Annotated in this window: 97 protein-coding genes and 4 pseudogenes (2 of these 101 only partly in view); 46 read left to right on the top strand and 55 right to left on the bottom strand. The window is 69.1% G+C overall.

The features are described from left to right. A protein-coding gene (locus tag ACGFU7_RS04095) for a N,N-dimethylformamidase beta subunit family domain-containing protein (RefSeq protein WP_393692114.1) crosses the window boundary here: on the bottom strand, window positions 1-935 show its 5' portion. Its footprint begins 448 nt before the window's first position; 935 of the gene's 1,383 nt are visible here — the first part of the coding sequence; the start codon lies at window positions 933-935; its stop codon lies beyond the left edge, outside the window. Window positions 936-1,379: 444 nt separating this feature from the next. Beyond that, window positions 1,380-5,612 (bottom strand): FG-GAP-like repeat-containing protein, encoded by a 4,233-nt coding sequence (locus ACGFU7_RS04090; RefSeq protein WP_393692112.1) that lies wholly within the window; start codon window positions 5,610-5,612, stop codon window positions 1,380-1,382. A gap of 665 nt (window positions 5,613-6,277) precedes the next feature. Here ACGFU7_RS04090 and ACGFU7_RS04085 point away from each other — a divergent pair. Both ACGFU7_RS04085 and ACGFU7_RS04080 read left to right on the top strand, forming a co-directional pair. Further along, the gene (locus tag ACGFU7_RS04085; RefSeq protein WP_393692853.1) at window positions 6,278-12,805 is read left to right on the top strand and encodes a polymorphic toxin-type HINT domain-containing protein; all 6,528 of its coding nucleotides are present in this window, start codon (window positions 6,278-6,280) and stop codon (window positions 12,803-12,805) included. Window positions 12,806-12,816: 11 nt separating this feature from the next. Next, complete coding sequence (locus tag ACGFU7_RS04080; protein WP_393692110.1) at window positions 12,817-13,266, top strand: hypothetical protein; 450 nt, start codon at window positions 12,817-12,819, stop codon at window positions 13,264-13,266. A gap of 513 nt (window positions 13,267-13,779) precedes the next feature. Here the strand turns inward: ACGFU7_RS04080 and ACGFU7_RS04075 are convergent. Further along, a pseudogene (locus tag ACGFU7_RS04075) lies at window positions 13,780-14,636 on the bottom strand (tyrosine-type recombinase/integrase); the annotation flags it as partial. Between the two features lie 371 nt (window positions 14,637-15,007). Between ACGFU7_RS04075 and ACGFU7_RS04070 the strand changes: the two are divergent. Both ACGFU7_RS04070 and ACGFU7_RS04065 read left to right on the top strand, forming a co-directional pair. Continuing rightward, window positions 15,008-16,219 carry a helix-turn-helix domain-containing protein gene (locus ACGFU7_RS04070; RefSeq protein WP_393692851.1) on the top strand — a complete coding sequence of 404 codons (1,212 nt, stop codon included), beginning with the start codon at window positions 15,008-15,010 and terminating at the stop codon, window positions 16,217-16,219. 141 nt (window positions 16,220-16,360) lie between these two features. Continuing rightward, window positions 16,361-16,678 carry a hypothetical protein gene (locus tag ACGFU7_RS04065; RefSeq protein ID WP_393692108.1) on the top strand — a complete coding sequence of 106 codons (318 nt, stop codon included), beginning with the start codon at window positions 16,361-16,363 and terminating at the stop codon, window positions 16,676-16,678. Between the two features lie 191 nt (window positions 16,679-16,869). On the opposite strand, the gene ACGFU7_RS04060 is transcribed toward ACGFU7_RS04065, so the two are convergent. The 5 genes from ACGFU7_RS04060 to ACGFU7_RS04040 form a co-directional block, all read right to left on the bottom strand. Next, complete coding sequence (locus tag ACGFU7_RS04060; protein ID WP_393692106.1) at window positions 16,870-17,829, bottom strand: ABC transporter substrate-binding protein; 960 nt, start codon at window positions 17,827-17,829, stop codon at window positions 16,870-16,872. A gap of 134 nt (window positions 17,830-17,963) precedes the next feature. After that, a complete protein-coding gene (locus tag ACGFU7_RS04055) occupies window positions 17,964-19,979 on the bottom strand; it encodes an ABC transporter permease (RefSeq protein ID WP_393692104.1) in 2,016 nt (671 codons plus the stop codon). Window positions 19,980-20,040: 61 nt separating this feature from the next. Next, window positions 20,041-21,150 (bottom strand): glycine betaine/L-proline ABC transporter ATP-binding protein, encoded by a 1,110-nt coding sequence (locus tag ACGFU7_RS04050; protein WP_393692102.1) that lies wholly within the window; start codon window positions 21,148-21,150, stop codon window positions 20,041-20,043. Further along, window positions 21,150-22,703: a GMC family oxidoreductase gene (locus tag ACGFU7_RS04045; RefSeq protein WP_393692100.1), complete on the bottom strand. Its 1,554-nt coding sequence runs from the start codon at window positions 22,701-22,703 to the stop codon at window positions 21,150-21,152. The genes ACGFU7_RS04050 and ACGFU7_RS04045 overlap by 1 nt, the downstream gene beginning before the upstream one ends. 75 nt (window positions 22,704-22,778) lie before the next feature. Further along, complete coding sequence (locus tag ACGFU7_RS04040; protein WP_393692098.1) at window positions 22,779-24,299, bottom strand: aldehyde dehydrogenase family protein; 1,521 nt, start codon at window positions 24,297-24,299, stop codon at window positions 22,779-22,781. A 378-nt stretch (window positions 24,300-24,677) separates the two neighbouring features. On the opposite strand from ACGFU7_RS04040, the gene ACGFU7_RS04035 reads away from it, so the two are divergent. The 9 genes from ACGFU7_RS04035 to ACGFU7_RS03995 all read left to right on the top strand — a co-directional run bounded on the left by ACGFU7_RS04035 (window position 24,678) and on the right by ACGFU7_RS03995 (window position 34,677). Further along, on the top strand, window positions 24,678-25,331 hold the full coding sequence (locus ACGFU7_RS04035) for a hypothetical protein (RefSeq protein ID WP_393692096.1): 654 nt from the start codon (window positions 24,678-24,680) through the stop codon (window positions 25,329-25,331). 139 nt (window positions 25,332-25,470) lie between these two features. Further along, window positions 25,471-26,697, top strand: a complete 1,227-nt coding sequence (locus ACGFU7_RS04030; RefSeq protein WP_393692094.1) for an amidohydrolase — start codon at window positions 25,471-25,473, stop codon at window positions 26,695-26,697. Between the two features lie 138 nt (window positions 26,698-26,835). Further along, on the top strand, window positions 26,836-27,876 hold the full coding sequence (locus ACGFU7_RS04025) for a BMP family protein (RefSeq protein WP_393692092.1): 1,041 nt from the start codon (window positions 26,836-26,838) through the stop codon (window positions 27,874-27,876). 265 nt (window positions 27,877-28,141) lie between these two features. After that, entirely contained in the window at window positions 28,142-29,806 is a 1,665-nt protein-coding gene (locus tag ACGFU7_RS04020; RefSeq protein WP_393692090.1) for an ABC transporter ATP-binding protein, read from the top strand. Then, complete coding sequence (locus ACGFU7_RS04015) at window positions 29,803-30,918, top strand: ABC transporter permease (RefSeq protein WP_393692088.1); 1,116 nt, start codon at window positions 29,803-29,805, stop codon at window positions 30,916-30,918. Before ACGFU7_RS04020 ends, ACGFU7_RS04015 begins: the two co-directional genes overlap by 4 nt. After that, entirely contained in the window at window positions 30,915-32,204 is a 1,290-nt protein-coding gene (locus tag ACGFU7_RS04010; protein ID WP_393692086.1) for an ABC transporter permease, read from the top strand. The genes ACGFU7_RS04015 and ACGFU7_RS04010 overlap by 4 nt, the downstream gene beginning before the upstream one ends. Further along, the gene (locus ACGFU7_RS04005) at window positions 32,201-32,599 is read left to right on the top strand and encodes a cytidine deaminase (RefSeq protein WP_393692085.1); all 399 of its coding nucleotides are present in this window, start codon (window positions 32,201-32,203) and stop codon (window positions 32,597-32,599) included. Before ACGFU7_RS04010 ends, ACGFU7_RS04005 begins: the two co-directional genes overlap by 4 nt. Window positions 32,600-32,711: 112 nt before the next feature. Beyond that, window positions 32,712-33,989 carry a thymidine phosphorylase gene (locus ACGFU7_RS04000; RefSeq protein ID WP_393692083.1) on the top strand — a complete coding sequence of 426 codons (1,278 nt, stop codon included), beginning with the start codon at window positions 32,712-32,714 and terminating at the stop codon, window positions 33,987-33,989. 97 nt (window positions 33,990-34,086) lie between these two features. Next, complete coding sequence (locus ACGFU7_RS03995; RefSeq protein WP_393692081.1) at window positions 34,087-34,677, top strand: Uma2 family endonuclease; 591 nt, start codon at window positions 34,087-34,089, stop codon at window positions 34,675-34,677. A 99-nt stretch (window positions 34,678-34,776) separates the two neighbouring features. On the opposite strand, the pseudogene ACGFU7_RS03990 reads toward ACGFU7_RS03995, so the two are convergent. Then, window positions 34,777-38,053: pseudogene (locus ACGFU7_RS03990) on the bottom strand (S8 family serine peptidase). Window positions 38,054-38,404: 351 nt separating this feature from the next. On the opposite strand from ACGFU7_RS03990, the gene ACGFU7_RS03985 reads away from it, so the two are divergent. Continuing rightward, a complete protein-coding gene (locus ACGFU7_RS03985; RefSeq protein ID WP_393692079.1) occupies window positions 38,405-38,773 on the top strand; it encodes an STAS domain-containing protein in 369 nt (122 codons plus the stop codon). 380 nt (window positions 38,774-39,153) lie between these two features. On the opposite strand, the gene ACGFU7_RS03980 is transcribed toward ACGFU7_RS03985, so the two are convergent. The 3 genes from ACGFU7_RS03980 to ACGFU7_RS03970 all read right to left on the bottom strand — a co-directional run bounded on the left by ACGFU7_RS03980 (window position 39,154) and on the right by ACGFU7_RS03970 (window position 42,386). Further along, window positions 39,154-40,143 (bottom strand): sigma-70 family RNA polymerase sigma factor, encoded by a 990-nt coding sequence (locus ACGFU7_RS03980; protein WP_393692077.1) that lies wholly within the window; start codon window positions 40,141-40,143, stop codon window positions 39,154-39,156. Between the two features lie 118 nt (window positions 40,144-40,261). Next, entirely contained in the window at window positions 40,262-40,978 is a 717-nt protein-coding gene (locus tag ACGFU7_RS03975; RefSeq protein ID WP_393692075.1) for a L,D-transpeptidase family protein, read from the bottom strand. Between the two features lie 85 nt (window positions 40,979-41,063). After that, window positions 41,064-42,386 (bottom strand): MFS transporter, encoded by a 1,323-nt coding sequence (locus ACGFU7_RS03970; RefSeq protein ID WP_393692073.1) that lies wholly within the window; start codon window positions 42,384-42,386, stop codon window positions 41,064-41,066. 62 nt (window positions 42,387-42,448) lie between these two features. Here ACGFU7_RS03970 and ACGFU7_RS03965 point away from each other — a divergent pair, with 62 nt between their 5' ends. Beyond that, window positions 42,449-43,402, top strand: coding sequence for a LysR family transcriptional regulator (locus tag ACGFU7_RS03965; protein WP_393692071.1), 954 nt, complete (start codon window positions 42,449-42,451; stop codon window positions 43,400-43,402). Window positions 43,403-43,531: 129 nt separating this feature from the next. Here the strand turns inward: ACGFU7_RS03965 and ACGFU7_RS03960 are convergent, their stop codons facing one another. Beyond that, entirely contained in the window at window positions 43,532-44,911 is a 1,380-nt protein-coding gene (locus ACGFU7_RS03960; RefSeq protein ID WP_393692069.1) for an MFS transporter, read from the bottom strand. 587 nt (window positions 44,912-45,498) lie between these two features. On the opposite strand from ACGFU7_RS03960, the gene ACGFU7_RS03955 reads away from it, so the two are divergent. Continuing rightward, on the top strand, window positions 45,499-46,326 hold the full coding sequence (locus ACGFU7_RS03955) for an alpha/beta fold hydrolase (protein ID WP_393692849.1): 828 nt from the start codon (window positions 45,499-45,501) through the stop codon (window positions 46,324-46,326). A 104-nt stretch (window positions 46,327-46,430) separates the two neighbouring features. On the opposite strand, the gene ACGFU7_RS03950 is transcribed toward ACGFU7_RS03955, so the two are convergent. Continuing rightward, on the bottom strand, window positions 46,431-47,192 hold the full coding sequence (locus tag ACGFU7_RS03950; protein ID WP_393692067.1) for an alpha/beta hydrolase: 762 nt from the start codon (window positions 47,190-47,192) through the stop codon (window positions 46,431-46,433). Window positions 47,193-47,295: 103 nt separating this feature from the next. Here ACGFU7_RS03950 and ACGFU7_RS03945 point away from each other — a divergent pair, with 103 nt between their 5' ends. Next, window positions 47,296-48,450 carry an adenosine deaminase gene (locus ACGFU7_RS03945; RefSeq protein ID WP_393692065.1) on the top strand — a complete coding sequence of 385 codons (1,155 nt, stop codon included), beginning with the start codon at window positions 47,296-47,298 and terminating at the stop codon, window positions 48,448-48,450. 136 nt (window positions 48,451-48,586) lie between these two features. Continuing rightward, window positions 48,587-48,904 carry a hypothetical protein gene (locus ACGFU7_RS03940; RefSeq protein WP_393692063.1) on the top strand — a complete coding sequence of 106 codons (318 nt, stop codon included), beginning with the start codon at window positions 48,587-48,589 and terminating at the stop codon, window positions 48,902-48,904. Between the two features lie 74 nt (window positions 48,905-48,978). Here the strand turns inward: ACGFU7_RS03940 and ACGFU7_RS03935 are convergent, their stop codons facing one another. The 5 genes from ACGFU7_RS03935 to afsQ1 all read right to left on the bottom strand — a co-directional run bounded on the left by ACGFU7_RS03935 (window position 48,979) and on the right by afsQ1 (window position 52,854). Beyond that, the gene (locus tag ACGFU7_RS03935) at window positions 48,979-49,179 is read right to left on the bottom strand and encodes a PspC domain-containing protein (protein ID WP_393692061.1); all 201 of its coding nucleotides are present in this window, start codon (window positions 49,177-49,179) and stop codon (window positions 48,979-48,981) included. A gap of 94 nt (window positions 49,180-49,273) precedes the next feature. Then, the gene (locus ACGFU7_RS03930) at window positions 49,274-49,822 is read right to left on the bottom strand and encodes a VanZ family protein (RefSeq protein WP_393692060.1); all 549 of its coding nucleotides are present in this window, start codon (window positions 49,820-49,822) and stop codon (window positions 49,274-49,276) included. 205 nt (window positions 49,823-50,027) lie between these two features. Continuing rightward, complete coding sequence (locus tag ACGFU7_RS03925) at window positions 50,028-50,642, bottom strand: hypothetical protein (RefSeq protein WP_393692847.1); 615 nt, start codon at window positions 50,640-50,642, stop codon at window positions 50,028-50,030. Further along, the gene (locus ACGFU7_RS03920; RefSeq protein WP_393692058.1) at window positions 50,642-52,180 is read right to left on the bottom strand and encodes an ATP-binding protein; all 1,539 of its coding nucleotides are present in this window, start codon (window positions 52,178-52,180) and stop codon (window positions 50,642-50,644) included. The genes ACGFU7_RS03925 and ACGFU7_RS03920 overlap by 1 nt, the downstream gene beginning before the upstream one ends. Next, a complete protein-coding gene (gene afsQ1 / locus ACGFU7_RS03915) occupies window positions 52,177-52,854 on the bottom strand; it encodes a two-component system response regulator AfsQ1 (RefSeq protein WP_176729344.1) in 678 nt (225 codons plus the stop codon). Before afsQ1 ends, ACGFU7_RS03920 begins: the two co-directional genes overlap by 4 nt. A 192-nt stretch (window positions 52,855-53,046) precedes the next feature. On the opposite strand from afsQ1, the gene ACGFU7_RS03910 reads away from it, so the two are divergent. Next, window positions 53,047-53,808, top strand: a complete 762-nt coding sequence (locus ACGFU7_RS03910; RefSeq protein WP_393692056.1) for a SigE family RNA polymerase sigma factor — start codon at window positions 53,047-53,049, stop codon at window positions 53,806-53,808. A gap of 324 nt (window positions 53,809-54,132) precedes the next feature. Here the strand turns inward: ACGFU7_RS03910 and ACGFU7_RS03905 are convergent, their stop codons facing one another. Beyond that, a complete protein-coding gene (locus ACGFU7_RS03905; RefSeq protein ID WP_393692054.1) occupies window positions 54,133-54,840 on the bottom strand; it encodes a uridine kinase in 708 nt (235 codons plus the stop codon). Window positions 54,841-54,903: 63 nt separating this feature from the next. Here ACGFU7_RS03905 and ACGFU7_RS03900 point away from each other — a divergent pair, with 63 nt between their 5' ends. Continuing rightward, complete coding sequence (locus tag ACGFU7_RS03900) at window positions 54,904-55,314, top strand: hypothetical protein (protein ID WP_393692052.1); 411 nt, start codon at window positions 54,904-54,906, stop codon at window positions 55,312-55,314. 85 nt (window positions 55,315-55,399) lie between these two features. On the opposite strand, the gene ACGFU7_RS03895 is transcribed toward ACGFU7_RS03900, so the two are convergent. From ACGFU7_RS03895 to deoC, 3 genes are read right to left on the bottom strand one after another with little or no spacing between them, the layout of a single operon-like run. Further along, on the bottom strand, window positions 55,400-56,305 hold the full coding sequence (locus ACGFU7_RS03895; RefSeq protein WP_393692050.1) for an aldehyde dehydrogenase family protein: 906 nt from the start codon (window positions 56,303-56,305) through the stop codon (window positions 55,400-55,402). Beyond that, window positions 56,295-57,734, bottom strand: coding sequence for an aldehyde dehydrogenase family protein (locus tag ACGFU7_RS03890; protein WP_382299892.1), 1,440 nt, complete (start codon window positions 57,732-57,734; stop codon window positions 56,295-56,297). Before ACGFU7_RS03890 ends, ACGFU7_RS03895 begins: the two co-directional genes overlap by 11 nt. A 5-nt stretch (window positions 57,735-57,739) precedes the next feature. Continuing rightward, window positions 57,740-58,702 carry a deoxyribose-phosphate aldolase gene (gene deoC, locus ACGFU7_RS03885; protein WP_393692845.1) on the bottom strand — a complete coding sequence of 321 codons (963 nt, stop codon included), beginning with the start codon at window positions 58,700-58,702 and terminating at the stop codon, window positions 57,740-57,742. Window positions 58,703-58,826: 124 nt separating this feature from the next. On the opposite strand from deoC, the gene ACGFU7_RS03880 reads away from it, so the two are divergent. Beyond that, window positions 58,827-59,525, top strand: coding sequence for a PH domain-containing protein (locus tag ACGFU7_RS03880; RefSeq protein ID WP_393692048.1), 699 nt, complete (start codon window positions 58,827-58,829; stop codon window positions 59,523-59,525). A gap of 124 nt (window positions 59,526-59,649) precedes the next feature. Here the strand turns inward: ACGFU7_RS03880 and ACGFU7_RS03875 are convergent, their stop codons facing one another. The 3 genes from ACGFU7_RS03875 to ACGFU7_RS03865 form a co-directional block, all read right to left on the bottom strand. Further along, window positions 59,650-60,246: a dihydrofolate reductase family protein gene (locus ACGFU7_RS03875; protein ID WP_393692046.1), complete on the bottom strand. Its 597-nt coding sequence runs from the start codon at window positions 60,244-60,246 to the stop codon at window positions 59,650-59,652. Window positions 60,247-60,411: 165 nt separating this feature from the next. After that, complete coding sequence (locus ACGFU7_RS03870) at window positions 60,412-61,428, bottom strand: DMT family transporter (RefSeq protein ID WP_393692044.1); 1,017 nt, start codon at window positions 61,426-61,428, stop codon at window positions 60,412-60,414. Next, window positions 61,425-62,036, bottom strand: coding sequence for a TetR/AcrR family transcriptional regulator (locus tag ACGFU7_RS03865; RefSeq protein ID WP_393692042.1), 612 nt, complete (start codon window positions 62,034-62,036; stop codon window positions 61,425-61,427). Before ACGFU7_RS03865 ends, ACGFU7_RS03870 begins: the two co-directional genes overlap by 4 nt. Before the next feature lie 142 nt (window positions 62,037-62,178). Here ACGFU7_RS03865 and ACGFU7_RS03860 point away from each other — a divergent pair, with 142 nt between their 5' ends. After that, on the top strand, window positions 62,179-62,661 hold the full coding sequence (locus ACGFU7_RS03860; protein WP_393692040.1) for an NADAR family protein: 483 nt from the start codon (window positions 62,179-62,181) through the stop codon (window positions 62,659-62,661). Between the two features lie 154 nt (window positions 62,662-62,815). Here ACGFU7_RS03860 and ACGFU7_RS03855 read toward each other — a convergent pair whose 3' ends face one another. From ACGFU7_RS03855 to ACGFU7_RS03845, 3 genes are all read right to left on the bottom strand, one after another. Beyond that, complete coding sequence (locus ACGFU7_RS03855; protein WP_393692038.1) at window positions 62,816-63,049, bottom strand: hypothetical protein; 234 nt, start codon at window positions 63,047-63,049, stop codon at window positions 62,816-62,818. Further along, window positions 63,049-63,867, bottom strand: a complete 819-nt coding sequence (locus ACGFU7_RS03850; protein WP_393692036.1) for a hypothetical protein — start codon at window positions 63,865-63,867, stop codon at window positions 63,049-63,051. The genes ACGFU7_RS03855 and ACGFU7_RS03850 overlap by 1 nt, the downstream gene beginning before the upstream one ends. Before the next feature lie 125 nt (window positions 63,868-63,992). Then, window positions 63,993-64,877 carry a helix-turn-helix domain-containing protein gene (locus tag ACGFU7_RS03845; protein WP_393692034.1) on the bottom strand — a complete coding sequence of 295 codons (885 nt, stop codon included), beginning with the start codon at window positions 64,875-64,877 and terminating at the stop codon, window positions 63,993-63,995. A gap of 431 nt (window positions 64,878-65,308) precedes the next feature. On the opposite strand from ACGFU7_RS03845, the gene ACGFU7_RS03840 reads away from it, so the two are divergent. Both ACGFU7_RS03840 and ACGFU7_RS03835 read left to right on the top strand, forming a co-directional pair. Further along, window positions 65,309-65,653: a hypothetical protein gene (locus ACGFU7_RS03840; protein WP_393692032.1), complete on the top strand. Its 345-nt coding sequence runs from the start codon at window positions 65,309-65,311 to the stop codon at window positions 65,651-65,653. Window positions 65,654-65,882: 229 nt separating this feature from the next. Next, the gene (locus tag ACGFU7_RS03835) at window positions 65,883-66,665 is read left to right on the top strand and encodes a hypothetical protein (protein ID WP_393692030.1); all 783 of its coding nucleotides are present in this window, start codon (window positions 65,883-65,885) and stop codon (window positions 66,663-66,665) included. Between the two features lie 38 nt (window positions 66,666-66,703). Here the strand turns inward: ACGFU7_RS03835 and ACGFU7_RS03830 are convergent, their stop codons facing one another. Both ACGFU7_RS03830 and ACGFU7_RS03825 read right to left on the bottom strand, forming a co-directional pair. Further along, on the bottom strand, window positions 66,704-68,254 hold the full coding sequence (locus ACGFU7_RS03830) for an ISKra4 family transposase (protein ID WP_393692028.1): 1,551 nt from the start codon (window positions 68,252-68,254) through the stop codon (window positions 66,704-66,706). Between the two features lie 67 nt (window positions 68,255-68,321). Next, complete coding sequence (locus ACGFU7_RS03825; protein WP_393692026.1) at window positions 68,322-68,897, bottom strand: hypothetical protein; 576 nt, start codon at window positions 68,895-68,897, stop codon at window positions 68,322-68,324. Between the two features lie 169 nt (window positions 68,898-69,066). On the opposite strand from ACGFU7_RS03825, the gene ACGFU7_RS03820 reads away from it, so the two are divergent. Beyond that, complete coding sequence (locus ACGFU7_RS03820; RefSeq protein WP_393692024.1) at window positions 69,067-70,698, top strand: serine/threonine-protein kinase; 1,632 nt, start codon at window positions 69,067-69,069, stop codon at window positions 70,696-70,698. A gap of 209 nt (window positions 70,699-70,907) precedes the next feature. Here the strand turns inward: ACGFU7_RS03820 and ACGFU7_RS03815 are convergent, their stop codons facing one another. From ACGFU7_RS03815 to ACGFU7_RS03805, 3 genes are all read right to left on the bottom strand, one after another. Then, window positions 70,908-72,098, bottom strand: a complete 1,191-nt coding sequence (locus ACGFU7_RS03815; RefSeq protein ID WP_393692022.1) for a catalase family protein — start codon at window positions 72,096-72,098, stop codon at window positions 70,908-70,910. 56 nt (window positions 72,099-72,154) lie between these two features. Further along, window positions 72,155-73,507, bottom strand: a complete 1,353-nt coding sequence (locus ACGFU7_RS03810; protein ID WP_393692020.1) for a Dyp-type peroxidase — start codon at window positions 73,505-73,507, stop codon at window positions 72,155-72,157. Window positions 73,508-73,622: 115 nt separating this feature from the next. Then, window positions 73,623-74,213, bottom strand: a complete 591-nt coding sequence (locus ACGFU7_RS03805) for a hypothetical protein (protein WP_393692019.1) — start codon at window positions 74,211-74,213, stop codon at window positions 73,623-73,625. A gap of 611 nt (window positions 74,214-74,824) precedes the next feature. Here ACGFU7_RS03805 and ACGFU7_RS03800 point away from each other — a divergent pair. Both ACGFU7_RS03800 and ACGFU7_RS03795 read left to right on the top strand, forming a co-directional pair. Next, complete coding sequence (locus ACGFU7_RS03800; RefSeq protein ID WP_393692017.1) at window positions 74,825-75,589, top strand: GAP family protein; 765 nt, start codon at window positions 74,825-74,827, stop codon at window positions 75,587-75,589. Window positions 75,590-75,706: 117 nt separating this feature from the next. Further along, window positions 75,707-75,808 (top strand): annotated as a pseudogene (locus ACGFU7_RS03795) (transposase); the annotation flags it as partial. 6 nt (window positions 75,809-75,814) lie between these two features. On the opposite strand, the gene ACGFU7_RS03790 reads toward ACGFU7_RS03795, so the two are convergent. Beyond that, complete coding sequence (locus ACGFU7_RS03790; protein ID WP_393692015.1) at window positions 75,815-76,750, bottom strand: oxidoreductase; 936 nt, start codon at window positions 76,748-76,750, stop codon at window positions 75,815-75,817. Between the two features lie 104 nt (window positions 76,751-76,854). Here ACGFU7_RS03790 and ACGFU7_RS03785 point away from each other — a divergent pair, with 104 nt between their 5' ends. Both ACGFU7_RS03785 and ACGFU7_RS03780 read left to right on the top strand, forming a co-directional pair. Further along, on the top strand, window positions 76,855-77,445 hold the full coding sequence (locus ACGFU7_RS03785; RefSeq protein WP_393692843.1) for a TetR family transcriptional regulator: 591 nt from the start codon (window positions 76,855-76,857) through the stop codon (window positions 77,443-77,445). 330 nt (window positions 77,446-77,775) lie between these two features. Continuing rightward, window positions 77,776-78,613: pseudogene (locus ACGFU7_RS03780) on the top strand (phosphate ABC transporter ATP-binding protein). Window positions 78,614-78,746: 133 nt separating this feature from the next. Here ACGFU7_RS03780 and ACGFU7_RS03775 read toward each other — a convergent pair. The 3 genes from ACGFU7_RS03775 to ACGFU7_RS03765 form a co-directional block, all read right to left on the bottom strand. Next, window positions 78,747-80,387: a phospho-sugar mutase gene (locus ACGFU7_RS03775; protein WP_393692013.1), complete on the bottom strand. Its 1,641-nt coding sequence runs from the start codon at window positions 80,385-80,387 to the stop codon at window positions 78,747-78,749. Window positions 80,388-80,526: 139 nt separating this feature from the next. Beyond that, entirely contained in the window at window positions 80,527-81,351 is an 825-nt protein-coding gene (locus tag ACGFU7_RS03770; protein ID WP_393692011.1) for a purine-nucleoside phosphorylase, read from the bottom strand. A 102-nt stretch (window positions 81,352-81,453) separates the two neighbouring features. Further along, window positions 81,454-81,891 carry a gamma-glutamylcyclotransferase gene (locus ACGFU7_RS03765; protein WP_072486709.1) on the bottom strand — a complete coding sequence of 146 codons (438 nt, stop codon included), beginning with the start codon at window positions 81,889-81,891 and terminating at the stop codon, window positions 81,454-81,456. Window positions 81,892-82,151: 260 nt separating this feature from the next. Here ACGFU7_RS03765 and ACGFU7_RS03760 point away from each other — a divergent pair, with 260 nt between their 5' ends. Continuing rightward, entirely contained in the window at window positions 82,152-83,591 is a 1,440-nt protein-coding gene (locus ACGFU7_RS03760) for an NAD(P)H-quinone dehydrogenase (RefSeq protein ID WP_393692009.1), read from the top strand. Between the two features lie 186 nt (window positions 83,592-83,777). Continuing rightward, window positions 83,778-84,758, top strand: coding sequence for a DeoR/GlpR family DNA-binding transcription regulator (locus tag ACGFU7_RS03755; protein WP_393692007.1), 981 nt, complete (start codon window positions 83,778-83,780; stop codon window positions 84,756-84,758). A gap of 312 nt (window positions 84,759-85,070) precedes the next feature. On the opposite strand, the gene ACGFU7_RS03750 is transcribed toward ACGFU7_RS03755, so the two are convergent. Beyond that, entirely contained in the window at window positions 85,071-85,670 is a 600-nt protein-coding gene (locus tag ACGFU7_RS03750) for a TetR/AcrR family transcriptional regulator (protein ID WP_393692005.1), read from the bottom strand. Between the two features lie 117 nt (window positions 85,671-85,787). On the opposite strand from ACGFU7_RS03750, the gene ACGFU7_RS03745 reads away from it, so the two are divergent. Then, entirely contained in the window at window positions 85,788-87,236 is a 1,449-nt protein-coding gene (locus tag ACGFU7_RS03745) for an MFS transporter (RefSeq protein WP_393692003.1), read from the top strand. Between the two features lie 88 nt (window positions 87,237-87,324). Here the strand turns inward: ACGFU7_RS03745 and ACGFU7_RS03740 are convergent, their stop codons facing one another. After that, complete coding sequence (locus ACGFU7_RS03740; protein ID WP_393692001.1) at window positions 87,325-89,079, bottom strand: acetyl/propionyl/methylcrotonyl-CoA carboxylase subunit alpha; 1,755 nt, start codon at window positions 89,077-89,079, stop codon at window positions 87,325-87,327. A 410-nt stretch (window positions 89,080-89,489) separates the two neighbouring features. On the opposite strand from ACGFU7_RS03740, the gene ACGFU7_RS03735 reads away from it, so the two are divergent. Continuing rightward, window positions 89,490-89,945, top strand: a complete 456-nt coding sequence (locus ACGFU7_RS03735) for a hypothetical protein (RefSeq protein ID WP_393691999.1) — start codon at window positions 89,490-89,492, stop codon at window positions 89,943-89,945. Between the two features lie 43 nt (window positions 89,946-89,988). On the opposite strand, the gene ACGFU7_RS03730 is transcribed toward ACGFU7_RS03735, so the two are convergent. From ACGFU7_RS03730 to ACGFU7_RS03715, 4 genes are all read right to left on the bottom strand, one after another. Beyond that, window positions 89,989-90,600, bottom strand: coding sequence for a nucleoside triphosphate pyrophosphatase (locus tag ACGFU7_RS03730; RefSeq protein ID WP_393691997.1), 612 nt, complete (start codon window positions 90,598-90,600; stop codon window positions 89,989-89,991). Window positions 90,601-90,737: 137 nt separating this feature from the next. After that, on the bottom strand, window positions 90,738-90,866 hold the full coding sequence (mmpB, locus tag ACGFU7_RS03725) for a morphogenic membrane protein MmpB (protein WP_093900106.1): 129 nt from the start codon (window positions 90,864-90,866) through the stop codon (window positions 90,738-90,740). Between the two features lie 168 nt (window positions 90,867-91,034). Next, window positions 91,035-91,241, bottom strand: a complete 207-nt coding sequence (locus tag ACGFU7_RS03720; protein WP_393691995.1) for an acyl-CoA carboxylase epsilon subunit — start codon at window positions 91,239-91,241, stop codon at window positions 91,035-91,037. A 13-nt stretch (window positions 91,242-91,254) separates the two neighbouring features. Beyond that, window positions 91,255-92,838 (bottom strand): acyl-CoA carboxylase subunit beta, encoded by a 1,584-nt coding sequence (locus tag ACGFU7_RS03715; RefSeq protein WP_393691993.1) that lies wholly within the window; start codon window positions 92,836-92,838, stop codon window positions 91,255-91,257. A 133-nt stretch (window positions 92,839-92,971) separates the two neighbouring features. On the opposite strand from ACGFU7_RS03715, the gene ACGFU7_RS03710 reads away from it, so the two are divergent. The 5 genes from ACGFU7_RS03710 to hutH all read left to right on the top strand — a co-directional run bounded on the left by ACGFU7_RS03710 (window position 92,972) and on the right by hutH (window position 99,214). After that, the gene (locus ACGFU7_RS03710; protein WP_393691991.1) at window positions 92,972-93,877 is read left to right on the top strand and encodes a biotin--[acetyl-CoA-carboxylase] ligase; all 906 of its coding nucleotides are present in this window, start codon (window positions 92,972-92,974) and stop codon (window positions 93,875-93,877) included. A gap of 335 nt (window positions 93,878-94,212) precedes the next feature. After that, window positions 94,213-95,385 carry an adenylate/guanylate cyclase domain-containing protein gene (locus ACGFU7_RS03705; RefSeq protein ID WP_393691989.1) on the top strand — a complete coding sequence of 391 codons (1,173 nt, stop codon included), beginning with the start codon at window positions 94,213-94,215 and terminating at the stop codon, window positions 95,383-95,385. 122 nt (window positions 95,386-95,507) lie between these two features. Then, window positions 95,508-96,320: an enoyl-CoA hydratase/isomerase family protein gene (locus tag ACGFU7_RS03700; protein ID WP_393691987.1), complete on the top strand. Its 813-nt coding sequence runs from the start codon at window positions 95,508-95,510 to the stop codon at window positions 96,318-96,320. Between the two features lie 95 nt (window positions 96,321-96,415). Beyond that, window positions 96,416-97,585 carry a diguanylate cyclase domain-containing protein gene (locus tag ACGFU7_RS03695; protein ID WP_393691985.1) on the top strand — a complete coding sequence of 390 codons (1,170 nt, stop codon included), beginning with the start codon at window positions 96,416-96,418 and terminating at the stop codon, window positions 97,583-97,585. Window positions 97,586-97,663: 78 nt separating this feature from the next. Continuing rightward, window positions 97,664-99,214 carry a histidine ammonia-lyase gene (gene hutH, locus ACGFU7_RS03690; protein WP_393691983.1) on the top strand — a complete coding sequence of 517 codons (1,551 nt, stop codon included), beginning with the start codon at window positions 97,664-97,666 and terminating at the stop codon, window positions 99,212-99,214. Between the two features lie 14 nt (window positions 99,215-99,228). Here hutH and ACGFU7_RS03685 read toward each other — a convergent pair whose 3' ends face one another. After that, window positions 99,229-99,516: a hypothetical protein gene (locus tag ACGFU7_RS03685; protein ID WP_393691981.1), complete on the bottom strand. Its 288-nt coding sequence runs from the start codon at window positions 99,514-99,516 to the stop codon at window positions 99,229-99,231. 108 nt (window positions 99,517-99,624) lie between these two features. On the opposite strand from ACGFU7_RS03685, the gene ACGFU7_RS03680 reads away from it, so the two are divergent. From ACGFU7_RS03680 to ACGFU7_RS03665, 4 genes are all read left to right on the top strand, one after another. After that, the gene (locus ACGFU7_RS03680; RefSeq protein ID WP_393691979.1) at window positions 99,625-100,050 is read left to right on the top strand and encodes a hypothetical protein; all 426 of its coding nucleotides are present in this window, start codon (window positions 99,625-99,627) and stop codon (window positions 100,048-100,050) included. 251 nt (window positions 100,051-100,301) lie between these two features. Beyond that, window positions 100,302-101,570, top strand: coding sequence for an Ig-like domain-containing protein (locus ACGFU7_RS03675; RefSeq protein ID WP_393691977.1), 1,269 nt, complete (start codon window positions 100,302-100,304; stop codon window positions 101,568-101,570). Window positions 101,571-101,735: 165 nt separating this feature from the next. Next, entirely contained in the window at window positions 101,736-103,214 is a 1,479-nt protein-coding gene (locus ACGFU7_RS03670) for an ABC transporter permease (protein WP_393691975.1), read from the top strand. A 45-nt stretch (window positions 103,215-103,259) separates the two neighbouring features. Further along, the gene (locus ACGFU7_RS03665) at window positions 103,260-103,943 is read left to right on the top strand and encodes an ABC transporter ATP-binding protein (protein WP_393691973.1); all 684 of its coding nucleotides are present in this window, start codon (window positions 103,260-103,262) and stop codon (window positions 103,941-103,943) included. Window positions 103,944-104,048: 105 nt separating this feature from the next. On the opposite strand, the gene ACGFU7_RS03660 is transcribed toward ACGFU7_RS03665, so the two are convergent. Then, complete coding sequence (locus ACGFU7_RS03660; protein ID WP_393692841.1) at window positions 104,049-104,495, bottom strand: RDD family protein; 447 nt, start codon at window positions 104,493-104,495, stop codon at window positions 104,049-104,051. A 260-nt stretch (window positions 104,496-104,755) separates the two neighbouring features. On the opposite strand from ACGFU7_RS03660, the gene ACGFU7_RS03655 reads away from it, so the two are divergent. Then, entirely contained in the window at window positions 104,756-105,268 is a 513-nt protein-coding gene (locus ACGFU7_RS03655) for a hypothetical protein (RefSeq protein ID WP_393691971.1), read from the top strand. Window positions 105,269-105,285: 17 nt separating this feature from the next. Here ACGFU7_RS03655 and ACGFU7_RS03650 read toward each other — a convergent pair whose 3' ends face one another. Then, on the bottom strand, window positions 105,286-106,839 hold the full coding sequence (locus ACGFU7_RS03650) for a hypothetical protein (RefSeq protein ID WP_393692839.1): 1,554 nt from the start codon (window positions 106,837-106,839) through the stop codon (window positions 105,286-105,288). 262 nt (window positions 106,840-107,101) lie between these two features. Next, a complete protein-coding gene (locus ACGFU7_RS03645) occupies window positions 107,102-107,497 on the bottom strand; it encodes a YrdB family protein (protein ID WP_393691969.1) in 396 nt (131 codons plus the stop codon). Between the two features lie 445 nt (window positions 107,498-107,942). Between ACGFU7_RS03645 and ACGFU7_RS03640 the strand changes: the two genes are divergently transcribed. Then, window positions 107,943-108,734: an NPP1 family protein gene (locus tag ACGFU7_RS03640; protein WP_393691967.1), complete on the top strand. Its 792-nt coding sequence runs from the start codon at window positions 107,943-107,945 to the stop codon at window positions 108,732-108,734. A 41-nt stretch (window positions 108,735-108,775) separates the two neighbouring features. Here the strand turns inward: ACGFU7_RS03640 and ACGFU7_RS03635 are convergent, their stop codons facing one another. From ACGFU7_RS03635 to ACGFU7_RS03625, 3 genes are all read right to left on the bottom strand, one after another. Next, window positions 108,776-109,060, bottom strand: a complete 285-nt coding sequence (locus tag ACGFU7_RS03635) for a DUF6461 domain-containing protein (RefSeq protein WP_393691965.1) — start codon at window positions 109,058-109,060, stop codon at window positions 108,776-108,778. 77 nt (window positions 109,061-109,137) lie between these two features. Then, the gene (gene msrA, locus ACGFU7_RS03630) at window positions 109,138-109,812 is read right to left on the bottom strand and encodes a peptide-methionine (S)-S-oxide reductase MsrA (protein WP_393691963.1); all 675 of its coding nucleotides are present in this window, start codon (window positions 109,810-109,812) and stop codon (window positions 109,138-109,140) included. A gap of 96 nt (window positions 109,813-109,908) precedes the next feature. Then, on the bottom strand, window positions 109,909-111,012 hold the full coding sequence (locus ACGFU7_RS03625) for a hypothetical protein (protein ID WP_393691961.1): 1,104 nt from the start codon (window positions 111,010-111,012) through the stop codon (window positions 109,909-109,911). Window positions 111,013-111,080: 68 nt separating this feature from the next. Here ACGFU7_RS03625 and ACGFU7_RS03620 point away from each other — a divergent pair, with 68 nt between their 5' ends. Continuing rightward, on the top strand, window positions 111,081-112,226 hold the full coding sequence (locus ACGFU7_RS03620) for a cystathionine gamma-synthase (protein ID WP_393691959.1): 1,146 nt from the start codon (window positions 111,081-111,083) through the stop codon (window positions 112,224-112,226). Between the two features lie 78 nt (window positions 112,227-112,304). Here ACGFU7_RS03620 and ACGFU7_RS03615 read toward each other — a convergent pair whose 3' ends face one another. The 4 genes from ACGFU7_RS03615 to ACGFU7_RS03600 form a co-directional block, all read right to left on the bottom strand. Next, window positions 112,305-112,496 carry a DUF1059 domain-containing protein gene (locus ACGFU7_RS03615; protein ID WP_393691957.1) on the bottom strand — a complete coding sequence of 64 codons (192 nt, stop codon included), beginning with the start codon at window positions 112,494-112,496 and terminating at the stop codon, window positions 112,305-112,307. Between the two features lie 64 nt (window positions 112,497-112,560). After that, entirely contained in the window at window positions 112,561-112,812 is a 252-nt protein-coding gene (locus ACGFU7_RS03610) for a hypothetical protein (RefSeq protein WP_393691955.1), read from the bottom strand. After that, complete coding sequence (locus ACGFU7_RS03605; protein ID WP_393691953.1) at window positions 112,809-113,303, bottom strand: sigma factor-like helix-turn-helix DNA-binding protein; 495 nt, start codon at window positions 113,301-113,303, stop codon at window positions 112,809-112,811. Before ACGFU7_RS03605 ends, ACGFU7_RS03610 begins: the two co-directional genes overlap by 4 nt. Before the next feature lie 87 nt (window positions 113,304-113,390). Further along, window positions 113,391-113,921 carry a MarR family winged helix-turn-helix transcriptional regulator gene (locus ACGFU7_RS03600; RefSeq protein ID WP_393691951.1) on the bottom strand — a complete coding sequence of 177 codons (531 nt, stop codon included), beginning with the start codon at window positions 113,919-113,921 and terminating at the stop codon, window positions 113,391-113,393. A 157-nt stretch (window positions 113,922-114,078) separates the two neighbouring features. On the opposite strand from ACGFU7_RS03600, the gene ilvA reads away from it, so the two are divergent. Next, window positions 114,079-115,008, top strand: partial view of a threonine ammonia-lyase gene (ilvA, locus tag ACGFU7_RS03595; RefSeq protein WP_393691949.1) — the 5' portion only. Its footprint extends 300 nt past the window's final position; 930 of the gene's 1,230 nt are visible here — the first part of the coding sequence; its start codon is at window positions 114,079-114,081; its stop codon lies off the right edge, out of view.

The following is a 115,008-nucleotide window of genomic DNA, read 5'->3' as shown; positions in this document are numbered from 1 at the left end:
CCCGCTGTGCCGGGGTCGGGGTCGGGGGCTTCCTTGTAACAGGTCACCACGCGGGCCGGCTGTCCCTCGGCATTGGGTTCGAGACGTATGTGGAAGTAGATGTTGTTCGAGGCGAGGAAGGCGAGATGGGTCCCGGCTCCGACCGCTTCCTCCGCGCAGTCGCGCATGCCTTCGGACCAGTATTCGTCGTGCCCGGAGAACACGATGGCGGTGTACTTCGACGGGTCGATCCGCCCTTGGTGCAGGTCTGTGCTGCTGGCGTAAGTGATGTCGTAGCCGGTGCTCTCCGCCCACCGCGCGGCGCTGATGTCCATGTCGAACCAGCGAGGCATCCCGGCCTGTGCATAGGGCCGATCGAAAGACACCTCGAAGGCGCGTTCGGCATTCCCGCCCAACTCGCCCTCGGGGGTATAGCCCTTGTACAGGTTCTTGCCGGTGCGTCCGTCGAACGGCCAGATGTTGTACGCCTGGTACGTGGTGAAGGGGACGACCATCAGGATGTCGGAACGGCGGGCGGTGTCGCGTACGACGAAGGGTGTGTAGCTGCGATGGCCGTCCTCGGACGTGAACACGGCCAGGAATATCCCTGACACCCAGGTGCTCGGTATGTCCAGGGTCCAGGCAACCGGCCAGTCGCAGGCGATGAGCCCGGTGGCGGCATCCGCACTCGGCTTGGCCTGGGGCTTTACGGCCATTGGCTCACTGGTCGTCAGGTGCCGGGTGCCGGACCCTCCGTAGTGTCCGAATCGGTAAATCGCCACCGTGCACTTCTGGGCGATGTGGGACGCCAGGTGGAAAGCGATGGAATCGCCGCGCTCCACCGACGTTTTCGACGCGTAGCCCTGAATCTGGGCCAATGTGTCCGTGACACCACTCGTGCCGCCCCGGCCCAATGGCCACCCGTTGGAACCGGCCGCACGGTTCTCCCGGACCACGGGATTGTTCCCGGTACGTGCCGCCGGTCTTCGCACAAGCGGCGCGGCTTCTTCACCGCGCAGCTGATATCCGGCAATTGCCACCGCACCGAGCCCGACAGCTCCGAGCGCAGTCCGACGGGACACCTTTGACACAGAGCACGCTCCGAGACCTGGACGCCAGGCCTCATGCCTCACGCGTCGTGACGTGCTTGACCGGTGAACACAGAACTCCCTGTGTGCTTCCTGTCAGCGATCGTCCATCGTATGGATGTGATCATCGGGAAAGGTGGGTGTGAGGAATATGTGATGAGCCACACATTGGGGATTCGTTAAGGAACGCAGCACCCGACTTGCTCGCGCCATAGTCCGTTCTTTGCTGTTGTGATCGTTTGCAGAGCACGGATCGGAGTTCCGTTGGGCTGTGATCGACTGCGGAATGCCGCCGATCACAGCCCTGTGTTTTCAGCTTCCGTACCGCTCCGCGACGTACGAGCGGGCGAAATCGTATCCGGTCGAGACCCCCCAACTGCTCACAGGTTTTGCAAACGTACGGACAGTCTGGGCGGTCCACGTCCATGCCTTTATGCTGCCGTCGTCGTAGCCGTAGAGCGCTCCGAAGTCGTCCAGGCCGTCCCCGTTGTAGTCACCGATGACGATCGACATGTGGTTGCGCCACATGGCGTCTGCCGGTGTCGTCCAGGCTTCGGACACGGAGCTGAAGGTGCCCGTTGCGCTGCTGGGGAATGTATAGATGCTGTCGTGGCCGTCGGCGTAGTCGTACCAGGCGGCGATGTCGTCCCGGCCGTCCCCGTCGAAGTCGCCGGAGTGGACCGTCGTACGGTCCCAGCTGCCCCATGACGCGCTGGTCCAGGATCCGATGGGGTTGTTGAAGCCCCCTGTGGGCGAAGTGAGGAAGGTGAATATCTTGTTGCTTCCGTCGGAGTAGCCGTGGAAGACAGCCAGATCGTCCCGTCCGTCACCGTTGAAGTCTCCGGTCACCAACTTGTCACGACTGGCCGACCAGTTGCCGGCGGGAGCGGTCCAGGAGCTGAACGGAGAGTTGAAGCCGCCTCGGACATCTGCGGTGAACGTCCAGAGTGCATCGTGCCCGTCCACGTAGTCGTACCAGACCGCGACGTCATCCCGTCCATCGCCGTTGAAGTCTCCGCTGCTCACCTTCATGCGCTCGAAGCCCCAAGTGCCGGCGGGCACCTTCCACGAAGTAAAGGGCTTTCCGAATTTGCCGCTCGCAGTGCCGAGCCATGTCCACAGGGCCACCCTGCCGTCCTCGTAGCCGTACACAGCGGTGACGTCACCGATCCCGTCGCCGTTGAAGTCACCCGTGGTGTGCTTCATATGAGTCACCAGCCACGAGTCCGGAGGAACGTTCCAACCCGCGAACGGGGTCTTGAATGTTCCATCGGAGTTGGTCAGGAAGCTGTGAATAGTGTCCGAACCGTCGACGTGGTCGTACCAGTCAGCCAGGTCACTGCGCCCGTCGCCGTCGTAGTCGTGGCGCAGGGCGGTGCCGCTACTCCAGAGCGACTGGCCCTTGGCGTTGTGGATGACCAGGTTTCCACGGTCCTGGAGCACCGCATAGCCTTCGGCGCCGCTGGTCTTCGAGTCCCACAGCACGGTGCTGCCGTCGGCCTTGTAGACAACGAGGTTGCCCTTGGCCTGCATGACCGCTCTCGCTCCCGGGTTTCCGGCAGTTCCGGTCGACCAGAGGCGACTGCTCGTGTTGGAGGAGATCTCCAGGTTGCCGTCGTCCTTCATGGTGAGCTTTGCCGAACGGGAAGTGTAGGACTGACCGGCAGCAAGCGTGGTACCCGCTGGGATACGAGTACCCCCGACAGCGCCGTCGATCGGAAATGCGATACCGAAGGAGAAGACCGAGTTGGTGACCCGGCCCGGCCAGCCGGTCATTGTGTTGTCCGGCTTACGGGCCCACAAGTCGGCCACGCCGTCACCGGTGAGGTCGCCGACGGTGCCGAGAGTCGGATACTCACTCGCGGGATAACCCGAGCCGACCTTCACCCGGGCAGAAGCGTTGCCCCAGGCGGCCGGGTCCAGCAACCCATTGGGTCCCTTGCTGCCGTAGGTTCGGAAGATCTCTCCCGTGGCGTTGTCCCGGAGCCAAAGATCAGCAAGGCCATCGCCGTTCAGGTCGCCGGGGCAGAGGACAGTGAACTTGTCCCAGTCATTGGTGCCCACCAGCACCGGGGAACTCAGCCGTTTGTTGAAGTCTCCGTAGTACGCCCAGAGCAACTTTCCCTGCTTGATGAGAACGTCAGGTTTGCCGTCCGCGTTCAGGTCGCCGGGAGCGACGATCTGCTCGGCGTTGCTCCAGTGATCATTCCCGGTCCATCCCGGCTCGCCCACGCAGCCGTAGTCCTCATCGATGACCGGGCACGTCACGGTCAGCGGCTGCTTGCCCTCCTTGTAGTCGGTGGTGGCGATGCCAAGACCGTTGTTGGTGTAGGTCCAGAGATTCTTGCGCTTGGCGACCGGGTCATACTCAAGCGTGACGAGGTCGGTGTAGCCGTCCTGGCCCCAGTCCGTCCGGTACGCGATGTTGGCGTCCTCGAAGGCCTGTCCTCCGTTGATCGCTGACGAGAACTGACCACCTTGCTGCCCCGAGTAGGTGAGCAGTGTGCCGTTCGAGTCCACACTCCAGATGTCCTTGATTCCGTCACCGTTGAGGTCCCCGGGGGCGTCTCGCTCGGCCGACCGTGTCGCGTAGTAGATGTAGGTGGCCGTGTCCGACCGGTTGCCTGCTTTGTCGATGCTGAATGCGTAGACGAAGTGCGGTCCGTAGCCGGGCGGAGTGCTGGTGACGGTAGCTGCTTGGCCGCTGACCGTGATGTAGCTGACTTCCGGATCCGAGTCGGTGTACCAGCCGTACTGCTCGACATCGTTGACCCCGTTCGCTTCGAGGATGAACGATCCTGGCGTACGGGCCTTGCCTGTTGATTCCGGCCAGCCGTTCTCGCCGTCCGGGAAGTACGTAGAGCTGATCTTGGGCGGGTTGCTCGGTCGTGTGCGGTCCACAGAGAACTTGCACGTCGAGCTCCAGCTGGAGGTCGCGCCGTCGCTGTCCTTGGCACGGACCTTCCAGGTGTAGTCCCCCGTTGGGAGGGAGGCGTCCGGAACCGGAAGTGTTACTACCCGCTTCTTCAATGCGGAGAGTGACTGGTCAACGACTGGAGTGGTGCTGCCGCTCTTGAAGATCTGGAACTGGGCGGTGAGGTTCCCGGCATCGGGATCGTCCACGGTCGCATGCACACTGATCTTGGTGTTCCCGATGAGACCACCTGCAGAGCAGGACGACTTGGGGTTGGTGCCCAGACCGTACGGGGTCTTGGGCGGGTTGTTGTACTTGGTCTCCAGAACGGCGGTTTTGGCGTCGAACTTCTTCCAGCCGAACGTGTCCCCCTCATCGGAGGCGTAGAGGCCCAGCGTGAGGCTTGACCAGTTGCCCGCAGCGGCGTCGCGCACCTTGGAGGTGACGTCGAACTCAAGGTTGCCGGCAGCGCAGTCCTTACTCCAGCCCTTGGAGTCGTTCACCGTCTTGAGCGGTGTGCTGCCGACCTTGGCCGGCTGGTTGTTCCATGTCGTCTTTTTGGAGATGGACTTGGTCTGCCAGATCTCGACCGGTCTGGCCTGGCAAGACCAGGACCAGACGTTCTTGATCCTGAAGGTCGACGACTTGACCTGTACGCCCTTGAGGTTGTCCGTGTCGACCTGGAAGAAGGAGCGGGATAGCCCGAGGGTCTCGTTCTCGTAGCCTACGCGGGCGACTTCGTTGGCGTTCCAGAAAGAGGAGTTGGGGTACTTTCTGTAGACCCTGGTCCAGTTTTCCTTCTTGCCCCAGGCCCAGGACGGGTCGATGTAAACGGGGAACCTGGTGTCGGCGCCGGTCAGGAGAGCTTGGTCAGGCTTGATCTCGATGCTGTCGCCGACCACAGTGGCCGGCACCTGGGCATCGGTGGCACCGGGCGGGGGCTCGAAGGCGTCCGCCGCTGGCGCGTCGGTTGCCGCGGCGAGGGAAGCAGTTCTGGCGGCAGCGCTGGATGTGGTGGTCTTGGAGTCCCACATCAGAGGCGAGGGGCTCGTGAAGACGGTCTGGCCCGCCGGGTCACCGGCTGAGATGCTGCCGGTATCCGCGTCGGCCGTGACGGTCAGCCCCGCTGTCTTCATCTTGAAGTTGAGGGTGGCCAGTTCGGGGTTCTTGGCGGCCTCGGCGGACTTCACCACCAGTAGTTGGGAAAACCCCTCCACTTCGGCCTTGAGCTGCAGATCCACCCCGGGCAGGACCTCGCTGTACGTGGCCACATTCTCGGTGAGGACCGGCTTGGGCAGAGCCGTTGGCCAGGACAGCGTGAGTGTACGGCCGTCCTTCACACCGGACAGCAGCGGTCCCGTTCCGCCCCCGGAAAAGGCGACGTTCACCGTGGTCGCCCTGGGGACGACTGTGCCATCGGCGGCGAATACCAGGCTGGGGTCCGTCGCGACCCAGACGCCGTTTCGGAACAGGCGCACGGGAGATCCGTAGCGCTTGACCGAGAAGGAACCATCGGGCAGTGCCCAGGTGTCCGACGTCTCCGTACGCGCCGATGCCAACTCCGCTGGCGCATCGGTGGACTTGGCCGTCTCCAGCGCCTTGTCCTCCTCGCTGACCGAGCCGTCGTCCATGGGATCGTCGGCAGCGGCAGCGGCAGCGGGAGCGCCGCTCGGCGCGGATGTGACCGTGGCCGCGGAGGCGACCGGTGCCAGGGCCCCAGCTGATCCGACGACGGTGGCCAGTGCCAGAGAAATGGCTTGAAACCGGGTTCTGTTTCTTCGAGCGGACTGCTTGGTAAAGCGATTCATCTTACTCCCCCCAGGAAGTCATGGATCTTCGCGCCGACCCTATAGCTGGCGGCTCAGCCTCATGAAGTGCAGGGCGATTAGCAATTTCAGGGCAATGTCCCAACCTGGGGTAAATGAATTCAATGTTGAATTAAGCAGACAAATGGTGGATGTCACTTCGTAAGTGACTGTTTCGGGCGTCTTGCTGTGTGGGTGTTTGATGGGGGGTTGAACGCTGCAAAATGTGAACATTGAGGGCGATTCTTGGTGTGCGTCGAGGTGGAGTAGTGACTTTTCTGTGAAAGATCTGTTAGCTTCCGACGGTCATTCTTGGGGTGGGCGAGGGGTGGGGAATGAGCTGGTTCGGCAAGTCTTTGATGGCGTTGCCATTGTCTGCTGCACTCATTTTTGGGCTGATTCCGGAAACTGCTGTCTCGGCAGATTCTGGAATTCCGCAGGCACATCCGGGCACGCAGACCAAGCAGCCGAAGGCTGTCCCGGTGACGCCCATGAAGTTCGGCGGCAACAAGCGCAAGGACGATGCCCGCACCCATGCCTGGCGAGGGGCACCGAAGGTGACCTGGCCGGCCGCGGCCAGTGCCGAGGTGGAGCTGGACGCAGTTGGAACCAAGACCGCGCGGGTGGGAAGACTGCCCGTCTCCGTATTCCCGACAGGCAAGCAGAAGCGCGGTGCCGCAGCACATCCCGCGAAGCTGAAGGTCTCTGTCGCGAGCCGGGCGGCCGCGGCCAAGGCAGGCATCGACGGGGTCCTGCTGTCGATGAGCCGGACGGACTCCACGCGCGACAAGCAGTCCGTACAGGTGAAGGTCGACTACTCCGGCTTCCGGGGCGCTTACGGCGGTGACTGGGCGGCACGACTTCGGCTGGTGGAGCTTCCGGCGTGTGCGCTGACGACACCGGAGAAGTCCGAGTGCCGGATCAGCACCCCGCTGGAGTCGGCCAACGACACCGAGCAGAGCACGTTGGCGGCCGAGGTCGAGACCGAGGCCCCCGACTCTACGACTCGCCCCACGGCGCGAGCCGGGGCTTCCTCGGCGGCTCCGGCCGTCACCGTGCTGGCCGCGACGGCCGGGGCGGCAGGCTCCTCAGGCTCCTACAAGGCGACGCCGCTTCAGCCATCGGGATCATGGAGTTCCGGTGGCTCGACCGGTGCGTTCAACTGGTCCTACGAGATCGGCGTTCCGCCGGTCCCGGGCGACCTGCAGCCGAGCGTTTCCCTGAACTACTCCTCGCAGAACGTCGACGGCCAGACCGCCGCGTCCAATAACCAGCCGAGCTGGATCGGCGACGGCTGGAACTGGGAGCCCGGCTACATCGAACGCCGGTACAAGTCCTGCAACGACGACAAGGACAACGGAACCAACACCACCAAGGTCGGCGACCTGTGCTGGTACAACGACAACGCGACGCTCTCCCTCGGCGGCAAGAGCACCGAGCTGGTCCACGACGCGAAGAACGGCTGGCACACGGCTCAGGACTCGGGCGAGAAGGTCGAAAAGCTGACCGGCGCGTCCAATAGTGACAAGGGAACGGCAGGCGTCGACGGTGCTGGTGAGAACTGGAAGATCACCACGACCGACGGCACGCAGTACTTCTTCGGTCTGAACAAGCTGCCGGGCTGGAGCGACCACGGCACCACGGCGACCACCGATGACGATCCGGTCACCAACTCCACCCTCACCGTCCCGGTGTTCGGCAACCAGTCGGGCGAGCCCTGCTACAACGCCTCATTCGCCTCGGCCTGGTGCCAGCAGGCGTGGCGCTGGCAGCTCGACTACGTCGTTGACGTCCACGACAACGCCATGGCGTACTACTGGAACACCGAGGCGAACAACTACGGCCTCAATGTCTCGGAGACCACCGGGAAAGCGACGGTCACGGCGTACGACCGGGGCAGCTACCTAGATCACATCGACTACGGCCTGCGCGACGGCAGCGCCTACGCCGCCAAGGCCATGGGCCGCGTCGAGTTCGGAGCCGACGAGCGGTGCCTGAGTGGTTGCGGAACGTTCGATCGGACGAACGCCAAGAACTGGCCGGACGTACCGTATGACCTGTACTGCGAGCCCGGTGCGACCGAGTGCAAGGACCAGTATTCGCCCAGCTTCTGGTCGCGCAAGAAGTTGAGCGTGATCACCACCAAGGTGCTCACGAGAGGCGCTTACAAAGAGGTCGACTCCTGGGCGCTCAAGCAGGGCTTCCCGGCCTCGGGCGACGGGATCTCCACGCCGATGTGGCTGGAGTCAATCAAGCGCACGGGCAAGGTCGGCGGCAGCGCGCCCCTGCCGGCTGTCACATTCGCCGGTGAACAGAAGGCCAACCGGGTCGACAAGACGGGCGACGGGCTGGCCCCTTTTATCCGGCTACGGCTCTACCAGATCACCACGGAGACCGGCGGCACCATCGGCGCCTACTACTCGCAGCCGGACTGCACCGCCTCCACCCTGCCGCCGGCCGACGACACAAATGGCACCCGTTGCTATCCGGTGAAGTGGGCGTACGAGGGCGAGACAGCCAAGCAGGACTGGTTCAACTCGTATGTGGTGACCAAGGTCGTCGAGGGCGACAATCTGGTCGAGACACCGGACACCACCACCGAATACAGCTACCTCAACGGTGCCGCGTGGGCCAAGAGCGCCGACGAGTTCGCGAAGAAGGACGACCGGACTTACTCGATGGCTCGCGGCTACGGTCTGGTGCAGACCCGCACGGGCGCCGGCCTGGACCCGCGGACTCTGACCGAGACCCGGTACTTCCGCGGCCTGGACGGTACCGCGGTGAAGGACTCCGCAGGTGCCGCGGTCACCGACCGTGAGCAGTTCGCCGGCCAGGTGCGGGAGAGTGCCACGTACAACGGGGACAACACCACCAAGCTCGTCACCGCGACCTCGTACACCCCCTGGCGATCCGCGCTGACGGCCAGCCGAACACGAGCGGACCTGCCCGACCTCGAGGCATACCTCACCGGCACGCTCAAGGAGGAAGCTCGTACCGCGGTCACCGGCGGCGAGCGCAAGCGCGTGCTGACCCGGAGCTTCAACGGCTACGGTCTCGTCACCTCCGTCTCGGACACCGGAGATGCGGCGAAGTCCGGGGATGAGCAGTGCGCCACCAGCTCCTATGTCCCCAACGTCCCAAAGTGGATGCTCAACACGGTCGGCCGTACCGAGGTGGTCGGGGTGCCGTGCGGCGCTACGGTGTTGCGTCCCGATGACGTGATCAGCGACGAGCGCACGTACTACGACGGTGCGACATCGGTGCTGTCCACGCCCACCAAGGGCGACGTCACCAAGATCGAGAAGATCAATGGGGCCGGAGACGGCTACGACACTGTGGCCACCACCGCAGTGGCGGACATCGACATCTACGGTCGCGCGCTTGCCGTCGCGGACCCGTACGGCAAGAAGACCTCGACGGTCTACACACCCACGACGGGAGAGGTCCCGGCCAGTACGTTGGTGACCAACCCCAGGGGCCATCAGATCACCACTGAACTCGATCCGCTGCGCGGTCAGCCGGTCAAGGTGACGGACGCCAATGCCCGGGTGACAACGACGGTGTACGACCCTCTGGGCCGTGTCACCAAGGTTTGGCTGCCGACCCGCTCTGCCGTCACCTACCCGGATGCACCGAGCCAGACGTTCGGCTACCAGGTGCGGACCGACGGCCCGATCGTGGTGACCAGCACGGCGCTCAACCACAATGCCGAGTATCAGACCGCGTACCAGTTCTACGACGGGCTGCTGCGCGAGCGCCAGAGCCAGGCGGCAGCCCCGGACGACAAGGGGCGGTTGGTCACCGAGACCGCGTACGACAGCCGGGGCCAGGCGTGGCGCAACTCCGGCACGTACTACGCCGATGGATCCGCCGAACCGGTACTGGTCACCGGGCAGGAGACCAAGTACCCGTCGTCCACGGAATCGCTCTTCGACGGGGCGGGCCGCACGATCGCGGTCATCGCCAAGAAGTTCGGCGATGACACCAAGCGCACCACCACCACGTACACCGGCGACACCACGACGGTCGTCCCTCCGGCCGGCGGGACCGCTACCACCACAGTGACCGATGCACTCGGACGCACCGTGGAACTGAAGCAGTACACCGATGCCGACAGGACCAAGTCCCAGTCCACGAAGTACTTGTACAACCATCTCGGGCAACTGGAGAGGATGACCGACCCGTCGAACGCGGTCTGGAACTACGGGTATGACGTCGCGGGCCGCCAGAACCATACGGAGGACCCCGACAAGGGCGTCACCGACACGACGGCCTACGACAAGGCCGGCCGGCCGACCGATGTCAAGGTCGCCCGCGGCATCGTCCTGCACACTGACTACGACGAACTCGGCCGCCCGACCGCACTGAGTCAGGGCACCACCAAGCGGGCCGCCTGGGAGTACGACAAGGCGTCCAAGGGGCTCGGCCTGCTCTCAAGCACCACCCGTTACGAGGGTGCCAACGCTTACGTCAGCACGGTCGTCAATTACAACGCCCTCTACCAGCCCGTCGTGACCAGGCTCACCGTGCCGGACTCGGAAGCGGGTCTTGCCGGCACGTACGAGTGGACGGACGTCTACAACGCCAACACCGGCCAGATCATGGAGACGCGGCAGCCCGCCATGGGGGACCTGCCGGCGGAGAGCGTCATCAACACCTACGCTTACCGCTCCAGTCTCCCGATGGGTGTAGCCGCCGGAAGCGACACCATCCTCTCCTCCGTCACCTACGATCACTACGGCCGACCGGCCCAGCAGGAGTACGGAGCATTCGGCCGACACCTGTGGAAGAACTACGAATACGACGAGCACACCAGTGAGTTGACGCGCGCGTTTACCGACCGTGAGGTGGCACCTCAGCGCATCGACGACGTGCGCTACACATACGACCTCGCGGGTAACACAAACAAGATCGCCACGACGACCGGGCAGGACGCCACGGCACAGAGCGACACCCAGTGCTTCCTCATCGACGCGCTGCGCCGCATCACCGACGCCTGGACGGCTACCGACGACTGCGCCGCCAAGCCCACCGCCGCGACCGTCGGCGGCCCGGACGCCTTCTGGACTACGTACACCTACGACGCGGTCGGCAACCGTAAGACGGAGACCCAGCACACCACTGCCTCCGGACCCACCACCGACAAGGTCCGCACCTACACGGCTCCCGATCCCGGCACCCACAACCTGCCCGGCGTCACGCAGACAGGCAGCGACTCGCACAACGAGAGCTATACCTACGACGAGACCGGCAACACCCGGACCCGCAAGATCGGCAACGACGACCTGCAGGACCTCAAGTGGGATCCCGAGGGCCATCTCGCGTCGATTACTGAGGTCACTGACACCACCAGCTACCTCTACGACACCGCGGGCCAGCGCCTGGTCCGCCGTGACTCCACCGGTACCACGCTTTACCTTCCCGCAGGCAACGAGCTCCACTTGGACAAGGCGGGCAAGGTCACCGGAAGCCGCTACTACACCGCGGCCGGAGAAACCGTTGCGCTGCGCACCGGCGGGAAGCTGACCTTCCTGATCAGCGATCACCACGGCACGAGCACAACCCAGGTCAGCGCAGACGCAGCACAGGCCGTCACCCGACGCAAAACCACGATCTTCGGAGCCCCGCGCGGCACGGCGCCCATCGGGTGGGCCGGTGACAAGGGATTCGTCGGCGGCACTCAGGATACCGACACAGATCTGACTCACCTCGGCGCCCGCGAATACGACCCGATCATCGGCCGGTTCATCAGCGTCGACCCGCTCCTCGACCTGACCGACCCCCAGCAGATGAACGGCTACACCTACGCCAACAACAACCCTGCCACCCTCAGTGACCCCGACGGGCTGCGGCCCATCGGTGTCTGCGGGGGCAGCGGCGTCTGCGACGACGGCACGCGCGAGAGCTTCACGAAGAACAAGAACGGGGGATGGGACCAGCATCTGTACACGAGCAAGGACGAGTCGCGAAGCGATGGCTCCACCCTGTTCACAGAGAAGAACTACCTCAACGGAACCGTGGTATCGCAGAGGTACACAACCGTCGGGGATAAAGTAACCGCCTACAATAAACTCCCGGTGGGTGAGAATCGGCACTGGAGAATTGCCAAGGATACATTCAAGTTCGCCGTCTTCGATCCCGAAGATCTCAATGCGTGCATGAAGCTCACCTGGGAATGCGGTTGGATTCTCACCGACATCCCAGTCCTCAAGGCCGGGAAGTTCTTCAAAATCGCCAAAGCCGGAGAGGAAGAGGCAAGAGCTGTCAAGGCTGCGGCGAAATGTCTGACGCACAGCTTCCTTCCCGGAACCGAAGTCAAGATGGCCGACGGGGCCACCAAGAAAATCGAAGAAGTCGGCGTCGGTGAAAAGGTTCTAGCCACCGACCCCAATACCGGAGAAACGGGAGTCCACGATGTCGTGGCCACCATTGTCACGGAGAATGACAAGGACTTTACGAAGATCACGGTGAAGTCAGGTGGGAAAACGTCCGGGATCACCGCGACGGACACCCACCCCTTCTGGTCCCCCACTCGCGAACAGTGGGTCGACGCCGGCAACCTCAAGCCTGGTGACAGCCTCCGCACCAACACCGGCGACACGGTCAAGATCTTCGCCGTCCACCACTACCAGAAGCGCCAGCGCACCTACGACCTCACCGTCGACCGCATTCACACGTACTATGTGCTGGCGGGGACTACGCCGGTACTCGTTCACAACAGCACATGCCCCGAGTATGAGAACCCGGGGCACCATGATCCGACGGGTGGTCCGAACCCGTATGTTCCGAAGAAGGCGGTGCTGCCGGGTGACGCTGGGGAGCAATTCGGGAAGAGCGTCCTCGTCGACGGCACCAGGTGGACCAAGGTCGGTTCCGGCAAGAGTGCCGAGTACTACCGCTACTTCGATGACGGCAACGGTAAGTGGCACTGGAGTGGCAGTACCGGCGGTGTGACGAAGTCGGGTACTCCGGTTCCGATTCCGATGAGTCGTGTTCCCATTCAGGTCAAGAGAGGCTAGACATGAGGTTCTTGACCGACGACGGTCGATTCGGCTTTCTTGTCGCCCCTTTGAAGGGCCGCGGAATGTTCCGGTTCCAGCTCATCATCGACAGTCAATTGATCGGTGACACCGAACCGTGCATTCTGGGCACAGCCATGGCCAGGCTGGGAGACCTGACGCATCTGGACGACGATCGGCTTAATCTCTTGTTCTCGGACAGGGATGCCGTACTCTCGGCGTTGCTGACTGAGGAGGAGCTCCACGACCGCACAACACTGTCTATCGCGGAGTCGTTGGACGACTGGTTGATCCACGGATACGTATACAAGGGGAACGTAGTTGTGGTGGCGCGAGGTGACGAGGATGGATCATTGATGGGCCCTACGCTGGTAGCCGTCGTGGCATCTGCCGAGTATGATCCGATTGTCGAGGCAGCTCGCAGTTATTGGTCGAGCGTCAATAGTTCCTCCATTTCGTGATTTGCTGATTGCGATGGAAAGGATTCACTGCCAGATTGCTGGGGCGGGTAGACTCTCCTGTTGAGTGATCCGGCAGCCTGAATCCTATCGAAAACGGGATCTTCCTGTCTCGACCCGAACGGGTGATGTATGCAGCTCAAGCGTGATAAGGACAGCTTCGTGCTCACCTTGACGGAAGTCGAGCTTGGCCGACTCCTCGCCTGTGTAATCGAATCAGCAGAAGCGTTGTCCCGTAGCGAATTCTTCATCCGCGCTGGATGGGCTCGCGATGATGTGCGATCCGTAATCTCTTCCTTCGACAGAGTATCGAAGGGGGAACTCGGCGAGATTTCGATCGATATTCCAGAACCGCAAGAAGAGATTGAAAATCCGAGGCGCCCTAGGGATCGGCGATAGACCGTCGCCTTCGCTCACGGATCTTTTGTTCATTCCAATGAATGCTCCCAGAGGCCCCGCCGGAACGGTGCTCCGGTGGGGCCTCTGGGGGTCTGACGGCAGTAGTTGACGGCAACGTCAGCGGACGGGTGCTGCACAAAGCAGTGGTTCGTCGCCGTTGTCGGGCCGGGTAGTGAGCTGGGCGGGGTCGCGGAGGGCGTTGCCGAGGAGGTCGATGGCGTCGCGCTGGAGGCGGAGCCGGACGTGTGCGTACACCGTCGAGGTCACCCCGATGTGGGCATGGCCCAACAATTCCTTGATCACGACGAGCTCCACGCCCTGTTTCAGGAGGAGTGTCGCCGCCGAGTGGCGGAGGTCGTGGAAGCGGATGCGGCGGAGTGTGGCGCGGCGGAGCAGGGTGTTGAAGTGCCGGGTGAGGGTGGCTCCCTCGATCGGGCTGTCGTCGGGCCGGGTGAAGACGTAGCCGCTGTCCTGCCAGTGTTTCCCCGCCGCCTCGCGTTCCTGGCGCTGCTGACCGCGGTGCTGTTCGAGGGAGCGCAGGCATGGCGTCGGCAGGGCGATGCGCCGTTCAGAACTCTGGGTCTTGGTCGGTAGAGCGGTCAGGCCGGCGGAGTTGGTGCGCTGGAGGGTGCGTCGGATGCTGGCGGTTGCGCGGGCCAGGTCGAGGTCTTCCCAGCGCAGGCCGAGGAGTTCGCCCTTGCGGAGCCGGTGTGCGGGGCGAGTTCGAACAGCGGCTGCAATCGGTGACCGCTGACGGCGGCCAGGAACTCGCGCGTTTCCGCGGCGGTGAGGGGTTCGAAGCGGCGGGGGCGGGGTGTGCCGGTACGGACGTTGCGGGCGACGTTGCGCGGGATCTCCTCCTCGCGCACCGCGTGCTCCAGGGCGGACTTGAGCACGGAGTGCACGTAGGTCAGGGTCAGCGGCGAGAGCCGCATGGAGCAGCACTTTCCGGCAGCGCAGCAGCGGGGCTTGTGGGTTCTACAACATTCGGCGCATCCAAGAACGGCTCGGCTGGCTCAGCCCGATCGAGTTTGAGGAGGAGTGCAACGCCGATCAGGCAACGGCCGAACGGACGAAACCTGAAACCCCGTCAGCCCTCCCTGACCTGCTGATCAATACCTCTCACGCAGCGGGGGATCCTCACTGCTGGTTCGAACGTGATCGACCGCGCCCCGTACAGGAGGCCGTCACCGTACGAGTCCGGTATGAACAGGGACGTACGAATGTGAGGCGCGCCCTACCCTGGACGTGATGTGCGTCGCCTGCAGAGAGGGGCACGACCGTGTCGTCCGAAGCCACTTCCGATTCATCCCCAGAAGGCGTAGGCAGCCCCGCTCCGGAACCCATCGCGTTCGGCCAGCGCATGCAGGTGCTGCGCTCCCGCCGGGGTATGAGTCGCCCTGTCCTCGCCGGGCTGGTGGGCAGGTCACCGAGCTGGGTCAAGCAGGTCGAGAGCGGGCAGCTGCAGATGCCCAAGCTGCCGATGATGCTGCGGATCGCGGAGGCGCTGCGCGTCGGTGACCTCGCTGAACTGACCGGCGATCAGTCCCGGCCGGTCGCGTTGTTCGCCGGCCCCGGTCACGCGCGGCTCGCACAGGTGCGGGCGGCGATCGATACGTATCCCTTCACCAGCGTGTACGAGGCGCCGCCCACCGCGCACGTGGAGGCCCGCCTCGCTCACGCCTGGCGGGCGCGGCACGCGGCGGCCAACCACCGTGAGGTCATCGGTGCACTGCTGCCCGGTCTGATCCGTGATGCGCAGCTCGCGGTGCGGCAGTCCGAAACCTCGGCTGAGCGACGTGCCGCGCAGGCACTGCTCTCCCAGGCGTACAGCCTCAGTCAGTTCTTCCTCGCCTACCAGCCCGATGGGTCGCTGCTCTGGCGGGTCGTCGAGCGCGGCATGGTCGCCGCCATGGAATCCGAGGACCCGCACACCGTGGGGGTGGCCGCGTGGCTCGCCGCTCAGGCCCATCGCGACAGCGGCCCCGCACACTTCGACGCGGCCGATGCCGTGACCATGGAAGCCCTCGCTCATCTGGAGCCGCTGCTGGCGGACGCCGCCGACGACGTGCTCGCCATTGCGGGGGCCCTTCGTTTCGAGGCTGGGTACACCGCGGCCCGCCGCGGTGACAGCGGTAGCGCCTGGGGACACTGGGACGTTGCGCGCGCCATGTCCGCCCGACTTCCCGCGAGCTACTACCACCCGGTCACCTCGTTCTCCCGCGCCATCATGGGTGCGCACGCCGTGACCGTGGCCGTGGAACTGCACGCGGGCGGGGAGAGCGTGCGGCAGGCCGCCGCAGCCGACTCGTCCGCGATTCCTTCCCGGCCCAGACGGGCTCGGCACCGCATCGAGGAGGCACGCGGATACCAACTCGACGGCCAGCCGGAAGCGGCTTTGGCCGCACTGGGCAAGGCGTACGAGTCGGCCCCCGAGACCATTCGCTACAACGGATACGCACGCCGGATCGTGCTCGAAGAGACAGAGTCCAAGAGCGCGGCCCAGCGCCGCAGGGCCGGTGAACTCGCCGTGAAACTAGGTGTTCTGGCTGCCTGATCGACGCGTGGAGAGATAGGGACAGAAACTCTGCCCCGTCCGTGTGCCGGTGCCTCCTACGGTCGTGGTCGTACGCCCACCGCAGGGCCGGGAGCCCTTGCGGCTGCCCGAAACAGCGACCTCACGGAAGCAGGTCCCCTCATGCCGAATCCCACCACTCGCCTTCTGCCCTGGAAGGGCGCAGACGGCAGGACGTGTCTGCTGATCACCGATCGCGACGCCCCTGGCCACGTCTCCCGAGTTGCCGATCAGATCGAGGCCGTGCAACTCGGTATGGGAGTGGAACTGATCGGGCACGCGGAGGAGTTGCTGGCGGATCCGAAGACCGGGGCCGCTCAGGTCCGTTATCTGGCCGCCCGGTTGACCGAGGCGCTGAGGGATGCCGTACGCGTGGCGGTGAGCCGTGGGGACCGGCTGCGTGGGCCCGCCGAGCCGCCGCTGCCGACCCCACGGACCTGAGCGGCCTTCGCGGCATCACAGAAACGGCCCGCGACGAGATGACCGAAGTGGAGCACGCTCTCAGCCGTTGTCCGGGCCTGTGACGTGCCGGGGCCCCGTCAGGAGGGCCCCCGGCACGTGCGGCGAGGACCGCTCCGGGGGAACTGCCTCGCGGGAACCACCGGAGGCAGAGCCGGGCCGTCCCCTGCCGGCTACTTCTTCGGCAGCCACGCCTTCCAGACGGCCTTGTTCTCCTTGACCCACTTCTCGGCGGCCTTGTCGGCGCTCATCCTGTCGCCCGCGATCATGGCGGCGACCTCGTTCTGCTGGTCGGCGGTCCAGTTGAAGTTCTTCAGGAACTGGGCCGCGTCGCCGCCGTTCTTGGCGAAGTCGGCGTTGAGGTACTTCTGCAGCGGGGTCTTCGCGTAGCCGCAGGCGATCTTCTTCGTGTCCGCGTCGCAGCCCGTCTTGTACTCGGGCAGCTTCACCTCGACCAGGTCGAGCTGGGCGTTGAGCCACTGCGGCGTCCACCAGTAGCTGATGAACGGCTTCTTGGCCTTGTAGTTCTCCTTGATCTGGGTGATCTGGGCGGCCTCGGAGCCCGAGTAGACCGTCTTGTAGTCCAGCTTCAGATTCTTGATGAGCGCGTCGTCGTTGGTGGTGTACGACGGCGAGCCCTCCAGCAACTGGCCCTTGTCGCCGCTCTCCGCGGTCTTGAAGAGGCTCTTGTACTTGTTGAGGTTCTTCCAGTCGGTGATGTCCGGGTGCTCGTCCACGAGGTACTTCGGCACGTACCAGCCGATGTGGCCGGTGACGCCGAGGTCGCCGGCCTTGACGATGCTCTTCTTGTCGTCGACGTACTGCGAGACCTTCTTCGGCGCGCCGCCCCAGTCCTCCAGGATGGCGTCGGCCTTGCCGCTGCTGAGCGCGTCGAAGGCGACCGACTCGTCGAGCTGGGTCTCTTCTACCTCGGTGTCGAGCTCGTTCTCCAGGATGTACTTGGCCACAGCAGCGTTGGCCTCGGCACCGACCCAGGACGGGACGGTGATGGTGACCTTGCCGGAGCCGGAGGACGAATTCGTCTTGGCGGCACCGCAGGCGCTCAGGCCGATGACGGCCAGGACGACGGTGGTGGCCGCGACGGCCCGGCGGGCGTGATTTTTGTTCTTCATGGTGAGGGTGTCTCTCGTTTCGGTCGGGCAGGATGTCCTGCGCTGAGCGGCTGCGCTTCGTTGCCCGCTGCTTCGTTCCGGGCTGGACCGGGTTGGGTTGGGCCAGGCTGGGCTTCTCGTGCCGCCTGTGGGGTTCAGGAGCTCTCGTTCCTCGGCGCGCGACGCTGCGTGGTCCGGTCCAGGACGAGGCCGAGCAGGACGATGGCGACGCCCGCGGTCAGACCGACGCCGAGGTTGCTCTTCTGCAGGCCGTAGACGACGTCGTAGCCGAGCGCGCCGGAGCCGACGAAACCGCCCACGATGACCATGGCGAGCACCAGCACCACGCCCTGGTTGAGCGCGAGCATCAGCGCGGGCCGGGCCAGCGGCAGCTGCACCTGGCGGATCTGCTGGTACGTACTGGCACCCATGGAACGGGCCGCCTCCAGCGTCGAGGCGTCGACCTGGCGCAGACCCTGCACGGTGATCCTGATCACGGCAGGCAGCGCGTACAGGAAGGCGGCGGCGACGGCGGCGGACCGCCCCACATTGAAGAGAGCCACCACCGGGATCAGATAAATGAACTGCGGCAGGGTCTGCATCGTGTCCAGCACGGGTCGCAGTACGCGCTCCAGCAGGGGCATCCGGGCCGCCGCCACACCGATCACGAAGCCGGCCAGCAGGGTGAAGACCACACCGGCGATGGCCTGCGACAGGGTGTCCAGGGAGTGCTGCCACACCCCGATGACACCGACTCCGGCCATCGCGAGCGCCGCCGTGCACATCGCGCCCCAGCCGCCCGCCAGCAGAGCCAGCACCGCGGCCAGCAGCACCAGCGACCACCACGGCATGGCGGTCAGACCGTCCCGCAGCGGGTTGAGCACCCAGGTGGTGAAGCCGTCCGCCCAGGTGCGGGTGCCGCCCAGGACGGGCACGCCCTCGGCCAGGTGACCGGTGAACCAGTCGACCGCCTTGTTGACCGGTTCCGAGATGTCCACGACCCAGCCCTCGGGCCACTCGTCGACCAGCAGGGCCTTGCCGGCCCCGGCCAGAGCGGCGAACGCGGCGCCCACCAGGACCCAGCCGCGCCACCCGTGCAGCCAGGGCGAGGCGGTGTCCACGGCAGCCTCGCCCAGCCGGTGTCCCGCGGCCGCCGTCGTGCGGTCCAGCCAGACGGCAAGGAGCACGATCGGGACGCCCGCCGCGAGCGCCTTCCCGACGTCGACGGTCGACAGGGCCCGGAACACCTCCTCACCGAGGCCGCCCGCGCCGATCACCGAGGCGATGGTGACCATCGAGAGCGCCATCATGATCGTCTGGTTGAGGCCGAGCAGGATCTCCTTGCGGGCCAGTGGCAGCCGTGCGGTCAGCAGCCGCTGCAGCGGGCTCGCACCCAGCGACGCGGAGGCCTCCATGACCCCGGCGTCGGCGTCGCGCAGGCCGAGCGCGGTGAGCCGGGCCATCGGCGGCGCCGCGTAGATGACGGTCGCGATCAGCGCGGACGGCACGCCGATGTCGAAGATCAGCACGAGCGGCAGCAGATACGCGAACGCCGGCATGATCTGCATGGTGTCGAGGACCGGGCGCAGGATGCGCTCGAAACGGTCCGAGAGCCCTGCCCCGAGACCGAGCAGCGCGCCGATCACCGCGGAGACGGCGACCGAGACCGCCATGAGCGCGAGCGTCTCCATGGTGGCTTCCCACATGCCGAGCAGCCCGCACACCGCGAACACGCCGAGCGCGGTGGCGGCCGCCTTCAGGCCGCGCCGACCCGGGCCGCCGACCCGCCAGGCCAGCAGCACCGCGGCCGCGGTCACCCCGAACCAGCCGAGGCTCTCCAGGAAGCCGGTCACCGAGTCCACGGAGGACTCGGCCCAGTTGCTCAGGTGCAGCAGGAAGTAGAGGAAGACCGGGCTGGTGTCCCGGTTCTCGACGACCCAGTCGTAGGCGTGGTCGAGGGGCGTGGAGACGTCGACGGTCAGATCGGACGGCCAGCTCCCGCTGCCCCACAGGACGGCGCAGAGCGGAATGAGCACGACCATGGCGACGGCGAACGGCAGGAGCCTGCGGACGAGGCGATGCTGCGTCAGGGAGGGGGCCGCGACGGGCGCGGGCTCCTTGGACAGGTCGGTGGGGACGGGCGGCGGGGCGGGCGTGACGACGGCGCTCATGCGGCACACCCCCGGGTATGCGGGCGGACCGCCGGAAGGCGAAGGCTGCTCGGTATACGCATCAGGCCGCGACCTCCTCGCGGCCGAGGCCCGCGACGACCCGCAGCAGCCCCTCGTGGTCGACGACGCCCAGGCAGCGGCCGTCCTCCACCACACAGGCGGGGGCGCCGCTGCGGGCGACGGTCTCGATGGCGCAGGAGACGACCGTGTCCGGGGCGAGGGCGCCGGGGTGCCGGGGGCCGCCGCAGTCTCCGGCGCGCATGGCCGTGCGCACCGTGATGACCTGCTCGCGCGGTACGTCGCGCACGAAGTCCCGTACGTAGTCGTCGGCCGGGGAGCCGACGATCTCCTCCGGGGTGCCGAGCTGCACGATCCGGCCGTCCCGCATCAGGGCGATCCGGTCGCCCACGCGCAGCGCCTCGCTCAGGTCGTGGGTGATGAAGACCATGGTGCGGCCCTCCTCGCTGTGCAGGCGGATGACCTCCTCCTGCATGTCCCGCCGGATCAGCGGGTCGAGCGCACTGAACGGCTCGTCGAAGAGCAGCACCTCGGGGTCGACGGCGAGCGCCCGCGCCAGTCCGACGCGCTGCTGCTGGCCTCCGGACAGCTGGACCGGCCTGCGCTGCTCCAGCCCTTCGAGCCCGACCTTGGCCACCATCTCCGCGGCCTTCGCGCGCCGTTCGGCCTTGCCCATGCCCTGGATCTCCAGGCCGTACGCGACGTTGTCGAGGACGGAACGGTGCGGCAGCAGTCCGAAGTGCTGGAAGACCATCGAGGCGCGGTGCCTGCGCAGTTCCCGCAGCCGGTTCCTGTCCATGGCGAGCACGTCCTCGCCGTCGATCTCCACCGTGCCCGAGGTCGGCTCGATGAGCCGCGTCAGACAGCGCACCAGGGTGGACTTGCCGGATCCCGACAGGCCCATGACGACGAAGACTTCGCCCTTGCGCACGTCGAAGGAGACATCCCGCACGGCCGCGGTGCACCCCGTGCGGGCACGCAGTTCGGTCTGCGACAGCTCGGTGAGCTCCGGGTCGCCCGGGATGCGGTCGGCCTTCGGTCCGAAGACCTTCCAGAGGTTGCGGACGCCGAAGACGGTCGGCCGCCGCGTCACGTCCGACGACTCGGGTTCCTCGCCGAAACCGGGCTTCGCAGGGGTGCTGGTATCGCTCATCAGGCCTGACTCCTCTCATCGGAAGTCGCGTTCAGCAACTCCGCGCACTTCTCACCGACCATCAGGACCCCGATCATCGGGTTCACCGCAGGCATCGTCGGGAAGACGGACGCGTCGGCGATACGGATCCCTTCGAGGCCGCGGATCTTCAAGTCAGGAGCCACAACGGCCTGTTCATCGCCGGCGGCACCCATGCGGCACGTACCCGCCGGGTGGTACACGGTGTGCGCCACCTTGCGCGCGTACTCGCCGAGTTCCGCGTCACCGGTGACGTCGGGGCCCGGGCACACCTCGCGCTTCAGCCAGTGCGCCAGCGGCTCGGTCTTCGCGATCTCGCGCGCGATCCTGATGCCGTCGACGAGGGTGCGGCCGTCGTGATCGTCCTCGTCCGTGAAGTACCGGAAGTCGAGGGCGGGCTTGACCGCCGGGTCGGCACTGGTCAGGTAGAGGCGGCCGCGGCTCTTCGGCTTGGGGATGTTGGGCGTCATCGAGACGCCGAACTCCGGGCGCTCGTAGCCCAGTCGCTCCGGATTGTCCGTGAACGGGATCTGGTAGAAGTGGAACATCAGGTCGGGGCCCTGGTGCTCCGGATCGCGCTGTACGAACAGCCCCGCGTCACTGTCCATCGCGGAGTTCTCGGGGATCGGCCCGTGCGTCTCCCAGACGATCACCGACTCCGGGTGGTCGAGCAGGTTCTCGCCGACGCCCGGCAGGTCGAGTGCGACGGGGATGCCGAGTTCCTTCAGCTGCTTTTTCGGGCCGATGCCGGAGTGCAGCAGCAGCCGGGGCGAATCGACGGCGCCCGCGCACAGCAGCACCTCCTTCTTCGCCCGTACGAGGATCTCCTCGCCGTCCTTGGTGCGGACGTGCACGCCCTTCGCGCGCGTGCCGTCCAGCTCCAGCCTGTACGCCCAAGTCTCCAGGAAGAGACGGAGGTTGGGCCGGTTGCCCATGACGGGATGCAGATACGCGACCGATGCACTGGAACGCTTGTTGTTCTCCGGGTGGTACGCGAGGTCGAAGAAGCCGACGCCCTCCGTGAACGGCTTCTCGTTGAAGCCCTCCACGCGCGGCACCCCGAGCGCGGACCGGGCGGCGTCGACGAAGTCGCGCGCGATCGCGTTCCGGTCCTTCTCGTCGACCGGGACGATGTTGTTGAGGAGCCGCGCGTAGTACGCCTCCATCGGCACCGCGCCCCAGCCCTCGGCGCCCGCCGCCTCCCACTCGTCCCAGTCGGACGGCAGCGGCTTGAACGCGATGAGCGTGTTGTGGGACGAGCAGCCGCCGAGCACCCGGGCGCGGCTGTGACGGATGTGCGAGTTGCCGCGCGGCTGCTCGGTGGTCGGGTAGTCGTAGTCGAGCTCTCCACCGAGCAGGCCCATCCACCGGCGCAGGGTGAGGATGTCCTCGCGGTCGATGTCGCTGGGGCCGCCCTCGATGACGGCGACGGTGACGTCGGGGTTCTCGGTCAGACGGGAGGCGATGACGGAGCCGGCGGTGCCGCCGCCGACGACAACGTAGTCGTACTCTCGCTCGTTCTCGGTCTCAGGCATTGGGGGGGGGTACTCCTGTGTCGTACAAAGTGCTGCGCGTACGAAGGGCGCAGAGCGGGCCGGGGCGTCCTGGGCTCAGCCCGCGAACCACCGCACCGGCTTCGGCGCGAGGTTCTGGTACACGTGCTTGGTCTCGCGGTACTCGGCGAGACCGGCCGGGCCGAGCTCGCGCCCGACGCCGCTCTTGCCGAAGCCGCCCCACTCCGCCTGCGGGAGGTAGGGGTGGAAGTCGTTGATCCAGACGGTGCCGTGCCGCAGCCGTCCCGCGACGCGCCGGGCGCGCCCCGCGTCGGCGGTCCAGACGGCGCCGGCGAGCCCGTACTCGGTGTCGTTGGCGAGCGCGACGGCCTCGTCCTCGGTGCGGAAGGTCTCGACGGTGAGGACGGGCCCGAAGACCTCCTCGCGTACAACCCTCATCTCCCGGTGGCACCGGTCGAGGACGGTCGGCTCGTAGAAGTACCCGGTGGCGGGCCGTTCGGCGGACGGCTCGGGGCGCTTGCCCCCCGCCCGCAGCACCGAGCCCTCCTCCAGCGCGGAGGCGACGTACGCCTCGGTCTTCTCCCGCTGCTGCTCCGACACGAGCGGGCCGCACTCGACACCGTCCTCGGTGCCGCGCCCGAGCCGGATCCGGCTCGCCCGGCGGGCGAGCTCGGCGACGAAGCGTTCGCGTACGGACTCCTCGACGATGAGCCGGCTGCCCGCGGAGCACACCTGGCCGCTGTGGATGAAGGCGGCGTTGAGGGCCTGGTCGACGGCGGTGTCGAAGCCCTCGTCGGTGGCGCAGGCGTCGGCGAAGACGACGTTGGGGTTCTTGCCGCCGAGTTCGAGTGCGACCTTCTTGACGCTCACGGCGGCGGCCTGCGCGACCTTCGTACCGCTGATCAGGCCGCCGGTGAAGGAGACGAGGTCGACGTCGGGGTGCTCGGCGAGGCGGGCGCCGACGCAGTGCCCGGGTCCGGTGACGATATTGGCGACACCGGCGGGCAACCCGGCCTCGACGAGCAGGCGGATAAGCGCGATCGTCGTCAGCGGGGTGATCTCGCTCGGCTTGACGACGAAGGTGTTGCCGGCGGCGAGTGCGGGGGCGACCTTCCAACTGGCCTGCAGGAGCGGGTAGTTCCAGGGTGTGATCATGGCGCAGACGCCGACGGGCTCGTGCACGACGACGCTGTGGATGTCGTCGGACCCGGCGTCGACGACGCGTCCGCCGCCCTCTGCGACGACCAGATCGGCGAAGTACCGGAAGGCGTCGGCGACGCAGTCGATGTCGACGCGCCCTTCTTCGAGGGTCTTGCCCGCGTCACGGCTCTCCAGGAGCCCGAGCTCCTCACGATCCCTCAGGAGGAGGCCGGCGACGCGGCGCAGGAGGGCGGCGCGCTCGGCGACAGGGGTCCGGGGCCACGGGCCCTCGTCGAAGGCGTGGCGCGCAGCCGAGACGGCCGCGTCCGCGTCCTTCTCGTCACCCTCCGCGACCACGGCGAACGGTTCGGCATCGGCGGGATCGAGGATCTCGCGCGTGGCGCCGGAGGCGGCTTCACGCCACTCCCCGCCCGCGTGGATGGTCTTCTGCGCCTGTATTGCGGCTTGTCCAGCCATGATCGGTACTGCCTTCCGTTCCTGTTCCGCGCCCTTATGCCACGTCGGTGTCACCCTTCAGGGCCGTGGACACTTGCCCCCGAGTCCGGGATGCATGCACAGTCCGTGGCCAGAAGTGCGCTGTGTCACTGAAATGAAGGCCGGAAAGGCCGAAACGTACGCTGAAAAGCGACATGCGCCATGGAGGTGGATCAACGTCCCGCAGTCTGCGGATGTACGGCTCGGGGCGGCCGGGTGGGTCAGGTGGGTCAGGTGGGTCAGGTGGGTCAGGTCAGGATTGCAGGAGCCTCACCCTGACCCGGAAGTGGCCTACAGCCAGGGTTTGTTGGGGGAAAGCCCCGATAGCGGGCAGGGTCGGCCGGACGCGAGCATCGGTGCATGACGACGATACGGATGGCGACGGAGCGACGGGGCACGACGGCCAGGACGGTATTCCTCGCGGGACCGGCCCTGATGGCCGGGTACGGAGTGGTGCGGCTGATCGGGCGGGCCGTCAGTGATTACGGGCCCGGCGGGTGGTGGACGTCGGCGCATCTGCTGTTCCTGGCCGGGGTGCTCGTATTCGTGCCGGTGTTCTTGGGGCTGCGGAGGACCGCCGTGGTGCGCGGCGGCAAGCGGGTCGCCGTCGACGTGGCGGCCTGGGCCGGGCTGCTCGGGGCGGCGGCGGTGGCGGTCCAGGCTGTGATCGACCTGGCGGTCGGCTTCGTCGCGGAGGACAAGCAGGCCATGAGTGACATGTTCGGGAAAGTGCAGGACGTGCCCGGTGTGATGCCGTTGGTCTACACGGTGGTGCCGATGCTGTTCTGGTTCGGGCTGCTGGCCCTCTTCACCCTGCTCGCGTTCTTCCGCCGGGACCTGGTCCGGGCGTGGGCTCCGCCGCTGGTGCTGGCCGGGACCGTACTGATGGCCATGAGCCTGGACCTGCTGCCGGTCGGTGCCTTGTGCATCGGGGTGGCACTGCTGTCGGTGCGGCGCGGGCTGCCCGGGGGCGGGGAGCGGATGCGGCCGTCCGTCATGAGTCATGGGCGGTGAAAAGGGGTGAGTTTACCCACCTCCATCTCACGCCACACGCTCCGACGCCACATTTTGTTCGTCTATGCGGCTGAACTTTTGTTGATCTGTGGTCAGTTGAGGGGTCAAGGGGCCTACTCTTCACCAGGTGAACCAGTTGATGTCCCGCGATTCCGATGCCCAGCTGCCCGGGGACGAGGCGCTGCCCGGCACCCTGCCCGAGCCCTTGCGTGCCGAACTGATCGCCTTCCGGCGCGACTTGCACATGCACCCCGAGCTGGGCAACCAGGAGTTCCGTACCACCGCGGCCATCAAGGCCCGGCTGGAGAAGGCGGGGCTCGAACCCCGGGTGCTCGACACGGGGACCGGGCTGATCTGTGACGTGGGAAGCCGGGCCGGCGACCCGCGGCCCATGCTCGCTCTGCGCGCGGACATCGACGCTCTGCCCATCCCGGACACCAAGGCGGGCGTCCCGTACCGCTCCACCGTCCCCGACCGGGCGCATGCCTGCGGGCACGACATCCACACCACCTCGGTCCTCGGCGCCGGTCTCGTGCTCGCCGAACTCGACCGGCAGGGGCTGCTGCCCCGGCCGGTGCGGCTGATCTTCCAGCCGGCCGAGGAGGTGCTGCCCGGCGGGGCGCCCGACACGATCGCGTCCGGGGCGCTGGAGGGCGTCGGGCGGATCATCGGGGTGCACTGCGACCCGAAGGTGGACGTGGGGCGGATCGGGCTGCGGGTCGGGGCGATCACCTCGGCCTGCGACCGGCTGGAGGTCAGCCTCGACGGCCCCGGCGGGCACACCGCGCGGCCGCATCTGACCACCGACCTGGTCACCGCCGCCGCCAAGGTCGCCACCGAGGTGCCCGCGCTGCTGGCCCGCCGGGTCGACGCACGGGCCGGGCTCGCCGTCACCTGGGGGCGACTGGAGGCCGGGCACGCCTGCAACGTGATCCCGCAGCACGCCGAACTGTCCGGCACCGTGCGCTGCCTGGACCTGGCGGCCTGGCGGGAGGCGCCGGACCTGGTGCACGCGGCGATCGACGAGGTGGCCGGGATGCACCGGGCCAAGACGGTGATCAACTACGTCCGGGGCGTCCCGCCCGTCGTGAACGACGGCGACGTGATCGATCTGCTCGCCCGGGCGATGACCGCCCGCCGCGGATCGTATGCGATCGAGGACACCGAACAGAGTCTCGGCGGCGAGGACTTCTCCTGGTACCTGGAGCACGTCCCCGGAGCCATGGCCCGGCTCGGGGTCCGTACCCCCGGAGACACTGCCCGGCTCGACCTGCATCGCGGTGATTTCGACGCGGACGAGGAGGCGATCACCGTTGCAGTGGAGCTCTTCACCGCCTCCGCGTTGCTCGACGGCAACCATCCGTAACCGGTCAGGCCACCCCCGGTTCGCGACGATCCGATAACGGCTTCCGTACAGGGCTTTATCTGACATCTACGCGCGTTACGATCGCCGCGAAACCAGCGCCGGAAGAGGCGCTTCGGTCAGGTTTGAAGGAGCCTTCCCTTGCGCCGGGTATCCAAGATCACCGCTGCGTGTGCTGTCACTGCAGCTCTCGCGCTCACCGCCACCGCGTGTGGCGAGTCGTCCACCGAGAGCACCAGCTCCGACAAGGGCAAGATGAAGATCGGCATGGCCTACGACGTGGGCGGCCGGGGCGACAACTCGTTCAACGACTCCGCCGCGCGTGGTCTGGACAAGGCCAAGACCGAGTTCGGTGCCGAGACGAAGGAGCTCACCGCCAAGACCGGTGAGACCCCTGCCGACCGTGAGCAGCGCCTTGAGTCGCTCGCCGAGGGCGGCTACAACCCGGTCATCGCGATCGGCTTCGCGTACAAGGACGCGGTCGACAAGATCGCCCCCAAGTACCCGAAGGTCAACTTCGGTCTGGTCGACTCCGTCGCCACCTCCAAGAACGTCGACAGCATCGTCTTCACCGAGGAGCAGGGTTCCTACCTCGCCGGTGTCGCCGCCGCGCTGAAGTCGAAGGACGGCCAGGTCGGCTTCATCGGCGGTGTGGACCTTCCGCTGATCAAGAAGTTCGCCGCGGGCTTCCAGCAGGGTGTCCTGGACACCAAGCCGAAGGCCAAGGTGCAGATCCAGTACCTGTCCACCGGTTCGGACCTGTCTGGCTTCGGCAGCCCCGACAAGGGTGCGGCCGCCGCCAAGGGCATGCTCGACAAGGGCGCGGACGTCATCTTCGCCGCCGCGGGCGGCTCGGGTGCCGGTTCGATCGAGGCCGTCGCGGGCCAGAAGGGCGCCTGGTCCATCGGCGTCGACTCCGACCAGGCCCTCGACCCGTCGCTGTCGAAGTACAAGGACACGATCATGACCTCCGTCGTCAAGAACGTCGACGGCGGCGTCTACGACCTGATCAAGTCCGTCAAGGACGGCAAGGCGCTGACCGGCACGCAGACGTACTCCCTGGCCAAGGGCGGCGTCAGCCTGACCACCACGGGTGACCACCTCAAGGACATCCAGGCCCAGCTCGACGCTGCGAAGAAGAAGATCGTCGACGGCACCATCACGGTCAAGTCCACGACCTGATCCGACCCGTCGATCGGGGCCCGGGCGAGCAGCTTCGGCTGTTCGCGCGGGCCCCGATTCACGTACGGCTTCCCCGCATTCGCCGTAGCCGTACGCACACTGTCCGCCACCTGTCATCAGGTGGCCAACGATTCGGTGGCGCTACGCGCGTAGCGTCTGCCGGGCGCGGTACCTTTTTTCGCCCCACCGCCTCCGTCCCACCGCCTCCGCCCTCCGCTCCTGCCAAGGAGAGTGCGTCATCAACGCGTCCAGCAGTCCTCATGCCGTGGAGCTCCGCGGCATCACCAAGCGGTTCCCCGGAGTCGTGGCCAACCACGACATCGACATCACCGTGCGCCGCGGCACCGTCCACGCTCTCGTCGGTGAGAACGGCGCCGGCAAGTCCACTCTGATGAAGATCCTGTACGGCATGCAGAAGCCGGACGAGGGCACCATCGCGGTGGACGGCGAGCAGGTCTCGTTCCACAACCCCGGCGACGCCATCGACCGCGGTATCGGCATGGTGCACCAGCACTTCATGCTCGCCGACTACCTCACGGTCCTGGAGAACGTCGTCCTCGGCTCCGAGAAGCTGTACGGGATCGGCGACCGGGCCCGCGCCAAGATCAAGGAGATCTCCGACGCCTACGGTCTCGGTGTCCGCCCGGACGCCATGGTCGAGGACCTCGGGGTCGCCGACCGGCAGCGCGTGGAGATCCTCAAGGTCCTCTACCGCGGCGCCCGCACCCTGATCCTCGACGAGCCGACCGCCGTCCTCGTACCGCAGGAGGTCGACGCGCTCTTCGACAACCTGCGCGAGCTCAAGGCCGAGGGCCTGACCGTCATCTTCATCTCGCACAAGCTGGGCGAGGTCCTCTCGGTCGCCGACGAGATCACGGTGATCCGGCGCGGTACGACGGTGGGCACCGCCGACCCGAAGCGCACCACGACCAAGCAGCTCGCCGAGCTGATGGTCGGCAGCGAACTCCCGTCGCCGGAGACCCGCGAGTCGACCGTCACCGACATCCCCATGCTGACTGTCGAAGGGCTGCGGCTGACCGCCACCGACCCGGACGGGGTGGTGCGTTCGGTGCTCGACGGCATCGGCTTCACCATCCACAAGGGCGAGGTCCTCGGTATCGCGGGCGTCGAGGGCAACGGCCAGTCCGAACTGGTCGACGCGATCATGGGCATGCGCCACCTCGACACCGGCGTACTCACCCTGGACGGCGCCGACATCTCCCGCACGCCGACCCGCAGGCGCCGCGAGGACGGCATGGCCGTCATCCCCGAGGACCGCCACCGGCACGGACTGCTGCTGGAGGCCCCGCTCTGGGAGAACCGCATCCTCGGCCATGTCACCGAACGCCCCAACAGCAAGGGCGTGTTCCTCGACCTCAAGGGCGCCCGCGCCGACACCGAGCGGATCGTGCGCGAGTACGACGTCCGCACCCCCGGTATCGAGGTCACCGCGGCCTCCCTCTCCGGCGGCAACCAGCAGAAGCTGATCGTCGGCCGCGAGATGAGCCACGCCCCCAAGCTCCTGATCGCCGCGCACCCCACCCGGGGCGTGGACGTCGGCGCCCAGGCGCAGATCTGGGACCAGATCCGCGAGGCGCGCCGCGAAGGACTGGCGGTGCTGCTGATCTCCGCCGACCTGGACGAGCTGATCGGGCTCTCCGACACCCTGCGCGTCATGTACCGCGGCCGGCTGGTCGCGGACGCCGACCCGGCGACCATCACCCCGGAGGAGCTCGGCTCGGCGATGACGGGCGCGGCCACCGGCCACCTCGAAGCGCCGGACGAGGCACCTGCGCCGGACGAGGCACCTGCGCCGGACGAGGCACCTGCGCCGGACGAGGCACCTGCGCCGGACGAGGCACCTGCGCCTGACGACTCCGGTGCCGAAAGCACCGACACCGACCCCCGGAACGGGGGAGAGGACCGATGAAGAAGATCGACAAGGAGCGGCTGCTCCTGGGGATCGCGGCCCCCGTACTCGCGATCGTGGTCGCCTTCCTGGTGACCGCACTCGTGCTGGCCGCCACCGGCAAGGAGCCGTTCAGCGCCTTCGGCATCATGTTCGACTACGGGATGAAGTCGGACAGCCAGGTCTACATCCTGAACAAGGCGACGACGTACTACCTCGCGGGTCTCGCGGTGGCCGTCGGCTTCCGGATGAACCTCTTCAACATCGGCGTCGACGGCCAGTACCGTCTCGCCGCCTTCTTCGCCGCCGCGGTCGGCGGCGCGCTGACTCTGCCCGGCGCCCTGCAGATCCCGCTGATCATCCTCACCGCGATGATCGTCGGCGCGATGTGGGCCGGTATCGCCGGTGTCCTCAAGGTCACCCGGGGCGTCAGCGAGGTCGTCTCGACGATCATGCTGAACGCCATCGCGACGGCCGTCATCGGCTATCTGCTCCAGCAGGGCCGCCTCGGCCACCTCGACGAGGCCGGCACGAAGATCTCCACCGAGCCGCTCCCGGAGTCCTCGCACTTCTTCGAGTTCCCGACCACCCCGACGCCCGTCTGGGGCTTCATCGTGGTCGCGGTCGTCGCGGGCATCGCCTACTGGTTCGCGCTCTCGCGCACCCGGTTCGGCTTCGACCTGCGCACCGTCGGCCAGTCCGGCTCCGCGGCCGAGGCCAGCGGCGTCAACGTCAAGAAGATGGTCGTCACCTCGATGCTGATCTCCGGTGCCGTGGCCGGACTGGTCGGTATGCCGACGCTCCTCAACGACAGCTTCGAGTACAGCGGCGACTTCCCGGTCGGCATCGGCTTCACCGGTATCGCCATCGCCCTCCTCGGTCGCAACCACCCCATCGGCATCGCGCTCGGCGCACTGCTCTGGGGCTTCCTGGAGCGCGGCACCGGCAAGCTCGAATTCGAGGGGTACGACAAGGAGATCGTCGGCGTGATCCAGGGCGTCATCGTCCTGTGCGTCGTCATCGCCTACGAAGTCGTCCGCCGCTACGGACTCAAGCGCCAGCAGAGCAAGGTCGGCGCGGAACTCGCCGCACAGGCCGCCCGTAACTCCGACCAGCAGGAGGTGTCGGCGTGACCGTCACGGCGACTTCCACCCCGCCCCCCGCGGCCCCCAAGGTCTCCGGCGGCAAGGGCGGCCGCACCCGCCTCTCCTTCCCCGTCGTACTGCTGATCGTCGCGGGCGTGCTGCTCGCGCTGTCCGCCGTACGCGCCATCACCGGCGCCGCGGACGTCACATCGGCGGGACAGATCAGCGCGGCACTCGCGATGGCCGTGCCGATCGGGCTCGCCGGACTCGGCGGCCTCTGGGCCGAGCGGGCCGGTGTGGTCAACATCGGCCTCGAAGGCATGATGATCCTGGGCACGTTCTTCGGCGCCTGGGCCGGCTGGCAGACCAACCCGTGGCTCGGCGTAGTGGCCGGGATCGTCGGCGGCATGCTCGGCGGACTGCTGCACGCCGTCGCGACCGTCACCTTCGGCGTCGACCACATCATCTCCGGTATCGCCATCAACATCCTGGCGCTCGGCTTCACCACCTACTTCGCCAAGCTCTGGTTCAACTCGGGCGAGGCGGCGGCCAAGGGCGGCAGCCCCAAGCAGTCCCCGCCGGCCGACGACATCACCTCGGTGACGATCCCGGGCCTCTCCGACTGGCTGCACTCCATCGAGAAGCACCACTGGTTCTTCGTCTCCGACCTGGCCGGTGTCATCGGCGGCCTGGTCACCAATGTGTCGCTGCTGACGATTGTGGCCGTGGTCCTCTTCGTCCTCACGTTCTTCGTGCTCTGGAAGACCTCGTTCGGGCTGCGGCTGCGCTCCTGCGGCGAGAACCCGGTAGCCGCCGAGTCGCTCGGTGTGAACGTCTACCGCTACAAGTACATCGCGGTGATCGTCTCCGGTGGCATGGCCGGCCTCGGCGGTGCCTTCCTCTCGCTCGTCACCTCGCACATCTACAACGAGGGCCAGACCGGCGGCCGCGGATACATCGGTCTCGCCGCGATGATCTTCGGCAACTGGCGGCCCGGCGGGCTCGCCATGGGCGCCGGCCTGTTCGGCTTCGCCGACGCGCTCCAGCTGCGCAACGGCGGTGAGTCCGTCCACGCGCTGCTCCTGCTGCTCGTGGTCGTGCTGGCCGTGCTCGCGGCCTGGAAGCTCTACCGCAAGAGCTTCGTCCAGGGTGTGGTCAGCGCGGTCATCGCCGCCGCGGTGCTGGTCTGGTACCTCGCCACGGACACGGTGCCCACCGAGTTCGTGAGCGCCACCCCGTACATCGTCACGCTGCTCGTCCTCTCGCTCTCCGCCCAGCGGCTGCGGATGCCGAAGGCGGACGGCATGCGCTACCGGAAGGGCCAGGGCAAGTGACGGCCGCCGCGGAGGTCGACTGGGCGGCGCTGCGGAGCGCCGCGCGGTCCGTCATGACACGTGCGTACGTTCCCTACTCGCACTATCCGGTCGGCGCCGCGGCACGCGTCGACGACGGCCGTACGGTGTCCGGCTGCAACGTCGAGAACGCCTCGTACGGCCTCGGGCTGTGCGCCGAGTGCGGCCTGGTCTCCCAGCTGCAGGCCACCGGTGGCGGGCGGCTGACCCACTTCACCTGCGTGGACGGGACGGGCGAGATCCTGGTGCCGTGCGGCAGGTGCAGGCAGCTGCTGTACGAGTTCGGCGGGCCGGAGCTGATCCTTGAGACGCCGGACGGCCTGCGCACGCTCGACGAGATGCTGCCGCAGGCGTTCGGACCGGACCACCTGAAGTAGAACTGCTGTGGCCCTCCCGTCCGTCGGGAGGGCCACACCCGCCTCAACCCTCTATGCGCGTAGAGTCATTCAGGACTCTTGCGTACGTACCGGCCGGAAGGACTCCCAGGACATGGACGCCATCTCCGTCATCCGCACCAAGCGGGACCGAGGCGAGCTGACCCCCGAGCAGATCGACTGGGTCATCGACGCGTACACCCGCGGCGAGGTCGCCGACGAGCAGATGTCCGCGCTGGCCATGGCGATCCTGCTGAACGGTATGAACCGTACGGAGATCGCCCGCTGGACCGCCGCCATGATCGCCTCCGGCGAGCGGATGAACTTCGACTCGCTCTCCCGCCCCACCACCGACAAGCACTCCACCGGCGGAGTCGGCGACAAGATCACCCTGCCGCTCGCCCCGCTGGTCGCCGCCTGCGGTGCCGCCGTGCCGCAGCTCAGCGGCCGGGGCCTCGGCCACACCGGCGGCACGCTCGACAAGCTGGAGTCCATCCCCGGCTGGCGCGCCCACCTCTCGAACGAGGAGATGCTGAGCGTCCTGGACACCACCGGCGCGGTGATCTGCGCCGCCGGTGACGGGCTCGCCCCCGCCGACAAGAAGCTGTACGCGCTCCGCGACGTCACCGGCACCGTCGAGGCCATCCCGCTGATCGCCAGCTCGATCATGTCCAAGAAGATCGCCGAGGGCACCGGTGCGCTCGTCCTGGACGTCAAGGTCGGCTCGGGCGCCTTCATGAAGACCATCGAGGACGCCCGCGAACTGGCCTCCACCATGGTCGCGCTGGGCACCGACAGCGGAGTGCGTACGGTCGCGCTGCTCACCGACATGGCCACCCCGCTCGGCCTGACCGCGGGCAACGCCCTGGAGGTGCGCGAGTCGGTCGAGGTGCTGGCCGGCGGCGGCCCGAAGGACGTCATCGACCTCACCCTGGCCCTCGCCCGCGAGATGCTGGACGCGGCCGGGCTCAAGGACGCCGACCCGGAGAAGGCCCTCGCCGACGGCTCCGCGATGGACGTGTGGCGCCGGATGATCTCCGCCCAGGGCGGCGACCCGGACGCCACGCTTCCGGTCGCCCGCGAGCAGCATGTCGTGACGGCCCCGTCGACCGGCGTGCTGACCCGCCTGGACGCCTACGACGTCGGCGTCGCCGCCTGGCGCCTCGGCGCGGGCCGGGCCCGCAAGGAGGACCCGGTGCAGGCGGGCGCGGGCGTCGAACTGCACGCCAAGCCCGGCGACACGGTCACGGCCGGACAGCCCCTGCTGACGCTGCACACCGACACCCCCGAGAAGTTCGAGTACGCGCTGAAGGCCCTGCCCGGCTCGTTCGACATCGCCCCGGCCGGTACGGCGTTCACCGCCACCCCCGTGGTGCGGGAACGTATCGCCTGACCTGCGGCTTACTCGTACGGGTGAACGGGACCGGTGGACTGCCGCCGGTCCCGTTCGGCATGCTGGACTCGGTGACGCACCGATAGAGGAGACCGCCATGAGCGCACTCACCGTCGATCCCGTGCCGGGCAACGGCCAGGGATGGGACGACCTCGTCCGGATCTGGGAGGAGACGGACGCACCCGAGGGCTGCAAGGTGGAGATCATCGAGGGGATCGTCACCGTGTCGCCACCACCGTCCAAGGACCACAATCTCACTGCGGCGCTGCTGCAGCGCAGGCTCTACTCCGTGATCCCGGAGGACTGGGAGATCTTTCAGACCCTCGGCGTCGCCGTGCCGGGCCGGGCCGGGCTCTACATCCCCGATCTCGTCGTCGTGCCGCGTGCCGTGGCGACCGGGCCGGGCAACCGCGTGCCGGCGGAAGAGGCCCGGCTCGTCGTCGAGATCACCTCGCAGGCCAACGCCAACCACGACCGCATCGGCAAGGCGCACGGATACGCGAAGGCCGGTGTCGAACTCTTCCTGCTCCTCGATCCCTGGCACTCCGGCCGTCCCACCGCCACCTTGTACGGGGAACCCGTCGAGGGCACATACCGGGTGCTGGACGCGGTCGAGTACGGGGAGAAGCTGACGCTTCCCGAGCCGTTCGCGCTGGACCTGGACACCGGGGTCTTTCCGGTCAGTTGAGAAGCAATGCCGCGCCGGTCTCGTCGGTGTGCGAGCGGCCCGCCGGGACGGAGAGATCCGTCCGGGCGGGCCGTCGTCATGCGGTCGCGGTCGAGGTGCCTACTTGCCGAAGTACGCGTTGTAGATCGACACCGACGACTTGTTGCCCTGCTTGTCCGTGACATCGGCCCGGTACGAGAGGGACCTGCCCTTGGCCGGGTTCTTCACGGAGAGCTTGCCCGACTTGACCGTGGACTTCTTCCAGGTCTTGCCGGCGTCGTAACTGACGTACACCGTCAGCGACTTGAGGTTCTTGCCGACGGCAGCACCCTGTACCGTCACCGGCACGGAAGCGGTCCTGCCCGCCGTGACCTTGCCGTCCAGCGTCACATTGGGCGTGAAGCGGACGGTGGAGGCCGGCAGCAGGGTCGGGCCGGCGGTCTTCCTGGACCGGAAGGTCCAGCTCGCGTCGATCCGGGTGGAGACGGCCGAGAGCTTGGAGCTGCGCTGCACCGAGGTCGTCAGCCTGTAGTCGGCGGCACCGGACGGCACGGCGATGGGGGTGGCGCCCTCCAGCGGGTCCTCGTTCCGGGTGACCTTGGTGCCATTGCGGTACAGGACGGTCTTGACCGAACTGTACGTGGAGTAACCGATGTTGCCGCGGCCGTCGGCCGCCAGCGGCAGCGACCCGATGATGTTGTCGCCGTCGCGGAAGATCCCGTAGCCGGAACCGAGCGCGGGGCCGAACACCGCGGTGTTGACCTTCTTCGTGTAGGTCTTGCCCGCCTTGAGGGTCTCGGGGTCACCGAGGGAGTACTGCGCCTCGGTCACCGGGTAGCCGTCCTCGTCGACTCCGCCGTCCTGACTGAAGTCGAAGTTCCACTGCACCTTGTCGGCGGTGGAGACATAGGCGGTGCTGGTTCCGGGGATCTTCTGACCGGACCAGGACGTCCAGCCGGTGAACGAACCGGGAAGCGAGCCCCATGCCGCGATCCCGCCGGTCTTGCCCTTGACGGACGCGCCGAGCGCGGTCCGGACCTTGGCCATCTGGCCGGTGGTGAACTTCCGGCTGTAACCGGTCGCCGCCTGGGTCACCGGACCGCCGACCGCGACGTCGTACCGGGTCGAGGCTCCCTTGGTCCAGCTGCCGATCCAGTGCTGGGCGAGCGAGCCGTCGGTCACCTTCGGGCCGACATGCGCGGTGCGGAAGCCCTGGTACGAGTCGAGGTACCAGCCGTAGCTGTAGCCGCCGTCCTTGCCGTCGAACTGGAGGTCGGGCGCGGCCAGCCGGGCCTGCGTACCGGTGGCGGGCAGGGTGAAGTTCACCGGCTTCGCCTTGCGCGCGTCGAGCGTCACGGTCAGGTTCTTGGTGGCGTTCAGATTCGGCTGGGTGAGCCAGTCGATGCGCTTGGCGCCATTCTCCGGGTCGACATAGACGGCCGAGTTCAGCGCGTAACCGCCCTTGGGAACGCGGACCTTTGCCGTTCCGTCGGTGCCCGTCGGGGCCAGCCACACGCCGCTCGCCGTGCCGGAGAGGCCGTAGAGGTCGGACCCGTAGAACTTGGCCGGCTTGCCGTCACGTCCGATCCGTCTTGACCGTGAGGTCGTACGACTCGATCTCGCGCTCGACCGCGGCCGCGGTGCGGACGGTCTGGCCGCTGCCGGTCCCGACGACGTACGCGGAGTAGGAGCCGTCGGCCGTGCCGCCGAGCTTGGTGTTCACCGTCAGCGGTACGTCGGCGGTGCCGCCCGCGGGGACGGTCACCTTGTCGGCGCCGAGGGTGAAGAAGCCGGCCGGGGCGGGCTTGCCCTTCGGGCCGGTGGCCGTGACCGCGAGGCCGAGGGTGACGTCCGTCGTACCGAGGTTGCGGTATGTCAGCTTCTTGCTGACCGGGGTGTCATCGGTGTGCGGCCACTGCTGCACCCCGAAGCTCACCGAGACCGGGTCCGCGACGACGGTCTGGGCGATCGCCCGGTCGACGGCGATCCGGCCCGAGCCCTGCTCGAACGGTGTGTACGCGCCCGGCTTCGTCGAGGCCGTGAGCGCGCCCTTGAGCTCGGCGTACTTCCACTCCGGGTGCTCCTGCTTGAGGAGCGCCGCGGCGCCCGCGACGTGCGGGGTCGCCATCGACGTACCGGAGATCGTCAGATAGCCCGGCGGGTTCTGCCCGACCTCCTGTTCGATGGCTGAGCCGGGTGCGGCCGCCGCCGTGATGTCCACGCCGGGGGCGGTGACATCGGGCTTGATCGCGCCGTCGCCGATGCGCGGGCCGCGGCTGGAGAAGTCGGCCAGCTTGTCGTTGTCGTCGACCGCGCCGACGGTCAGTGCGGCGTCCGCGCTGCCCGGGGAACCGATTGTGCCGGCGCCGCTGCCCTCGTTGCCCGCCGCGATGGCGAACAGGACGCCCTTGTTGGCCGACAGCTTGTCGACCGCCGCTTCGAGCGGGTCGATCTCGGGGGTGTCGCCGCCGCCGAGGCTCAGGTTGATGATGTCGGCGCCCTGCGCGACCGCCCACTCCATGCCGGCCAGGATGCCGGAGTCGTCGCCGAAGCCGTCGTCGTCGAGCACCTTGCCCTCGATCAGCTTGGCGTCCGGGGCGACACCCTTGAACTTGCCGCCCGACTTGGCGCCCGTACCGGCCGCGATCGAGGACACATGCGTACCGTGCCCGACCCGGTCCTGGGTGTCGGGCGAGGCGCTGAAGTTCTTCGTCTCCAGGATCTGGCCCTGGAGGTCCGGGTGGGTGGCGTCCACGCCGGTGTCCAGGACGGCGATCTTGACGCCCTTTCCGGTGTAACCGGCCTTCCAGGCGGTCGGCGCGCCGATCTGCGGCACGCTCTTGTCGAGACTCGCCTTGCGTACGCCGTCCAGCCAGACCCGGTCGATCCCGGCGGCTGTGGTGCGCTGGGCGCCGTGCGCGGGCTTGCTGGTGAGTGCCTGCCAGACGTCCTGGGCGTCGCGTTCCGGCGTGGTCACCGACTCGGCGTTCAGCGATTTCAGGGTCCGGCCGACCCGGGTGGAGCCCGCGTCGCGGACCTCCGCCTTCGCGGCCGCCGCCCGGTCGCCCCGGTAGGCGACGATCAGCTTCAGGCCCGTCTTCTGTGCCCGGCGGTTCTCCGCACGGTTCAGCTCGGTGACGTCGAACAGCCGGCGGTCCAGCTTCCCGGAGCTGATCAGCCGGTGTGCGTCGGCCGGGACGAGCAGGGTGTGCCCGTCGCGTATCTGCCGCTGCACGGGTATGTGTTCGCGCCCCTTGGCGGGCCGGAAGTTCAGGACCCGGCCTTTGGCGTCCACCGAGACGCGGTCGCCGGTGATGAGTGTCAGCTGGTGCCGGTCCACGGGCTTGGCGCCCGCCGCTCCGGCTACGTCGGGCTGTGCCATGGCCGGGGTGGTCATCCCGGCTGCGAGCGCCACGGCGGCCGCCGTGGCGATGGTCGATACACACGCGTTTGTCACGTGTCTGCGCAACTCTCCCCCCTGGAAAGTCAGGCGGCCCCCGAGGGGCCACTGGTCAGTCGGCCCCGATGGGACGCCGGTGCCGACCGGTTCACGTACCTAGAGGGGGAATTGATCGAGAGGGTTCACAGGAACCGCACAGGCGACGGGAGGTGACGGAAGTTCACCGGTTGCCGGGCGGACCGGTGGGGTGGCTGAGGGGCGGCCCCGAGGTGGGTGGGAGCAGCTGCCGAGCAGGTACGGGGGCATGCGCCGGGCCGGGGCGCCGGGAAAGTGCGGGAGCGGGCAGCGATGAGTTTCGGCCGCCGGGCCGGTCTCCCTGATGTGGAAGCCATGACCCCGATCGTTCTCGTCGTCACCGGCCGCGTCACGCGGGCAGCGGTGCCGGGACTCTGCGCCGAGCTGGAGTCGCTGCTGTACGACCCCGAGGGCGCCGTCCGCGACCCGGACGCCGGGGTGGACTGCGACGTGGGCGGGGTCGTACAGGCGGATCTGGCCCTGGTCGAGGCGATAGCGAGGCTGGGGCTCGTCGCACGCCGCGCGGGCGGCAGACGGCTGCGGCTGCGCAATGTGCCACCCGAGCTGCAGAGCCTGCTCGACCTGGTGGGGTTGGCCGATGTGGTGGATGTGGGGGGCGGGGCCGTGGGGAACGAGGCCTGAAGGGGCGGCGCTTCAGGGAGCGCGCGCCGCCCGTCCGCCTGCCGCGCCCGACGTTCAGTCCCCGCCCGGGCCAGCCCGACTCCTCCCCTCGAACCGTGCGCAGAGCCTTACTGAGAGTTTGACCACGCCGCTGTCCGGGACCGCAGTCGCTGTGGGGAACGGCGACACCGCCGGGGACACGTTCGACGCGCGACCGTCACCGCCGCAGCCATTCTCCGGCTGCGGACCCGGTCCGCCGCCGGAGGCGGAATTCGGAGTCCAGGCGGCCCCGGGCGTGGCCCCGTCGGTGGCGGAGGGCTCACCCAGCCACTGGGTCAGCCCCCAGCCACCGGCCGCCAGCACCACCCAGCCCGTCACCAGCCCGTTCCGTAGCCCGCGCCTCATGCCGCGTCGGCGTCGAGATGATCCGGCAGACCGAACAGCGGGAACCAGCGGGGTGTGTCCAGGAAGCAGTGCATCCCGGTGATGGAGCCCTCCGAGATGTCGATGACCTGCACCGCCCACGGCACGAACCCCGGCCCGTCCGGATTCGGCTTGTAATGCGCGAACGCCGGGGTGCCGTTCGCCGCCGTCGCCACCAGCCGTGAGCCTTCGCAGCTCGCGCCGATGGTGCGCATGAAGCCGGTGATGTCGTCGTGCCCCTGGAGCCAGAGGTCGAACGGCGGCATGGTCATCACGGCGTCCTCATGGAGCAGCGCGGTCAGCGCCGCCATGTCGTACCCCTCGAAGGCCGCGACGTACCGAACGAGGAGCTTGCGCTGCTCCTCGTCGAGCGGATTCGCGGTGTCGGCGGTCAGCCCCTCGTGTTCCGCGAGGGTCGCGCGCGCCCGCTGGAGGGCGCTGTTGACCGAGGCGACCGAGGTGTCGAGCAGCTCGGCGACCTCGCTCGCCTTCCAGGCCAGCACCTCGCGCAGGATCAGCACGGCCCGCTGCTTGGGCGGCAGATGCTGCAACGCGGCCATGAACGCCAGCCGCACCGACTCCCGAGCCACCGCGGCCTCCGCCGGGTCGGCCACCGACGGCAGGATCCGCCCGTCCGGCATCGGCTCCAGCCAGGTGTTCTCCGCCAGCGGGTTGAGCGCCGCCCGGGCGAGCGGTGTCGGGCCCGTCAGATCGACCGGACGGGCCCGCTTGTTGCCCGCGTTCAGCATGTCCAGACAGACGTTGGTGGCGATGCGGTACAACCAGGACCGCAGGGAGGAACGCCCCTCGAACTTCTCGAAGTTGCGCCAGGCACGCACCAGCGTGTCCTGTACCGCGTCCTCCGCCTCGAAGGCCGAGCCGAGCATCCGGTAGCAGTAGCCGGTCAGCTCGACCCGGTGTCCCTCCAGACGGCTGTCGATGTCCGCCGTCGCTGTCAGATCACTCATCGCTCCACCCCTGTTGCGCTGTGACGCCGCTCACTTCAGCACTTCGGAAGCTACAGCAGGCCACTGACAACGGGGGTGGGAAGTGCCGAAGCGGCACACGTTCCGGTCATGGTTCCGGTCACGTACCGGGCTTGCGCCCGTACACGTACACGTCGTCGCCGTTCTTCAGCAGATTCCAGTACGACTTCGCGTCGGCACTGCGCATGTTGACGCAGCCGTGCGACCCCGGCGGGTTCCACATCTTCAGGCCCACCGAGTGGAACGCCTGACCGCCGTCGAAGAACTGGGAGTACGGCATCGACACGTGGTAGATCGTCGAATAGTGATTGATGTGCCGCATGTAGATCTTCTTGGACCCGGTGCGGGTCTCGTACCCGTTGCGACCGCTGCGGATCGGCACCGGACCGTACCTCAGCTTGCTGCCGTCCTGGATCCAGCTCAGCTGCCGGGTCAGGTCCACACACGCGATGCGCCCCTTGTTGGTGGGGCACTTCTTGGCCTTGTTCGGGTTCTTGCCGGCCGCTTTCTGGGCCGTGAGCGTCTTCATGGTGCGCCAGGTGACCGGCCCCGCGTACCCGATGTCCGGAGTGATCCCGTAGGTGCGCTGGAACGACCGGATCGCCGTGCAGTCGGCGGCCGACTGCTTGCCGTCGGCCGTCCGGTGCAGATACTTCTCGACCTGCTTCTGGTACGGCCCGGTGGACGTCGTGCAGGACGCCGCCTGCGCGGATCCGCCGGTGCTCAGGACCAGGGCGGGCGCCGCCATCAGACCGGCGACGGACAGCGCGAGTGCGCGCCGCGTCCGGACCCCCCGTATGTTTCCTGCGACTCTCATGTACGCCAACTCCCCTTCGCGCGCAGTGAGGTGATTCCGCCTGCTAGACGCGCGTCGGGGAGTGGATGGTTGTGCGCCGTATGTCTCAGTTCTGTACGGACGCCGCCGGTACGAACCGGCGCCGCTCGGTGCGTGCGGCCCGCGTGCCGTACAGCGTGATCGAGACGACGCCGAGGACCGCGAGCAGCCCCAGCGATACGGTCCCGGCCCAGCCGCCGCTGTGGAAGGCGACCGCGCCGAGCGTGCCGCCCGCGCTCGAGCCCAGGTAGTACGCGGACTGGTAGAGCGCCGACGCCTGGGCCCGGCCCTTCGTCGCCGTACGGCTCACGGACGAGGAGGCGACCGCGTGCCCGGCGAAGAAACCTGCCGTGATCAGGACCAGGCCGAGGAGTACGGCGGCCAGCCGGTCGGCGAGCGAGAGCAGCAGACCGGCGGCGGTGGCGGAGACGGCCAAATACAGCGCGCCCCGTCGGCCGAGCCGGGCGACCAGCGTGCCCGCCGTCGCCGACGACACCGTACCGACGAGGTAGACGAGGAAGATCGAGCCGACGACCCCCTGCGGCAGGTTGAACGGCGCCTCGACCAGCCGGTAGCCGATCACCGTGTAGACCGCGCCGAACACCGTCATGAACAGCCCGCCGATCGCGTACAGCCGGAGCAGCAGCGGATCGGCGAGGTGCCCGCCGACCGTCTTGGCGAGAGCCTTCGGGTTCAGCGAACCGGGGGTGAAGTTCCGGGCCCTGGGGATCATGAAGTGGAAGACGACCGCGCAGGCCAGGGCCAGCAGCCCGACCGCGCCGAGCGCCGCCCGCCAGCCCCACAGCTGGGCGACCCAGCCGGTGAGGACACGGCCGCTCATCCCGCCGATGCTGTTGCCCGCCACGAACAGTCCGATCGCGGCGACCAGCGCCTTCGGCCGTACCTCCTCCGCCAGATACGCCATCGCGGCGGCGGGCAGTCCGGCCAGTGCCGCGCCCTGGACGGCGCGCAGCGCGATCAGCCAGCCCAGCGAGGGCGCGAACGGCACGAGCAGCCCGACCAGTACGGCGACCGTCAGCGAAGCGGTCATCATCTGCCGCCGTCCGAACCGCTCGGAGAGCGCGCTCATCGGCAGCACACACAGTGCCAGTGCGCCCGTCGCGGCGGAGACCGTCCAGCTGGCCTGTCCGGCCGTGGCGCCGAGGGAGGCGGAGACGGCGGGCAGCAGGGCCTGGGTGGAGTAGAGGAGCGTGAAGGTCGCGACACCGGCGGCGAAGAGCGCGAAGCTCATCCGGCGGTAGCCGGGGCGGCCGGGTTCGAGACGGTCCGGCGCGGCGGGGCCGGCGGTGGCGACAGCGGCGGCGACGGGGGACGGCTGGGGCGAGGCGGCCACGGTGAGGGTGGACGCCCCGGTACTGGCAGGAGGCATGGCTCAAAAGTAGGACGCCCGGTTTCATGCGTCCAATGCATGAAACCGTCATAATCGTTCCCATGGTGCATGAACGCAGGTCACAGCCTCGACTGTCACCCAGTAGTTACGAAGAAGACATTCGCGCCGTCCTCGCGCCGCGGCTGGCCCACTTCGAGGCGGTGGCCCGCCACGAGCACGTCACCCGCGCCGCGCATGAGCTCGGCGTCCCGCAGTCGACGCTCTCGCGGGCGATGGTCAGGCTCGAACAGGACCTGGGAGTCGCCCTGTTCGCCCGCAAGGGCCGCACCGTCTCCCTCACCCCCGCGGGCCGCACCTTCCTGGACTCCGCCGAGCGGGCCCTGGCCGAGGTCGAGAAGGCCGCAGACTCGGTACGGGCCGACGCCGACCCGGCGACCGGCAAGGTCGCCTTCGGCTTTCTGCACACCATGGGCTCCGAGACCGTGCCCGCCCTGCTCCGCGCCTTCCGCGCCGACCACCCCCGGGTCCGCTTCCAGCTCGTGCAGAACTACGGCGATGCGATGATCGAACGCCTCCGGGCCGGCGGCCTCGACCTCTGCCTCACCTCACCCGTCCCGGACGCCCCCGATCTGGTCTCCCACCGCCTCGACGAACAGCGGCTGCGCCTCGTCGTCCCCGAGGACCACCGCCTCGCCTCGCGCCGCCGCATCCGCCTGGCGGAGGCCGCCGACGAAAAGTTCGTCACCCTCGAACCCGGGTACGGCCTGCGGCGGATCACCGACGACCTGTGCGCGGAGGCGGGCTTCGCGCCACGGCTCGCCTTCGAGGGCGAGGAGGCGGAGACCCTGCGCGGCCTGGTCGCGGCCGGCCTCGGCGTGGCCCTGCTGCCGCCGCCCGCTGTGGCCCGCCCCGGCGTCGTCGAACTCACCGTCACGGCCCCGCGGGCGGCCCGCGAGATCGGCGTCGCCTGGCTGGACGGCCACCCCGACACCCCGCCGGTGGCCGCCTTCAAACGCTTCCTGCTGTCGCGCAGGGGACGCCTGCTGCCGGACTGAGCCGGGCCCTCGCCGTTGTGCGCAGGAACACGGGACGAACCGCCGGCAGCGCAGGCTTGCCGGCACTCGGCGCGGCCGACTGCACAGCAGCTGCCGCGACCGCAAGAGCTGTCGGGTGCAGCGCAGATGTCACTGGGGCGCAGAGCTGTTGTCAGTGGCTGCCCGAGCCGCACCGGTGTCGCAGAGGCCCAGATCGTCGGCTTCTGGGCGGGCGGCCGCCAGAGGCGCGACCTGCGGGGCCGGGAGCGCCCGTCCCAGGCGGGCGAGCGGGGACAGGGCGATCAGTACCGGGGACAGCATCATGCCGGCGGCCGTCACCAGGAGGCTGGTGCGCAGCTCCCACTCCTGCGCGAGGGCGCCGCCGAGCAGCGAGCCGAGCGGGGTCAGTCCCATGCCGGCAAACGTGATGGTCGCGGCCGCGCGGCCCTGCATCCCGTCCGGGGTGACGGCCTGCCGGACGGCCATGACCGTGACGTTGACCAGCTGGCCGAAGGTCCCGAATACGAAGTTGACCGCCACGAGGGCAGGGATCGTCACCGCAGAAGGGCCGTGCAGCGCGGGCACACAGAGCATCACGCCGTCGCCGAGCGCCGCCGCGGACACGAGCACCGCGCCGTAACCGAACCGGTTCGGGAGGCGGGCGGCGAGCAGCGAGCCCAGGAGCGCGCCCGGTCCCGTCGCCGCGAGCGCCAGTCCGACGGCGGTGCCCGTCAAATGGAGTTCCCGTGTCAGGAAGAGCAGATAGACGGTCATCATGGCCGCGAAGGAGAACTGGAAGGCGGCCGAGGCGAGGCCCACGGCCCGCAGCGAGGCATTGCCGACGACGAAGCGGAGGCCCTCATGGATCCGCCGCCAGACCCGAGGGGGACGTTCCGAGCGCTCCGGGATCGATTCGTGGCGGCGGATCCGCCGGATCGACAGAAACGACAGCGCGAAGAACAGCGCGCTGGAGGCGGCAGCGACCGGCGCCGACAGCAGGGACACCAGCGCGCCGCCGAGGGCAGGGCCGCCGATCTGGGCCGCGGACCGGCTGCCCTCGAGCGCGCTGTTGCCCCGCACCAGCTGATCGCGTTTCACCAGTCGTACGAGAGATGCCTGGTAGGCCACGTCGAAGAACACGGACAGGGCCCCGACGGCGAAGGCGACCACGAGCAGCGCCGGCAGGCCGAGCGCGCCGAGGAGGCCGGCCACGGCGGCTCCGCCCAGCGCCAGAGCCCGGCCGAGGTCCGCCAGCACCATCACTGTGCGCGTCCGCCACCTGTCCACCCACGCGCCGGCAAAGAGCGAAAGCAGCAGGATCGGCGCCTGCCCCACCGCGCGGAGGGCGCCCAGCCAGCCGGCGCCGGCGTCGAGCGTCAGAACGGCGATCAGCGGCAGGACCACCAGGCCGGCGTGCTCACCGAGCTGGGAGACCGTCTGGCCCAACCAGAGACTGCGGAAGTCGCTGTCCCGGCACAGACCGGGCGGCACAAGTCGATGAGAATCGGACACAGCGGAAGCGGACGGCACAGGAATCCCTCGGGTTGCCGAAGACGAGACCCGCCACCCGGCGCACGACAGGCGCACCGACGGTTCAGGCGGGGGAAGGCTCGCTGTGCCACGCATCAAGGGCAGCACGCGATGACAGGCCGATCACAGCCTGCAACGTCAACGCGCGCTCGGACGACCGGGCATGTCTCAGCTCCTCGTGGGTCACTCGCTGCACCCGAACACTAGCCCTCGGCGGCCCGACATGACAGGCGATTGAGGGCCGGGACAGATGGCCAGGTCCCACCCTGCCGCCGCACCTCTGCCCGGCGTGGGCCGCTACAACCCGCAGGCGCTCCGCGTAGGTGGAGGGCCATGGAGGGCATGCCGTCGGCGGTGCCGCCTGCGCCGCCGACGGTCTTGCCGCGTGCGGAGTAGCCATTTGGCCGCACGTTACGGTGCGCCGCCGCCCAGGCCTGTAAGTAGCTTGAGCGAAGGACGAATTTCTCATTTCGGCTGTCATGCGGCCCCGAACAGGGCCCGGTGGCGGGGGTTCGCCGGTTGTCGTGGCGCTGCCCGGACCGGCAGCCGATGTGTCCGACGCCGAAGGAATCGAAAGGGCCCGCGCGATGCCGTTCATCACCACCAAAGACGGAACCGAGATCTTCTACAAGGACTGGGGGACCGGTCAGCCGGTCGTGTTCAGCCACGGCTGGCCGCTGAACGCCGACGCCTGGGATCCTCAGGCCCGACTCGTGGCGGATCACGGGTTCCGCGCGATCGCCCACGACCGCCGCGGGCACGGACGTTCCGGACAGCCCTGGAACGGCAACGACCTGGACACCTACGCCGACGATCTGGCGCAGCTGATCGAGACGCTGGACCTGCGGGACGTGATTCTGGTCGGCCACTCGACCGGGGGCGGCGAGGTGACCCGCTACATCGGCCGTCACGGTACCGACCGCGTTGCCAAGGCCGTCCTCCTGGGCGCGATCCCGCCGCTCATGCTGAAGACGGACGCGAACCCGGAAGGGCTCCCTGTCGAGGTCTTCGATGAAATCCGGGCCGGCGTCGCCGCCGACCGGTCGCAGTTCTACCGGGACCTCAGCCAGAACTTCTACGGTGCCAACCGCCCGGGCTCGAAGGTCTCCCAGGGCACACGTGACTCGTTCTGGATGTGGTCCATGCAGGTAGGGATCAAGGGCGCCTATGACTGCATCAAGGCGTTCTCCGAGAGCGACCTGACCGAGGACCTGGGCCGTTTCGACATCCCCACCCTGATCGCGCACGGCGACGACGACCAGATCGTGCCCTTCGTCGCATCGGCCGCCAAGTCGTCCGAGCTCGTCAAGGACGCCACCTTCAAGGTCTACCCGGGAGCCCCGCACGGCCTTGCCGAGGTCGCCCCGTACAACGAGGTCTTCAACGCCGACCTGCTCGCCTTCATCAGCAGCTGATCGGCCAGGACGGATCCGACCCGCGGTACCGGGCCGGCAGTTGAGGAAATCGGCCCCGGCGACGGGCCCACCCGGACAGCGGCGGCATCCCGCCGCCCCCGCCCTCAGTCCCGCAGCGACCTCCCGAACCCCGCGGCCAGTGGCATGCGCAGCCCCAGTGGTGGCGGTGCCGCCAGGGCGTCGGCGACCGGGCGTGCGTATGCGCGGCCGAAGAGTGAGCCGCGGACGAAGTCCGTTGCCAGGGCCACCACTTCGGCCCGGTGCTGGCGCAGTCCGTGGCCGTCCGAGTGGACCTCGAAGCGGCAGGTGTCGCGGTTGGTCTTCTTGGCCCGTTCGGCCAGGCGGAAGGAGAGTTCGGGGTCGGTGCGGGCGTCGTTCGTGCCGTGGACGAGCAGGACCTGCCGGCCGAGCAGATGCTTCACCGGCTCCGGCTCGTCCGTCGTGTTGTCGGGCAGCCAAGGGGCCATTGCCAGAACGGAGTTGACCGCCGCGTGGCCGCCCGCCCGGAGTGCGGCCCGGCCGCCCATGCCATGGCCGGCCAGGCAGACGGGGATATCGCCGTAGCGTCGTACGACCTCGTCCACCGCCCATCGGGCGTCCGCCGCGAGCTGTGCGTCGGTCGCGTTCCAGCCGCGGCAGCGGTAGCGCACGACATGCGCGGCGAGTCCGTCCTCCTGGCCCGCGCGGGCCAGGGTGCGGGCCAGCGGCAGCTGGAGGGCGTACGAGAGAGGGGAAGGGCGGCGGTGCGAGTCGGCCTCGCCGTCCGGGAGCAGCAGAACCACGCCGCTGACCGCAGATGGTGCTCCGGCCGTCCTGACGGCCCGTCCCAGCCTCGCAGCAGGCAGGGGGAGTGCGCGCTGTGCCATGACAGAACAGTGTCAGAAGGACAGGTGTACTCCACCCGTATTCGCGGTCACTGTTACGCATCGACAAGCGACAATCTACGCGCGTAGGCGCTAGAGTGCCCAGATGATGAGCCCGACCCTCCATGTGCCCGGCCAGGATCAGATCCGGCGTGCCCCCAAGGTCCTTCTCCACGACCATCTCGACGGCGGCCTGCGCCCGGGAACGATCGTCGACCTCGCCCTCGCGAGCGGCTACGACGGGCTTCCCGAGACCGAACCCGACAAGCTCGGCATCTGGTTCCGCGAGGCGGCCGACTCCGGATCGCTGGAGCGCTACCTGGAGACGTTCGCCCACACCTGCGCCGTCATGCAGACCCGCGACGCACTGGTCCGGGTGGCCGCCGAATGCGCCGAGGACCTGGCCGCGGACGGTGTCGTGTACGCCGAGGTGCGGTACGCCCCCGAGCAGCACCTGGAAGCCGGGCTGACCCTCGAAGAGGTCGTCGAGGCGGTCAACGAGGGCTTCCGCGAGGGCGAGCGGCGGGCCCGCCGGGACGGTAACCGCATCCGTGTGGGCGCCCTCCTCACCGCGATGCGGCACGCGGCCCGCTCCCTGGAGATCGCCGAGCTCGCCAACCGCTACCGCGACCAGGGCGTCGCCGGCTTCGACATCGCGGGCGCGGAGGCCGGCTTCCCGCCCACCCGGCACCTCGACGCCTTCGAGTACCTCAAGCGCGAGAACAACCACTTCACCATCCACGCGGGCGAGGCCTTCGGCCTGCCGTCGATCTGGCAGGCCCTGCAGTGGTGCGGCGCCGACCGGCTCGGCCACGGCGTCCGCATCATCGACGACATCGAGGTCGCCGAGGACGGCGCGGTGAAGCTCGGCCGCCTCGCCTCCTACGTACGGGACAAGCGCATCCCGCTGGAGCTGTGCCCGACCTCCAACCTCCAGACCGGCGCCGCCGCCTCGTACGCCGAGCACCCCATCGGGCTGCTGCGGAAGCTCCATTTCCGGGCCACCGTGAACACGGACAACCGGCTGATGAGCGGTACGAGCATGAGCCACGAATTCGAGAAGCTGACCGAGACTTTCGGATACACGCTCGATGACATGCAGTGGTTCACCGTCAATGCGATGAAGTCGGCATTCATTCCTTTCGATGAACGTCTGGCGATGATCAATGACGTGATCAAGCCCGGATACGCCGAGCTGAAGTCCGAGTGGCTCTTCGAGCAGACCGCTGCGACCAGTGTGTCTTCCAGTCCCGCGGGCTGATCCGCACCTCTGCGGAATAAGGCCGGGACGGCTGAATCCCGGCCTTTTTCCGTGTGTCGGCATGTTTGCGGGGCGGGATGTGAGCTGACTACATTTCAGAGCCGCTCACATCCCTCTCCCCAAGGATGAATTTCACATGAAGCAGTCTGCTGCCAGGACTTTCGGCGTCGCCGCTCTCGGTGCCGCTTTCGCCGCTGCCGCCGCGGGGACCGCCTCCGCCGCCGTGCTGCCGGCCGACGCCGCGGCCACTGCCCTGCCGGTCGCCGGCTCGGCGCTGGAGACCGCGACCCGGTCCCTGCCGGCCCAGGACACGGCCACCAAGCTCCTCGGCACCGGCCAGCAGAAGCTCGCCGGCGACGCCACCGCCCCGGTCAAGGGCCTGCTCGGCGGTCTGCCCGCGGGCGGCCTGTCGACCAACGGCCTGTCGACCAACGGTCTCCCGCTCGGCGGCTGATTCCCGTACACACGCCTGTGGGGCGGACACCCGGACCGGGTGTCCGCCCCACAGGCGTGTGGTGCGTACGCGGGTCACCAGGCGGTGGACGCCGTCTTCTCGGACGGGAACAGCACCCACAGCGCCAGGTAGAGCAGGAACTGCGGCCCCGGCAGCAGGCAGGAGACCAGGAAGATGATGCGCATGGTCCCCGCGGAGGTGCCGAAGCGCCTTGCCAGCGCTGCGCACACTCCGCCGATCATGCGTCCGTCACGGGGGCGGGCAAGTGCGGCCATGGTGGGCTCCTTCGCGAACCGTTGCTGAGGGAGCAGCTCCGTCGTGCTCCCGATGCATCCATGGTGGCCCGGCGAACAGGGGCAAAGCGTCGCTCTACGGTGCGATACCGACCCTGGGAATCGTCGGGGTCGATCCCTGAACCGCCTCGTCCCTGGGGTGGGGCAGCACCCTGACCCGCTCCTGCTTCCGGCGGCGCAGCCGCGCCCGGCACATGGGTACGACCAGCAGATGGGCGAGGGCCACGCCGGTGGTGTTCAGCAGCAGCGAGTCGACGTCGACGACCTGCCCCGGCACTCCGGTCTGCGCCAGTTCGATGGCCAGCGAGATCAGCGCCCCCGCCGCGACGGTACGGGCCAGCGAGGCCCACGGGGAGACGAACAGCCGGCCCCCGGCCATCGGCAGCAGCAAGCCGAGCGGGGCGAGCAGCAGCAGCCCCTCACCGATCCGGCGGACGGCCTCGACCGGGCCGAGGGACAGGTCCGCTCTGATACCGGCGAACGGTTGAAGATTCGAGGCGGTCATCCACGGCACATCGAGCGGGCGCAGCGTCAGCCACCCGACAAACAGCAGATGCGCGAGGAGGAGAGAGACCCCGGCCGCGCGGAAGCGGATGACAGCTTGACTGCCCGAACCTTGACGCACGCCCCCCAAGACGCGCCGAGCGGCAGGATCGGTTCCGCCCAGCCAGAACCAAGCCCGGCCCCAGGCAAAATCCAGCCCGTCCGGCGTTTGACGGCGAAACGGCGCTCGGCTGTCCGGACCGAACCCGGTCCAGACCCAGCCCGTCCGGCGCTTGAGGACAGAAGAACCGGCCGCCGGACGCACCCGGCCCCCCGGCCCCGCCGCCTCAGACCCCCGGCCCCGCCCCCAGCGTCGGTACCGCCTTCGGCCTGGCCTTCGTCTCCGAGGTGCACAGATACCCGCGCGGTGCATAGGCCCCGGGCCCGCCCAGCACCACCGTGCCGTCCGGGGCGAGCGACTCGCTCTCCGCGTACGTACACACGATCTGCGCCAGTGCCTCGGACGGCAGGTCCTCCGGCTGCTCGCTGAGCCGCAGCGTGCCCTGACGGTCGCCGCTGCGGGCCGCGCTGATCTGCAGGGTCGCCGGGACGGTCGTGGAGAACCCGGCCTGCCGCTCATCCACGGGCGGCTTCTGCTCCAGCTCGTCCAGGAGCGCCTGCGCGATCCGGACCCGGTCCGACTTCGTCTCGCCGACCTGGACCGTGCGGTCCACCGTGACCAGCTGCGAGGAGCAGACCAGATAGATCTGTACGGGGATGCCCTGGAGGGCCTGGGTGGCGACGTCCTCCGCGGACATCGAGCACGGCACCTGGGACGGTGCGGCCCCGGCGTCCACCGGCACGGAGGTGGTCCTGATCCCGCAGCCCGCGGCCAGCACGGCCGCGATCACGGCACCGGTCAGCGCCACGGCCGAACGGCGTGCCCGGCGGTTGCTGCCCATCACGTCGCGTCGCCCTCCTCGTCCTGGACCCCCGCGTCGTGATCCCCGGCGGAACGGGTGAGCGGCTCGGCATCGCGCGGCAGCCGCAGTACGAACACCGCGCCGTCGCCGTCCGGCGAGTTCGCGGCCGTGATGTCACCGCCGTGGATGTGCGCGTTCTCCATGGCGATCGACAGACCGAGACCACTGCCCTCGGAGCGCGGGCGGGAGGCGCTGGCCTTGTAGAACCGGTCGAAGACATGCGGCAGGACGTCCTCGGGGATACCGGGGCCGTGGTCGCGGACCTCGATGACGAGTTCGTCGCCCTCGGTCCGTACGGAGACCCGTACCGGCGAACCACCGTGCTTGAGCGCGTTGCCGATCAGATTCGCCAGGATCACATCGAGCCGGCGTGGGTCGAGGCGGACCATCATGCCGCGCTCGGCGTCCAGGTCCACCGCGTCCAGCCAGGCGCGGGCGTCGATGCAGGCGGTTACCTGGTCGGCGACATCGACCGTGTCGAGGACGAGCCGGGCCGTACCCGCGTCGAAGCGGGTGACCTCCATCAGGTTCTCCACCAGGTCGTTCAGCCGCCTGGTCTCGCTGACCACCAGATGCACGGCGGGCGCGATCATCGGGTCGAGGCTGTCGGCCTCGTCCTCCAGAACCTCGGCGACCGCCGTGATCGCGGTGAGCGGGGTGCGCAGTTCGTGCGACATGTCGGCGACGAACCGGCGGCTGGACTCCTCCCGCGCGCTCATGTCCGCGACCTTCTTCTCCAGCGAGCCGGCGGTCCTGTTGAACGTACGGGAGAGATCGGCGAGTTCATCGGTGCCGGACACCACGAGCCGGGTGTCGAGTTTGCCCTCGCCGAGCTTGCGCGCGGCGTCACCGAGCCGCTGCACGGGCCGCAGCACGGTCGTCGCAGCGGCCTGCGCGAGCAGCGCCGAGCCGACCAGGGCGAGTCCGGTGGCGATCCCCAGCGACCAGGCGAGGGAGTTCAGATCCTGCCGCTCCTGGTCGAGCGACTTCAGCATGTAGCCGGTCGGGCCACCGCCGATGATCTTCGTACCGCCCACCAGATACGGCGTACCGCGGATGCTGGTCCGCTGCCAGAACAGGTGGTACTCGTACTTGTTGCCCGCCTCCACCGGCTGCTTCTTGTTGACAGCCTTCTGCAGCGACGGCGGCACATTGTCGAGCGTGAAGGTGTCCAGATCGGAGTTGCCGACGATCGGCTTGCCGGTGTCGCGCTCGTCGACCAGCAGCACGCTGTAGCCGGGTGAGCTGCTCGCCATCTGCACGGCGGCGTTCTGCAGATCGTCCTTGGTGGGCCGCAGCGGCAGCGAGGCCGCCCGGTTCTGCATCTCCTGGCGGAAGTCCCCGAGCGCCGAGTCCTGGGTACGCGTCAGTACGGCCTCGCGGTTCAGCCAGTACGCGATCCCCGAGGCGGACACCGCGGCGGTCAGCGCCACCAGCGCGAACACGACGACGAGACGCAGTCGCAGACTGGTCCAGCGAAGCCCGGTGAGCAGACTCCGTTTGGCGGCATCGCTCACTGAGGCGAATCCAGCCGGTAGCCCACACCCCGAACGGTACGGATCAGGGTCGGCGAGGACGGTACGTCCTCCACCTTGGCGCGCAGCCGCTGGACACAGGCGTCCACGAGCCGGGAGTCACCGAGGTAGTCGTGCTCCCAGACCAGCCGCAGCAGCTGCTGCCGCGACAGGGCCTGGCCCGGCCGGCGGCTCAGCTCCAGCAGGAGTCGCAGCTCGGTCGGCGTGAGCTGCAGATCCTCGCCGTTCTTGGTCACGGTCATCGCGGAGCGGTCGATCACCACGTTCCCGAAGGACGCGGAGTCGGTGGACTCGCGCTCACCGCGGCGCAGCACGGCCCGGATACGGGCGTCGAGCACCCGGCCCTGCACGGGTTTCACCACATAGTCGTCGGCACCGGACTCAAGTCCGACCACGACGTCGATGTCGTCGCTGCGCGCGGTCAGCAGAATGATCGGCAGTTGGTCGGTGCGCCGGATGCGCCGGCACACCTCGAAACCGTCGATGCCGGGCAGCATCACATCCAGCACGATCAGATCCGGCCGCTGCTCACGCAGCAGTTTGAGGCCGTCCTCTCCCGTCGCCGCGGTGGCCACACGGTGGCCCTGGCGTGACAGCGAGAGTTCGAGGGCCGTGCGGATGGCGTCGTCGTCCTCGATCAGCAACAGGAAAGGCACGCTGGTCATTCTGACCCATGGTGGAGCCCCAGTTCGACAGTTGGCGCCGACTCATACATAGGGAACACCGGCGACGCACCGACAACAGGCCCTGTGACAGGGCTGTGACAGTCGGCGGACAGCGTGATGAAACTGCCCCGGCAAGCTCATTGGCACAAGGAACGAACGGACTCCACCGATGGGGGGCGCGAGATGAACGCGATTCACAGCACCACCGCAAGCGCAGTTGTCACGCGTCTCCACGATGTCGGCCGGAGCACCGAGAAGTCCGGCGCTGCGAACGGGCGGGGGTGCGTTCGTGGCGCCGGGCGTCAGCACACGTCGTACATGACGGTGGTTGACGCACCTGTGGGGGCCAACGGGGGAAACATCGGGGGAGCCGCGTACGGGGAGGCCATGGGGGAGCGGAAGTCCCCGGCGCAGGCCGACGACGCCGATACGGCGTTCACGGCCTACGTCCGGGAGCGCCGCGCCTCCCTGTACGCAACCGCCTACCACCTGACCGGAGACCGGTTCGAGGCCGAGGATCTGCTGCAGAGCGCCCTCTTCTCGACGTACCGGGCGTGGGACCGGATCAGCGACAAGGCGGCGGTCGGCGGCTATCTGCGCCGCACCATGACCAACCTGCACATCAGCGCCTGGCGCAGGCGCAAGCTCAACGAGTACCCGACCGAGGAACTGCCGGAGACGGCGGGCGACACGGACGCGATGCGCGGCACGGAACTGCGCGCCGTGCTCTGGCAGGCGCTGGCGCGGCTGCCCGAACTCCAGCGCACGATGCTGGTCCTGCGCTACTACGAGGGCCGCACCGATCCGGAGATCGCGGCCATCCTCGACATCAGTGTCGGCACGGTGAAGTCCAGCATCTGGCGGTCGCTCCGCCGGCTGCGCGAGGACGAGGTCCTCAGCTTCGGCCGTGACGAGGAGGAGTCCTTCGGCGAGCTGGTGGCCTGAGGGGACGGGGGGTACGGGGGAACGGGGGAACGCTGCGGGGTCGGACGGGCCGGGGGGTCCAGTCCGGCCCCGTTGGCGTGTGTGCGGGGAGGGTTGGGGTGGAGGTGGGCTGCTGCGCGGGGCCTGTTCCCCTCCCCGCCCCTTTTCCCGAACCCGGGGCTCGGCCCCGGACCCCGCGCCTCAAACGTCGGCGAGGCTGGATTGCACGCTGCATCGGCAAAGTCCGGCCTCGGGCGGAATTCACGCCGCACCCGGCAAGATCAAGCCCCTCCGGCGATTGAGGAGCGGGGGTCCGGGGCGGAGCCCCCGGTTGCGGGAAGACCGCTACACCGTCCCCCGCGCCGCAGGCGCCCTCCGGCACCGCCCCGCCGCCGCGGCGGCCAGCCGTCCCAGTGCCTCCTCCTTGCCGCACGGATACGCACCCAGCGCCGTCTGCCGCGCCACGATCCGCCGTTCCGCCCGCATCAGCCGCCATCCCCGCCGCAGCAGGAACGGCACCGACTTCCGTCCCTCACGCAGATCCCGCAGCAGCCGACGGCGGAACGTCGTCGACGGACGGCCGCGCAGGCACAGCGCGTCGGCGAGTACGCCCAGCTCCTGGCACCGTTCGACTATGTCCGCCGCGAAGACCCCCTCGGCCACGAACAGCGGTGTGCGGTCGATGTGGAGGGCCTCCCGGTCGACCCGGGAGCTCGTGGCGATGTCGTACACCGGGACGTTCGTACGTCCCGTGCGGCACAGCTCCATGATCGCGGCGACCGCCGCATCGGCGTCCCAGGACTGTGCGGAGTCCCAGTCGATGTCCGTACTGCCGGGAACGAGCGGCAGCGTGGGGTCCTCACCCTCCTTGTAGAAGTCGTCCAGGCGCAGCACCGGCAGGTCGGTGCGGGCGGCGAGGGAGGACTTGCCGGAGCCGGATGGGCCGGCGAGCAGCACGACGCGGGTCGGGATCGATTGGGAATTCACAGGACACGAGTGTGAGGCATTGACCCGCGCAGGGGATCCCCCGGTGCCTGTGTTGGTATCGAGCATCACACCTCAACTACTCTACGCACTCAGATGGTTACTCGATCGTCTCGATCAGGTGGGAACTCCATGGCACGTCACGCACTTTCAAAGTCCCGGCGCCGCGCCCTGCTGCGGGCAGGTCTGACCGTCACCGCGGTGGGTGCCGCACTCGGTGCGGGGGGTGCGGCGGCCCAGGCGGCGCCGTTGCCCCTCGCGCCGGCCGCGGGCGCCGACAGCAGCCTCGGCGGGGCCGGCGAGGTCGGTGAGGCGACCGGGGCGCTCGGGCACTCGCTCAAGAACGGTATCGAGCCGGTGACGCAGCTGCGCCTCGACCCGCTGGCCGGTACGGGCGTGGACCCGCTGGACAACGAGGTGGGGACGCAGATCGCCGACTTCAAGCCGCTCTCCACGGCCGCTGTCACCGGCCCGGTGACCAGCGGGGGCGCGCTGAAGGACCTGCCGGTGGTGGAGCAGGTGGCAGGGGCACTGCACGGCTGAGGCGGACACGGGCAGGGGTGCGGACACCTGCACGGACACGGCCCGCTCCTCCGGGGTGCCGGAGGAGCGGGCCGTCGTCACGTGGTCAGTACGAGGACCCCGAGGTGCCCAGCGCGCCCGTCGGGTGCCAGACCGTCTTCGTCTCCAGGAAGGCCGTCAGGCGGTGGGTGCCCGGATCGGCCGACCAGTCGAAGGCGCCGCCTTCGTCCACAGGCTGTGGCCGGAGGACTCGCTTGAGGTTGTCCGCCGCCGCGATCTCCAGCTCCTTCGCCAGAGCGGCGTCCGCACCCGTGAGGTCGATGGCGTTCACGTCCTGGTGGGACGCGAGCGGTGCCGCGATCTCCGCCGTCTTCCCGGACAGGATGTTCACCACGCCGCCCGGCAGGTCGGAGGTGGCCAGCACCTCGCCCAGGGACAGGGCAGGCAGCGGGGAGTCCGCCGAGGCGATGACGACCGCCGTGTTGCCGGTCGCGATCACCGGGGCGATCACCGAGACCAGGCCCAGGAACGAGGACTCCTGGGGCGCCAGCACCGTGACCACACCGGTCGGCTCGGGCGTGGACAGGTTGAAGAACGGCCCCGCGACCGGGTTCGCCCCGCCCACGACCTGGCCGATCTTGTCGGTCCAGCCCGCGTACCAGACCCAGCGGTCGATCGCCGCGTCCACGACGGCCGCCGCCTTGGACTTCGACAGGCCCTCCGCGTCCGCCACTTCCCGTACGAACTGGTCCTTGCGGCCCTCCAGCATCTCCGCGATGCGGTAGAGGATCTGGCCGCGGTTGTACGCCGTCGCGCCCGACCAGCCGCCGAACGCCTTGCGGGCGGCCACGACCGCGTCACGCGCGTCCTTGCGGGAGGACTGGGGGGCGTTCGCCAGCCACTTGCCCTTGGAGTCCGTCACCTCGTACACCCGGCCGCTCTCGGAGCGGGGGAACTTGCCCCCGACGTACAGCTTGTAGGTCTTGAAGACGTTCAGACGGTTATCGGACATCGAGGTACGCCTCCAGGCCGTGACGGCCGCCTTCGCGGCCGAAGCCCGACTCCTTGTAGCCGCCGAAGGGCGAGGTCGGGTCGAACTTGTTGAACGTGTTGGCCCAGACGACGCCCGCCCGGAGCTTGTTCGCCACCGCGAGGATGCGGGAGCCCTTCTCCGTCCAGATGCCGGCCGAGAGGCCGTACTGGCTGTTGTTGGCCTTGGCGACCGCCTCGTCGGGCGTACGGAACGACAGCACCGACAGCACCGGGCCGAAGATCTCGTCGCGGGCGATGGTGTGCGCCTGGGTGACGTTCGTGAACAGCGTCGGGGCGAACCAGTAGCCGGAGGAGGGCAGTTCGCAGGGGGCGGACCAGCGCTCGGCGCCCTCCGCCTCGCCCGTCTCGACGAGGGCGGTGATCCGGGCGAGCTGCTCCGCGGAGTTGATCGCGCCGATGTCGGTGTTCTTGTCCAGCGGGTCGCCGAGCCGGAGCGTGGACAGCCGGCGCTTCAGGGCGTCCAGCAGCTCGTCCTGGATCGACTCCTGGACGAGCAGGCGCGAGCCCGCGCAGCAGACCTGGCCCTGGTTGAAGAAGATGCCGGTGACGATGCCCTCGACGGCCTGGTCGATCGGGGCGTCGTCGAAGACGATGTTGGCGCCCTTGCCGCCCAGTTCCAGGGTGACCTTCTTGTCCGTACCGGCGATCTGGCGGGCGATGGCCTTGCCGACCGCGGTCGAGCCGGTGAAGGCGACCTTGTTGACGTCCTCGTGCTCGACGAGGGCCGCGCCCGCGTCGCCGTACCCGGTGAGGATGTTCACGACACCCTTCGGCAGGCCCGCCTGGCGGCAGATGTCCGCGAAGAAGAGCGCGGAGAGCGGGGTCGTCTCGGCGGGCTTGAGGACCACCGTGTTGCCGGTGGCGAGCGCCGGGGCGATCTTCCACGCCAGCATCAGCAGCGGGAAGTTCCACGGGATGATCTGGCCCGCGACACCGAGGGGGCGGGGGTTCGCGCCGTAGCCGGCGTGGTCGAGCTTGTCGGCCCAGCCCGCGTAGTAGAAGAAGTGCGCCGCGACCAGGGGGAGGTCCGCGTCGCGGGTCTCCTTGATCGGCTTGCCGTTGTCGAGCGTTTCGAGAACGGCGAGCTCGCGGCTGCGCTCCTGGATGATCCGGGCGATCCGGAAGAGGTACTTGGCGCGCTCGGAGCCGGGCAGTGCCGACCACTTCTCGAACGCCTTGCGGGCCGCCTTCACAGCCCGGTCGACGTCCGCGGCGCCGGCCTGCGCGACCTCGGAGAGCACCTCTTCGCTGCTCGGCGAGACCGTCTTGAAGACCTTGCCGTCGGCCGCGTCGGTGAACTCACCGTCGATGAACAGGCCGTACGAGGGCGCGATGTCGACGACCGAGCGCGACTCGGGCGCGGGGGCGTATTCGAATGCAGATGCCATGGGGATCAGTCCACCGTCACGTAATCGGGGCCGGAGTAACGGCCGGTGCTGAGCTTCTGGCGCTGCATCAGCAGATCGTTCAGCAGGCTGGAGGCGCCGAAGCGGAACCAGTGGTTGTCCAGCCAGTCCTCGCCCGCGGTCTCGTTCACCAGCACCAGGAACTTGATCGCGTCCTTGGACGTGCGGATGCCGCCGGCGGGCTTCACACCGATCTGTACGCCGGTCTGCGCCCGGAAGTCGCGCACGGCCTCCAGCATCAGCAGGGTGTTCGCGGGCGTGGCGTTGGTGCCGACCTTGCCGGTCGACGTCTTGATGAAGTCGGCGCCCGCCAGCATGCCGAGCCAGGAGGCGCGGCGGATGTTGTCGTACGTGGACAGCTCGCCGGTCTCGAAGATCACCTTCAGCCGGGCATCGGTGCCGTCCGCCCGCGCGCACTCCGCCTTCACGGCGAGGATTTCCTCGTACACCTTGAGGTAGCGGCCGGAGAGGAAGGCGCCCCGGTCGATCACCATGTCGATCTCGTCGGCCCCGGCGGCCACGGCATCGCGGACATCCGCGAGCTTGATGTCGAGCGCGGCGCGGCCGGCGGGGAAGGCCGTCGCCACGGACGCCACCTTCACGCCGGAACCGGCCAGCGCGGCGACGGCGGTCGCCGCCATGTCGGGGTAGACGCAGACCGCCGCGGTGCGCGGGGACGTGCGGTCGGTCGGGTCGGGATTGACGGCCTTGGCGGCGAGAGCCCGGACCTTGCCCGGGGTGTCCGCGCCTTCCAGCGTCGTCAGGTCGATCATCGAGATGGCCAGGTCGATGGCGTACGCCTTGGCCGTCGTCTTGATCGAACGGGTTCCGAGGGACGCGGCGCGCGCTTCGAGGCCGACGGCGTCGACGCCGGGCAGCCCGTGCAGGAAGCGGCGCAGCGCACTGTCGGACGCGGTCGCGTCGGAGAATGCGGGAGCTGTGGTGGGCATGGTCACCAGAGGAGCATATCTACGCGCGTAGCGACCTGTACAGGGGGCCCTGTCATCCGTGCGTCGCGCGGTACCGGGGCGGCCGCCCCGGCGCCCCTTGCGCACGTCAGGCAGAATCGGGCCCATGACGAGCCCCACACCACCTGCCGAGCCGACCTACGCCGACCGGACCTTCCGGTCGCCCGCCGGGATCGTCGGGGGTGTCCTGCTGCTTCTCCTCATCTGCTGGATCGGCGGGGACGCCGTGTTCCGGGGCCACGGCCGGGTGCCATGGCTGGCACTGGCCGGGCTGCTGACCGCGGTGCCGCTGGTCGTCGCGTTCACGCTGCGGCCCGTCGTTCTCGCCAATGAGCAGCGCATCAAGATCCGTAACCCGTTCCGGACGATCACCATGCCGTGGACCGCGGTCGCGGATCTGCGGGCCGGATATTCGAGCGAGCTGTTCACCGAGGACGGCACCAAGTACCAGCTGTGGGCGGTACCGGTATCGCTGCGGCAGCGGAAGAAGGCGGCCCGGCAGCAGTCCCGGCAGGCGGTGGGCGACCCGCACGGCCGGACCTCCGTGCACGCCGACGTCCGTGACGACATGTCCCGGATGGCGACGGCCGACCGGACCATGGCGGACCTGCGGGAGCTGGTGGAGCGGGCGAAGACAAAGGCGGGCGCGGGTTCGGGGAAGTCCTCGGACTCTTCGGCGTCTTCAGTGCCCTCGGCGTCTTCGGCGGCCTCGGCGTCTTCGGTCTCGGTGCGCTGGGCGTACGAGGTGATCGCGCCGGCGGTGGTGGGCGTGGTGCTGCTGGTGGTGCTGTTCGCGACCGGCTGAGGCGGGTCGGAGTCGGAGTACGTACGCACGACGATCAGACCTCGGCGTACGAACATCCGTCGGCCTCGGCCGGAACCGGGGGAAGCCCGCACCCTGCCGGGTGCGGGGCAGCCCCGCACCCGGCCTACCCCTCGGCGACCGGCCGGTAGGTGCACACGTTCACGCCCGTGCCGCTGGTGACCGTCGAGACCAATTCGAGCGTGTGCAGCGCACCGTCGTCCGGGAAGATCGTCTTTCCGCCGCCGAGGATCACCGGCATGATCATGAGCCGGAGCTCGTCGACCAGGCCCTCGCTCAGGAGGGTGCGTACGAGCGTGGGGCTCCCCATGACCAGCAGGTCGCCGCCGTCGGACCCGCGCAGCTCCCGGAGGTGGGCGACGGCCTTGTCGCCGGGGATGCGCGTGGTGTGGTCCCAGGTCGGCTCGGAGTCGCCCAGCGTGTCGGACACGACGTACTTCGGGATGGCGTTCATCCGGTCGGCGAACGGGTCCCCGGCCCGCTCGGGCCACGCCGCGGCCATCGTCTGCCACGTGCGGCGCCCGAACAGCAGCGCCTCGGCCTTGGACAGCGCGTCGTCGAAGGCACCGCCCACCACCTCCGGGTCGAAGAACTCGTGCGACCAGCCACCGTGGGCAAAGCCCCCGTCGGTGTCCTCGTCGGGACCGCCCGGCGCCTGCACGACGCCGTCCAAGCTCATGAACTCACTGATCACGATGCGCATGGGACTCGCTCCCCATCCTGGGTTGACTGCATTGCGGGTGTACGTCAATGGAGACTGCCGCGCCGCCCCGAAATCATCGCGCCCACCCCAGGTCCGCCGCACGGCGGTGATCCGGTTCGGCGTCGGATGGCCGTGGGGCAGCGTACGCAGGGGACCAAGTCCCAGTCACTGTTTCGTCGTTGTGAGCGGGGTGGTGGTTGGGGCGGTGGCGGGGTGAGGCGCTCGCAGGCGCCGGGACGGGGCGGTCAGCACACCCAGACAGGCGATGACGAGCACGATCCCGGTCCAGCCGAGGGCGGGCAGGTGTTCGCCCACGACCAGGACCGCGAACACAGCCGCTACGGCGGGCTCCAGCAGGGACAGGGTTGTCGCGGTGCTGACGGGGATGCGGGACAGGCCGAACCCGAACAGGACGTACCCGGTGAACATCGGCACCAGCGCCATGTAGAGGCCGACGCCCGCATTCGTCCAGGAGGCGAGCAGCGGTGCGCCGGTGGCTAGCAGCACCGGCACGAGCATCAGCCCGCCGAGTCCGAACACCGCTCCCATGGACGCGCGCGAGGTGATGCCGCGGGTGATGAGGCGGTGCGCAGCCCACGCGTACACGGCGTATGTCACGCCCGCGACCAGCCCGAGTCCCACCCCGGCGACGGTCTGCCCGGCGGACCCCGCACCGGTTTCGGAACCGGCCTGCGCGGCCTCGGCCGCGCACAGCAGCACGGTGCCGGCCAGCCCCAGGGCGGCACCGGCCATCCATCGCCGGGACAGGCGCCGGCGGTCGACAATTCGCTCGATCAAGGCCGATGCCAGCGGGGCCGAGCCGATGGACACGACCGTTCCCACCGCGACACCGGCCAGATGCATGGAGGTGTAGAACGCCAGCGGGTACAGAGCCACGCCCGCTCCCCCGACGAGCACGATCCGCCACTGCGCCCTCAGCTCCGCGCGGGCCTGCGCGATGCGAGGCCCGGCCATCAGAGCCTGCAGCAGGCCACCCAGGCCCATCGCCGCGGCGCCGATCGCCAGCGGCCCCACCTGGGGTGCGAAGGTCGCCGCAGTGCCTGTGGTGCCCCACAGCACCGAGGCCAGCAGCACGGCGAGCGTGCCGGCTCCAGGTCCGGCAGCGCGCCCGGCGGTGCGCCCGGCGGCGCGCTCGGCAGTGCGCCACGCATGCCGCGTCACAGGCCGTCCACCAGGCGCGCCGCCATGACGCGTGCGCGCCGCATGCGTACGCCGTCTCCTTCGAGGCCCGCGCGCACGATGGCTCCTTCGAGCAGGAACGCCAGATGTTCCGCCATGGCGCGGGCCTTCTCGTCCTGGCCGGGCAGCAGCTCCTGGAGGTGGGCGGCGAGCAGGCTCTCGACCTCCTCCTTGTGACGGCGCACCACCGTCCGGCCCTCGTGGCCGGTGGGCAGCTCGGCGGCCGCGTTGAGCAGCCCGCAGCCGCGGAAGCCGTGTTCGTAGGCGAGATCGGCATGGTCGGCGTAGGCGTCGAAGACGGCCAGTACGGCCTCCCGCGGGCCCTGCGCGCCGGCCAGGCGCCGCTGGTAGAGGCCGAGCCACTCCTCATGCCGGGCCTGAAGGTAGGCGCTGACGAGGTCGGCCTTGGAGGCGAAGTTGTTGTAGAGGCTCATCTTCGCCACACCGGCCTCGGCGGTGATCGTGTCGATCCCTGTCGCCGCCACGCCGTCGGCATAGAACCGGCGCGCCGCGGCCTCAAGGATCCGCCCGCGCGCAGGCCCCTGCCGCCGCTTCCCCGGCTGCTTTCCGGCGGCCCTCGCTTCAGTCATGCCTGCACCTCCATGATTAGGTAGACCAGTCTACCTAATCATGTGGGGTGGCCGGGGTGATCGGCCTGGCGGGCAAAACTGATTGCGGCCGCGATCCAGTGCCTGACAAGGTGCGGTTTTCGGCGTCCCCCGCGAGGTTCCGGTGACGATCTACTTCTACGGTGCCGACGAGGTGCCCTACGGCTGCTTCTCGAACTTCTCCGACCACGGCTTGGACTTGGACGGGTGCTGGTGGCCGACCACGGAGCACTGCTTCCAGGCCCAGAAGTTCATCGGCACCCGCCACGCCGATCTCATCCGCCGCGCCCGCACGCCACTGCGGGCCGCCGAGCTGGGCCGTGACCCGTCCAAACCGCTGCGGAGGGACTGGGAGCGGGTCAAGGACGATGTGATGCGCCGCGCGGTGGCGACCAAGTTCCGTACGCACTCCGATATCCGCGGCATTCTGCTGTCCACCGGCGACGAAGAGATCGTCGAGGACACCACCACCGACCACTACTGGGGCCGGGGCAGAACCGGGACCGGCAAGAACATGCTCGGCCGGATCCTGATGCGCACCCGCAGCCGGCTCCGGGCCGAACTCGACGAAGCGCAGGAGAGCCACGGACGCCCGGCCGGACGGTGATCATCCCGCCCACAACGGCTGCCATGCGCTCGGAGAACTTCAGACCTCGGACATGGAGGACGTGTTCTCAAGGACGCCGATGGGCATGGCCGGCACGCTCCGGGTATCGGCGGGACAGAGATGTCTTCAGGAGCTCCGGCTTGCCTGTGACTGATCAGCTCACGCTCATACCACGCTCCGGCCACTGGCCGGCCTCCGCGCGCATCGCATCGATCTTCCTCGAAGCCTTCAGGAAGGTGTAGTCCGCCAGGCCATCGTCTGCGACGGAGGTTTGAGGGTCCTTTTTCATGGTCAGCTGCCGCGAGAAGCTGTCGGGATCATCCCCGAATTCATAACGAACCAGTTCCGAATCTTCAGAGATCTTTCGGAAATAAACGAGTGCAGCCACTACCATTCACCTTCGAAGTCTTCACGCTTGTTCAGTGGCACCGAGTTCTGCCAATTATACGTTTTATTGGCCACCCGATGCGCCTCCTGATATGTGGATCCGGGATTCTCCCGCAAGTAGTTGAGCTCTGCTAGCTCGTGTTCTAGGAGGAGCCTGTCTTCTGGCAGGGCGTTTCCGGATCTCAGTCGGATCCAAGCATCAGCAATCTCCGCATCGGCGTCAAATTTACGGACGACGACCTGCCCAGTCTCATAGTCTTCAATTGGATGCTCGGTGTCGAATACGTGCTTCTTTACCGCAGCAATCTCTTCCGGGGTGAAACCTGTGGTTCCGTTGTCGCGAGCCAACCCTTGCGTATGACCACTGATGGAATCAATATCTCGAGGATCGCGCATGAAGTCCGCGTACGCATCCTCGGCCCATCGAGTTTGAGCCGGATCATCCAGTATGTCGCGCGGTCGCCTGCGAGCGCCCGTAAGCCATTCGTCGGAATGCCGTAGCCCCGTACGAGCGGCGCCCTCAAGCCCCTCGCGCGCGGCGACCCGTACTCCGGCCTTGGCGCCGCCGAGGCCCTTCGTGCCGATCAGCTCCGGCAGCAGCCGACCCAGGCCTTCGGCCGGATCCTTCTTGAAACTGTCGATCAGCGCGCCAGGTATGCGCTCGGGGTGGGCGGCGGTGGAGACGAGGCCGGCCAGGGTCATGTTGACGTTCTGCGCGTATTCGCCAGGGTGGGTGAGGTTGTAGGAGTCGAGCGGGTTGAGGCCTCGCGCAAAGTTCAGAATCCCGGCTGTGCCTTTTACTGTTCGGGGTCCTGTCACAAACCGATGGCAACGCGCTTTATGGCCCCCCTTGGGGGATGCGGCTCAGCGGATGCTGCCGTCAGCGTCCTCGCTCAGCGGCAGCGAGTCGGCCGCAACCCCTGTTCGCCCGACGGCTCACCGTTTCAGGTCGGCAGGAGGTGCAGTCCGTTGGCTGTGCAGTCGCGGCAGTTGCCGGGGGTGGGGGAGCGGAAGGCGCGGTCGCAGTGGTTGCAGTTCTGGAGTGGGGTGGGTTGTTGGGTGGCGATGGTTGGGGGTGGGAGGAGGTGGGTGAGGCGGTGTCGGAGGAGTTTGGCGGGGTGTTTGAGGGGGCGGGGGAGGTCGTTGGTGAGGGTGTGGCGGATGGTGGTGGGTGTGGCGCCGCGTTCGAGCCAGGTGGCGACGGCGGGGGCGAGTTGGTGGATGTCTTTTTCGGTGAGGGTGATGTGGGGTGTGCGGCGGTGGAGGTCGGTGAGGAGGGCGATGGCTGCGTGGTGGCGTTGGGGGAGGGCGTTGTGGGGTTGGGGGAGTGGTGGGGGTGGGGGTTTGGGTGCGGTCGGGGCGGGAACGTGGGGTGGTTCGGGGTGCGGTGTGGGTACGGGCGGCGGGGCCTGGACCGGCCGGGGGCGTCGTTTGGGTGCCGGGGGCTTGTGCGGGGTCGTGGACCTGGGCTGGTTGTAGGAGCAGGTGCGGGTGATGACGCGGCCGTTGGGGAGGCGTTCGCGGGTGCGGCCCAGGTATCCGTGGGCCTCCAGCTCCCGCAATGCGGCGGCGATGCGGGCCTCGCTCTCCGGGAAGCGTTCGGTGAGGGCCTTGATGCCGATCTTTGCTCCGGCGGGGAGCGATTGGATGTGGGTGGCGAGGCCGATCGCGAGGAGGGAGAGCTCGCGGTGCTGGGCGAGGTGGTTGCCGACGACCGTGAAGCGGCTGGTGTGGCGGGAGTTGATGTGCATGACGCCGGACGACGGCGTGGCGTCCCCGGGTACGCGGGACGGGGCGCGCGAGGGCGCGCTAATCTGCTGGGTATCCATCGGGAAGCGTTCTCTTCCTCGGTGGTCAGGCCCTCGATCGGGATGCCAGTCCCGGCCGGGGGCCGACGCATGTCTGGGGTTGTGGGGTGAGCATATGCCTGCCAACCGGGCGGAAATCCAGCCGAGTTGATGATCCTCACTCGTGTGAGTGACGGGCCCCCGCGTGAGGTCGGGGTAGGGGTTGGGGTTGGGTTGGGAAGTTTCTTCTCCCAAAGCCTTGAAGGCTTTTTACGTCTGGGTCCGCCGGGGCGCGGTTCACCGGGTCGTGACAGACCGGGTCGCGACTGTCACGACCCGGTGGAAGGTGTCGCGGGCGTCGCCCCGCCAAGTAGACCGAGCCCAAACCGTTCGCGTCGTAGGCTCACCGCAGTCCGAGAAGGGGGAGCGGCATGGCCACGACGCCGGATGATCAACCGCTTGTGCCTGTGCCTGTGGCGCAAACAGTCACGTCCGGGCGGAAGCACGGGGGTTGGCGGCGGGCCTGGGAGTGGGGCAAGGAAATCGTCGTTGAGTTCGTCGGCGAGGCCATCCTGCAGGTGCTGAGCTGTCTCCTGCTGGCGGGAGCTGTTTTCGGAGCGTTCTGGGGCTGGCGCGAGAGCCCCGAACTCACCCTCGGTGCCGTGGCCGTGCTGCTGATCGGCGCCGTCGCCGCGATCGCCGCCCGGCGTCATCCCGGACCGCTTCGAGCGAGGCGGATGGGAGCGACGCTGCTGTCCGTTCTCGTCCTTCTCGCCCTCTGGTTCATCGGGTACGGAAGCAACTGCGGGTGCGTTTGACAGACGGGGGTGGCAGCAACCGTTCGAGCGCGCCAACCAGGCCAGTGCCGCGTCAGGCAACGTTCGCCCTGGTTGACTACCTCGGGGAGGCGTTTGTCGTCGGCGTGCCCGCTAAGAGATGCGGTTCTGCCCCGAGCGCGTAGTGGTGCTGCCCCGGGTCTGCCCCGGGGGTGCTTCTCAGAGGCGGGCCGCTGTTGTGAGCATGGAGACCGGTCAGGAGGAGGGACGTATGCGCGCACAGTCCTCGCCGGAGGCGGAGTTCGCTCACGCTCAGGCAGCGCGGTCACGGCGGAGCGGCGAGCGAGACGAAGCGGCGGCGGTGAGCGCCGGACCGCCGCCGGGGGCGCTGCTCGCTCTGCAGCGCAGCGTCGGGAACGCCGCGGTCACAGCCATGATCAAGCGAGGCCGCCACGAACACGGCCCCGGGTGCGGCCCGGCCGGCTCCGGCGGGGCCGTCGGTGTCGGTGTCGTGCAGCGCGCCAAGAAGAAGGACTGGAAGCTCGGGTCGACGAGCAACGAGCTGGCCGCCGTGAAGACGGCGCACTCCAGCGGTCCACTGGTCGACACGCTGCACCACATCATTCCCAAGTCGCTCTTCCAACCGTTCCTCGCCGTGCTGACCCCCGCTCAGGAGCAGCAGATCAGCGCCACGCTGGCGCCACTCGCCCCCAAAGCGTTCGGCACGCCCGACGTCGACAAGGCCCTGAAGAACATGCCGGCCAACTTCCGCGTCGGCCCCCGGCCCGAGGACAGGACCGACGACCCGGGAGACGGCCTCGACCTGAACAAGGACGCCACGGGCAACACCACACCCCGCTCCGCCGAGCTCGAGAACGCCTTCAATTACATGACGGCCGCCATCAACGCGGGGACGGTCACCCAGGCGGACTTCGAAAGCAAGTTCCTCGGCCCGGTCGAGGAGGCGTGCAAGCTGCACGGGACCCTCGTCGACATCGACCCCGCACGCGGGACATGGCTGCAGGACAGCAGCGGCAAGTACCACATGCCTTAGTTGTATTGGGGTGTAGCTCTGACGCAGGGATTTGTTGATCAAGCTCCGAGTCTGAAGTTGTCCTGGTAGCGGGCTTGGTGGACGCGCCGGTGTTCCTGCTCGGCGTGGTAGGCGAAGTAGTCGTCGAGGTGGCCGTTGCTGTGCAGGGCGCGGAGTTTGAGTACGGCCTCGGCGCCGGCCAGGCCCCACCTTGATCCAGTGATATCGAGACGGTCACCGACGAGATGCCTGCACGCCCCCTCGATGATCCCCGTCGCGATCGGCCAGCCCTTGGTCAGTGCGGTGCCGTAGGCGAGGAACTCGCGTTTCGTGGTGAGGTAGTTGACGCAGGTCTCGGCTCCCTTGCGTTGTTCGGGAGTGAGCTTGGCCTCGTCGGCCTGGGTGATGATCTCGGCAGCGGCGTCCTGGCTCCGGCCCTGAAGGATCAACAGGGCCTTCTCGACGACCCACCGCTCGGCACCGGTGTCACCGCTGGCATGGAACGCCCAGGTCGCACGCCATAAGTACTCGACGACATGGATGATGTCGATCAAGATGTGGATCTTCGTCTTGCGGCGCTTGGCCTCGGCGCGGATGACGTCGATCTGGTGCGGGGCCCCGTCGACCAGGACCAGCCAGGTGCGGCGCCGGACGGGATCACGCTGATCGGCCTGGTCGAAGGCGTCTGTGATCACCTCCTCGGTGCCCTCGACGATCGAGCCGGTCAACCACTTGTTGAAGGCCACCGGGCCCTTGACCCGGGTTGCCTTGCCCTTCGTCTCTTCCACGCTGCCGTCGATATCGACATCGGTGCCGGTGGGGAGGGTGAACACGTCGTGGGCCTGGCGGGGGACGGGGTCGGTGTCGTAGACGGCGGCCAGGGTCGCCATCCGCTTGCGGCCCTGTTTCTCTCCGCCGGCCAGCCGGGTGGCGAAGGTGCGGCCGCCTTTACTCTCGGCGGCCTTGCGGGTCGCTTCGCGCAGGGCCTCGGGGCGCATCACCACGCCCTTGGCGTCCGAGGTGATCACGAGCAGAGTGTCATCGGTGCAGGCCACTGGGGCACGGGAGGTGTAGAAGGTATCGATGTCGCGGGCGGCACTCACGGTGTTCTCCTCGATCTGCCGCTTGCCGATCACCGACCCGCACTGCTCGGTGAGCATTGCGTGCGCGTCGTCGAATGATCCCCGTACCGCCTGCTGGACCGCGAGCTTCCGCAGCACGAGGGAGTGCCGGTTCTCGGACAGGTTCAGCTCCGCGTCGGCCGGATACAGGTTGACCGCACCTTTCGCCCGGTAGGCGATGCGCGTGACGGTGACCGTCCCGAACCGGGTGGCCAACTGGCGGGTGTGCCCCGGCTCCAGGGACCGGCGCTCGATGCCGTCCGCGCCGGTCACCGACTCCTGCCGGGTCTCGCGGGCCGCCCGCAGGTTCAGGTGTCCCTGGAGAAGGAGGCGCTGGAGCTCGCGGCCCACCACGAAGATGTGCTCCTCCAGCTCGACCTCGGACCACCCGCCCGCGCTGGGGCCCGAAAGGTCGGATATGAGGTTCTCGAGCCCGTCGCGGGATGCCCGAAACACCTCGGCGGTCTGAATATTCTCGTGCGCTTGCATCGGGCTCTCTTCTTTGTCGTCCCACGGCTTCAACACCATGGACAACGAGAGAAGAGCCCTTTCGCGCTCACCCGCCCGCGGCCGAACCGGCCCCCTGGGCCAGGACGAACACTCCCGGCGACGGCTCGATCAACCAGCCCCGCCGGGCCAGCCGCTTCAGCTTCCCGCGCAGAGCCTCGATGTGCTTCGGCTCCCCGCCCAGGCCCAGTTCCTCGCACACTGACTTGGCCCGCACTCCCCGTCCGGCAGACCGTCCGATCACGCCCAGCACATCCCGGCAGACCCGCGGCAGCACCTTCGCCGCCGCACCCGCCGAGAACTTCGGGACCTGCAGACTCCCACCCCGGACCTTCGCCTCACCGGTCACCGCCAAGGCCACCACCACGTCCTCGCTCCACTCGGCGGCCGGACCGGCCTCTTCGACCTCCAACTCCTCCTGCCACACGGCGAACGCGACATCATCGGGACGGTCCGGCCCGGCCATCACCTCCAGCACCGTCTCGCGAGCGCTCAAAAACCGCCCCGCCGCAGCCTCCTCGGCCGCCAGCTTCTCGGCGAGCACCGCCATCTCGGCCCGCAGAAGATCCGCCCGCTCCCGCGCGGCCGCCTCCCGCGCCTCAAGACGCCCCAGCACCGAACCCATCGTCATCACCTCGCCCGGAACCGTAGGAGACGACCACAACCCACCGCAGCCCAACCGACAACATCCCAGCTCAAAACTTCATCAGAGTCCCTGCGAAAGAGCTACACCCATCTAGGTTTGCCCAGACGCCAGTTGATGCGACATCACGACGACTTGTGGAGGAGGTCAGGTGCACGAGGGCTTGGCTATCGGGGAGAGATATCGCGTGCAGCACGTCCTGGGAAGAGGCGGATTGGGGGAAGTCTGGAACGCGCTGGACCTCACACTCAACCGACGGGTCGCCATCAAGTTCGTGACCGGCGTCATGCAGTACCCGGAAGCAGCCAGACGCTTCGCGCGCGAAGCCCAGACCCTCGCCTCGCTCCACCACGGCAGCATCGTCACCGTTCACGACGCGGGAACGATTGACCATGATGGCCACCCGTTGCCGTACCTGGTGATGGAAGAGCTCAGCGGTGCCACCTGGGAGACGGCACAGGTGGACTCGGTCATCGAGACTGGCGCGCGCCTGGCGGACGCGCTCGCGCACGTCCACGAGGCGAGGGTCGTGCACCGGGACGTCAAGCCCGCCAACATCATGATCTGCGCGGACGGGCGCGTCGTGTTGATGGACTTCGGCATCGCCCGTGACGATGCCTCCCTCACCCGTACCGTCACCGCTACGGGACGGTTCTTCGGCACCCCCGCGTACATGGCCCCCGAACAGATGCAGGGTTACGCTGCCACGCCGGCCTCGGACGTGTACGCGCTCGGCCTGGTCCTGGTCGAGAAGCTCACCGGCCATCGTCTGGCCGCCGCGCAACTTACGGTGCAGGCCCAAGCCAGCGTCCCCGGGCATCTGCTGTCCCTGCTCACCCGCATGACCTCCCCCGGACACGAACAACGGCCCACCGCGGCCGAGTGCGCCGAACTGCTGCGCACGCCGGCAGAACCGGTGAGACCACCCCAGCCGGTCGGACCGCCCGAGCCGGTCCGGCACGAGACCCTGGAACGGTTCCTTCCGCCGGCGATAGCGCTCGCGCTGTGCGCGACCTCCCTGTTCCGGCCCGCCTACAAGTACAAGTCGGACACGTGGACGGTCCTGGAGGCCCTCAGTAACGGTGGCCCCGTGGGTGTCGGTGCGTTTGCCGGGCTGGCGACGACCCTGGTGTTGGCGGCGGTGCTCGTCCCGGCCTCCGGAGTGCGCACGCGGGTGGCGGGGTACGCGGGCGCGGCACTCGCCGTGGGCTGCCTCCTGTGGCTGGGCTCGTCCAACCCTCCCTACTACGACCGCGATGACGAACACCAAGATCCAGTCCCTGACGGCATGTGGCACCTCTACCTGGCGACGGCCCTGACCGTCGCCATGTACGTCTACCGCGACCGCCGCACCCGCAGCAGGGCCGCACCGCAGCAGGAGCGCCTCGTCGTCCCGGGGATGCTGCTGACGCTGTTCGCGGTCACCCTGTTCCAGCCCGCCTACCTGGACTCGCAGAAGTCCGGCGGATTTTGGAGCGTCCTGGAGGCTGTCGGCAACAGCGGCCTCGCGGGCGTCGGTGTCCTCGTCGGGTTGGGGACGACCCTGGCGGCGATGGCGGTGCTCGTCCCGGCCTCCGAAGTTCGCCTGCGGGTGGCGGGGTACGCAGGCGCGGCACTCGCCGTGGGCTGCCTCCTGTGGCTGGAGTCATCCGGCGATCCCTACGGCATCGGCGACCATCACGTCCACGAGACCCACCTGCCGGTGTGGCTCTTCTACCTGACGACAGCCCTGACCATCGCCACCTACATCTACCGTGACAGCCGTAGGGTGCAGCTCCTCTGAAGGGACGGCCCCCGGCGCAGACCTGCGGGTTCACAGGTGGAAAAGCACTGGCTCAGCCCGTCCCTCCAAAGGAGCTACACCCGTTGTATTGCCCTGTGTGTTGGGGACGCGGCTTGCGGGTGGTTGGCCTCCGCGTTCAGGTGCCGGCGGAAACGCCAGGCTGTCGAGATCCGAGAGGATCCCAAGCCACACAACTGGCAGCCCCGTGGTCAGGCTGGGGACGGCGAAGGGCCATCGGGGCGAGCCCCCTGCGTTGACGCATCGTCGCGATGGTGGGCCGGGTTGAGCACCTCGTCGGCGCTGCGGGGCTCTGTGCGCGGCTGCTGGTTGAGCTTGTGGCGCTCGATGGAGGATCGCCGGTAGACCTCCTTGCGGGCTCGCATGATGTTGCCCAGGGGCGCATGTTCGGCGGTGACCCGCCAGGGCGTGAAGGACAGCGCGTCCATCTTCTCCAGATTGTCCGGGCCCGAGATGCCCTGCTGCGGCAACCGCAGCTTGGCCACCGTGACGAACGGTGACAACTGCTGGGACCATTCCACGGTGGTGTCCTCCACCGGCATCCGCTCCAGGTCGGCGCAGAGCTGAACCTGGATGTCGAAGGCGTAGGGCCGCTCCTGCAGCTCGGCCACCAGGGCCGGCCGGAAGACCTCCGGCGCCGAGGCCGGGTCGATGGCGCGCCGGACCACCGCAGCGGCGAAAAGCGGGTCAGGGGCGATACGCACCTTGGCGATGTAGTCCCCGTGCCTGACCGCGCCCATCGTCCAGTAGCTGGACAGCAGTACGTTGACCGGGGGGATCTTCGACAGGCGCAGGAAGGCCAGGAATTCATCCCATGCCCAGTCGTCCTGGTCCAGCGTTCCCTTTCCGGTCACGAACTCGGCGAAGAAGCGATGTGCGCCGGGGCGGCCCTGGGAGAAGTAGGACGGCGCGTTCAAGAACAGGTCCTGGATGAACAGGTAGTGCTCGACCGTATTGCAGAAGAAGATCGGTGCGTTGATGTTGGCGTAGTCGAATGTCCCTGTGTCCGGTTCGTCTTCCAGCAGGGTCGGGCCGTCGATGTCGAACATCTTCAGCGCCAGTCCGGTGGCGCTGCCCAGTCGCGCGTCGGCTCCGGCGTGGGGTGAACCGTTGGAGAAGCGGATGAGCGCATCGTGGGTTCCCGGCGTCGCGTAGATGCCCTGGGCGTACTCGGGGGGAAGCCCGGCCAGGATCTCTACCTGCCCTCGGACCAGCCCGTAGCCCTTGGCGTGGGCGTCGCGCACTGCGCGTCCCGTGCCGCCGGACGTGACGGACTCGGCGATGAATTTCTCGGTCTTGTCGATCACCGTCTGCAGGTTGCGGTCGAAGTGCGGGTCATCGTCTTCGACGTCCGGCGTGTAGCGGACGAACTGTGCTGCCATGACGTCGACCTCTCCTTCGGAGACCGTGGTGGGACCTCAGATGGTAGGAATTGCCCTCAGTACTCCAGTTCCGCGAGCCAGCGCAGGGCGTGCAGACCCGGCAGGAAGCAGTACTCGCCACCACGGGTGACCACGAAGCTGGGCAGGTTCTGCAGGCGGCGCCGGACCGGCTTCTCCGGGATGGTGGCGTTGCCGGTTCCGTCGTGATGCCCGGCTACCGGGTCCTTCTCGCCGGGGTAGCCGATGAAGTTTCCGTCGTTGACCCATTCGGCCTTGATGAATTCGAACTGCCGTTCCAGATGGGCTCCGATGAAGACTCCGACCAGGCCCCGGTCGGCACCGTCGTCTTCCAGCACGTCCTCGGGCAGGGGTGGGCCGTAGGTGGTGCCGCGCCGGATGAGGCGGTGCATCCGTGCGTCGCCGATGATGGTGGCGTCGCGGGGGTTGGTGCGCCGGATGTGCGCACCGGCGGGGCACCGGAAGCCTCGGTCGTCGTTCTCCCGGTACAGGAAGTTGTTGACGCGGTGCGGATCGGCCGCCAGCTCCGGGTCGTCGTGCTCCGGCGTCAGCGTCAGGGGCGCCCCGCTGGGCCAGCGCCCGACCATCTTCGCCGCCAGGAGTGCCTCTTCCTGGGCGCTGGAGGTGTTCGCGCGCAGGTACTGGCGCCAGGCCGCCACGTTGGTGTGGATCTTGCGAACGGCCACGTAGGTCCCGTTGCGCCCCAGCACATCGGGGCTGGGCATGGGCGGCAGGCTGCCGGTTTCGTCGGGGTAGCCGAGGATGAACTCGCCGGCCTTGATGGGGGCTTCCTGCGGGTTGGAGCCGGGCAGTCCGACGCCCTCGATGTTCGGATGGCTGATGCCGTCGCGGAAGCCGAAGGTGGTGCGCCCGGTCGGGAGCTGGTGGACGTCCTGCTGCCAGATCACTTGGATACCGGGCGTGTCCTGGTAGGCGACGCGGGCCCGCTCCAGCCCCTTGTCCAGCCGCGCCGCATCGGAAGAGAGGGCGCTCAACGCGATATGGACATCGCCCGTTCCAAACGGTGCCTCCCAGTGGGCCGGGGCACTGTCGCCCACGTCACCGATCAGCTCCGCCCGAGCGGCCATGCCTTCACGAAACGCCCGGGGAAAGCTGTCCAGCGACTCCTGGGGCACCCCCAGAGCCTCCAGTCCCTGGTAGGTGAACGCCACCGCCACCCAGGCATCCTGGCTCGGGTCCACGCTGGGCAGACCACCCGAGGTCACCGGGAGCAGCCGCCGCAGCAAGGCGCGCCCGGCGTGGCGGTCATCGACGCGCAGGAAGACGAACCTTCCCTCGTACGGCACCGGCCGTGGACGCAGTGCCCCGCTTTGGACATCGTCGATCTCAACGCCCACGCTGGCTGCGCTGCTGCTTGCCGCCGTGTTCATGATCGCTTGTGCCTCCACATCGCTTTCTGTCTGGACAGCCCTGCAGCGGCTGGCACGCGCCCCCGACGCGGCCCACGATGTCGGGTCGGCTCTGAGGGGTGGTCGCGTCCGGGTTCTAGCCTGCGGCTTCCTCCAACAGCTTCTGGAAGGCCGGCGTGGCCAGCAACTCCGCGTTGGCCGGGTTGTCCAGCGCCGCCCGGAACTCGGGGGTGTCCAGCACCGCCTGGAACGCCTCGTTCACGCGTTGGTCCTTCCAGATCTGCTGAACGGTCAGATCGGGATAGGAGCTGACGAAGACCCCTGCGGGCGCCTGCTGGGCGACGAACCAGTCCTTCACCCCCGGATCGGCGATGCCGGGGAACCCTTCGGTGTGCGAGAAGACCTTGTCGAAGCGGGCCCCGACCACCGTCTTGCCGAAGTCGTCGATGTAGGTGTCCCAGGAGCCGTCGAAGACGCTGGCGAACATGTGCCGGGTGTCATTGTCGAACATCACATGGCGTGCGTCGTGCAGGGTGCCGATCTGGCGCAGCGCCGCACGGTTCGCCACGTCGGCCGACCCCCTGGCGAGCTCGGCGAGATCCTCACGCAGCGCATCCGCATGGCCCGGCTTGATCTTGGTAAAGACGGTGAACTCGCTGCACACCCCATCCTTCATGCCCGGGCGCTCGGGCTGAGCTGACTGGGTTGCACCTGTCGTCGGAGTCATCGGGGTCTCCTGCCAATCGGTCCGAGGGGCGCCAAGCGCTCGAATATGAGGTGCCATCGCCCTCACCACTAATCCTGACTGCGTACGCGCCGCCTCGCATCCCTCGTCATGGGTGATGTGGTTACCCGGGGGCGGATCCTCGAGAGGCTCCGGCACTGCGGGGTCCGGCCTGATGAGTTCACGATTCCCCGACACCGGCCGGCTACGGTCCGTGCCCGATAGGCCGTAGAGATGTGCCTCGTCCGTCACGGTGCCGAGAAGGAGAGCATCTTCTGGTGCCGGCTTGCTGTCGGGCTCGGGGAAGGCACCACCACGGGCTACGAGCAGGCAAAAGCCAAGGTCCTCGCGTCCTGAGAAGCTCCTGAGGACAGATCCGGAAAGGCGCAGGAATATGGAATCGGGACCTGCCGGGTATGTCGTCGTTGCTCCGCCCAGGCGTCGCCCCGGCTGCACCGTCAGCCGGTTTGCGCGTCGAGGCGCTCAGCAGTCCGGAACATCCGGCCAAAGCTGCGGGACGGGTGCTGACCGCCGAGGAGTTCGCCGTTCAGAAGGAGGACCGCTTCCGGAGGGGCGGCGACTCACGGTCCGGGGTCCTTCTGCAGGCCCCGGGGATGTCCACGGCAGGCCGTCGGGTCACCCACTTCCGCCAAGCCTTGCCCAATTCAATCGCCACCCTGATCCCCCACCTGGAGGCAACCATGGGCAAAGTTCTCGGTGACGTGCTGGGTCTTGCGGCCGGCGTTGCGATCAGCCCGCTCCCGATCATTGCAATCATCCTCATACTCGCCACGCCTCGCGGACGCCTCAACGGACAGCTGTTCGCCGCCGGCTGGATCCTGGGACTCTCGGCACTGGGCGCGGTGATGCTGGCGATCGCCTCCCCCGCAGGCGCCTCCGCCCACAATCACCCGGCCACCTGGGTGGGAGCTCTCAAGCTCGCTCTGGGCGTGCTCCTCGTCCTCTTCGGCGCCCGGCAATGGCACCGCCGCCCGGCGGATCCCTCGCAAGCCCAGCTGCCGAAGTGGATGGGCGCGATCGACCGCCTCACGCCGGTCAAGGTCTTCGGACTCGGACTGGCCTTGGCCGCACTCAACGCAAAAAACGCCCCGCTGACCCTTGCCGCGGGCGCCGCGATCGGCTCAGCCGGACTGCCGGCCGGGCAGCAGATCGCATCGCTGGCGATCTTCGTCCTGATCGCCACCCTCGGCCTGCTGGCCCCACTGGGAGTCTTCCTGCTCGGGGGAGAGCGAGCCAAAACCACGCTCAGCAATTGGAAAGACTGGGCAGCCCAGCACAATATCGCCGTGATGGCGGTCCTGTTCTTCGTTCTCGGGTTGAAACTGCTCGGAGACGGCATCTCGATCCTCACCTCCTGACAGCCGAGGAGCCGTGGGTGTTGGCTGCGGAGACGCCGACGAGGAGGGGATGCGATGTTCGAGATCCGCAAGGAGCGGGCCAAGGCTCTGGGCGGCCGCAGGCGGCTGGTCCGCGAGCGGGAGCAGGGCGGCATGGTCCGCCGTTACATCATCCGGCGGAACAAGCACGCCGCCGACAAACGCCTCCGCGAGGTAGTCAGCAGGGCGAACGCTGCCTGATGCGGACTAGACAGGGCTCGGGAACACGAACTGTACGTCGGTCAGTTGTTCCGACACCTCCCACAGGCGGCGGCCGGTCTCGGTGTCGGCTGCCGTGGGGGACAACTGGACGCGTGCCGGTCCGCCGCGCAGTTCGGCCGGGCCGTCCGGGCCGATGAACTGGCCGCCCTCCGCATTCGGGTCGGTCGCCGCGTACAGCTGGGGCAGCGCGCCGCGGGCCGGGGGCTGGGCGAGCGGGGTGAGGATGCGGCCGAACAGCACCTTCACCATGCCGATCGGCGCACTCGTCTGCAGGTTGGTGGCGGTATAGCCGGGATGGGCGAGCACGCTGCGCACCGGGCTGCCGGCCTCGGTCAGCCGGCGGTGGAGTTCCTGCCCGAAGACGGCGTTGGCGAGCTTCGACTGGTTGTAGAAGGCCATGGGCTTGTACGTGCGCTCGCCGTCGAGGTCATCGAAGTGGATGCGCCCCTGCCGGTGGTTGATCGAACTCACCGTGACGACGCGGGGATTGTGCCCGACGGTCAGCAGGTCGAGCAGCAAGCCGGTGAGCGCGAAGTGGCCGAGGTGGTTGGTGGCGAACTGCAGCTCGTGGCCCTGCGCACTCAGCGAGCGGGGCGGCGCCATCACGCCGGCGTTGTTGACGAGCACGTCCAGGTGCGGACGGTCGGTGCGCAACCGAGCGGCGAAAGCCCGGACCGAGTCGAGATCGGCCAGGTCGAGGTGGCGCACTTCGAGGCTTGCGCCCGGCTGCTCGGCGTTGATCTCCGCGACCGCCCGGTGGCCCTTTTCCTCGTCGCGTACCGCAAGGATCACGTGCCCGCCCCGGCGGGTGAGCGCCCGGGTGGTCGCCAGGCCGAGGCCGCTGTTGGCTCCGGTGACGACGAACACCCGCTTCGTCTGGTCCGGGATCTGCTCGTGAGTCCAGCGCTGCTGCTGTGTCATGCGGCACAGATTGCCTCTAGTGGCATCGAGTGTCAAGATGTCACTTGGTGTCAAGCAAGGCATGGCGTTACCATGGTTCGGTGAGTTCCCGCCCTGAAGTGAGCATGGCCCAGCGCAAACGTCAGCTCGTCTCGAACGAGTTGACCGAAGCGGCGCTGCAACTGCTGGCGCTGAAGGGGTTCGACGTGGTCACCATCGACGAGATCGCGACCGCCGCCGGTGTGTCCAAGAGGACGTTCTTCCGGTACTTCGCGTCCAAGGAGGACGTGGTCGTCCAGTTCCTGGCCGACATGGGCACCGGTATTCGCGCGGAGCTGGCGGCCCGCCCCGTCGAGGAGCGGCCCTCCGTGGCGCTGCGGCACGCCGTCTGGGTCTCCATCGCCGCCTGTGGCGACCACTCGGACAGGGCGCTGCCGGTGGTTCAGCTGATTCTGCGTACCCCTGCCCTGCTCGCACGCTTCCTGGAGCGCCAGGCGCAGTGGCGCGTCGACCTGACAGCGGAGTTGGCGCACCGCCTGGGGCTCGACCCCGACACCGATCTGTACCCGCAGCTTGCCGCCGGGATGGCGCTGGCCGCCTTCGATGCCGTGCTGCAACGGTGGAGCGGCAGCGACGGTGCCGAGGATCCCGCCGAACTGACCGACCGGGCCTTCGCCCTCATCGCCCCGGCGTTGGACGCCGTCGCGCGGCAGTAGCCCGCCGGCCGGAGCGCCGAGGCGCCCGAGCGGAACGCCCCCCGTCCAGCCCGGCCCGCCTTGCTACGTCCGCCTCGGCTGGATCGGCCCCGCCGAAGAGGCGCTCGGCGCGGAGAGCGGGGGAGGCGGCGCCTGGCTCGCGGTCTTCCTCCGGTCGCAGGCGCTGCTCGCCGCCGCGCTCCTCACGGTCTGGCTGCACCGGGTCCGGGGGAACTGGCAGACCTGGATCACCGCCGGACCCGTCCTGGCCGCATTCGGCCTCGCGGTCGCCGGTGCCGCCACTCGCCTCCTCCCCAACCTCCTCTGAGAACGAAGGAGTTGACCGATCCCATGACCGAGACCATTCCGCTGCCCGCCGCCGCGTCGAACCGCCCGCGCACCGTCACCGCTTCCCCCGCCACCCTCGAAGCCGAAGCGGTCTCCGCCCGGTTCGGCGACCACAAGGTCCTGGACCGGGTCTCCCTGCACATGCCCGCCCTGGAGGTCACGGCCCTCATCGGCCCGTCCGGCTGCGGCAAGTCGACCTTCCTGCGCATCCTCAACGGGATGCACGAACTGATCGGCTCCGCCTCGCCGGCCGGCCGGGTGCTGCTCGACGGCGACGACATCTACGACCGCGGCCGCCGCATCACCCGCGCCCGCCGCGAGATCGGCATGGTCTTCCAGAAGCCCAACCCGTTCCCCGCCATGTCCCTGTACGACAACGTCCTCGCGGGCCTGAAACTCAACGGCATCAAGGTGGCCAGGGGCGGCAGGGACGACCTCGTCGAGGAGTGCCTGACCAAAGGCCGGTCTGTGGCGCGAGGTCAAGGACCGGCTCCGCCGGCCCGGCGGCGCGCTCTCCGGCGGCCGGCAGCAACGCCTGTGCATAGCGAGGTCGTTGGCGGTACGCCCCCGAGTTCTGCTGATGGACGAACCCTGCTCCGCGCTCGACCCGACCTCCACCCGCCGGATCGAGGAGACCATCGCCGACCTCAAGGAGGAGGTCACCATCGTGATCGTCACGCACAACATGCAGCAGGCGGCGCGGGTCTCCGACCACTGCGCTTTCTTCCTCGCCGAGCAGGACACACCGGGCGTCATCGTCGAACACGGCCCGACCGACGACATGTTCGACTCCCCGCAGGACGCCCGGACCGCCGACTATGTGAACGGCCGCTTCGGATGACACCCCGCGGGCCCGCCGTGCTCACCGGGTGCGGTCGTAGTACGGACCCGGCGGCGCGACCCCAGTCCTGCGTGGGCCCCGGACGCCGGCTTCACGTACTTGATGCGTACGTGAAGCCGGCGGTCACAACAGGTCAGATCCCGGCCGCCGCCGCCAGGTCCCGCTTGATCCCGGCGAGCAGCTCCGCACCCTTCGCACGGGCCGCGGGCAGCTCGTCCGCCGAACCGACCGGCACCACGACCTCCAGGTAGCACTTGAGCTTCGGCTCGGTGCCGCTCGGGCGGACGATCACCCGGGCGCCCCGGAGGTGGTAGCGCAGCCCGTCGGTGGGCGGCAGCTGCTCGGTGCCCTGTGACAGATCCTCGGCCGAGGTGACGGGGAGACCGGCGAGCGCGGTCGGAGGCTGCTCGCGCAGCCGCCGCATGGCGTCCGCGATGACCGACAGGTCCTCGACCCGGACCGACAGCTGGTCGGTGGCGTGCAGCCCGTGGTCGACCGCGATGTCGTCGAGGAGGTCGAGGAGCGTACGCCCCTGCTCCTTGAGTACGGAGGCGAGTTCGGCGACGAGCAGCGCGGCCGTGATGCCGTCCTTGTCGCGTACGCCTTCCGGGTCGACGCAGTAGCCGAGCGCCTCCTCGTACCCGTACCGCAGGCCGTCCACGCGGGCGATCCACTTGAAGCCGGTCAGCGTCTCCTCGTAGCCCAGGCCCGCCTTCTCGGCGATCCGGCCGAGGAGCGAGGACGACACGATCGACTCGGCGAAGACACCGGTCACACCGCGGTTCACCAGGTGGGCGGCGAGCAGCGCCCCGACCTCGTCGCCGCGCAGCATCCGCCAGCCGCCGTCGGTGGCGGGGTCCGGGACGGCGACGGCGCAGCGGTCGGCGTCCGGGTCGTTGGCGATGATGAGGTCGGGGGCCGTACGGCGTGCGGTGGCGAAGGCGAGATCCATCGCGCCGGGCTCTTCCGGGTTGGGGAAGGCGACGGTGGGGAACGCCGGGTCGGGCTCCGCCTGCTCGGCGACGAGCACGGGCTCCGGGAACCCGGCCCGGGCGAAGGCGGCGGTCAGTACGGAGGTGCCGACGCCGTGCATCGCGGTGTACACGACCCGGGCGGTACGCGGCGATCCGGTGGCGAGCACGGCGTCCGTACGGGCCAGGTAGGCCGCCAGGACCTCGTCACCGAGGATCTCCCAGCCGTTGTCGGGGCGGGCCACGCCGTCGAGCGGGCCGACCGCGGCGATCGCGGCGGCGATCTCAACGTCCGCCGGGGGGACGATCTGCGAGCCGTCGCCGAGATAGACCTTGTAGCCGTTGTCGCGCGGCGGATTGTGGCTGGCGGTCACCTCGACGCCCGCGACGGCGCCCAGGTGCCGTATGGCGTACGCCAGTACGGGCGTGGGCAACGGGCGGGGGAGTACCGCCGCGCGCAGGCCCGCGCCGGTCATCACGGCCGCGGTGTCGCGGGCGAAGTCGGCGGACTTGTAGCGGGCGTCGTACCCGATGACGACGAGCCCGCCGGTTTGTCCCTCGGCCTTGAGGTACGCGGCGAGTCCGGCCGCGGCGCGGATGACGACCGCGCGGTTCATCCGCATCGGCCCGGCCCCCAGCTCACCGCGGAGTCCGGCCGTGCCGAACTGCAGCGTGCCGGCGAACCGTGCGGCGAGCTCGCCGAGGTCCTCGGTGTCGATGAGCTTGGCGAGCTCGTCACGGGTCTCGGGATCGGGGTCCTCCGCGAGCCACGTCCTGGCCTGCGCGATGAGGTCCTGCTGCACGGTGTCCGCCTTTCTGCGGGGTGGGGGGTTACGGGGGCGCCGCCCCCGGACCCCCGCTCCTCAATCGCCGGAGGGGCTTGATTGTGCCGGGTGCGGCGTGAATTTCGGCCTCGTCGGCGTTCGAGGCGCGGGGCCCGGCTCAGATCCGTTCAAGCACCCGCGCCAGCAGTGCCCCCATCCGCGTAGCGGAATCCCGCCCCGCCTGCAGCACCTCTTCATGGTTGAGCGGCTCCCCGCTCAGCCCCGCCGCCAGGTTCGTGACCAGCGAGATGCCCAGGACCTCGGCCCCCGCCTCCCGTGCGGCGATCGCTTCCAGCACGGTGGACATGCCGACCAGGTCGCCGCCCATGACGCGGACCATGTTGATCTCGGCCGGGGTCTCGTAGTGCGGGCCGGGGAACTGCACGTACACACCCTCTTCGAGGGTCTCGTCGACCTCCTTGCACAGCGCGCGCAGCCGCGGCGAGTACAGGTCGGTCAGGTCGACGAAGTTGGCGCCGATGATGGGGGACGCCGCGGTCAGGTTGATGTGGTCGCTGATCAGGACCGGCTGCCCGGGGCGCATGCCCTCGCGCAGACCGCCGCAGCCGTTCGTCAGGACGACGGTCTTGCAGCCCGCGGCGACGGCGGTACGGACCCCGTGCGCGACGGCGGCGACGCCGCGGCCCTCGTAGAAGTGCGTGCGGCCGAGGAAGACCAGGGCACGCTTCTCGCCGATCCGGTACGAGCGGATCGTGCCGCCGTGCCCCTGCACGGCGGGCGCCGGGAAACCGGGCAGGTCGGTCACCGGGAACTCGGCCTCCGGAGTGCCGAGCGCATCGCCCGCGGGTGCCCAGCCGGAACCCATCACGAGCGCGACGTCGTGGGTCTCGGCGCCGGTCAGCTCGCGCAGGCGGGCGGCGGCGTCGGTAGCGGCGGCGTACGGGTCGCCCTGGATGTTGTCCGGAATAACTGATGCGTTCACGCGGATGAGGGTAGCCGGTGATTCCCTACGCGCGTAGATGCCTATGCATAGAGTCTGCACACGCTTCTTCGTACATTCACACAAAAGCGCTGGTCGGCCGGGTCAGCAGGGGCGCTTGCGCAGTTCCATCACATAGTCGTGCGGCGCGCCCGCGGACTCCGCGGCGTCCGCGATCTCGCCCAGATAGCGGGCGGACGGCAGCCCGCCCTCGTACCCGTTCAGCACATACATCCAGGCCGGCTCCTCGCCGTCCAGGGTGTGCACACGCACCCGCATCCGCCGGTAGATGTCGAGGCCGACACCCTCCCACCGGTCCATGGAGTCCTCGTCCATCGGCGCCAGGTCGTACAGCGCCACGAAGACCTGGGAACGGGGGGCCTCCACCACCGTGGCGAGCGCGCCTTCCCAGCCCATCTGCTCCCCGCCGAAGGTCAGCCGCCAGCCGTTGAGCCAGCCGGTGCCGCGCAGCGGGGAATGCGGTGCGCGGCGCGTCATCAGCCGCGCGTCGAGGTTGCCGGCGTACGCGGCGTAGAGCGACATGGGATCGAGGGTACGGGAGGTGGTGGGCGGAACGTCGATTCCTGTGAGGAAGACCCCGTTCGGGGGTCCGTACGGGGTTCCGCTTCCCGTCCCGGAACCCCGCCGCGCAGGCCCCGGCGCACGTATGGAGGGCCCCGGGGCGAAGCACCTTGGCGCGTGCGGGACAATGAAGTACGTACTGCATTCCCCGGGGCGGCCCCCCGGACCCCCGGCCGGGGCAGCAGACGGCCGCGGGATGACACACGCGAGGCGGACTTTTCGTGACCCGGATCGTGATCATCGGCGGCGGACCCGGCGGGTACGAGGCGGCATTGGTGGGCGCCCAGCTCGGCGCGGAGGTGACCGTCGTCGACTGCGACGGCCTCGGCGGCGCGTCCGTGCTCACCGACTGCGTGCCTTCGAAGACCCTGATCGCGACGGCAGAGGTGATGACCACCTTCGACTCTTCGTACGAGGAGTTGGGCATCATCGTCGCGGACGACACCCCGCACATAGAGCAGGCGGCCCGCGTCGTCGGCGTCGACCTCGGCAAGGTCAACCGACGCGTGAAGCGTCTGGCGCTCGCCCAGTCCCACGACATCACCGCCTCCGTCACCCGTGCGGGGGCGCGCGTGATGCGCGGCCGCGGCCGCCTCCAGGGCCTCCAGGCCGCGGACGGCTCCCGCAAGGTCGTCGTGACCGTGGCCGACGGTACGGAGGAGACGCTCACCGCCGACGCCGTACTGATCGCGACCGGTGGCCACCCCCGGGAGATCCCGGACGCGCTCCCCGACGGCGAGCGCATTCTGAACTGGACCCAGGTCTACGACCTCGACGAGCTCCCGGAGGAGCTCATCGTGGTCGGCTCCGGTGTGACGGGTGCCGAGTTCGCGGGCGCCTACCAGGCGCTCGGCTCGCGCGTCACCCTCGTCTCGTCCCGCGACCGGGTGCTGCCGGGCGAGGACCCGGACGCGGCCGCCGTGCTGGAGGACGTCTTCCGGCGCCGCGGCATGAACGTCATGGCCCGCTCCCGCGCCCAGGCGGCGAAGCGCGTCGGCGACCGGGTCGAGGTCACCCTCGCCGACGGCCGGGTCATCTCCGGTTCGCACTGCCTGATGGCGGTCGGCGCGATCCCGAACAGCGCGGGCATGGGCCTGGAGGAGGCCGGGGTCCGGCTCAAGGAGTCCGGCCACATCTGGACCGACAAGGTCTCCCGCACCAGCGCCCCCGGCGTGTACGCGGCCGGTGACGTCACCGGGATCTTCGCCCTCGCCTCGGTCGCCGCCATGCAGGGCCGTATCGCGATGTACCACTTCCTCGGTGACGCGGTGGCCCCGCTGAACCTGAAGACGGTCTCCTCGAACGTCTTCACCGACCCCGAGATCGCCACCGTCGGCTACAGCCAGGCCGACGTCGACTCCGGCAAGATCGACGCCCGGGCGGTCAAGCTGCCGCTGCTGCGCAACCCGCGCGCCAAGATGCAGGGCATCCGCGACGGCTTCGTCAAGATCTTCTGCCGGCCCGGCACCGGCATCGTGGTAGGCGGCTGTGTCGTCGCGCCGCGGGCGAGCGAGCTGATCCACCCCATCTCGATCGCGGTCGACAACAATCTGACGGTGGAACAGATCGCAAACGCTTTCACTGTGTATCCGTCCCTGTCGGGATCGATCGCGGAAGTGGCCCGTCAGTTGCACACCCGTAAGCTCACGGGCGAGGCGTAAGCGCCTTCGGGAACCGGCAATCTCCGGCAACTCCCGGCAACTCGGGCGGGCGGGTGACCGTCTGACGATCAGTACGGAACAACAACGGGGCCGCCTATACCACTTGGCGGCCCCTTGTATGTACAACTTCTGTTATTCGGCGCAAACTGCTGAAAACACTCGGGCGGTCACGTTACTGTCAGTTTCGTGTTCGCTGCAGAACGTCGTCAGTTGATCCTCGAAATGGTGCGTGCCAACGGGGCAGTATCGCTCCGTGAGCTCGCCCGCGTCGTCCAGACCTCCGAAGTGACCGTACGGCGGGACGTGCGGGCGCTGGAGGCAGAAGGACTCCTCGACCGCCGGCACGGCGGTGCGGTCTTGCCGGGCGGTTTTACGCGGGAGTCCGGCTTTCCGCAGAAATCCCATCTCGCCACCGCCGAGAAGACGGCCATCGCCGACCTGGCCGCCGGTCTCGTCGAAGAGGGCGAGGCCATCGTCGTCGGTGCCGGTACGACCACGCAGGAGCTGGCCCGCCGGCTCGCGCGGATCCCCGGGCTGACCGTCGTCACCAACTCACTGCTGGTCGCCCAGGCGTTGGCCCATGCCAACCGGGTGGAAGTGGTGATGACCGGCGGCACCTTGCGCGGCTCCAACTACGCCCTGGTGGGCAGTGGGGCCGAGCAGTCCCTCCAGGGGCTGCGGGTCTCGCGCGCGTTCCTCTCCGGGAGCGGGCTCACTGCGGAACGCGGCCTCTCCACGTCCAACATGCTCTCCGCGAGCGTGGACCGGGCCCTAGTGCAGGCGGCGGCCGAGGTGGTGGTCCTGGCGGACCACACCAAGCTCGGCTCCGACACCATGTTCCAGACGGTGCCGACGGATCTCATCACCCGTCTGGTGACGGACGAACCGCCCGGCCACGACGACCGTGCCGCCACCGAGCTGCAGGCTCTGGCCGACCAGGGGGTGCAGATCGCGGTGGCCGGCGCCGGAAGCGGTCCCGCACCGGCCGAGGCCCTCCCGCCGGGCCGCCAGGCCCGCCGGGACATGCCACTGCCCGGGCAGCGTCGTACGCGCGGGGGTGGGCCCGGGGGGCCCGGCCCGCAGCAGCTGCGGAGCGCTGCTGCGCTGGCGGAACCGGGGCAGGGGCAAGGGGACCGGGCGAGGGTGGCGGATCTGCGGCGGCGGTAGGGGGGTGGGGGTTTCTTTTTCCCCGACCCGCCCCTTCCCGAACCGGGGCTCCGCCCCGGACCCCGCGCCTCAAACGCCGGCGAGGCTGGGTTTTCGCCCCGGCGCATCCCCGTCTCGCGCGCCGAAATCAAGCCCCTCCGGCGATTGAGGCGCGGGGGTCCGGGGGCGGAGCCCTGGTCGCTGTTCAAGCCCGTCCGGCGTTTGAGGACCGGGGTCCGGGGCAGCGCCCCGGTTACGGGAAGGGGCGGGTAGGGGAACAGGCCCCGCGCAGCGGACCCGCAACGCCCACGGCCACCCGCACCCGCACCCCCCTCACCCCCCCTCCGCGTTCGGCCCCTTCAGCCCCTGCAAGGTCAGCATCAGCAGCCGCCCCGCCAACTCCGGATCATCCGGCGACTGCTCCGCAGCCAGCGCGATCGCGTTCGTCAGCTGCATCAGGTCGTCGATGGACACATCCGCCCGCACCGCCCCGCTCGCCTGAGCCCGCGTCAACAGCACCGCTCCCGCCTCGCGCAGCGGCACATTGCACTGCGACAGTGCCGAAGTCTCGTCCCGTGACGTCGACATGAGCGCCTGGGCGAGCCCGCGGTACTCACCCGCATGGGTGATGATCGCACCGAGCCACTCCACCAGACCCCTGCACGGCTGCTCCGCCCCCGCGAGTTCGCGGGAACGGGTGATCAGGGAGGTCAGGGCCTCCTGGAAGACGGCGTTCATCAGCGCGTGCCGGTTCGGGAAGTGCCGGTACAGCGTGCCGATCCCCACGCCCGCACGCCGCGCGATGTCCTCCAGGGACGCATCGGTGCCGTGTTCCGCGAAGGCGGTACGGGCCTCACCCAGCAGCCGGTCGTAATTGCGGCGCGCGTCGGCACGCATGGGCCGGGCCGGCGTCTGTGCCGTGCTCATCGCCATTGCGCAGTCCTCCCTTTTTCCGCCCCAGGGTCCAGGATGCCATTGCGCATCCGGAGGGTGCCTCCGTATCGTTGCGGAGGTCCCCTCCGTTTAACGTCCCCTGGAGGCACTACCGCCATGCCGGAAACAGAAACCGACACCACGACAGACATCGCAACGGCCCCCGCCACCGCGTTACCGCACCGCCCCGTCTTCGCCCTCGCGCTGATCCTGACCTGCCAGATGATGCTGATCCTGGACGCGACCGTCGTGAACATCGCGCTGCCCGACATCGGCAAGGAACTCGGCTTCAGCCCCGCCGGACTGTCCTGGGTGCTCAACGCGTACACCCTCGCCTTCGGCGGACTGATGCTCATCGGCGGCCGGCTCGGCGACCTCATCGGCCGCCGCCGCGCACTCACCATCGGCGTGCTCGTCTTCACCGTCGCCTCGCTGCTCGGCGGCCTCGTCGACAGCTCGTCGCTGCTGCTCGTCGCCCGTACCGCGCAGGGCGTCGGCGCCGCGCTCGCCGCACCGTCCTCGCTCGCGCTGATCACCACCACCTTCGCCGCAGGACCCGAACGCGACCGCGCGCTCGGCCTGTTCACCGGCGTGGCGGCCGCGGGTTCGGCGATCGGGATGATCCTCGGTGGCGTACTCACCGACGTGGGCTCCTGGCGCTGGACCCTCTTCATCAACGTCCCCGTGGGCCTCGCCGTCGTGGCGCTCGCCCCGCTCGCCATCCGCGAGACGACCCGTATCCGCGGCGCCCGCTTCGACATCGGTGGCGCCCTCACCGGTACGTCGGGGGTGACCGCGCTCGTGTACGCGTTCATCCGCGCCGCCGATCACGGCTGGGGCGATGCCCAGGTGACCTGGGCGTTCGTCGCGGCGGTCGTGCTGCTGGGCACATTCCTGGCGGTGGAGCGCCGGGTGCGGCAGCCCGTCGTACCGCTCGATCTGTTCGCCGTACGGAACCGTGCCATTGCCTTCGCCGGGATGCTGCTGGTGCCCGCCGCGATGTTCGGGGTCTTCTACTTCGACACCCAGTACTTCCAACTTGTCCGCGACTACAGCCCGTTGCGCACCGGGCTCGCCTTCCTGCCGCTCGCGGTCGGCATCTTCGCCTCGTCCATGCTCGCGGCCAGGGCGCTCGCCCGCTACGGTCTGCGGCGCACCGCGGGCGGCGGTCTGGTTCTCGCCGCCGCCGGAATCCTTCTGCAGAGCATGCTCTCCACGGACAGCGGTTACTGGACAGCGCTGTTCGGACCGCTCCTGATCAACGGACTGGGGCTGGGATTCGTCTTCATGCCGCTCAGCGTCCTGATCCTCACCAGCGTCACCCCGGACCGGGCCGGTGCCGCGTCCGGACTGATGCAGACCATGCAGCAGGTTGGCGGCGCACTGGGTCTCTCCGCGCTGGTGACGGTGTACGGGGCCGCGGTCCGGGCGGCGGATCTGCCGGGGCCGGACGGCACGGTGGACGGCTACTCGACGGGGCTGCTCGCCGGGGCCGGCTTCCTGGCGCTGACCCTGATCCTGCTGCTCGCCGCGAGAACGGCCGCCGCGCCACCCGCCGAGGAATGACGCACACCGCCGTCGAACGAACGACCGGGGCCCCTGCGGAGTCGTACGACTCCGCAGGGGCCCCGGTAAAACGTCGGGTACCGCTCGATCAGTCCTTGATCTCGCAGATCACGGCGCCGGAGGAGACCGAGCTGCCGACCTCGGCGGCGAGTCCCTTGATGGTGCCGGCGCGGTGCGCGTTCAGCGGCTGCTCCATCTTCATGGCCTCCAGGACGACGATGAGGTCGCCCTCGTGGACCTGCTGGCCCTCCTCGACGGCGATCTTGACGATGGTGCCCTGCATCGGGGACGCCAGGGTGTCGCCGGAGACCGCGGAGCCGGTCTTCTTCGCCGCGCGGCGCTTGGGCTTGGCGCCCGCCGCGAGTCCCGTACGGGCCAGGCTCATGCCCAGCGACGAGGGCAGCGAGACCTCAAGACGCTTGCCGCCGACCTCGACGACGACCGTCTCGCGGCCGGTCTCCTCCTCCGCCTCCACATCGGCGGTGGCGGTGAAGGGCTTGATCTCGTTGACGAACTCGGTCTCGATCCAGCGGGTGTGGATCCGGAACGGGTCGCTGGTGAACGCCGGGTCGGTGACGACCGCACGGTGGAACGGAATGGCGGTGGCCATGCCCTCGACATTGAACTCGGCCAGCGCACGCGCCGCGCGCTGCAGCGCCTGCTCACGGGTCGCACCGGTCACGATGAGCTTCGCCAGGAGCGAGTCCCAGGCGGGGCCGATGACGGAACCGGACTCGACGCCCGCGTCCAGACGGACACCCGGACCGGTCGGCGGGGCGAACACCGTCACCGTGCCCGGGGCGGGCAGGAAGCCGCGGCCCGGGTCCTCGCCGTTGATCCGGAACTCGAACGAGTGCCCGCGTACCGCCGGGTCGTCGTACCCGAGCTTCTCACCGTCGGCGATCCGGAACATCTCCCGGACCAGGTCGAGACCGGTGACCTCCTCGGTGACCGGGTGCTCGACCTGGAGGCGGGTGTTGACCTCCAGGAACGAGATGGTGCCGTCCGTGCCGACGAGGAACTCCACGGTGCCCGCACCGACGTAACCGGCCTCCTTGAGGATGGCCTTCGACGCCGCGTACAGCTCCGCGTTCTGCGCCTCGGAGAGGAACGGCGCGGGGGCCTCCTCGACCAGCTTCTGGTGGCGGCGCTGGAGCGAGCAGTCACGGGTGGAGACGACGACGACATTGCCGTGGCTGTCGGCCAGGCACTGCGTCTCGACGTGGCGCGGCTTGTCGAGGTAGCGCTCCACGAAGCACTCCCCTCGGCCGAACGCCGCGACGGCCTCACGGACCGCGGAGTCGTACAGCTCCGGGATCTCCTCCAGCGTGCGCGCCACCTTCAGCCCGCGGCCGCCACCACCGAAGGCGGCCTTGATCGCGATCGGCAGCCCGTGCTCCTTCGCGAACGTCACGACCTCGGCGGAGCCCTCGACCGGGTCGGGCGTACCGGCCACCAGCGGGGCACCGGCGCGCTGCGCGATGTGACGGGCGGCGACCTTGTCACCGAGATCCCGGATCGCCTGCGGCGGCGGGCCGATCCAGGTCAGGCCCGCGTCGATGACGGCCTGGGCGAACTCGGCGTTCTCCGACAGGAAGCCGTAGCCCGGGTGGATCGCGTCCGCCCCGGAGTCCTTGGCAGCCTGGAGCACCTTGGCCATGTCCAGGTAGCTGGCGGCCGGGGTGTCACCGCCCAGAGCGAATGCCTCGTCGGCCGCACGTACATGCAGAGCGTCGCGGTCCGGGTCGGCGTAGACGGCCACGCTCCCGATTCCGGCATCCCGGCATGCCCGAGCAACACGGACAGCAATTTCGCCACGGTTGGCGATGAGCACCTTGCGCACGATGGCTCCCTCCTTGAAACAAGCTGAGTTTAGGGACTACCGACACGGCCCTACGACCCGTCCCCAATGGTGAGCTTGCCCACACGGAGTGTGATTCGAGGCTTGCTCAAGTCGCGAAATCCCTTGTGGCACCACGGTACGCCGGGATTCATGACCGCACAGTAGCCACGAGGTGTGGTCCAGGTCTCTGTTCGTGCAAGCAGCCACGCCCGGTGTTTCTTTGTCGAGTCCCCACTAACGGGCGAACGATTCTTTGCCCGACGCATGAGAGGCGCGACAAGGGGGCGCGGGGAAAGCGCACAGGTGCGCGTCGGAGACACGGGGCGAGAGTGAAGGCTGCCGGGGCCCTTGTCCGGAGCGTTACCCGTTAGTAGGGTCCGCGCTATCGCACGTACTGCAGGTAACAGGGGGTGAGCACCGTGGTGCGCAGACCGGTGGCGTTCGTGACCGCGATCGTGCTGTTCGTGGAGGCCGTGGGCATCGTGGCCATCAACGGCATCCTGGCGACGGTCGTCAAGAACCAGAGCATGTCACTGGCCGGGATGGAACCCGCCGCCATGTCCAACGGCACCTGGGCGATGGGCGGCTTCTTCGGCCTGTATCTGCTGCTGTGCGGGCTGATCCTCCTGCTGACCGGCATCCGCGACCGGGCCCCGGGCCGTATCGGCCGCATCGCCCTCATCACCTGCGCCGTGGTGCACGGGGTGCTGGGCGCGCTGACCGTGGGGCTGGTCGGCTGGGCCGCGTTTGCGTGTCTGATGGTGGTGCTCGGGCTGATCGTGCTGACGCTGGTGGCGTACGGCCCCGAGCCAGAGGCCGACCGGCCCACGGACGACGCCGAACCGAGCGCTCCGGCCACGGCCTGACTCGGACGGTCCCACAGAGACGGTCCGGCTGAGGCGGTCCGGCTCAGACCCACAGCTCGGTCACGGAGATCCCCAGCTCGCCCAGCAGTCGGCGCAGCAGCGGGAGCGAGAGCCCGATGACATTGCCGTGGTCGCCCTCGATGGAGTCGACGAACGGTGCCGAGCGGCCGTCCAGGGTGAAGGCGCCCGCCACGTGGAGCGGCTCGCCCGAGGCCACGTAGGCGGCGATCTCGGCGTCTGTCGGTTCGCCGAAGCGGACGGTCGTGGAGGCGGTCGCCGAGGCCGTACGTCCGGTCGCGGTGTCGATCACGCTGTGGCCGGTCTGCAGCACGCCGGCCCGGCCGCGCATGGACTTCCAGCGGGCGATGGCCTCCTCGCTGTCGGCCGGCTTGCCGAGCGCCTCGCCGTCGAGTTCGAGCACCGAGTCGCATCCGATGACCAGAGCACCCGCCACCTCCGGCCGGCCGGCCACCGCGGCGGCCTTGGCCTTGGCGAGAACGAGCGCAAGCTCGGCCGGCGTCGGGGCGCTCAGCGCGTCCTCGTCCACTCCGCTGACGATCACCTCGGGCGCGAATCCGGCCTGTCGCAGAAGACCGAGACGGGCGGGGGAGGCGGAGGCGAGCACGAGACGGCGCTGATCAGTCATACGCGCCATCGTAGAAGGGGCGGGCCGGCATCCGACCTGCCGGGCAGTGGATCAGCCGGTCCCGGGGCGAAATCCAGCCTCGTCGGCGTTTGAGGCGCGGGGTCCGGGGCGGAGCCCCGTGCACCCCCTCACCGCGTCCCGAGGACTCACCGCGTCCCGAGCACGAACATCGCGACCACCATCGCGAGCGCAAGCACCAGCCCCGCGCGCCGCATCATGTCCTGGGCGTCGCGCAGTTCCTTCGGCGGCTTGTTCTCCGGGTCGGACCACAGCATGGAACCGATCCTGCTGCGGTGGTGGATACCGCGCCTGAGTACAGGTACTCAGCCGCCCTGGTGCGTACGGACCAGATCGCGCCCGGACGCACCGGAGGCCCGGACCCCAAAGGGGCCCAGGCCTCCGAAAACGTGCGCGATCAGGTACTCCTGCGACTACGGCTGCGACTACCCGGGCCAGAACGTCCGCGCCCAGGCCCGCGGCCCCGGCAGATGGCGTTCGCGCCGGGCGATACGACCCGGGTCGGACCACTGGCCGGGCAGCGCCGGTGCGCCGGACGGCATATCGGCCGTCGCCGCGGCGCGCGCCCGGACCACCGCCAGTGCGGCAGCCAGCTCCTCAGGGGTCGGGTTGCCCCGTACGACCTTGATCATGGCCAGACCCTTTCTAGAGGGGGATGTTGCCGTGCTTCTTCGGGGGCAGCGATTCCCGCTTCGTGCGCAGCTGGCGCAGCCCCTTCACGATGTGGGCGCGGGTGTCGGAGGGCATGATCACCGCGTCGACGTAGCCGCGTTCGGCCGCCACGTACGGGTTGAGCAGGGTGTCCTCGTAGTCGGCGATCAGCTCGGCGCGGGTCGCTTCCTGGTCCTCGGCGGCGGCGATGGTGCGGCGGTGCAGGATGTTCACGGCGCCCTGCGCTCCCATGACGGCGATCTGCGCGGTCGGCCAGGCGACGTTGATGTCGGCGCCGAGGTGCTTGGAGCCCATGACGTCGTACGCGCCGCCGAAGGCCTTGCGGGTGATCACCGTGATCAGCGGGACGGTCGCTTCCGCGTAGGCGTAGATCAGCTTGGCGCCGCGGCGGATGATGCCGCCGTATTCCTGGTCGACGCCGGGCAGGAAGCCGGGGACGTCGACGAAGGTCAGGACGGGCACGTTGAAGGCGTCGCAGGTGCGGACGAACCGTGCCGCCTTCTCGCTCGCGTTGATGTCCAGGCAGCCGGCGAACTGCATCGGCTGGTTGGCCACGATGCCGACCGGGTAGCCCTCGACGCGTCCGAAGCCGGTGATGATGTTCGGCGCGAACAGGCTCTGGGTCTCCAGGAATTCGCCGTCGTCCAGCACGTGCTCGATGGCGGCGTGCATGTCGTACGGCTGGTTCGCCGAGTCCGGGATGAGGGTGTCGAGCTCGCGGTCCTCGTCGGTGGTGGCGAGGTCCGCCTCGTCCGGGAAGGCCGGCGCTTCGGAGAGGTTGTTCGAAGGGAGGTACGACAGCAGCGACTTGACGTACTCGATGGCGTCCTTCTCGTCGCCCGCCATGTGATGTGCCACACCGGAGGTGGTGTTGTGGGTGCGGGCGCCGCCGAGTTCCTCGAAACCGACGTCCTCGCCGGTGACGGTCTTGATGACGTCGGGGCCGGTGATGAACATGTGCGAGGTCTGGTCGACCATGACGGTGAAGTCGGTGATCGCGGGGGAGTAGACCGCGCCGCCCGCGCACGGTCCGACGATCAGCGAGATCTGCGGGACGACGCCTGAGGCGTGCACATTGCGGCGGAAGATCTCGGCGAACAGGCCGAGCGCGGCCACACCTTCCTGGATGCGGGCGCCGCCGCCGTCGTTGATGCCGACGACCGGGCAGCCGGTCTTCAGCGCGAAGTCCATCACCTTGACGATTTTCTCACCGTAGACCTCGCCGAGCGAGCCGCCGAAGATGGTGAAGTCCTGCGAGTACACGCAGACGGGGCGGCCGTCGACCGTGCCGTAGCCGGTGACGACGCCGTCTCCGTAGGGGCGGTTCTTCTCGATGCCGAAGTTGGTGGAGCGGTGCCGGGCGAATTCGTCGAGCTCCACGAAGGAACCCTCGTCGAGCAGCAGGTCGATCCGCTCGCGGGCGGTCAACTTGCCCTTCGCATGCTGCTTCTCGACCGCGCGCTCGGAGCCCGCGTGCGTTGCCTCGTCGATACGGCGCTGCAGGTCCGCGATCTTGCCCGCGGTGGTGTGGATGTCGATCTCTTCCGGCTCGGACATCGGGTGGCGGCTCCCTGCCTGGTCACGGGGACGACTGTGCTGCTGATCAGGTACTGAACACCTACTGATCCGTAGCGTATCGGCGTGGATACGGATCGGCAGTGCGTCGTTTGCCACACCTAGTCTGGCTTGCATGACACCTTCGGATGCGCCTCACAGCCGCTGGTCGGACCTGGACCGACCACCCCTGAACGTCCCCGCGCTGCGCCGCGGGCTGCTGCGGCCGGGCGGGCTGTGGACCTCGCTCGACGTCGTGGAGACCACCGGGTCCACCAACTCCGATCTTGCCGGGCGCGCAGCGGCGGGGCTCGCCGAAGGCGCCGTGCTGGTCGCCGAGGAACAGACCGCGGGCCGCGGCCGTCTCGACCGCACCTGGACGGCTCCGGCCCGTTCGGGCCTGTTCTTCTCCGTCTTCCTGACGCCGGGCGACATCCCCGTCCACCGGTGGGGCTGGCTGCCGCTGCTCGCGGGCGTCGCGACGGCGACGGGTCTGTCACGCGCGGCGGGCGTCGACATGGCACTGAAGTGGCCCAACGACCTCCTCGTGACCGTCCCCGAGGACTCCGGCAAGCTCCGTCCGGGGGAGACCCCACGCGGCGAGGAACGCAAGGCGGGCGGCATCCTGGCCGAGCGCGCCGGGAACGGCGTCGTCGTGGGCATCGGCCTCAATGTCTCCCTGCGCACCGACGAACTCCCCGCCCCCACGGCCGCCTCGCTGGCCCTGGCCGGAGCGGTCTCCACCGACCGGGAGACGCTGCTGCGGGGCGTGCTGCGCTCTCTGGAGCACTGGTACGGCCAGTGGCGCGCGGCGGACGGCGACGCGGCGGCGAGCGGTCTGCAGGAGGCGTACGCGGCGGGCTGCGCGACGCTCGGCCGGACGGTACGGGCCCAGCTGCCCGGCGACCGCACGCTCACCGGCGAGGCCGTGGCGATCGACAGCGACGGCCGACTGGTCCTGTCCACCGACGACGGCCTCCAGGAACCCGTATCGGCGGGCGACATCGTGCATCTGCGAGGCGCTGGGGGCGGCCTGGTCTGAGGGGCGTGCGTCGGTTCACCGGGCCCGTCCGGTTGCCGTTTCGTCCTCGATCGCAGGGCGGGCTGAAAATCACCCTGCCCTGCGACGCCCCGTGTGCCGCCCCGGTGGGCCTGACCTGCCGAGCCTTCGGTCTCACCCGGACACGCACCGGGGCATGAGACCGTGCCCTCCCGGAAACCCACCACCGGCTGCAACCACCCACGCCCCACCCGGCTCACCCAGGAACATTCCGGGACGACTCAGGGACGTGAGCCACGGCACACCTGCCGTATCGTTGAGGCGATCCACCGACAGATCGGCAGGGCAGTGCGCAGGGAACGGGCAGGAGGCGGCTGGTGACCGTCGACGACACGACCTCCGGCGCGGGCGCGGAGCCCCCGTCGGAACCCTCGGTCCACCCGACACCGCATCACGAAGTCGACCATACGGCGGAACCGACCGACGATCCCCTCGCGATCCGGCTGGAACAGCTGATCCTGGGGGCCGACCGTCGCTACACGCCGTTCCAGGCGGCCCGTACCGCCGGCGTCTCGATGGACCTGGCCTCCCGGTTCTGGCGGGCCATGGGCTTCGCCGACATCGGGCAGGCCAGGGCGCTGACCGAGGCCGATGTGCTGGCGCTGCGCCGGCTCGCCGGTCTCGTCGAGGCGGGGCTGCTCAGCGAGCCGATGGCGATCCAGGTGGCCCGGTCCACCGGGCAGACCACCGCCCGGCTGGCGGAGTGGCAGATCGACTCCTTCCTGGAGGGGCTGACCGAGCCGCCCGAGCCGGGAATGACCCGGACCGAGGTCACGTACCCGCTGGTCGAGCTGCTCCTGCCGGAGCTGGAGGAGTTCCTGGTGTACGTGTGGCGGCGCCAGCTCGCCGCCGCCACCGGCCGGGTCGTGCAGGCCGCCGACGACGAGGAGATGGTCGACCGGCGCCTGGCCGTCGGCTTCGCCGACCTCGTCGGGTTCACCCGGCTGACCCGGCGGCTGGAGGAGGAGGAGCTCGGCGAGCTGGTCGAGGCGTTCGAGACCACCTGCGCCGACCTGGTCGCCGCCCATGGCGGCCGGCTCATCAAGACCCTCGGCGACGAGGTCCTCTACGCCGCCGACGACGCGGGCACCGCGGCCGAGATCGCGCTGCGCCTGATAGAGGCGATGGCGCAGGACGAGACGATGCCCGCGCTGCGCGTCGGCATCGCGTTCGGCACGGTCACCACCCGCATGGGCGATGTCTTCGGTACGACGGTGAACCTCGCCAGCCGGCTGACCTCGATAGCGCCGAAGGACGCCGTCCTGGTGGACGGGGCGTTCGCGGAGGAGCTGACCCGTACCGGCGACGCCCCGGCCTCCGAGGCGCAGGCGTCGGAGGAGGCCGCGATGGCCGAGAAGGAGCGCCAGGACGGCGTGGAGTCGACGTCCTTGCCCAAGTACCGCTACGGGCTGCAGCCGATGTGGCAGCGCCCGGTGCGCGGACTCGGCGTCGTGGAACCCTGGCTGCTGGCGCGCCGGGGTACGTCCTGACCCGGGGCCTGTCCGGCGGATCGAGGCCGGACAGGCCCCGGGCCTGAACTCCCCGGGGACCGCTGTCGGGGGCGACCCATAGGATCCCTCCGGTAACGCTCGTTAACCGGAGGGGTGCAGTCATGACCGTCACGTCCGAGCAGCGGTTCGGGGAATTCGTCGTCGTACGGGTCCACGAGGGGCAGGAACACGTCGCCGAGCTGGTCCTCGACCGGCCCAAGGCGATGAACGCCGTGTCCACGGACATGGCCCGCTCGCTCGCCGCCGCCTGTGCCGCGCTCGCCGCCGACCCGGACGTACGGGCCACCGTCCTCACCTCCAGCCACGAGCGGGCCTTCTGTGTGGGCGCCGACCTGAAGGAGCGGAATTCCTTCACCGACGCCGAGCTGCTGCGCCAGCGGCCCATCGCCCGCGCCGCGTACACCGGCGTACTCGAACTGCCGATGCCGACGATCGCGGCCGTGCACGGCTTCGCGCTCGGCGGCGGATTCGAGCTGGCCCTGTCCTGCGATCTGATCGTCGCCGACCGCACGGCCGTGGTGGGCCTGCCCGAGGTGTCGGTCGGTGTCATCCCGGGCGGCGGCGGTACGCAGTTGCTGCCGCGGCGGATCGGTGCGGCGCGCGCCGCCGAGCTGGTCTTCACGGCCCGGCGGGTGGAGGCGGCCGAGGCCCATGATTCGGGGCTGGTCGACGAGCTGGTGGAGGCGGGGCGGGACCGCGAGGCCGCGCTGGCACTCGCGGGCCGGATTGCCGCCAACTCCCCGGTGGGGCTGCGGGCCGCCAAGCGGGCGCTGCGGCTCGGGCACGGCCTCGATCTGCGGGCCGGTCTCGAAGTCGAGGACGCCGCCTGGCGTTCGGTGGCCTTCTCCGGCGACCGGGCCGAGGGTGTGGCCGCGTTCAACGAGAAGAGGAAGCCGAACTGGCCCGGCGAGTGAGGGCGCATGACGTTGCGTGATCGAAGAGACACGCAGCGGGCATCGTCGGCGTTCCAAACTGATCAAATCACCACAAAACTACATAAGCTGTAGCGATGGGTGGTGATGATGCGCGGCTGCGGGCCGTGGTTTCGCTTGCGCAGACGATGGCGGCGGCACACACCCCGCGGGGGTCGTGGCGAGCGGCTGCGCTGGGGGCGTGCGAGGCGTTGGGCGGCAGTTTCGCCGCGCTCTCCGTGTGGGAGCGCGGGCGCGGGCGACTGCGTGTGCTGGTCAACGCGGGTGAACGGGCCGAAGGGGAGGAGGAGTTCCCCGAGCAGGAGACGTACCCGGTGCACCAGTTCCCGGAGATTACCGAGTTCCTGCACGAACGGTGGGCCGGGGGCGGTGAGCCGGATGCCTGGGTGGAGACCGCCGACGGCCCGGTGGACGGCGTGCGGGGCGAGGGCGCAGGGGTGCGGGGGTACGGGCGTGTGTACCGCCACGAGCGGGTGGCCGCCCTGCGCCGGCGCGGGCGCGGCTGCTGCGTGGTCGCGCCGATCGTGCTGCACGGGCGGGCCTGGGGCGAGCTGTATGTGGCCCGCCCGGTGGGGGTGCCGGTGTTCGGGCGGGAGGACGCGGACTTCGCGACCGTGCTGGCTGCCGTCGTCGCCGCCGGGATCGCCCAGACCGAGCGGCTCGAAGAGGTCCGCAAGCTCGCCTTCACCGATCCGCTGACCGGGCTGGCCAACCGCCGCGCCGTCGATGTGCGGCTCGACGAGGCGGTGGAGCGGCATCGGACGGACGGGGCGGCGGTCAGTCTGGTCGTCTGCGACCTCAACGGTCTGAAGCGGGTCAACGACACCCATGGCCATGCGGTCGGCGACCGTCTGCTGGAACGTTTCGGCTCGGTGCTGTCCCGCTGCGGTGCCATGCTGCCCGGCGCGCTCGCGGCCCGGCTCGGCGGCGATGAGTTCTGCCTGCTCACGGTGGGCCCCGAGGCGGACGACGTGATCCGGGTGGCCACCGAACTCTGCGAAAGGGCAGCCGAGTTGGAGCTCGGTGACGGGGTGGCGTGCGGGATCGCGTCGACCGGAGATCCGATCGGCCCGGTGGTGTCGGCGCGGCGGCTGTTCCGGCTGGCGGACGCGGCCCAGTACCGGGCGAAGGCGGCCCGCTCCGACAAGCCGGTGGTGGCGGGGCGCGACGGCGAGGTCATCCGGCTGGCCGACTCCCCGCCCCGGTCCCCGCACGACCGCCGTCACCTGCGCGGCAGCCGCCCCTGACCGTGTGACCGGATCGGTAAGGGGTCAACCGTGCGACCACTAGTGACATGAAGGGATTCAATCCGTACGCTTCTGAATATGGATATGCATACAGTCGTGGTGGAGACGTCTGGTACCACCGCCCAGGACGTCATCGCCGTGGCCCGCGGCAACGCTCGTGTCGAGCTCTCCGCGGCCGCCGTGAGCGCACTCGCCGCCGCCCGCGAGATCGTGGAAGCGCTCGCCGCCAAGCCCGAGCCGGTCTACGGCGTCTCCACCGGCTTCGGGGCGCTGGCCAGCAGGCACATCAGCCGGGACCTCCGCGCACAGCTCCAGCGCAACATCGTCCGCTCGCACGCCGCCGGCATGGGCCCGCGGGTCGAGCGCGAGGTCGTCCGCGCCCTGATGTTCCTGCGGCTGAAGACGGTCGCCTCCGGGCACACCGGCGTACGGCCCGAGGTCGCGCAGACCATGGCCGACGTCCTCAACGCGGGCATCACCCCCGTCGTCCACGAGTACGGCTCGCTCGGCTGTTCCGGCGACCTGGCCCCGCTCTCCCACTGCGCCCTGACGCTGATGGGCGAGGGCGACGCGGAGGGCCCCGACGGCACCGTGCGCCCCGCCGGTGAGCTGCTCGCCGCCCATGGCATCACCCCGGTCGAGCTGCGCGAGAAGGAGGGCCTCGCCCTCCTCAACGGCACCGACGGCATGCTCGGCATGCTCGTCATGGCCCTGGCCGACCTGAAGAGCCTCTACACCTCCGCCGACATCACCGCCGCCCTCTCCCTGGAGGCGCTGCTCGGCACGGACAAGGTGCTCGCCCCGGAGCTGCACGCCATCCGCCCGCACCCGGGCCAGGGCGTCAGCGCCGACAACATGCTGCGGGTCCTCGCCGGGTCCGGCCTCACCGGCCACCATCAGGACGACGCGCCCCGCGTGCAGGACGCCTACTCCGTGCGCTGCGCGCCCCAGGTCAACGGCGCCGGACGCGACACCCTCGACTACGCCGGGATCGTCGCGGCCCGCGAGCTGGCCTCCGCCGTCGACAACCCCGTCGTCCTGCCCGACGGCCGGGTCGAGTCCAACGGCAACTTCCACGGCGCCCCCGTCGCGTACGTACTCGACTTCCTGGCGATCGTCGCGGCCGACCTCGGTTCGATCACCGAGCGCCGCACCGACCGGCTGCTGGACAAGAACCGTTCGCACGGGCTGCCGCCGTTCCTCGCCGACGACGCCGGCGTGGACTCGGGCCTGATGATCGCCCAGTACACCCAGGCCGCCCTGGTCAGCGAGATGAAGCGGCTCGCCGTCCCCGCGTCGGCCGACTCGATCCCGTCCTCCGCGATGCAGGAGGACCACGTCTCCATGGGCTGGTCGGCGGCGCGCAAGCTCCGTACCGCAGTCGACAACCTCGCCCGGATCGTCGCCGTCGAGCTGTACGCGGCGACCCGCGCCATCGAGCTGCGCGCCGCCCAGGGCCTCACCCCCGCGCCCGCCTCGCAGGCCGCCATCGAGGCGCTGCGCGCGGCAGGTGTCGAGGGGCCGGGACCGGACCGCTTCCTGGCGCCGGACCTGGCCGCGGCGGACGCGTTCGTACGTGCGGGGAAGCTGGTCGCGGCGGTCGAGCCGGTGACCGGACCGCTGGCCTAGGTCCGACAGGAAATTCAGGCGTACAGGGCGTCGGCGCGGCGTACCGAGTAGGTGACGAACGCTGCGCCGATGCCCAGGAACGCCGTGCCGCCGATCAGGTACGGGGTGGTGTCGACCCCGGCCCCGGTGTCGGCGAGCCTCGGACCGGTCGCGGTGTCCACGGCGGCGGTGACCTGTGGGCTCTGTGTGCCCGGTGCACCGGCCGACTCGTCCGTCGCGTTGGCGGACGGGACGAACCACAGGGCGGCCAGCAGAGTGCCCGCAGCGGTGGCGGTCAGAAGCGGGCGGCGAGCAGCGGCCACGGAATCGATCCCCCTTGTCACAGCCGTGAGTTAGGCCTGTACGCCGATGCTAGTGAAAGCAGCGGGTCGCAGGAAAGCCGGGAGGGCGGGGAGCTTACGCTCCGGCACATGAGCACTTCTGAGACATCACGGTTTGTTCGACTTCGGGTCGAAATGGTGCTGGAGATCACGGACCCCGCCGCACTCAGCGGTACCGCACTGGAGTCCATCGCCGCCGAGTACGGGGAGCCCGGCGGCGAGTCCGCCGAGGAACGCATGCAGGCCGAGGCGGCCGTACGGGAGGACGGCGCGGAGGCCCTCGCCTCGCTCGTCGATCCGTTTGACCTGGTCAGCGAGGTGCCGGGGGTCGAGCTCACCCAGGCGTCCTGGAGCAGCGAGATCGTCGACTACGACCCGGACGACCCGGACGGCTGGGACCTCGACGACGACGAGGACGAAGAGGACGACGAGGAGGGCGACGACGGCATCCCGCACAATGGTGAGGACGACGGCGAGCACAGCGGCGTGAGCGGCGGTGCGGAGCGGCGGGTCTAGCAGGTGGTGCGCCACGGCCACGGCCCGTTTTCCGCGGGCCGCGGCCGTGGTGCGTACCGGTCGCTCGTACGCGGTCGGCCATACGTGGTCGGCGTCGGGAACCACCGTTGGCGCGGATGCGTCGATGAGTGGTGTTCCCCACATCTCTCTTGGATGTGGAACGGAAGACCCTTTCCATGGGTTCTAGGAACATTGATGGGTTTCGCCGGTCGTCGGCGGCTCTGCTCGGGGTTTTTGGGGATTAAGCAACGATGGAGAAGCGTGTGATGACGGACAGCAAGCGGCGCAAAGGCCTGATGGCCGCGTCCGCCCTGCTTGGCGGCGTTCTGGTGCTCACTGCCTGCAACGACAGCGGCGCGAGCGGCGGTAGTGCCGAGAGCTCGAAGAAGTCGCAGGCGGCCGAGGTCGACAAGGCGGCCGCCCAGGACGCGTCGGAAGCGCAGATCGCGATCTCGCCGAAGAACGGTGCGACCAACGCGAGCATCAACAACGACGCCAAGGTCACCGTCACCAAGGGCACGCTGTCCCAGGTCACCATGGCCACGTCGGCCGGTGCGGCCGTCAAGGGCACGCTCGCCGCCGACGGCAAGAGCTGGCAGCCGGACGCCCAGCTGGAGCGCTCGACCACGTACAAGATCAGTGCGACGGCCAAGGACTCCAAGGGCCGCGAGGCGCACGAGAACTCCTCGTTCACCACCGTGTCGCCCGCCAACAGCTTCATAGGCAACTTCACGCCCGAGGACGGCTCCACGGTCGGCGTCGGCATGCCGGTCTCGATCAACTTCAACAAGCCGATCACGGACAAGAAGGCCGTCCAGGCCGGAATCACCGTCACGTCCAGCAGTGGTCAGGAAGTCGTCGGCCACTGGTTCAACCCGCAGCGTCTCGACCTGCGCCCCGAGCAGTACTGGACGGGCGGCTCCACCGTCACGCTGAAGCTCGCTCTGGACGGCGTCGAGGGTGCGGACGGCGTCTTCGGTGTGCAGCAGAAGACGGTCACCTTCAAGGTCGGCCGCAACCAGGTCTCGACGGTCGACGCCGGCACGAAGACGATGACCGTCACCCAGAACGGCAAGACGATCAAGACCATCCCGATCTCTTCCGGCTCCCCCGACAACCCCACGTACAACGGGCAGATGGTGATCTCCGAGAAGTTCAAGGAGACCCGGATGAACGGCGCGACGGTCGGCTTCACCGACGACGACGGCAAGGGTGAGTACGACATCAAGGACGTGCCGCACGCCATGCGGCTGTCCACCTCGGGCACCTTCATCCACGGCAACTACTGGGGCGCGCGGTCGGTCTTCGGCAGCGCCAACACCAGCCACGGCTGTGTCGGTCTCGCCGACGTGAAGGGCGCGAACGACGCCAGCCAGCCCGCCGCCTGGTTCTACAACAACTCCATCGTCGGCGACGTGGTCATCGTCAAGAACTCCCCGGACAAGACCATCACCCCCGACAACGGCCTCAACGGCTGGAACATGAGCTGGGCGGAGTGGACGGCGGGCTCCGCGGCCTGACCCGTACGCACCTCCCCTCCCGCAGTACCGAATCCCGTACGCAGGCGGCGGCACCCGGATCCCCTCGGATCCGCGGCGCCGCCGCCTTCGGCGTTCGCAGGCGTTCTCATCCAGCTCTCATCGTGGCCTTAACCCACCATCACGACCCGTCCATAGCCTCGCGCCATGTTCTTCACCTACCTCCGGCGCGAGCTGCGCCGCCGCAGAAAGGCGGCGCTGGTCGTCGCCTCGGGACTGGCCCTGGGCATCGCGCTGGTCATCATCGTCAGCTCGGTCTCCTCCGGCATGAGCAAGGCCCAGGACAAGGTCCTGGAATCGCTGTACGGCCTCGGTACGGACATGACGGTCACCAAGGCCGCCGCCGCTCCCGGTTCCGGCAGCGGGCGCCCGAAGTTCGAGTTCGACGCCAAGGGCAGCGACGACGACTCGACGCAGAGCAGCGACCGGGTCCTGGTCCAGGGCTTCCAGACGCTGGCCTCTTCCACCGTCGACACGATCGGCAAGCAGGACGGGGTCGCGGACGCCGTCGGCGGACTCAGCCTGAACGTCATGAAGGTCGACGGCCGGTTCAAACGAGGTGAGTTCAAGCAGCAGGGCGGCACGGGCCAGAGCAGCCGGGGCCCCGGCGGACAGGGCGGCAGCACGCAGCCGCAGGGCGAGGTCAAGGGCGGCGGTGCCTCCTTCGACGTCAACTCCTACAGCGTGTACGGCACCGATGTCACCAAGCAGGCCCTGGGCCCGCTGACCTCGTCGAAGATCACCAAGGGCCGTACGTTCAAGGCGTCCGAGACCGATGCGAAGGTCGCCGTCGTGGACTCCGCGTACGCCAAGGAGAAGAAGCTCGACGTCGGCAAGACCGTCACCATCCACGGGACCAAGTTCACGATCGTCGGGGTCTCGACCGCCGACAGCGGTGACGCGGCCGCCAACCTCTACATCCCGCTGAAGCAGGCGCAGACCCTCTCCGACTCGAAGAACAAGGTCACCACGGTCTATGTGAAGGCCTCGGACTCGCAGCAGATCGACCAGGTCAAGTCCACCGTCCAGAAGAACGTCTCGGGCACGACCGTCACCACCTCCGCCGATCTCGCCGACACCGTCTCCGGTTCCCTTTCCACCGCCTCCGACCTGGCCTCCAGCGTCGGCAAGTGGCTGTCGATCGCCGTTCTGGTCGCCGCCTTCCTGGTGGCCGGCCTGCTCACCTCCTCGGCGGTCAGCCGCCGCGTACGGGAGTTCGGCACCCTCAAGGCGCTCGGCTGGAAGAGCGGCCGGGTCACCCGCCAGGTCGTCGGAGAGGCCCTTGTCAACGGACTGCTGGGCGGAGTGCTCGGCATCGCCGTCGGTCTCGCCGGTGCGTACGTCGTGACCGCCATCAGCCCCACCCTCACCGCACAACTCGGCTCCTCCGGCGGAGGCATGGGCGGCGGCATGGGCGGCGGCATGGGCGGCGGGCGGTTCGCGGGCGGACCCGGCGGGTCGAGCGCGGCCAAGACGCTCGACGTCGCGCTGACCGCCCCCGTCTCGCTCTCCATCATCCTGATCGCCGTCGCGCTGGCTGTGGCGGGCGGGCTGATCGCCGGTGCGTTCGGCGGCTGGCGGGCCTCCCGGCTGCGCCCCGCCGATGCCCTGCGCCGCGTCGAATAGCCCACCCGGCGTCCCACCCCACTTTGTTCCAGCAGGAGTTGACCCATGTACACACTCAGAGACGTCACCAAGCGCTATACGCGCGGCAAGACCACCGTCCACGCACTCGCCGGTGTCGATCTGACCATCGAGGACGGCGGGCGGCTGGTCATCCAGGGCCCCACCGGCGGCGGCAAGTCCACGCTGCTGCAGATGCTCGGCGGCCTCGACCGCCCCACGAGCGGCAGTGTCGAACTCGACGGTGTGGACCTCGCGAAGCTCAGCGAGGCCAGGCTCACCAAGGTGCGCGCACAGAACATCGGCTTCGTCTTCCAGAGCTTCAACCTCATCCCGACGCTCACCGCCCAGGAGAACGTCGAGACCGCGCTCGTACCGCTCGGCGGCAAGGCGGCCGAGCGGCGCAGGAGGGCCGCCGAGGCGCTGGACTCCGTCGGACTCGGTGAACGGCTCGGACATCTGCCCGGCGAGATGTCCGGGGGCCAGCAGCAGCGCGTGGCGATCGCCCGGGCCCTGGTCAAACAGCCGAAGGTGCTGCTCGCCGACGAACCCACCGGCAACCTCGACGAGTCGATGCGCGACGAGGTCATGGACGTGCTGGAGACCATGTGGAAGGAGCACGGCCTGACCTTCATCATGGTCACGCACGACAGCGCCATCGCCCGGCGTGCGCCACGGCTGGCGACGATTCGCAAGGGGAAGGTCACGATCACGGAGAACGCGGCGGCCTGAGAAGGGTGTTGCGGGGCGCCGACCGGTCCGGCGGGTGCCCCGCCGTTGACCGGTGGGCCGTCCCGGGTTCGGCGGGGGCCGACCACCGGGCGGATCGGCCCGGCCTCAGCGGTGGTCGGCTGCGGCGCTCCGGTGGGTGGTGAGGTCGCTGTGGCGGACCTGGCGCAGCCCCACCGGATCGTCGTACCCGCTGCTCCAGAAGGCGCTCAGGGGGAGGCCGCCGGGGCCCGCGAGGAACGAGCGCAGCGCGTACCAGGGTTGCAACGGCAGTCGGCACAGCCCGTACAGCCAGCGCCGCACCAGCTGCCAGGACCCCGGTCGACCGGCGTCCGGCAGTCTGATCACCCGTATCCCCATGATCAGCTTGCCCGCGCCGCCCCCGGCGATCGCGGTGAGGACCACCTGGTTGAGGAACGAGAACGCGAGCGTCGGGCCGAGCAGCAGACCGACGATCTCGGAAACACCGGCCGTGTCCACATGCGGCCGGGCCAGCAATCCGCAGGTGACCAGGCAGAGGTAGCAGTCCAGGCCGACGGCGAGATAGCGGCGCATGTCGCCCACGCGCGGCGGGATACGGGGCGCGGGGCGCTGCCCGGGGACGGGTGGGAGCGCCGGATGGGCGTACGGCCCCGCAGGTCCCAGGTGCCCCCGTCCGGGCGGTGTGCGGCCGGCCGGTAAGGCCGGCCCGGGACAACTCCGGGTATGTCTGTGCCCCCGCGACGTGGTCATGACGGCATCATGTCTGATTGCCCGTCACCGTGTGCCCAGGACCGCCTTCCTACCGCCCCGTACGCCGCATTAATCTCGCAGTCATGACCATCGCCATCACCGCCATGATCACCGCAGTGGTCGGGGTGCTCGGCACCCTCTTCGCCCCGGTGCTCGCGCAGCGGCTGACCGTACGCCAGCGCGCCGAGGAAGCCCGACTCGCCGGTGAACGGCGGAAGTTCGAGGAACGGCGCGCCCAGTACACGGCGATGAACCGGGCCTCCCGGCAGTTCCACACCCTCCTCAAGGACGCCCTGCACCGCATTCGCGACGACGTCTACACGGAGCAGGAACGCACCCAGCTCGAAGAGGCCCGCCTCGACCACCGCGACCGCTACGCCGAGGCGCAGATGATCGTCCCCGAACGGATACTGCAGGCGTCCCGCGACCTCAACCGGGTCCTCGCCGCCGGTGACGCCGCGACCAAACGCCTCGACCGGGGTCTCGCCCGGGACGGTGAAAGCGTCGAACGGGCGCTGGAGGACCTGAGGGCGGCCGACCCCCGCCTCGACACGATGCGGGAACTGATGCGCCAGGACCTCGGCGTCACCGACTGAACCACGCAGGGGCTCTGTCAGCAGGACTTGAACGGCCACAGCCGGTAGCGCGAGTCCAGCCGGTACTCGCCGCCCCGCTCCACCGTGAGCCGCGTCCACTCGCCGTGCTGCCGTACGCACCCGCCGCCGTCGGCCCGCAGCCAGGGCGAGTACGCGATCCGTACCGTCACCGACCCGGCGGCGGGCATCCGTACCACCAGCGAGGCGTCGTCGCCGCGTACGACGGCGCCCGGCGCGGAGACCAGCGGGACGGCGCCCCGCACCCGGTAGATCCGCCACCCCGCGTCCTGCCACACCGGCTCCAGCCAGTCCGTCCCGCGCCGGACGATCTCCGCCTCCGCCTCGGCCGGGCCGTCCGGCCTGCCGCTGTGCAGCACCACGAGGCCCACGCCCCACCGGTCCAGCCAGGCGCGGTACGCCGCCGGGGTCGGCTCTCCCTCGTAGAACAGCCGCCCGCGCTCCACGTCGAGCTGCCGGTTCCAGCCGCGCGCCATGTTCACGTGCGGGGCGAGCACGGCCGCCTCCCGGTGATTGCGGGCCGGTACGACCTCCACCCGCGTCCGTTCCGCACCGAGCCTGCGCAGCTCCGCGACCACGCCGTCGGTGTGCGCTGCCCAGGCGGGCACGGCGTTGGATACCCGCAGATCGTCATCGGTCTTGTTGACCACCCATCCGGTGTTGAACGCGAGCATCCCGACGAGCACGACGGCCCGCACCCGCAGCAGCGGGCCGCCCCGCGCCCACCCCGCCAGGGTGGCCAGTGCCGCAGCGAGCAGCACCGGCGGGCCGGCCGCCCCCACCAGCCGCTCCACATTCGTTCCGATGGGCGAGGGAATCAGGAAGGTCAGGACGACACCGAGCGCGTACACCACGCTCGCGAACCGGACCACCCGCCAGCCGCCCTCGCGCGGCGCCGCGAGCCACAGGGCCGCGCAGGCGGCCAACGGCACCCACAACTTCCCCACGGCCATCGGCTGTTCGCCCGTGAACGGGAACAGCGCCGTCGTCGCCGCCACCACCACGAACGGCGGCACGAGGAGCACGGCCGCCCGCCGCCACTGCCGGTCGAGACCGTACGCCGCCCCCGCCACCACCAGGAACAGCCCCGCCACCGGACTCGCCGCCGTCGCCAGCGCCGCGCAGCCCGCGGCGACGCCCGCACGGCGTCGCACGTACAACAGCGCGGCCAGCCCGATCGCCACGCCCAGTGCGAACGTCGTACGCCCGGACGCGACATTGCACCAGAGCACCAGTGACCCCAGCACCGAGACCGCGACCGGCCACCGCACCCCGGTCCGCACACAGAGCCGCCCCAGCGCCCACGACCCGCAGAGCCCGGCGGCGACGGTGACGGCCCGCACCCCGAACACCGCCATGAGCGGCGGCGTCAGCAGGCTGTAGTTGGCGGTGTGCGTCCCTCCGTACCAGGAGAGGTTGTACGCGGACTCGGGATGCCGGGACGCGAACCCGGCCCAGGCGAACTGCGCCGCCAGATCACCGCCGCCGGTGGCCAGCACCAGCGCCCACACGAGGTACAACGGCACGACGACCAGCACCGCGAGACCCGGCACCCACCACCGCGCCGAGTCCGGATCCGTGGCCGCTCGGCGCACACCGGAGCCGACCCGCTCGTCTCCCCGCTCGCGCGTCGCAGTTCTCTCGGTGATCCCCACCTCGCAAACCCTAACGGGACCGTTCGAACCTCATGGAGGACGGCAGTCCGGCCATCGCGCTGAGCGTCGTCTCCGGCGTGGTCGTCCTCGCGTCCGGAGCGGGGCTGTGGATGCTGCGCCGCCCGGCCGACGCCTGAGCGCCCGGCACGGCCGTCCCACCTCACGCGGCCGACCCGCCGCGCCTCCGAAAGGTCTCCGCCAGGGCCGTGTTCACGACCACCACGGCTCCGAAGAGCACCGCCGTCACCGGATGGCCGACCGCGTGGACCGCGTACACACCACCGCCGAGCACCACCGCCTTGACCAGCAGAACCCCCACGAGAGGTGGCCGGAAGCGGGCGCGCGGGGCTGCGAACATCCCCCAGAGCGCGATGGCCACCGCCGGTGTTCCCAGCCCGAGCAGCAGCTGAGCAGCCGCGCCGTCCCCGGTGGTGAAACCCCACCGGCCCAGAGCGCCCAGCGCCGCCAACTCGACGACGAACGCAACGACTTCATTGGCCATGAACCAGGGTCGGCCGGTCGGGGCGGCGGGTGTGCCGGCGCCTTCGCTCGTCATCGGTGGTGAACTCCTCTTCGTAGGCAACGTCCCGGCTCACAGCGTTCTTTGAGCCTTTGCTTGGGTCCGGGGGCCCTCGTGCTGGGCCCCGCCCGATTCCTACGGTCATTTTGACCGGGGGTGGGGCGACGGAAGGCGTGGGTGTGCGGCATGAGCGGTAGGCGTCGGCAGGGGGGCCGCAGGCTTCCGGCCAGGAGGGACCGGGGCCAGAGCGCTCTGGAATATCTGGGGCTGCTCGCGGTCGTGGGCACGGCCCGCACTGGGCCGGTTCCTTCACGGTGACGGGCAACGGCTACCAGCACAGCGCCCTCGACCTGCTCAACGCCGCCCAGGACAGCTGACGCGGGTGGTGCGTCGCGCATTTCGCCGCACTACCGTTCCGGGAGTACAAATTGACCGGTACACGACACAAAACACGGCGACCGACGGACGGAATCGAGGACTCATGACCGACAGACGATCGGCGGGCCGTGGCGCGGCGCGGAAATGGCTCAAGGGGGCAACCACCGCTCTGGCCGCGGCCACACTGGTGCTGGCCTCCCCCGCGCTGGCCCACGCCGCTCCACCACCGGCGCTGCCGGGCAACGCGGACGAGAGGGAGCTGGCGTTCCAGCCGGCCTTCGACTACGACAAGGACGGCTGCTACGCGAGCCCGGCCATCGGCCCCGACGGCACGATCGCGCCCGGGCTGAAGATCGGCGGGGACGTGAACGGCAACTGCCGTGATCTGTCCGATCTGGAGAACAGCAACAGCTACTCCCGGGAGAAGTGCAACAACGGGTGGTGCGCCATCATGTACGCCCTCTACTTCGAGAAGGACCAGGTTTCGCTCGGCGGAGGCAGCGCCGGCCACCGCCACGACTGGGAGCACGTCGTGGTCTGGGTGCAGGGCGACCGGGTCGAGTACGTATCCACCTCCGCCCACGGCGGGTTCACCGTTCACCCGCGCTCGGAGATGTTCTTCGAAGGCACGCACCCGAAGGTCGTCTACCACAAGGACGGGGTGAGCACCCACTGCTTCCGTGCGGCCAACGCGCACGACGACCCGCCGGAGAACCACCGGGGCACCTGGCAGTACCCCACCCTGGTCGGCTGGAACGGCTACCCCGAAGGGCTGCGCGACAGGCTGAGCGCCGCCGACTTCGGCAGCGCTCTGCTCGGCATCAAGGACGACCAGTTCACCCGGCATCTGGCGAATGCCAAGCCGTCCGACATCCCCTTCGACCCTGAAGGCTGACCCTGCACGCGCGCCCTGAGGCATGCGGGTGATGCCTGCTGTCAGGTGCAGGGCAGGGGCACTGCCCCGCCCAGGAACCCGGACACGTTGAGCAGTTCGCGGGTGAGTGGTAGGCCCGTGAGGCGCTCGGCGAGTGCGAATGCGGCCTGCGAATGCAGGTCGAAGTTCCGCTCGTCGTCCTCACTCAGATCGAAGCTCGCTGCGCGTGTGGCGTCCACCGAACCGTCAGGAGTCGGCCCGCGGACCAGCGTGACGCAGTACGCCTCGGCCAGAGTGGGAAAGTGCTCGTCGAACCACAGATAGTCATGGGCAGTCGCTTCAGACATGGCGCAAGCACGGCAGCCGCCACTGACACCGCCTGGTGAGTGGCCCGGACCGGATCACCGGACCGGGCCCTGCCGCGTCAGTCCTCGGTCGACGGCGCCGGTGCCACACCGATCGGGCAGGAGACGCCCGTCCCGCCGATCCCGCAGTAACCCGCCGGGTTCTTGTCCAGGTACTGCTGGTGGTACGCCTCCGCAGGCCAGAACGTGCGGTCCTGCGCCGGGAGGATCTCCGTGGTGATCTCGCCGTAGCCGGAGCCCGTGAGGACCTTCTGGTAGGCCTCGCGGGAGGCTGCCACGGCTGCTGCCTGCTCGGGGGAGTGGGTGTAGATCGCGGAGCGGTACTGCGTACCGACGTCATTGCCCTGGCGGAAGCCCTGCGTCGGGTCGTGGGACTCCCAGAACCGCTTCAGCAGCTCGGTGTACGAGACGGTCTTCGGGTCGAAGACGACGCGGACCGCCTCCGTGTGGCCGGTCACGCCCGAGCAGACCTCTTCGTACGCGGGGTTCTCGGTGTAACCGCCCTGGTAGCCGGCGAGCGTCGTCCAGACGCCGGCCGTCTGCCAGAACTTGCGCTCGGCGCCCCAGAAACATCCCAACGCGAAGTCCGCGACCTCCAGGCCCTCCGGGTACGGGCCCAGCAGCGGGTTGCCGAGGACCGTGTGGCGGGACGGGACGGTGAATTCGGGGGTGGGGCGGCCCTTCAGGGCCTCCTCGGGGGTGGGGAGCTGCGGGGTACGGCGTTGCAGGAACATGCGGGGGCTCCTCCTGGGGTCGGCGTGCAGTGGGTACAACGCGCCGGGGATGTCATGGATTCCGCGGGCGTGTGTGAGAGGGCGCCCCGGCCGTGGCTACCGCGGCAGTGTTGCCGGGCTGCCGCCGTTCGCCTCGTAGCCGGCGACCGCCAGTGCCCGGTAGACCGTGTACTCGGCGGCCGGGTCGGGGCTCTGGGTCCACGGCAGTGCGCCCACATGGCCGTCGATGTGGACGAGCTGGTTCATCGCCTCCGACCAGCGTTCCATCCGGACCAGGAACAGCACCAGCAGGTGGCGGACGTGCGCGAGCATCGGGTCGTCGGCGCGGGCCGCGTGCACCGCGAACAGGGCACCCTCGACCGCCTTGGTCACCACCGCGCTCCGGTAGAAGCCCTGCACGAGATTGACCTCGGGCAGATGCTCGTACACCGCGAAGAGCGGCAGCGCGGCCAGCAGTGAGCCCTGCGGGGCGCGGGCCGCGGCCGTGGTGGCGAAGCGGTCGGCCTCCTCGCGGGAGCCGTGCCACTTCTCGCACCAGTAGTGCAGCGCGGCGATGTGCGCGCCCATGTGCGCCGGAGCCCGGTCGATCACCTTCGCCCAGAGCTGGTCGAACTCCTCGTGCGAGTAACCGAGTCCACGGGAGACCGCCAGCTCGACGAGGTACGGAACGGGGTCGCCCGGCGCCGACAGCGCCGCCTCGCCGCAGACCGTACGGGCCTCCTCCAGGATGATCCGGAAGTCGTCCGTCCCCGCGGTCGACGAACGCCACGCCTGCTGCACCAGGAACTCGGCGTGCACCGCCGCACCGCCCGCGTCCTTGGGCGCCTCGGCCCGCCACTTGCGCAGCCACGAACCACCGACACCGGGCTGCCGCGCCAGCTCCAGCGAGGCGGCACCGGCGAACGCCTGTACCCGCTGCCACCGCACCTCACCCTCCTTGGGCGTACCGGCCAGCAACTGCGAAGCCGCCCGCCAGTCCTGGGAGCGCTGCACGACATCGAGCACATCGAGAAGATCCTGGTCCGGGCCCGGCAGCCGGATGTCCAGCTCCTCCTGGCGTACGAAGCCGTAGGTGTCCGGGTCGGCGGCGTCCGGCGAACCGGGCGCGACCTGACGGATACCGCCGCGGCGGCGGTACACGAAGGGGCCGATGACCGCCGCGAGCATGCACAGCGCGATCAGGAACCAGAGAATCTCCATGCCCCCATTGTCACCGGACGGCCCGGTAGCCCGGTGAGCGCCCTCGCGACGAACTACGCTCGGGCCCCATGAGCGACCAGCACAGCTTCGAGACTCTCGCGATTCACGCGGGAAACACCGCCGATCCCCTCACCGGCGCCGTTGTACCGCCCATTTATCAGGTGTCCACGTACAAACAGGACGGCGTGGGCGGACTGCGCGGCGGTTACGAGTACAGCCGCAGCGCCAACCCGACCCGTACCGCCCTGGAGGACAACCTCGCGGCTCTGGAGGGCGGCCGCCGCGGACTCGCCTTCGCCTCCGGCCTCGCCGCCGAGGACTGCCTGCTCCGTACGCTGCTCACCCCCGGCGACCATGTGGTCATCCCGAACGATGCCTACGGTGGCACGTTCCGGCTGTTCGCGAAGGTCGTCTCGCGGTGGGGCGTGGACTTCTCGGTGGCCGACACCTCGGACGTGGCGGCGGTACGGGCGGCGATCACCCCGCGCACCAAGGCGATCTGGGTGGAGACCCCGTCCAATCCGCTGCTCGGCATCACCGACATCGCCGCGATCGCCGGTGTGGCCCGTGCGGCGGGTGCGCGACTGGTCGTCGACAACACCTTCGCCAGCCCCTACCTCCAGCAGCCCCTCGCCCTGGGCGCCGACGTCGTGGTGCACTCCACCACCAAGTACATGGGCGGCCACTCGGACGTCGTCGGCGGCGCACTGATCGTCAACGACCCGGAACTGGCCGAGGAGTTGGCGTACCACCAGAACGCGATGGGTGCGGTCGCCGGACCGTTCGACGCCTGGCTGGTGCTGCGCGGCATCAAGACCCTCGCGGTCCGCATGGACCGGCACACCGAGAACGCCACGAAGATCGCCGATCTGCTGACCCGGCACCCCAAGGTCACCCAGGTCCTCTACCCGGGGCTGCCCGAGCACCCGGGCCACGAGGTCGCCGCCAAGCAGATGAAGGCCTTCGGCGGCATGGTGTCCTTCCGCGTCGTGGGCGGCGAGGACGCGGCGGTCCACGTCTGCAACCGGGCGAAGCTGTTCACCCTCGGTGAGTCCCTGGGCGGCGTCGAGTCGCTGGTGGAGCACCCGGGCCGCATGACGCACGCCTCGGCGGCCGGCTCTCCGCTGGAGGTGCCGGCCGACCTCGTCCGGCTCTCCGTCGGCATCGAGTCCGCCGACGACCTGATCGCCGATCTGACGCAGGCGCTCGGCTAGGACCTGCCCGGCAGACCGGGAGCGGACCAAGACGGACGGGCGGGCTTGATCACCGAAGCCCGCCCGCCCTCAGCACCCTCAGACACTGACCTTCTCGTCGTCCAGCGACGCCCGGATCTGTTCGCGCAGTTCCGGGCCGTCGGTGTGCTCATGGACGGAGACCGCGTGCTCCGCCGCGGCCCGTACGACTTCCTCTTCCTCGCCCGAGATGGTGAGCGAGCAGTCCGTGACGCTCGGATACTTGCGGCAGTCGGCGACTTTCCTGGTCATCGCAGCCTCCTCGGCCGGTTCCCCATGACGCCCCGTTCCAGGATAGTTCGCCCCGAACCGGCCCTCACCAGCCGTCCAGCGGCGGCGTCGTCTCGGTGGGAGGCAGCTGCCACGGCTGCGCCGCCACCGCCCACACCGTGAAAGCCACCACCGCGGCGAACGCCACCAGCATCATCAGCCGGCGGGCGAAACGGAGCCGGTGCAGCAGCCGGCCGCCGCGCTCCGCCGCCCGCTCTGCCAGATCGGCGGGTACCTGCGGATGCGGACCGTCCAGCATGCGCCGGACCTCGTCCTCCCGGCTGCCGCTACGGCTCACGGCGCGACCCCCAGCGGTCGTTGCAACCCCCACCGCGCCGTGGGCCGGCGGGTGCCGCGCATCGTGGCCACCGCACGGTTGCAGATCGCCCGGATCCGCTCCACCGGAAGCCCCAGCAGCGCCGCGGCCTGCTCCTCCGCGACGCCCTCGTACAGCCGCAGCACGAGAACCAGGCGCTCCTGCGGCGTCAGCCGGTCCAGCAGTCCGCCGCGCGGGCGGTGGTGCCGCCAGACCTCATGGGCGAACCGGATGGCCAGCTCCCGCCGCGTGCGGTCGTACGGGTCCTCGCCGCGCAGCCGTCCCCACTGCGCGTACGTGCGTGCCAGCGCGGCCGTGAGCATCCGCTGGGCCCGGGGGTTCGCTCCGGGCGGCTGCATGGGCTCGGCGGTGAGCAGCGTGGCAGTGTGCAGCAGTCGGCCGGCCGCGCCCGCCACGAAGGTCTCGAACTCCTGGGCGCGGCGCCGCTCCCGGCCCGTCTGGCGCTCTCGCACAGTCCTCATCCGAGCCGTTGCGGGGCTCCTGGTCAAGAGGCGTGCGCCCGGCAGCCTGCGCAGCACCGTCAGGCGCTGCCGCTCCCGCTATCCGGCCGGGGGTGCCTGGGGCGAGGTCTGGCGGGCGGCCAGGGCCAGATTGAACCGGGTGAGCAGCATGCAGAACGTCTCGCGCTCCTCGGCCGTCCAGTCGTCCGTCACCTGTGTCATGAGCTCGCGCCGGGATTCGCGGACCTCGTCCAGCCGGGCCTGGCCGCGCGGCGACAGCTGGAGCACGACGGCCCGGCCGTCCTCCGGGTGCGAGGTGCGCTTGACCAGACCGGTGTCGACGAGCGGCGCGACCTGCCGGGTCACGGTCGAGGAGTCGATCCCCATGCCCGCGGCCAGTGCCTTGACGCCCATCGGGCCTTCCCGGTCCAGCCGGTTGAGCAGCAGATAGGCGGCCCGGTCCATGGAATTGCGCACCTGGCCGACACCGCCGAGGCGGGTCTGCTCGGCACGGCGGGCGAATACCGCGACCTGGTGCTGCAGCGCGTCGAGGACGTGGTCGGAACCCGTGGATTCGGGGGTGGCGCCCCCGGAAGGAGACGCAGCTGTCGTCATGTCCTGAGGGGGCATGGCCGGGGGCTCTCTTCGTGCGGTGATCGGATGGGTGGGGGACAGAGTACGCGGCCGCGGGGCAACGCGTACCAGTGCTGCACAAACCTGTGGACAACGGCGCAGGACGGAACCGCACAAGGAGTCCGGCACCCTGCCGAGCTGTAAGACTTACGGTATGAACTTCCGTGCGCCCGGCCGTTTTCCCCCGCTGATCCTCGACGACATCCGCGGGGCGCAGAAGATGCTTTCCGGCGTGGCCAGAGTGACCGCCATGGAAGGCAGCCGCCACCTGACCGAGCTCGTGGGCGCCCCGGTCCACTTCAAGTGCGAGAACCTGCAACGGACCGGTTCGTTCAAACTGCGCGGCGCATATGTACGGATCGCCGGCCTGTCCCCGGTGGAGCGGGCGGCCGGGGTCGTCGCCGCGAGCGCCGGAAACCATGCGCAGGGTGTCGCACTCGCCTCTGCACTGCTCGGCGTACGGTCGACGGTCTTCATGCCGGTCGGGGCGCCGCTGCCGAAGGTGGCCGCCACCCGCCAGTACGGTGCACAGGTTCGGCTGCACGGCCATGTCGTCGACGAGACGCTGGCCGCCGCCCAGGAGTACGCGCAGGAGACCGGTGCGGTCTTCATCCACCCCTTCGACCACCCCGACATCATCGCCGGGCAGGGCACGGTGGGCCTGGAGATCCTCGAACAGTGCCCCGAGGTGCGCACCATCGTCGTCGGGATCGGCGGCGGCGGTCTCGCCGCGGGCATCGCGGTGGCGGTCAAGGCGGTCCGGCCCGATGTGCGGATCGTCGGCGTGCAGGCGGCGGGCGCGGCCTGCTATCCGCCGTCACTGGCCGCGGGGCACCCGGTGTCGATCGGCTCGCTGAACACGATGGCGGACGGCATCAAGGTGGGGCGCCCCGGCGATGTGCCGTTCGAGCTGGTCAGGGAGCTGGTCGACGAGGTCCGTACGGTCTCCGAGGACGAGCTGTCCAGTGCGCTGCTGCTCTGTCTGGAGCGGGCGAAGCTGGTGGTGGAACCGGCCGGTGCGAGCCCGGTCGCGGCGCTGCTGAGCGATCCGAAGTCGTTCCGCGGGCCGGTGGTCGCGCTGCTG

The organism is Streptomyces sp. NPDC048473 (genome assembly GCF_043200155.1).
GTDB lineage: Bacteria > Actinomycetota > Actinomycetes > Streptomycetales > Streptomycetaceae > Streptomyces.
The sequence above is the reverse complement of the archived record's forward strand: the minus strand, read 5'-3'. Positions and strand labels throughout refer to the sequence as shown.

Coding starts and splice junctions, on each gene's coding strand:
- ACGFU7_RS03680 (WP_393691979.1), top strand. CDS start 99,625: ATGAGCACTTCTGAGACATCACGGTTTGTTCGACTTCGGGTCGAAATG.
- ACGFU7_RS03670 (WP_393691975.1), top strand. CDS start 101,736: ATGTTCTTCACCTACCTCCGGCGCGAGCTGCGCCGCCGCAGAAAGGCG.
- ACGFU7_RS03970 (WP_393692073.1), bottom strand. CDS start 42,386: ATGCCTCCTGCCAGTACCGGGGCGTCCACCCTCACCGTGGCCGCCTCG.
- ACGFU7_RS04055 (WP_393692104.1), bottom strand. CDS start 19,979: ATGAGCGCCGTCGTCACGCCCGCCCCGCCGCCCGTCCCCACCGACCTG.
- ACGFU7_RS03790 (WP_393692015.1), bottom strand. CDS start 76,750: ATGACACAGCAGCAGCGCTGGACTCACGAGCAGATCCCGGACCAGACG.
- ACGFU7_RS03880 (WP_393692048.1), top strand. CDS start 58,827: ATGACGAGCCCCACACCACCTGCCGAGCCGACCTACGCCGACCGGACC.
- ACGFU7_RS03890 (WP_382299892.1), bottom strand. CDS start 57,734: ATGGCATCTGCATTCGAATACGCCCCCGCGCCCGAGTCGCGCTCGGTC.
- msrA (WP_393691963.1), bottom strand. CDS start 109,812: ATGTTCCTGCAACGCCGTACCCCGCAGCTCCCCACCCCCGAGGAGGCC.
- ACGFU7_RS04050 (WP_393692102.1), bottom strand. CDS start 21,150: ATGAGCGATACCAGCACCCCTGCGAAGCCCGGTTTCGGCGAGGAACCC.
- ACGFU7_RS03900 (WP_393692052.1), top strand. CDS start 54,904: ATGGCACGTCACGCACTTTCAAAGTCCCGGCGCCGCGCCCTGCTGCGG.
- ACGFU7_RS03765 (WP_072486709.1), bottom strand. CDS start 81,891: ATGTCGCTCTACGCCGCGTACGCCGGCAACCTCGACGCGCGGCTGATG.
- ACGFU7_RS03745 (WP_393692003.1), top strand. CDS start 85,788: ATGCCGGAAACAGAAACCGACACCACGACAGACATCGCAACGGCCCCC.
- ACGFU7_RS03925 (WP_393692847.1), bottom strand. CDS start 50,642: ATGGGCAGCAACCGCCGGGCACGCCGTTCGGCCGTGGCGCTGACCGGT.
- ACGFU7_RS03625 (WP_393691961.1), bottom strand. CDS start 111,012: ATGGAGATTCTCTGGTTCCTGATCGCGCTGTGCATGCTCGCGGCGGTC.
- ACGFU7_RS03905 (WP_393692054.1), bottom strand. CDS start 54,840: ATGCTCGATACCAACACAGGCACCGGGGGATCCCCTGCGCGGGTCAAT.
- ACGFU7_RS03910 (WP_393692056.1), top strand. CDS start 53,047: ATGAACGCGATTCACAGCACCACCGCAAGCGCAGTTGTCACGCGTCTC.
- ACGFU7_RS03875 (WP_393692046.1), bottom strand. CDS start 60,246: ATGCGCATCGTGATCAGTGAGTTCATGAGCTTGGACGGCGTCGTGCAG.
- ACGFU7_RS03720 (WP_393691995.1), bottom strand. CDS start 91,241: ATGATCAAGGTCGTACGGGGCAACCCGACCCCTGAGGAGCTGGCTGCC.
- ACGFU7_RS03955 (WP_393692849.1), top strand. CDS start 45,499: ATGCCGTTCATCACCACCAAAGACGGAACCGAGATCTTCTACAAGGAC.
- ACGFU7_RS04030 (WP_393692094.1), top strand. CDS start 25,471: ATGTCCCGCGATTCCGATGCCCAGCTGCCCGGGGACGAGGCGCTGCCC.
- ACGFU7_RS03810 (WP_393692020.1), bottom strand. CDS start 73,507: ATGAACACGGCGGCAAGCAGCAGCGCAGCCAGCGTGGGCGTTGAGATC.
- ACGFU7_RS03945 (WP_393692065.1), top strand. CDS start 47,296: ATGATGAGCCCGACCCTCCATGTGCCCGGCCAGGATCAGATCCGGCGT.
- ACGFU7_RS03965 (WP_393692071.1), top strand. CDS start 42,449: ATGGTGCATGAACGCAGGTCACAGCCTCGACTGTCACCCAGTAGTTAC.
- ACGFU7_RS03675 (WP_393691977.1), top strand. CDS start 100,302: ATGGAGAAGCGTGTGATGACGGACAGCAAGCGGCGCAAAGGCCTGATG.
- deoC (WP_393692845.1), bottom strand. CDS start 58,702: ATGCCCACCACAGCTCCCGCATTCTCCGACGCGACCGCGTCCGACAGT.
- ACGFU7_RS04060 (WP_393692106.1), bottom strand. CDS start 17,829: ATGAAGAACAAAAATCACGCCCGCCGGGCCGTCGCGGCCACCACCGTC.
- ACGFU7_RS03655 (WP_393691971.1), top strand. CDS start 104,756: ATGACCATCGCCATCACCGCCATGATCACCGCAGTGGTCGGGGTGCTC.
- ACGFU7_RS03785 (WP_393692843.1), top strand. CDS start 76,855: ATGGCCCAGCGCAAACGTCAGCTCGTCTCGAACGAGTTGACCGAAGCG.
- ACGFU7_RS03710 (WP_393691991.1), top strand. CDS start 92,972: ATGACACCTTCGGATGCGCCTCACAGCCGCTGGTCGGACCTGGACCGA.
- ACGFU7_RS03805 (WP_393692019.1), bottom strand. CDS start 74,213: ATGACTCCGACGACAGGTGCAACCCAGTCAGCTCAGCCCGAGCGCCCG.
- ACGFU7_RS03635 (WP_393691965.1), bottom strand. CDS start 109,060: ATGTCTGAAGCGACTGCCCATGACTATCTGTGGTTCGACGAGCACTTT.
- ACGFU7_RS03750 (WP_393692005.1), bottom strand. CDS start 85,670: ATGGCGATGAGCACGGCACAGACGCCGGCCCGGCCCATGCGTGCCGAC.
- ACGFU7_RS03620 (WP_393691959.1), top strand. CDS start 111,081: ATGAGCGACCAGCACAGCTTCGAGACTCTCGCGATTCACGCGGGAAAC.
- ACGFU7_RS03995 (WP_393692081.1), top strand. CDS start 34,087: ATGAGCGCACTCACCGTCGATCCCGTGCCGGGCAACGGCCAGGGATGG.
- ACGFU7_RS03975 (WP_393692075.1), bottom strand. CDS start 40,978: ATGAGAGTCGCAGGAAACATACGGGGGGTCCGGACGCGGCGCGCACTC.
- ACGFU7_RS03980 (WP_393692077.1), bottom strand. CDS start 40,143: ATGAGTGATCTGACAGCGACGGCGGACATCGACAGCCGTCTGGAGGGA.
- ACGFU7_RS03640 (WP_393691967.1), top strand. CDS start 107,943: ATGACCGACAGACGATCGGCGGGCCGTGGCGCGGCGCGGAAATGGCTC.
- ACGFU7_RS04000 (WP_393692083.1), top strand. CDS start 32,712: ATGGACGCCATCTCCGTCATCCGCACCAAGCGGGACCGAGGCGAGCTG.
- ACGFU7_RS04015 (WP_393692088.1), top strand. CDS start 29,803: ATGAAGAAGATCGACAAGGAGCGGCTGCTCCTGGGGATCGCGGCCCCC.
- ACGFU7_RS03935 (WP_393692061.1), bottom strand. CDS start 49,179: ATGGCCGCACTTGCCCGCCCCCGTGACGGACGCATGATCGGCGGAGTG.
- ACGFU7_RS03660 (WP_393692841.1), bottom strand. CDS start 104,495: ATGCGCCGCTATCTCGCCGTCGGCCTGGACTGCTACCTCTGCCTGGTC.
- ACGFU7_RS03950 (WP_393692067.1), bottom strand. CDS start 47,192: ATGGCACAGCGCGCACTCCCCCTGCCTGCTGCGAGGCTGGGACGGGCC.
- ACGFU7_RS04035 (WP_393692096.1), top strand. CDS start 24,678: ATGACGACGATACGGATGGCGACGGAGCGACGGGGCACGACGGCCAGG.
- ACGFU7_RS03645 (WP_393691969.1), bottom strand. CDS start 107,497: ATGACGAGCGAAGGCGCCGGCACACCCGCCGCCCCGACCGGCCGACCC.
- ACGFU7_RS03895 (WP_393692050.1), bottom strand. CDS start 56,305: ATGTCCGATAACCGTCTGAACGTCTTCAAGACCTACAAGCTGTACGTC.
- ACGFU7_RS03615 (WP_393691957.1), bottom strand. CDS start 112,496: ATGACCAGGAAAGTCGCCGACTGCCGCAAGTATCCGAGCGTCACGGAC.
- mmpB (WP_093900106.1), bottom strand. CDS start 90,866: ATGCTGTGGTCCGACCCGGAGAACAAGCCGCCGAAGGAACTGCGCGAC.
- ACGFU7_RS03985 (WP_393692079.1), top strand. CDS start 38,405: ATGAGTTTCGGCCGCCGGGCCGGTCTCCCTGATGTGGAAGCCATGACC.
- ACGFU7_RS04085 (WP_393692853.1), top strand. CDS start 6,278: ATGAAGTTCGGCGGCAACAAGCGCAAGGACGATGCCCGCACCCATGCC.
- ACGFU7_RS04040 (WP_393692098.1), bottom strand. CDS start 24,299: ATGGCTGGACAAGCCGCAATACAGGCGCAGAAGACCATCCACGCGGGC.
- ACGFU7_RS03600 (WP_393691951.1), bottom strand. CDS start 113,921: ATGCCCCCTCAGGACATGACGACAGCTGCGTCTCCTTCCGGGGGCGCC.
- ACGFU7_RS03845 (WP_393692034.1), bottom strand. CDS start 64,877: ATGGATACCCAGCAGATTAGCGCGCCCTCGCGCGCCCCGTCCCGCGTA.
- ACGFU7_RS03815 (WP_393692022.1), bottom strand. CDS start 72,098: ATGGCAGCACAGTTCGTCCGCTACACGCCGGACGTCGAAGACGATGAC.
- ACGFU7_RS04065 (WP_393692108.1), top strand. CDS start 16,361: ATGCCGAATCCCACCACTCGCCTTCTGCCCTGGAAGGGCGCAGACGGC.
- ACGFU7_RS03715 (WP_393691993.1), bottom strand. CDS start 92,838: ATGTCCGAGCCGGAAGAGATCGACATCCACACCACCGCGGGCAAGATC.
- ACGFU7_RS03700 (WP_393691987.1), top strand. CDS start 95,508: ATGACCGTCACGTCCGAGCAGCGGTTCGGGGAATTCGTCGTCGTACGG.
- ACGFU7_RS03940 (WP_393692063.1), top strand. CDS start 48,587: ATGAAGCAGTCTGCTGCCAGGACTTTCGGCGTCGCCGCTCTCGGTGCC.
- ACGFU7_RS04045 (WP_393692100.1), bottom strand. CDS start 22,703: ATGCCTGAGACCGAGAACGAGCGAGAGTACGACTACGTTGTCGTCGGC.
- ACGFU7_RS03825 (WP_393692026.1), bottom strand. CDS start 68,897: ATGGGTTCGGTGCTGGGGCGTCTTGAGGCGCGGGAGGCGGCCGCGCGG.
- hutH (WP_393691983.1), top strand. CDS start 97,664: ATGGATATGCATACAGTCGTGGTGGAGACGTCTGGTACCACCGCCCAG.
- ACGFU7_RS03865 (WP_393692042.1), bottom strand. CDS start 62,036: ATGACTGAAGCGAGGGCCGCCGGAAAGCAGCCGGGGAAGCGGCGGCAG.
- ACGFU7_RS04090 (WP_393692112.1), bottom strand. CDS start 5,612: ATGGACGACGGCTCGGTCAGCGAGGAGGACAAGGCGCTGGAGACGGCC.
- ACGFU7_RS03830 (WP_393692028.1), bottom strand. CDS start 68,254: ATGCAAGCGCACGAGAATATTCAGACCGCCGAGGTGTTTCGGGCATCC.
- ACGFU7_RS03695 (WP_393691985.1), top strand. CDS start 96,416: ATGGGTGGTGATGATGCGCGGCTGCGGGCCGTGGTTTCGCTTGCGCAG.
- ACGFU7_RS03800 (WP_393692017.1), top strand. CDS start 74,825: ATGTCCACGGCAGGCCGTCGGGTCACCCACTTCCGCCAAGCCTTGCCC.
- ACGFU7_RS03730 (WP_393691997.1), bottom strand. CDS start 90,600: ATGGCGCGTATGACTGATCAGCGCCGTCTCGTGCTCGCCTCCGCCTCC.
- ACGFU7_RS03665 (WP_393691973.1), top strand. CDS start 103,260: ATGTACACACTCAGAGACGTCACCAAGCGCTATACGCGCGGCAAGACC.
- ACGFU7_RS03835 (WP_393692030.1), top strand. CDS start 65,883: ATGCGCGCACAGTCCTCGCCGGAGGCGGAGTTCGCTCACGCTCAGGCA.